78 protein-coding genes (1 of these 78 cut by a window edge) are annotated in these 91,102 nt (G+C 71.9%); 39 read left to right on the top strand and 39 right to left on the bottom strand.

Annotated elements, in window-relative coordinates; translation table 11 throughout:
- Positions 1 to 138: 138 nt before the first annotated feature.
- Together ACH4RG_RS26130 and ACH4RG_RS26125 are read right to left on the bottom strand one after the other, a co-directional pair.
- The gene (locus tag ACH4RG_RS26130; protein WP_397924740.1) at positions 139 to 669 is read right to left on the bottom strand and encodes a hypothetical protein; all 531 of its coding nucleotides are present in this window, start codon (positions 667 to 669) and stop codon (positions 139 to 141) included.
- On the bottom strand, positions 666 to 1,244 hold the full coding sequence (locus tag ACH4RG_RS26125; protein ID WP_398540337.1) for a hypothetical protein: 579 nt from the start codon (positions 1,242 to 1,244) through the stop codon (positions 666 to 668). Before ACH4RG_RS26125 ends, ACH4RG_RS26130 begins: the two co-directional genes overlap by 4 nt.
- Positions 1,245 to 1,464: 220 nt before the next feature.
- Here ACH4RG_RS26125 and ACH4RG_RS26120 point away from each other — a divergent pair, with 220 nt between their 5' ends.
- Together ACH4RG_RS26120 and ACH4RG_RS26115 are read left to right on the top strand one after the other, a co-directional pair.
- Positions 1,465 to 1,869 (top strand): DUF1992 domain-containing protein, encoded by a 405-nt coding sequence (locus ACH4RG_RS26120; protein ID WP_397924744.1) that lies wholly within the window; start codon positions 1,465 to 1,467, stop codon positions 1,867 to 1,869.
- Between the two features lie 31 nt (positions 1,870 to 1,900).
- Positions 1,901 to 2,398 (top strand): GNAT family N-acetyltransferase, encoded by a 498-nt coding sequence (locus ACH4RG_RS26115; RefSeq protein ID WP_397924746.1) that lies wholly within the window; start codon positions 1,901 to 1,903, stop codon positions 2,396 to 2,398.
- Positions 2,399 to 2,476: 78 nt separating this feature from the next.
- Here ACH4RG_RS26115 and ACH4RG_RS26110 read toward each other — a convergent pair whose 3' ends face one another.
- Positions 2,477 to 2,857, bottom strand: coding sequence for a VOC family protein (locus ACH4RG_RS26110; protein WP_397924748.1), 381 nt, complete (start codon positions 2,855 to 2,857; stop codon positions 2,477 to 2,479).
- Between the two features lie 206 nt (positions 2,858 to 3,063).
- Here ACH4RG_RS26110 and ACH4RG_RS26105 point away from each other — a divergent pair, with 206 nt between their 5' ends.
- Positions 3,064 to 3,627, top strand: a complete 564-nt coding sequence (locus ACH4RG_RS26105) for a DUF6328 family protein (protein WP_397924750.1) — start codon at positions 3,064 to 3,066, stop codon at positions 3,625 to 3,627.
- A 6-nt stretch (positions 3,628 to 3,633) separates the two neighbouring features.
- Here ACH4RG_RS26105 and ACH4RG_RS26100 read toward each other — a convergent pair whose 3' ends face one another.
- From ACH4RG_RS26100 to ACH4RG_RS26090, 3 genes are all read right to left on the bottom strand, one after another.
- Positions 3,634 to 4,443, bottom strand: coding sequence for a VOC family protein (locus tag ACH4RG_RS26100; RefSeq protein WP_397924752.1), 810 nt, complete (start codon positions 4,441 to 4,443; stop codon positions 3,634 to 3,636).
- Positions 4,444 to 4,541: 98 nt separating this feature from the next.
- Positions 4,542 to 5,456, bottom strand: a complete 915-nt coding sequence (locus ACH4RG_RS26095; protein WP_398540336.1) for a cation diffusion facilitator family transporter — start codon at positions 5,454 to 5,456, stop codon at positions 4,542 to 4,544.
- Between the two features lie 50 nt (positions 5,457 to 5,506).
- The gene (locus tag ACH4RG_RS26090) at positions 5,507 to 5,848 is read right to left on the bottom strand and encodes a DUF6479 family protein (protein WP_397924753.1); all 342 of its coding nucleotides are present in this window, start codon (positions 5,846 to 5,848) and stop codon (positions 5,507 to 5,509) included.
- Positions 5,849 to 6,078: 230 nt separating this feature from the next.
- On the opposite strand from ACH4RG_RS26090, the gene ACH4RG_RS26085 reads away from it, so the two are divergent.
- From ACH4RG_RS26085 to ACH4RG_RS26050, 8 genes are all read left to right on the top strand, one after another.
- Positions 6,079 to 6,468: a hypothetical protein gene (locus tag ACH4RG_RS26085; RefSeq protein ID WP_397924754.1), complete on the top strand. Its 390-nt coding sequence runs from the start codon at positions 6,079 to 6,081 to the stop codon at positions 6,466 to 6,468.
- 61 nt (positions 6,469 to 6,529) lie between these two features.
- The gene (locus tag ACH4RG_RS26080) at positions 6,530 to 7,117 is read left to right on the top strand and encodes a 2Fe-2S iron-sulfur cluster-binding protein (protein ID WP_398540335.1); all 588 of its coding nucleotides are present in this window, start codon (positions 6,530 to 6,532) and stop codon (positions 7,115 to 7,117) included.
- Positions 7,114 to 8,115: an FAD binding domain-containing protein gene (locus ACH4RG_RS26075; protein ID WP_397924758.1), complete on the top strand. Its 1,002-nt coding sequence runs from the start codon at positions 7,114 to 7,116 to the stop codon at positions 8,113 to 8,115. The genes ACH4RG_RS26080 and ACH4RG_RS26075 overlap by 4 nt, the downstream gene beginning before the upstream one ends.
- 67 nt (positions 8,116 to 8,182) lie before the next feature.
- Positions 8,183 to 10,282, top strand: a complete 2,100-nt coding sequence (locus ACH4RG_RS26070) for a xanthine dehydrogenase family protein molybdopterin-binding subunit (protein ID WP_398540334.1) — start codon at positions 8,183 to 8,185, stop codon at positions 10,280 to 10,282.
- 191 nt (positions 10,283 to 10,473) lie between these two features.
- Positions 10,474 to 10,932: an ATP-binding protein gene (locus ACH4RG_RS26065; protein WP_397924762.1), complete on the top strand. Its 459-nt coding sequence runs from the start codon at positions 10,474 to 10,476 to the stop codon at positions 10,930 to 10,932.
- A gap of 160 nt (positions 10,933 to 11,092) precedes the next feature.
- On the top strand, positions 11,093 to 12,505 hold the full coding sequence (locus tag ACH4RG_RS26060; RefSeq protein WP_397924764.1) for an NADP-dependent succinic semialdehyde dehydrogenase: 1,413 nt from the start codon (positions 11,093 to 11,095) through the stop codon (positions 12,503 to 12,505).
- Positions 12,506 to 12,547: 42 nt separating this feature from the next.
- Positions 12,548 to 14,935, top strand: coding sequence for a phosphoketolase (locus tag ACH4RG_RS26055; protein WP_398540333.1), 2,388 nt, complete (start codon positions 12,548 to 12,550; stop codon positions 14,933 to 14,935).
- A gap of 86 nt (positions 14,936 to 15,021) precedes the next feature.
- Positions 15,022 to 15,981, top strand: coding sequence for a D-2-hydroxyacid dehydrogenase family protein (locus ACH4RG_RS26050; protein WP_397924839.1), 960 nt, complete (start codon positions 15,022 to 15,024; stop codon positions 15,979 to 15,981).
- Between the two features lie 27 nt (positions 15,982 to 16,008).
- Here ACH4RG_RS26050 and ACH4RG_RS26045 read toward each other — a convergent pair whose 3' ends face one another.
- Positions 16,009 to 17,124, bottom strand: coding sequence for a chemotaxis protein (locus ACH4RG_RS26045; protein ID WP_397924768.1), 1,116 nt, complete (start codon positions 17,122 to 17,124; stop codon positions 16,009 to 16,011).
- 119 nt (positions 17,125 to 17,243) lie between these two features.
- Between ACH4RG_RS26045 and ACH4RG_RS26040 the strand changes: the two genes are divergently transcribed.
- Genes ACH4RG_RS26040 through glsA form a run of 3 tightly spaced genes read left to right on the top strand, consistent with a single transcriptional unit; the run spans position 17,244 to position 19,707 of the window.
- Positions 17,244 to 17,738: a DUF1269 domain-containing protein gene (locus ACH4RG_RS26040; protein ID WP_397929001.1), complete on the top strand. Its 495-nt coding sequence runs from the start codon at positions 17,244 to 17,246 to the stop codon at positions 17,736 to 17,738.
- A 58-nt stretch (positions 17,739 to 17,796) separates the two neighbouring features.
- Positions 17,797 to 18,345 (top strand): hypothetical protein, encoded by a 549-nt coding sequence (locus tag ACH4RG_RS26035; RefSeq protein WP_398540332.1) that lies wholly within the window; start codon positions 17,797 to 17,799, stop codon positions 18,343 to 18,345.
- Positions 18,346 to 18,357: 12 nt separating this feature from the next.
- Positions 18,358 to 19,707, top strand: a complete 1,350-nt coding sequence (glsA, locus tag ACH4RG_RS26030) for a glutaminase A (protein WP_397924774.1) — start codon at positions 18,358 to 18,360, stop codon at positions 19,705 to 19,707.
- Positions 19,708 to 19,730: 23 nt separating this feature from the next.
- On the opposite strand, the gene ACH4RG_RS26025 is transcribed toward glsA, so the two are convergent.
- From ACH4RG_RS26025 to ACH4RG_RS26015, 3 genes are all read right to left on the bottom strand, one after another.
- Entirely contained in the window at positions 19,731 to 20,549 is an 819-nt protein-coding gene (locus tag ACH4RG_RS26025) for an endonuclease I family protein (protein ID WP_397924776.1), read from the bottom strand.
- Between the two features lie 308 nt (positions 20,550 to 20,857).
- Positions 20,858 to 21,409 (bottom strand): hypothetical protein, encoded by a 552-nt coding sequence (locus tag ACH4RG_RS26020; protein WP_397924778.1) that lies wholly within the window; start codon positions 21,407 to 21,409, stop codon positions 20,858 to 20,860.
- A gap of 311 nt (positions 21,410 to 21,720) precedes the next feature.
- Positions 21,721 to 22,272: a GH25 family lysozyme gene (locus ACH4RG_RS26015; RefSeq protein WP_397924780.1), complete on the bottom strand. Its 552-nt coding sequence runs from the start codon at positions 22,270 to 22,272 to the stop codon at positions 21,721 to 21,723.
- A 157-nt stretch (positions 22,273 to 22,429) separates the two neighbouring features.
- Between ACH4RG_RS26015 and ACH4RG_RS26010 the strand changes: the two genes are divergently transcribed.
- From ACH4RG_RS26010 to ACH4RG_RS25995, 4 genes are all read left to right on the top strand, one after another.
- Positions 22,430 to 22,642 carry a hypothetical protein gene (locus tag ACH4RG_RS26010; protein WP_397924782.1) on the top strand — a complete coding sequence of 71 codons (213 nt, stop codon included), beginning with the start codon at positions 22,430 to 22,432 and terminating at the stop codon, positions 22,640 to 22,642.
- 127 nt (positions 22,643 to 22,769) lie between these two features.
- The gene (locus ACH4RG_RS26005) at positions 22,770 to 23,924 is read left to right on the top strand and encodes a methyltransferase (protein WP_397924784.1); all 1,155 of its coding nucleotides are present in this window, start codon (positions 22,770 to 22,772) and stop codon (positions 23,922 to 23,924) included.
- Between the two features lie 114 nt (positions 23,925 to 24,038).
- Complete coding sequence (locus ACH4RG_RS26000) at positions 24,039 to 25,217, top strand: acyl-CoA dehydrogenase family protein (RefSeq protein ID WP_397929009.1); 1,179 nt, start codon at positions 24,039 to 24,041, stop codon at positions 25,215 to 25,217.
- A 607-nt stretch (positions 25,218 to 25,824) separates the two neighbouring features.
- On the top strand, positions 25,825 to 26,901 hold the full coding sequence (locus tag ACH4RG_RS25995; RefSeq protein ID WP_398540331.1) for a hypothetical protein: 1,077 nt from the start codon (positions 25,825 to 25,827) through the stop codon (positions 26,899 to 26,901).
- On the opposite strand, the gene ACH4RG_RS25990 is transcribed toward ACH4RG_RS25995, so the two are convergent.
- Together ACH4RG_RS25990 and ACH4RG_RS25985 are read right to left on the bottom strand one after the other, a co-directional pair.
- Positions 26,885 to 27,628 carry a GNAT family N-acetyltransferase gene (locus tag ACH4RG_RS25990; protein ID WP_398540330.1) on the bottom strand — a complete coding sequence of 248 codons (744 nt, stop codon included), beginning with the start codon at positions 27,626 to 27,628 and terminating at the stop codon, positions 26,885 to 26,887. The genes ACH4RG_RS25995 and ACH4RG_RS25990 overlap by 17 nt on opposite strands.
- Before the next feature lie 12 nt (positions 27,629 to 27,640).
- Entirely contained in the window at positions 27,641 to 28,516 is an 876-nt protein-coding gene (locus tag ACH4RG_RS25985; protein ID WP_398540329.1) for a class I SAM-dependent methyltransferase, read from the bottom strand.
- 292 nt (positions 28,517 to 28,808) lie between these two features.
- On the opposite strand from ACH4RG_RS25985, the gene ACH4RG_RS25980 reads away from it, so the two are divergent.
- Positions 28,809 to 30,164 carry a N,N-dimethylformamidase beta subunit family domain-containing protein gene (locus tag ACH4RG_RS25980; protein ID WP_397929014.1) on the top strand — a complete coding sequence of 452 codons (1,356 nt, stop codon included), beginning with the start codon at positions 28,809 to 28,811 and terminating at the stop codon, positions 30,162 to 30,164.
- Here the strand turns inward: ACH4RG_RS25980 and ACH4RG_RS25975 are convergent.
- Together ACH4RG_RS25975 and ACH4RG_RS25970 are read right to left on the bottom strand one after the other, a co-directional pair.
- Entirely contained in the window at positions 30,103 to 30,867 is a 765-nt protein-coding gene (locus ACH4RG_RS25975) for an HAD family hydrolase (RefSeq protein ID WP_397924796.1), read from the bottom strand. The two genes, ACH4RG_RS25980 and ACH4RG_RS25975, sit on opposite strands and share 62 nt — an antisense overlap.
- A 9-nt stretch (positions 30,868 to 30,876) precedes the next feature.
- Positions 30,877 to 32,040 (bottom strand): serine/threonine protein kinase, encoded by a 1,164-nt coding sequence (locus ACH4RG_RS25970; RefSeq protein WP_397924798.1) that lies wholly within the window; start codon positions 32,038 to 32,040, stop codon positions 30,877 to 30,879.
- A gap of 315 nt (positions 32,041 to 32,355) precedes the next feature.
- Between ACH4RG_RS25970 and ACH4RG_RS25965 the strand changes: the two genes are divergently transcribed.
- The 4 genes from ACH4RG_RS25965 to ACH4RG_RS25950 all read left to right on the top strand — a co-directional run bounded on the left by ACH4RG_RS25965 (position 32,356) and on the right by ACH4RG_RS25950 (position 36,567).
- Entirely contained in the window at positions 32,356 to 33,654 is a 1,299-nt protein-coding gene (locus tag ACH4RG_RS25965; RefSeq protein ID WP_397924799.1) for an extracellular solute-binding protein, read from the top strand.
- A complete protein-coding gene (locus ACH4RG_RS25960) occupies positions 33,644 to 34,558 on the top strand; it encodes a carbohydrate ABC transporter permease (protein WP_397924801.1) in 915 nt (304 codons plus the stop codon). The genes ACH4RG_RS25965 and ACH4RG_RS25960 overlap by 11 nt, the downstream gene beginning before the upstream one ends.
- Positions 34,559 to 34,623: 65 nt before the next feature.
- Positions 34,624 to 35,403 (top strand): carbohydrate ABC transporter permease, encoded by a 780-nt coding sequence (locus ACH4RG_RS25955; protein ID WP_397924803.1) that lies wholly within the window; start codon positions 34,624 to 34,626, stop codon positions 35,401 to 35,403.
- 66 nt (positions 35,404 to 35,469) lie between these two features.
- Positions 35,470 to 36,567 carry a radical SAM protein gene (locus ACH4RG_RS25950; RefSeq protein ID WP_397924805.1) on the top strand — a complete coding sequence of 366 codons (1,098 nt, stop codon included), beginning with the start codon at positions 35,470 to 35,472 and terminating at the stop codon, positions 36,565 to 36,567.
- A gap of 55 nt (positions 36,568 to 36,622) precedes the next feature.
- On the opposite strand, the gene ACH4RG_RS25945 is transcribed toward ACH4RG_RS25950, so the two are convergent.
- The 3 genes from ACH4RG_RS25945 to ACH4RG_RS25935 form a co-directional block, all read right to left on the bottom strand.
- On the bottom strand, positions 36,623 to 37,618 hold the full coding sequence (locus ACH4RG_RS25945; protein ID WP_397924807.1) for a mevalonate kinase: 996 nt from the start codon (positions 37,616 to 37,618) through the stop codon (positions 36,623 to 36,625).
- A gap of 5 nt (positions 37,619 to 37,623) precedes the next feature.
- Positions 37,624 to 38,118 carry an NUDIX domain-containing protein gene (locus ACH4RG_RS25940; protein WP_397924809.1) on the bottom strand — a complete coding sequence of 165 codons (495 nt, stop codon included), beginning with the start codon at positions 38,116 to 38,118 and terminating at the stop codon, positions 37,624 to 37,626.
- Between the two features lie 67 nt (positions 38,119 to 38,185).
- Positions 38,186 to 39,271 (bottom strand): NAD-dependent epimerase/dehydratase family protein, encoded by a 1,086-nt coding sequence (locus ACH4RG_RS25935; protein WP_397924811.1) that lies wholly within the window; start codon positions 39,269 to 39,271, stop codon positions 38,186 to 38,188.
- 219 nt (positions 39,272 to 39,490) lie between these two features.
- On the opposite strand from ACH4RG_RS25935, the gene ACH4RG_RS25930 reads away from it, so the two are divergent.
- Complete coding sequence (locus ACH4RG_RS25930; RefSeq protein ID WP_398540328.1) at positions 39,491 to 41,146, top strand: hypothetical protein; 1,656 nt, start codon at positions 39,491 to 39,493, stop codon at positions 41,144 to 41,146.
- A gap of 66 nt (positions 41,147 to 41,212) precedes the next feature.
- Here ACH4RG_RS25930 and ACH4RG_RS25925 read toward each other — a convergent pair whose 3' ends face one another.
- Positions 41,213 to 41,983, bottom strand: a complete 771-nt coding sequence (locus tag ACH4RG_RS25925; protein ID WP_397924815.1) for an alpha-ketoglutarate-dependent dioxygenase AlkB — start codon at positions 41,981 to 41,983, stop codon at positions 41,213 to 41,215.
- Complete coding sequence (locus ACH4RG_RS25920; RefSeq protein ID WP_397924817.1) at positions 41,967 to 43,196, bottom strand: hypothetical protein; 1,230 nt, start codon at positions 43,194 to 43,196, stop codon at positions 41,967 to 41,969. The genes ACH4RG_RS25925 and ACH4RG_RS25920 overlap by 17 nt, the downstream gene beginning before the upstream one ends.
- A gap of 698 nt (positions 43,197 to 43,894) precedes the next feature.
- Between ACH4RG_RS25920 and ACH4RG_RS25915 the strand changes: the two genes are divergently transcribed.
- Positions 43,895 to 44,650, top strand: coding sequence for an alpha/beta fold hydrolase (locus ACH4RG_RS25915; protein ID WP_397924819.1), 756 nt, complete (start codon positions 43,895 to 43,897; stop codon positions 44,648 to 44,650).
- Positions 44,651 to 44,726: 76 nt separating this feature from the next.
- On the opposite strand, the gene ACH4RG_RS25910 is transcribed toward ACH4RG_RS25915, so the two are convergent.
- The 4 genes from ACH4RG_RS25910 to ACH4RG_RS25895 form a co-directional block, all read right to left on the bottom strand.
- A complete protein-coding gene (locus ACH4RG_RS25910) occupies positions 44,727 to 46,160 on the bottom strand; it encodes an MFS transporter (protein ID WP_397924821.1) in 1,434 nt (477 codons plus the stop codon).
- A gap of 54 nt (positions 46,161 to 46,214) precedes the next feature.
- A complete protein-coding gene (locus ACH4RG_RS25905; protein WP_398540327.1) occupies positions 46,215 to 47,600 on the bottom strand; it encodes an MFS transporter in 1,386 nt (461 codons plus the stop codon).
- Between the two features lie 81 nt (positions 47,601 to 47,681).
- Positions 47,682 to 48,212 (bottom strand): carboxymuconolactone decarboxylase family protein, encoded by a 531-nt coding sequence (locus tag ACH4RG_RS25900; protein ID WP_397925522.1) that lies wholly within the window; start codon positions 48,210 to 48,212, stop codon positions 47,682 to 47,684.
- A 116-nt stretch (positions 48,213 to 48,328) separates the two neighbouring features.
- Positions 48,329 to 49,159, bottom strand: coding sequence for a hypothetical protein (locus ACH4RG_RS25895; protein WP_398540326.1), 831 nt, complete (start codon positions 49,157 to 49,159; stop codon positions 48,329 to 48,331).
- 271 nt (positions 49,160 to 49,430) lie between these two features.
- Here ACH4RG_RS25895 and ACH4RG_RS25890 point away from each other — a divergent pair, with 271 nt between their 5' ends.
- From ACH4RG_RS25890 to ACH4RG_RS25880, 3 genes are all read left to right on the top strand, one after another.
- Positions 49,431 to 50,333 (top strand): oxygenase MpaB family protein, encoded by a 903-nt coding sequence (locus ACH4RG_RS25890; RefSeq protein ID WP_397929019.1) that lies wholly within the window; start codon positions 49,431 to 49,433, stop codon positions 50,331 to 50,333.
- A gap of 32 nt (positions 50,334 to 50,365) precedes the next feature.
- Positions 50,366 to 52,627 (top strand): tetratricopeptide repeat protein, encoded by a 2,262-nt coding sequence (locus tag ACH4RG_RS25885; RefSeq protein WP_398540325.1) that lies wholly within the window; start codon positions 50,366 to 50,368, stop codon positions 52,625 to 52,627.
- A 150-nt stretch (positions 52,628 to 52,777) separates the two neighbouring features.
- On the top strand, positions 52,778 to 54,397 hold the full coding sequence (locus ACH4RG_RS25880) for a phytoene desaturase family protein (RefSeq protein ID WP_398540324.1): 1,620 nt from the start codon (positions 52,778 to 52,780) through the stop codon (positions 54,395 to 54,397).
- Positions 54,398 to 54,414: 17 nt separating this feature from the next.
- Here ACH4RG_RS25880 and ACH4RG_RS25875 read toward each other — a convergent pair whose 3' ends face one another.
- From ACH4RG_RS25875 to ACH4RG_RS25825, 11 genes are all read right to left on the bottom strand, one after another.
- Positions 54,415 to 55,389 (bottom strand): acetylxylan esterase, encoded by a 975-nt coding sequence (locus ACH4RG_RS25875; protein ID WP_397925531.1) that lies wholly within the window; start codon positions 55,387 to 55,389, stop codon positions 54,415 to 54,417.
- A 4-nt stretch (positions 55,390 to 55,393) separates the two neighbouring features.
- A complete protein-coding gene (locus tag ACH4RG_RS25870; RefSeq protein WP_397929027.1) occupies positions 55,394 to 57,811 on the bottom strand; it encodes a polysaccharide lyase 8 family protein in 2,418 nt (805 codons plus the stop codon).
- Positions 57,812 to 57,881: 70 nt separating this feature from the next.
- Complete coding sequence (locus ACH4RG_RS25865; protein ID WP_397925535.1) at positions 57,882 to 59,033, bottom strand: SGNH/GDSL hydrolase family protein; 1,152 nt, start codon at positions 59,031 to 59,033, stop codon at positions 57,882 to 57,884.
- Positions 59,030 to 60,112, bottom strand: a complete 1,083-nt coding sequence (locus ACH4RG_RS25860; RefSeq protein ID WP_397929030.1) for a DUF1565 domain-containing protein — start codon at positions 60,110 to 60,112, stop codon at positions 59,030 to 59,032. Before ACH4RG_RS25860 ends, ACH4RG_RS25865 begins: the two co-directional genes overlap by 4 nt.
- Positions 60,109 to 60,750: a hypothetical protein gene (locus ACH4RG_RS25855; protein ID WP_397925539.1), complete on the bottom strand. Its 642-nt coding sequence runs from the start codon at positions 60,748 to 60,750 to the stop codon at positions 60,109 to 60,111. Before ACH4RG_RS25855 ends, ACH4RG_RS25860 begins: the two co-directional genes overlap by 4 nt.
- 3 nt (positions 60,751 to 60,753) lie before the next feature.
- Positions 60,754 to 62,739, bottom strand: a complete 1,986-nt coding sequence (locus ACH4RG_RS25850; protein WP_397929034.1) for a hypothetical protein — start codon at positions 62,737 to 62,739, stop codon at positions 60,754 to 60,756.
- Between the two features lie 3 nt (positions 62,740 to 62,742).
- Positions 62,743 to 64,536: a heparinase II/III family protein gene (locus ACH4RG_RS25845; protein ID WP_397925543.1), complete on the bottom strand. Its 1,794-nt coding sequence runs from the start codon at positions 64,534 to 64,536 to the stop codon at positions 62,743 to 62,745.
- Positions 64,524 to 65,288: an SDR family NAD(P)-dependent oxidoreductase gene (locus ACH4RG_RS25840; RefSeq protein ID WP_397925545.1), complete on the bottom strand. Its 765-nt coding sequence runs from the start codon at positions 65,286 to 65,288 to the stop codon at positions 64,524 to 64,526. Before ACH4RG_RS25840 ends, ACH4RG_RS25845 begins: the two co-directional genes overlap by 13 nt.
- A gap of 72 nt (positions 65,289 to 65,360) precedes the next feature.
- Positions 65,361 to 66,290, bottom strand: coding sequence for a carbohydrate ABC transporter permease (locus ACH4RG_RS25835; protein ID WP_397925547.1), 930 nt, complete (start codon positions 66,288 to 66,290; stop codon positions 65,361 to 65,363).
- Positions 66,277 to 67,119: a carbohydrate ABC transporter permease gene (locus ACH4RG_RS25830; RefSeq protein ID WP_397925549.1), complete on the bottom strand. Its 843-nt coding sequence runs from the start codon at positions 67,117 to 67,119 to the stop codon at positions 66,277 to 66,279. Before ACH4RG_RS25830 ends, ACH4RG_RS25835 begins: the two co-directional genes overlap by 14 nt.
- A 135-nt stretch (positions 67,120 to 67,254) precedes the next feature.
- Positions 67,255 to 68,520, bottom strand: a complete 1,266-nt coding sequence (locus ACH4RG_RS25825; protein WP_397929044.1) for an ABC transporter substrate-binding protein — start codon at positions 68,518 to 68,520, stop codon at positions 67,255 to 67,257.
- Positions 68,521 to 68,746: 226 nt separating this feature from the next.
- On the opposite strand from ACH4RG_RS25825, the gene ACH4RG_RS25820 reads away from it, so the two are divergent.
- Positions 68,747 to 69,883, top strand: a complete 1,137-nt coding sequence (locus tag ACH4RG_RS25820) for a LacI family DNA-binding transcriptional regulator (protein ID WP_398540323.1) — start codon at positions 68,747 to 68,749, stop codon at positions 69,881 to 69,883.
- 67 nt (positions 69,884 to 69,950) lie between these two features.
- Here ACH4RG_RS25820 and ACH4RG_RS25815 read toward each other — a convergent pair whose 3' ends face one another.
- On the bottom strand, positions 69,951 to 71,915 hold the full coding sequence (locus ACH4RG_RS25815; RefSeq protein WP_397929046.1) for a serine hydrolase: 1,965 nt from the start codon (positions 71,913 to 71,915) through the stop codon (positions 69,951 to 69,953).
- A 225-nt stretch (positions 71,916 to 72,140) separates the two neighbouring features.
- On the opposite strand from ACH4RG_RS25815, the gene ACH4RG_RS25810 reads away from it, so the two are divergent.
- The 3 genes from ACH4RG_RS25810 (at position 72,141) to ACH4RG_RS25800 (ending at position 75,651) form a co-directional block, all read left to right on the top strand.
- Positions 72,141 to 73,250 (top strand): NAD(P)H-dependent flavin oxidoreductase, encoded by a 1,110-nt coding sequence (locus ACH4RG_RS25810; protein WP_398163038.1) that lies wholly within the window; start codon positions 72,141 to 72,143, stop codon positions 73,248 to 73,250.
- Positions 73,247 to 74,797, top strand: coding sequence for an acyl-CoA synthetase (locus ACH4RG_RS25805; RefSeq protein WP_397925559.1), 1,551 nt, complete (start codon positions 73,247 to 73,249; stop codon positions 74,795 to 74,797). Before ACH4RG_RS25810 ends, ACH4RG_RS25805 begins: the two co-directional genes overlap by 4 nt.
- A 338-nt stretch (positions 74,798 to 75,135) precedes the next feature.
- Positions 75,136 to 75,651: a hypothetical protein gene (locus tag ACH4RG_RS25800; RefSeq protein ID WP_398163039.1), complete on the top strand. Its 516-nt coding sequence runs from the start codon at positions 75,136 to 75,138 to the stop codon at positions 75,649 to 75,651.
- A gap of 98 nt (positions 75,652 to 75,749) precedes the next feature.
- Here ACH4RG_RS25800 and ACH4RG_RS25795 read toward each other — a convergent pair whose 3' ends face one another.
- Entirely contained in the window at positions 75,750 to 77,069 is a 1,320-nt protein-coding gene (locus ACH4RG_RS25795; RefSeq protein ID WP_398163040.1) for a cytochrome P450, read from the bottom strand.
- A 154-nt stretch (positions 77,070 to 77,223) separates the two neighbouring features.
- Positions 77,224 to 77,370, bottom strand: a complete 147-nt coding sequence (locus ACH4RG_RS25790) for a hypothetical protein (protein WP_397929054.1) — start codon at positions 77,368 to 77,370, stop codon at positions 77,224 to 77,226.
- A gap of 1,091 nt (positions 77,371 to 78,461) precedes the next feature.
- On the opposite strand from ACH4RG_RS25790, the gene ACH4RG_RS25785 reads away from it, so the two are divergent.
- On the top strand, positions 78,462 to 79,976 hold the full coding sequence (locus ACH4RG_RS25785) for an acyl-CoA synthetase (protein WP_398540322.1): 1,515 nt from the start codon (positions 78,462 to 78,464) through the stop codon (positions 79,974 to 79,976).
- 363 nt (positions 79,977 to 80,339) lie between these two features.
- Here the strand turns inward: ACH4RG_RS25785 and paaK are convergent, their stop codons facing one another.
- The gene (gene paaK, locus ACH4RG_RS25780) at positions 80,340 to 81,635 is read right to left on the bottom strand and encodes a phenylacetate--CoA ligase PaaK (protein ID WP_397925571.1); all 1,296 of its coding nucleotides are present in this window, start codon (positions 81,633 to 81,635) and stop codon (positions 80,340 to 80,342) included.
- A gap of 200 nt (positions 81,636 to 81,835) precedes the next feature.
- Between paaK and ACH4RG_RS25775 the strand changes: the two genes are divergently transcribed.
- From ACH4RG_RS25775 to ACH4RG_RS25750, 6 genes are all read left to right on the top strand, one after another.
- Positions 81,836 to 82,258 (top strand): alpha/beta fold hydrolase, encoded by a 423-nt coding sequence (locus ACH4RG_RS25775; RefSeq protein WP_397929060.1) that lies wholly within the window; start codon positions 81,836 to 81,838, stop codon positions 82,256 to 82,258.
- Positions 82,259 to 82,372: 114 nt separating this feature from the next.
- Positions 82,373 to 84,589 carry a discoidin domain-containing protein gene (locus ACH4RG_RS25770; protein ID WP_398540321.1) on the top strand — a complete coding sequence of 739 codons (2,217 nt, stop codon included), beginning with the start codon at positions 82,373 to 82,375 and terminating at the stop codon, positions 84,587 to 84,589.
- A 170-nt stretch (positions 84,590 to 84,759) separates the two neighbouring features.
- A complete protein-coding gene (locus ACH4RG_RS25765) occupies positions 84,760 to 86,910 on the top strand; it encodes a discoidin domain-containing protein (protein ID WP_398540320.1) in 2,151 nt (716 codons plus the stop codon).
- A 430-nt stretch (positions 86,911 to 87,340) separates the two neighbouring features.
- The gene (locus ACH4RG_RS25760; RefSeq protein ID WP_397925579.1) at positions 87,341 to 88,582 is read left to right on the top strand and encodes a lycopene cyclase family protein; all 1,242 of its coding nucleotides are present in this window, start codon (positions 87,341 to 87,343) and stop codon (positions 88,580 to 88,582) included.
- Positions 88,579 to 89,307, top strand: a complete 729-nt coding sequence (locus tag ACH4RG_RS25755) for a class I SAM-dependent methyltransferase (RefSeq protein ID WP_397925581.1) — start codon at positions 88,579 to 88,581, stop codon at positions 89,305 to 89,307. Before ACH4RG_RS25760 ends, ACH4RG_RS25755 begins: the two co-directional genes overlap by 4 nt.
- Positions 89,307 to 90,860: an FAD-dependent oxidoreductase gene (locus ACH4RG_RS25750; RefSeq protein ID WP_398540319.1), complete on the top strand. Its 1,554-nt coding sequence runs from the start codon at positions 89,307 to 89,309 to the stop codon at positions 90,858 to 90,860. The genes ACH4RG_RS25755 and ACH4RG_RS25750 overlap by 1 nt, the downstream gene beginning before the upstream one ends.
- A 41-nt stretch (positions 90,861 to 90,901) precedes the next feature.
- On the opposite strand, the gene ACH4RG_RS25745 is transcribed toward ACH4RG_RS25750, so the two are convergent.
- On the bottom strand, positions 90,902 to 91,102 hold the 3' end of the coding sequence (locus ACH4RG_RS25745) for a DUF5914 domain-containing protein (protein WP_397925583.1). The gene runs 816 nt beyond the window's last position; 201 of the gene's 1,017 nt are visible here — the last part of the coding sequence; the start codon falls outside the window, past its right edge; it ends in the stop codon at positions 90,902 to 90,904.

The raw sequence follows: 91,102 nt of genomic DNA, 5'->3' as shown, positions 1-91,102 counted from the left end.
GCCGGTGCGCTGGGGCGCCGGGGCGGGAGCGGGCGCCGCGGGGCGGCGCCCCCCGGCCCCCGCCCGGGGGCGGGGGGGCGCGGCCCTGGTGTCCGGGGGGGGAACCGGCCGCCCTTCCGCGTGCTGGAGCCCGCCCGGCTACAGGCGTACGAGGCGTTCCGTCAGGTCCCGGTAGTGCTGGAGCGCGATCCGCAGATCCTCGGTCTCCGCGCCGGTGGCCGGGTCGCTCCCGTCCTTCCCCGCGCGCAGGCGCCGCCCGCGCTCCGCCAGGGCGGCCCCGAGGCTCGCGACGACCTCCTCGAAGGCGGCGTCGGCCTCCCGCACCGCCCGGTGCGGGTCCTCCACGAAGCCGGTCACCGCCTGCTGGATCCGGGCGGCGTACGCCTCCCGCTCCTCGGGGGCGAACAGCGGCCTGCCGGGGTGCGGTCCGGCCTCGGCAGGCCCCCGGGTGGCGTCCGGTCCGGCTTGGGGGGCCGGCTGGGCGGGGGTTTCGGGGGCCATGGGGCCGGGGGCGGTACGGGGGTCCGCCCCGGTACGGCCGGCCGACTCCTCGCCCGTGATCGTCCTCGGAGCCGTCACGGGCGTGACCGGGCTCCTCACGGGCGTACCCGAGTCGATGGGGCCCGCACCCTCGGGCAGACCCGTCTTTCCGTTCGGTGTCCGCGTCATGATGTACCGCGTCCCTTCACCAGATGCCCGTTGCCGTGCTCACGCCCCGACGGACCGTCCGCGAGCAGCCCGTCGAAGAGCCCACGGGCCTCGACCAGGGCCTCACGCATCTCCTCGGTGCTCACATCGCCGCGACGAGCGGCGTGCACCCGACGGTAGCCGTCGACGTGCGCGGCGTGGTGGACGGAGAGTGCGTCCGTACGGTCCTCGAAGTCCTCGCCGTCCGGGAAGCCGCGCTCGCGCGAGAGAGCGGCCAGCAGCGCGTCGGCTTCGGTGAGCGACCGCTCCGGCGATTCCACGAACAGCTCCTGGGCGCTCGCCCAGCGCGCGGCGTACCGGGCGCGCGCCTCCTCGGTCAGCGGGCGCTCGTCGAGGTGCCCGTGCCGCCTCACCCGGTCGCCGAGCTCCCGCTCGGCCGCCGCGGTGTCCCCGCCGTGCCGGGCGACCACACGGTCGTACTCCGGCCCGAAGCGGCCCCGAAGCCCCCTGCCGCCGACCGGACGTCCACGGAGAAGGAAGAACGCGGCGATGGCCGCCACGGCGACCACGGCAATGATGATGATCGTTGTCGTCACGGCTACCGCCCCCGACGTTCATCGGCCGGTACGTAGCTCTGCTGTCGCACAGTGGTCAACCCCTTTCGGTCCGAGCCCGGCGGCAACCGCCGGGCGAAGTACAGGGGTCCGTGTACCCCCGGATCCCCGTTCGAGGCAGGCCTCCGGTGGCAGGGCTCCGGCCAACGCTCTGTATAGGGTGAAAGCGTCGGATCGGCGGCAGGCCGGAAGGGGACACGCGATGACGGAGCGCAAACCACCGGGAGTCAGTTTCGAGTCCTGGGTCGACCGGCAGATCCACGAGGCGGAACAACGCGGCGACTTCTCCGCGCTCCCGGGCTTCGGGAAGCCGATCGCCGGCCTGGAACGGCCGTACGACGAGGCCTGGTGGATCAAGCAGAAGATGCGGCGGGAGGGCGTGTCGATGCTGCCTCCCGCGCTGGCCCTGCGCAAAGAGGCGGAGGACGTACCCCGCGCGGTGGCCGCGGCCCGCACCGAGGCCGAGGTGCGCCGCATCCTGACCGAGGTGAACGAGAAGATCGAGCGGGCGATCCGCATGCCTCCCGAGGGCCCGCCGCTGCGGCTGGTCCCCTTCGACGTGGACGGGACCCTCCGCCGCTGGCGCGAGGAACGCGATACGACCTGAAGCCGCCACCACGGTGCCGCATACTCGCCGTATGGAATCGGGCAGGTCAGGGCGGCGGCGCGGACGCGCACAGCGGCATGCCGACGTGACGGTCCGCCGGGCCTCATCGGGCGACGCCGGCCGGCTGACCCGGCTCGTCCGCACCTCAGGCGCCTACGAGGGCCCGTACGCCCCGATGGTCGAGGGCTACCGGGTCGGGCCGGACTACATCGAGGCGCACCGGGTCTTCGTCGCCGCGGAGGGCGGTACGGGTCGGATCCTCGGCTTCTACGCGCTGCTCCTCGACCCGCCGGAACTGGACCTGATGTTCGTCGCCGACTCCGCCCAGGGGTTCGGCGTCGGCCGGCAACTCGCCGCCCATCTGCGCGAGGAAGCCCGGAGTGCCGGACTCACGGGCGTCCGGATCGTCTCCCACCCGCCCGCCGAGGGCTTCTACCGGAGCATCGGCGCCGAGCCCGTCGGCACGGTGCGGGCCGACCCGCCGGCGGTCATGTGGGACCGCCCCGAACTCCTGCTCCGCATCGCCTGAGGCGCGCCCCGCCGGGAACGACCGGAGCCCGGCCGCAGTGCGCGGGCCGGGCTCGGGACGGGGCGTTCCAGAAGCTGATCAGCCGCCGTACGGGCGAGTGATCAACTCCATTCCATGGCCGCTCGGATCGGGGAAGTAGACGCCCCGTCCGCCGTCGTTGTGGTTGATCTCGCCGGGGCTCTCCTGATGGGGGTCGGCGAAGAAATCGATCCCCAGAGCCTGGATCTTCGCGAACGCGCTGTCGAACTCCGCCTCCGAAACCAGGAAGGCGTAGTGCTGCGGGGTGATCGAAGCGGCGGGAACCGTCGCGAAATCCAGCGTGACGCTGTTCGCGAGAACGACCGGAACGAACGGACCCCACTCCTCTCCGACCTTCAGGCCCAGCACATTCGCCAGGAACTCGGCGGACTCGCGGTTGTCCCGGCAATGGACGATGGTGTGATTCAACTCGACTGACACGGTGGAATGCCTCCAACGGGCATCTCACGGGCTACCTCCACGCCTCACCCGGCCGGTGACCGACGCGCGATGCCCTGCCGTGATCATAGGCGGGCCGCGCACACCGGTCCACGGGGTTGCGCCCGTGCCCGTGGGGAACCTGTGAGATCCGGCCATCGGCACGCCGCCGCCCCGGCCGGGGCCCTCAGAGGAGAAAGGGAGGCCGCGTGACATCCAGCAGAGGCCGTCAGGAAACCCAGGAGGAGCGGGCGGACCGGCAGTGGTCCGAACTGCTCCAGGAGCTGCGTGTCGCCCAGACCGGGGTGCAGATCCTTTTCGGTTTCCTGCTCGCGGTGGTCTTCCAGTCGCGGTTCGCGGATCTGGGCGAGACCGACCGGAACATCTACGTCGTCACGGTGATGCTCGGCTCGGCGACCGCGGCGGCGCTCATCGGCCCCGTCTCGTACCACCGGCTCCTCACCGGCCGCCGGATGAAGCCCGAGACGGTCATGTGGGCCTCCCGGATGACCGTGCTCGGCCTGGTGCTGCTGTTCTGCACGATGTGCTCGGTGCTCCTGCTGATCCTGCGCGTCGCCCTCCACAACCAGCTGGCCCTGTGGCTCGTGGGAGCGATGGCCCTCTGGTTCGTCGCCTGCTGGTTCGTCTTCCCGGTGTGGGCCCTGGCCCGGGGGCGCTCCGGCCGGCCGGATCCCGAGGCCGAGGACGAGGAGAAGGACGGGGGCGAGAAGAACAGGGTCGAGACGTCCGACCGGGGGAGCGACGCCGCCTGAAGCGGGTCAGGCGGGGCTGCGCACATCGGTCACCGCGAACAGCGCACCGTCCGAATCCCGCAGGGTCACCTCGGTGCCGCCGAAGCCGGTGCGCTCCTCGACGAGGGCGCCGCCGTGCCGCTCGGCCGCGGAGACCGTCGCCGCGAGGTCCGCCACCGGGAACTGGACCTGCCAGTGCGGGCGCACCAGCGGGTCGACGTCCGCCTCCACGGCCCCGGAGCTGATCCGGGCCAGCGGATGCCCCTCGCACCGCACGATCACCTCGTCGCCCTCGTAGGCGACATCGCAGCACCCGGGCCGCCCGCTCGCCCAGTCGAGCACCTCGCCGTAGAAGATCGCCGCGTCGAAGGCGTCACGGGTCCGCAGCCGCAGCCAGGCGTGCGCGTGGTCGGCCGGGGCCGGCGGCGAGGCGGATTCCTCGGTGCGCTCCCAGAGGCCGAAGGACGCTCCGTCCCGGTCCGACGCCAGCACCCCGCGCCCCTTGCCGAGCGTCAGCGGTCCCACCGCCACGGTCCCACTGCGCTCGCGGACCCGGGCGGCGGCCACGTCCGCGTTTTCCACCGCGAAGTACGGCGTCCAGGCCACCGCGACCTGGTACGCCGAGGAGACGGCGAAGACGCCGGCCACCGGCACCTCGCCGCGGTAGGCCACGGAGTAGTCGGCCCCGAGCCGCCCGGTCCGCAACGACCAGCCCAGGACCTGCCCGTAGAAACGCTCGGCGGTCTCCAGGTTCCGGGTCATGAGAGTGACCCAGCACGGTGCGGCCGGCCCCGTGAGCGCTGCTGCCGAGGCCGTACGGGAATCGCTTCCGGTCATGGTCCACTGCCTTCGTCGGGGAGCGGCGTCCTGCCCTGCCGCTGCGGTCCAGCAACCAGCCTCGACCGGCCCGCCCGGTCCCGCAACGCGGGCCCCGGTCACCGTCCGGCACGGGGCGGGGCATTCGTGATGTCGAGGAAGACCTGGTCGGCCTGCGGCCACCGGTCGGCCATCGCCTCCCTGATGCGCATCGAGACCTCCTCCACCCGCTCGCTGTCGATGCCGGGGGCGAGGTCGATCCGGGCGGCGATCAGGACCGAGTCCATGCCCAGCCGCATCGTCAGGAGCTCCGCCACGTTGTCGATCTCGCCCTGGCCCATCAGGAAGCCCACCAGATCGTTCCGCAACCCCGGATCGACGGCCTCGCCGATCAACTGGTCCCGGGCGTCCCGTCCGAGCCGGAAGGCCACGTAGACCAGCAGCAGCCCGATGCCCAGCGAGGCCGCCGCCTCCCAGACCACACCCCCGGTGGTCAGGTGCAGCACCATGCCCGCCATCGCCAGGGTCACGCCGAGAACCGCCGTGCCGTCCTCGGCGATGACGGTGCGCAGAGCCGGGTCCAGTGCGCCGCGTCGTTCGCCGCGCGCCTGGTGCAGGGCTCGCCCCAGGGACGTGGCCTCGGCGGCGAAGGCGACGCCGAGGACGATGAGACCCGCCGTATATCCCTCGGGGGGCTCGGGGCCGTCCCGGCGGAGCGCGGAAAGACCCTGGTAGAACGAGAAACAACCGCCCATCACGAAGATGCCGACCGCGGCAAGCAGCGCCCAGAAGAAGCGCTCCTTGCCGTATCCGAACGGATGCCGGGCATCGGCGGGACGGCGGCTGCGGCGGAGCGCGGCGAGGAGAAAGACCTCGTTGAGGCTGTCGGCGACCGAGTGGGCGGCCTCCGACAACAGGGCCGGGGAGCCGGAGACCAGACCGCCCGCGGTCTTGGCCGCCGCGATCACGAGGTTGGCCGCGAGCGCCACCAGCACCGTGACTCGCGTACGTCGGTCGGCCGCCGACCCGCCCATCACCACCTCCTGGGCCGTGGGGGCGGCCCGATGCCCCGCGGGACGGGCGGTCAGCCGCGCGGCTGCTCCTCGTCGGGCGGCAGAGGACCGTTGCCGTGGTCCTTCAGCTCGTACGGGGACAGGGCGTGGCCGTCCGCGGGGAACCGGTCGGAGGAGTGGGGGTCGTGCTGCTCGATGTGGGTGCGCTGATCCGGCTTCTCCGGCTGCTCATGGGGCTGGGGCGGCGGCGGCTCGGCGTCGTGCTTGCGCTTGGTGAGGACGAAGCCGCCGATCAGCAGGGCGACGAGGGCCAGCGCCACGATGGGCAGGACCAGCCCCAGAGCCCCTGTGCCGTCCGCGAGCGGGACCTCGGCGGACACCTCGACCGCGTTGACTGCATTCAGAACATCCATGTCATGCGCATACCCCGGGAGAAGGGCATCAGTCAGCTATTCACAGCAATTCATGTTTTATGGGTATCTCATGGGAAACGCGTTTCGATACCGTGGGCCAGGACCGCCCTCCTGCCCGCTCTCCGGGAGCTCAAGTCCTCTTTCGGACGCTTCCCGTGTCGCCGTCGGCCGGACGCGGGGTCAGCCTGGAGTGGGTCCCGAAGGCCGACACCCCAGTGGAAGGAATCACGGTGAACAGCACCCCCGAGCAGAACGGCCAGGATCACCCGGCGGGCCGGGAGGTGGTGGTCTCGCTCAGCCGCTGCGACACCGAGGACGCGCGGACCGTGTTCGACGTGCTCGCCGCCTCCTTCGCCTCCGACCACCCGATGGGCGAGACCCCCACGTCGGCCTCGGGCCCCCGCCCGACCGTCTGGGTGACCACCGTGGACGTGTCCGAACCGAGGGCGGCCGCCACTCCCGCCCGACTCACCGAGCCGGTCACGGTGGACGCCCAGGGCGGCTACTGGGCCGTCGACCGGCTGCGTACCCACCTCACCGGCGCCTTCGCGGTGAGCGTCGTCGGCACGGCCGCGGGCGACCAGGAGCAGGAGGTCAGGCTGCGGCTGGAGAGCCGCTGACGGCACGGACGAGAACACGACCGGGGTGACCCAGCCCCGCGGCGAAGCGAAAGGCGCGTGCATGGATTCCCTCGCCCTGGGGGCCGACCTCGAACCGGAACCGGTCGTCGACGAACACTCCACCGTGACTCTGCACGTCAACGGCGACCCGACGACGCTGACCGTCGACCACCGCACCACGGTCCTGGAGACGCTGCGGGAGAGCCTCGGGCTCACCGGGGCCAAGAAGGGCTGCGACCACGGCCAGTGCGGGGCCTGCACGGTCCTCGTGGACGGGCGGCGGGTCAACAGCTGCCTGCTGCTCGCCGTCGCCCAGGACGGCGCCGCGATCACCACCGTGGAAGGGCTCGCCGACGGCGAGAGCCTGCACCCGGTCCAGCGGGCGTTCGTCGAGCGGGACGCCCTCCAGTGCGGCTTCTGCACCCCGGGCCAGATCTGCTCGGCGGTGGGCATGCTCCGCGAGTCCGCGGACGGCCACCCCTCGCACGTCACCGAACCGGAGACCGTCATTGAACCGGACACCGTCACCGGACCGGCCGCACCCGTCGCACTCGACGCCGAAGAGATCCGGGAACGGATGAGCGGCAACCTGTGCCGGTGCGGGGCCTACCCCCGCATCGTCGAAGCCATCGAGGACGTGATCGAGTGAAACCGTTCGGCTATGTGCGCCCCGCCTCCACCGACGAGGCCGTCCGGCTCTGCGCGGAAGGCACCGGCGCCCGCTTCCTCGGCGGCGGCACCAATCTGGTGGACCTGATGAAACTCGGCGTGGAGACGCCCCGGATCCTCATCGACGTCGCCGGGCTGTCACTGGACCGGGTGACCCGGACGGCCGACGGCGGCCTGAGCATCGGCGCCACCGTGCGCAACAGCGACCTCGCCGCCCACCCCGACGTCACGGAGAGCTACCCCGTGCTGTCCCAGGCGCTGCTGGCCGGGGCCTCCGCCCAGCTCCGCAACTCCGCCACCACCGGCGGCAACCTGCTCCAACGCACCCGCTGCCGCTACTTCCAGGACGTCTCCAAGCCCTGCAACAAACGGCTCCCGGGCTCCGGCTGTCCCGCACGCGAGGGGACCCACCGCGACCTCGCGATCCTCGGGCACTCAGCGGAGTGCGTGGCCACCGACCCGTCCGACATGGCCGTGGCCCTCGCCGCGCTCGACGCGACCGTGGTGCTTCTCGGACCCGAGGGCGAACGGGCCGTCCCCCTCACCGGGTTCCACCGCCTGCCGGGTGACAACCCCGACCAGGACACCGTGATCAGGCCCGGCGAGCTGATCACCGAGGTCGTGCTCCCGCCCCCGGCGCCCGGGGCGGCCTCCCGGTACCGCAAGGTTCGCGACCGCGCCAGCTTCGCCTTCGCACTCGTCTCCGTCGCCGCCACGCTCCGGGTGGACGCCGGCCGCGTGGAACACGCCACGCTCGCGTTCGGCGGCGTCGCCCACCGGCCGTGGCGTGCCCGCAGGGCCGAGGCCGAGCTGCGCGGAGCTCCGGCCACGCCCGCCGTGTTCCAGCACGCCCTGATCGCCGAGCTGGCCGAGGCGCGGCCGCTGCGCGACAACGCGTTCAAGGTGGACCTGGCACGCCGGCTCGCCCTCGACGTGCTCGGCGAACTCAGCGCCCGGCAGCCCGCGCGGACCGGCTGAACCGCCCGGGCCTCTGTCCGCGCGCCGACCGCCCGCCCGCACCACCGACCCCCGAGGACCCACCGCCATGACCACGCAAGCCCCGCAGTTCCCCGGTGCGCCCGTCGTCCGCAGAGAGGCCCGGGAGAAGGTCACCGGGACCGCCCGCTACGCGCTGGACCGCACGCCCGCCGGCTGTCTGTACGCCTGGACCGTCCCGGCCACCGTCGCGGCCGGGCGCGTCACCGCCGTACGGGCCGTCGACGCCCTCGCCGTGCCCGGCGTCCACTCCGTTCTCACCCACGACAACGCGCCCCAGCTCCTGGAGCCCGACGACCCGATCCTCGCCGTGCTCCAGAACGACCGGGTCCCGCACCACGGCTGGCCGATCGCCCTCGTGATCGCGGAGTCCCTGGAGGCCGCCCGGACCGGCGCCGGGGAACTCCTCGTCGAGTACGAACGCGATCCGCACGACGTCACCCTCACCGAGGACCACGACGGCCTCTACACGCCCGACGAGGCCAACGGCGGTGAACCCGCCGTCCGGGTGCGCGGTGACGTGGAACGGGCCCTGGCCGCCTCGCCCGTCCAGGTCGACGCCACGTACCGGATGGTCGCCCTGCACAACCACCCCATGGAGCCGCACGCCGCCACCGCCGTGTGGGCCGACGGACACCTCACCGTGCACGACTCCAGCCAGGGCTCCACCAAGGTCCGCGACAGCCTGGCCCAGGCGTTCGGCCTGGACCCGGACCGGATCACCGTGGTCTCCGAGCACGTCGGCGGCGGCTTCGGCTCGAAGGGCACCACCCGTCCGCAGGGTGTCCTGGCCGCGATGGCCGCCCGGCACACCGGCCGTCCGGTCAAACTCGCCTTCCCCCGGGCCCAGCTCGCGGAGGTCGTCGGCCACCGGGCCCCCACGATCCAGCGGGTCCGGCTCGGCGCGGAGCTGGACGGAGTGCTCACCGCCGTCAGCCACGAGGTCGTCACCCAGACCTCCACCGTGAAGGAGTTCGTCGAGCAGGCCGCCGTGCCCGCCCGCGTCATGTACGCCTCGCCGCACAGCCGGACCGCGCACCGGGTGACCGCGCTCGACGTCCCCAGCCCCTCGTGGATGCGCGCCCCGGGGGAGGCCTCGGGGATGTACGCCCTGGAGTCCGCCATGGACGAGCTGGCCTCGGCCCTCGGCCTGGACCCCGTGGAGCTGCGGCTGCGCAACGAGCCGGAGACGGAACCGGACAGCGGCCGCCCCTTCAGCAGCCGCGGCCTCGCCGCCTGCCTGCGCGACGGCGCGGCCCGGTTCGGCTGGCACGACCGCGACCCCCGGCCCGCCACCCACCAGGAAGGCCGCTGGCTCATCGGTACGGGCGTGGCCTCGGCGACGTACCCCGTCCTGGTCTCCCGGTCCTCCGCGAGCGCCCACGCCGCGCGGGACGGCGGCCTGAGCATCGAGGTCAACGCCACCGACATCGGTACCGGGGCCCGCACCGTCCTGGCCCAGATCGCCGCCGACGCGCTCGGCGTCGCCCCGGAGGCCGTGCGCGTCGACATCGGCTCCACCGACCTGCCCGCCGCCCCGCTGGCGGGCGGCTCCTCCGGCACCGCATCCTGGGGCTGGGCCGTGCACAAGGCCGCGACCGACCTCGCAGCCCGCCTCGCGGCGCAACCGGGCTCCCTGCCCGCCGAGGGGATCACCGCCACCGCCGACACCGAACAGGAGACCGGCGAGGAGTCCCCGTACGCCCGGCACGCCTTCGGCGCGCACTTCGCCGAAACGGCCGTCGACGCTGTGACCGGCGAGGTCCGCGTGCGCCGTCTCCTCGGCGTGTTCGCCGCCGGGCGGATCCTCAACGCGCGCACCGCACGCTCCCAGTTCACCGGCGCCATGGTGATGGGCATCGGCATGGCCCTCACCGAGGGCTGCGGCATCGACCCGGACTTCGGCGACTTCACCGCCAAGGACCTCGCCGCCTACCACGTGCCCGTCTGCGCCGACACGGCCGACATCCAGGCGCACTGGATCGAGGAGGACGACCGCCACCTCAACCCGATGGGCTCCAAGGGCATCGGCGAGATCGGGATCGTCGGCACCGCCGCCGCCATCGGGAACGCGGTCCGGCACGCCACCGGCGCCCGGCTGCGCGAGCTGCCCCTCACCCCGGACACCTTGCTGCCGTATCTGCTGTGACCGTCCCGCGACGGACACCCGTCCCACCAGCACGGACGGCCTACCTGTTGCGCGTCCGGCCTACGCGACGCACCCTGATGAGTGACCCAGAAGTGATCAGTGCTCACGCTTCGTGTTCGGGGTTCGTTCGTACGACGGGGTGAAGTACGACGGGGTGAAGGACGTGGGCCTCGTGGTGAGGAGCCTCGACGATGACCGTTCCACTCGACCGGCACTACTCGGTCGAAACGCAGGTGTCGGCAGAGCGCGTTTCCCAGGTGCGGCGGATCGTCGCCGCACACCTTCGTCACTGGAGTCTCGACCTGCACGTCCGGCCGGTGTGCCGGGCCCTGGACGAGCTCCTGACCAACGTCCACCGGCATGTCGGCGACGGCAACACCTGCGTCCTCGAACTCCGCTGGACCGGGCGGCACGTGACCGTGTCCGTCGCGGACCACAGTGCCCGGATGCCCCGGCTGCTGCCGACCGGCGGCGGGCTGAGCCGGGTCATGGCCCTGAGCGACAGCTGGGGCACCTGCCGGACCACGGACGGCAAAGTGGTCTGGTTCACCCGCTACGCCGAGGCGCCGCAGCCCGCGGGCCTGCTCCCGTACGCCCCGCTGCCCGGCGTCCGCACCGCCCGCCACGTCCCCCGGGCGGTGCTCGTGTAACCGCCCGGAGGAACGGCCCCCACCCGGCCGACGCGGAACGCGCTGCCCCGGCACGCATGATCCGCGTCGGCCGGGTACGTGCGGGGGAGGGGAGGGCCGCGTTGCGCGGACCGGTGCGGCGCGGCACGGTCGGAGTACCGATGCAAAGGAGGCCACTGCCATGCCCATCGCGACGGTCAACCCCGCGAACGGCGAACTGATCAGGTCATTCGACGCCTTCGGCGAGGAGGAGACCGAACGCAGGATCGCCGCCGCCGCGGAGACCTTCCGCCACTACCGCACCACCCCCTTCGAGCAGCGGGCCGGCTGGCTGAACCGGGCTGCCGACCTCCTCGACGAGGAGCGCGACGCCATCGCCCGGACGATGACCGTCGAGATGGGCAAGCCCGTCACGGCGGCGCGCGCGGAGGCGGCCAAGTGCGCGAAGGCGATGCGCTGGTACGCCGACCGTGCCGAGGGACTGCTCGCCGACGAACACCCGGACCCCGGCGACGTGAAGGACTCCGGCGCCTCCGGCGCGCTGGTCCGCTACCGTCCCCTCGGCGTGGTCCTCGCCGTGATGCCGTGGAACTTCCCGCTCTGGCAGGTGGTGCGCTTCGCCGCCCCCGCGCTGATGGCGGGCAACGTCGGACTCCTCAAGCACGCGTCGAACGTGCCCCAGACCGCCCTCTACCTGGAGGACCTCTTCCACCGTGCGGGCTTCCCCGCCGGCTGCTTCCGGACGCTCCTGATCGGCTCGGGCGCCGTCGAAGCGGTCCTGCGCGACCCGCGCGTCGCCGCCGCCACCCTCACCGGCAGCGAACCGGCGGGACGCTCCGTCGCCGCCACCGCCGGTGACGAGGTGAAGAAGACCGTGCTGGAACTCGGCGGCAGCGACCCCTACCTGGTCCTGCCCTCGGCGGACGTGGAGAAGGCCGCCGCCACCGCCGTCACCGCCCGCGTCCAGAACAACGGCCAGTCCTGCATCGCCGCCAAGCGCTTCATCGTGCACGCCGACGTGTACGACGCGTTCGCCGAGCGGTTCACCGCGGGCATGCGCGCCCTCACCGTCGGCGACCCGCTGGAGGAGGGCACCGACATCGGTCCGCTCTCCACCGAACAGGGCCGCACCGACCTGGAGGAACTCGTCGACGACGCCGTCGAGCGGGGAGCCGAGGCGCTGTGCGGCGGACGCCGCCCCGACAAGCTCGGCGGCGGCCTGGAGCACGGCTGGTTCTACGAACCCACCGTGCTCGCCTCCATCACCACCGCCATGCGCGTCCACCGCGAGGAGACCTTCGGCCCGGTCGCCACCCTCTACCGGGTCGCCGACCTCGACGAGGCGATCCACCTGGCCAACGACACCCCCTTCGGACTCAGCTCCAACGTCTGGACCCGTGACCCCGGCGAGCAGGAGCGCTGCGCCCGCGACCTGGAGGCCGGCGGGGTCTTCTTCAACGGGATGACCGCCTCGCACCCGGCCCTGCCCTTCGGCGGCGTCAAGCGCTCCGGTTACGGCCGTGAGCTGGCCGGCCACGGCATCCGCGAGTTCTGCAACGCCACCACACTCTGGTACGGACCCGAGGCGTCCTGACACCCCGCCCGTGCGCCGTCACCCGACGAGGAGACATGCTCCGTGAGCGACCCCCGTACGCCCTCCGTGCCCTCCGCCCTCTCCGACGACGAACTCGCCGCGCTCGACGCGCACTGGCGCGCGGCCAACTACCTCGCCGTCGGCCAGATCTACCTGATGGCCAACCCGCTGTTGACCCGGCCGCTCGTCCCCGAGGACATCAAGCCGCGGCTGCTCGGCCACTGGGGCACTTCGCCGGGGCTCAACCTCGTCCACACCCACCTCAACCGGGTGATCAAGGCCCGGGAGCTGAGCGCCCTGTGCGTGTGGGGGCCCGGCCACGGGGGACCGGCCGTCCTCGCCAACTGCTGGCTGGAGGGCAGCTACTCCGAGACCTACCCCGACGTCGGCCGGGACGCCGAGGGCATGGGGCGGCTCTTCAAGCAGTTCTCGTTCCCCGGCGGCGTGCCCAGCCACGTCGCCCCCGAGACGCCCGGCTCCATTCACGAGGGCGGCGAACTCGGCTACGCCCTCGCCCACGCCTACGGAGCCGCCTTCGACCACCCGGACCTGACGGTGGCCTGCGTGATCGGCGACGGCGAGGCCGAGACGGGGCCGCTCGCCGCCTCCTGGCATGCCAACAAATTCCTCGACCCGGTCCATGACGGGGCCGTCCTGCCCGTCCTCCACCTCAACGGCTACAAGATCGCCAACCCGACGGTCCTCGCCCGCGTCCCCGAGGAGGAGCTCGACCGACTGCTGCGCGGTTACGGCCACGCCCCCTTGTTCGTCAGCGGCGACGACCCGGCCTCCGTCCACCGGGCCCTGGCCGCCGCCATGGACACCGCTCTGGACCGCATCGGCGCGTACCAGCGGGCCGCCCGCGAGGACGGCGTCACCGAGCGCCCCCACTGGCCCATGATCGTGCTGCGCACCCCCAAGGGCTGGACCGGACCCGAAGAGGTCGACGGACTGCCCGTAGAGAACACCTGGCGCTCCCACCAGGTACCGCTCTCCGGCGTCCGCGACCACCCGGAACACCTGCGGCAGCTGGAAGCCTGGCTGCGCTCCTACCGGCCGGCCGAACTCTTCGACGCCGACGGCCGCCCCACCGAACAGGTCCTCGCCTGTGTGCCCGAGGGAGCGGCCCGGCTCGGCTCCACCCCGTACGCCAACGGCGGGGTACTCCTGCGCGACCTCCCGCTGCCCGACCCGGCGGACCACGCCGTACGGGTCGACCGGCCCGGCACCGCCCTCCACGAGCCGACCAAGGTGCTCGGCGGCCTCCTGGAGAGCCTCATGGCCGCCACCGAGGACCGCAGGGACTTCCGCGTCGTCGGCCCCGACGAGACCGCCTCCAACCGGCTGGACGCCCTCTACCGGGCCACCGGCAAGGCCTGGCAGGCCGGCACCCTGCCCACCGACGAACACCTCGCCCACGACGGCCGCGTGCTGGAGGTGCTCTCCGAACACCTCTGCCAGGGCTGGCTGGAGGGCTACCTCCTCACCGGACGGCACGGGCTCTTCTCCAGTTACGAGGCCTTCGCCCACATCGTCGACTCGATGGTCAACCAGCACATCAAGTGGCTGCGCACCTCGCGCCGGCTGCCCTGGCGGCGGCCCATCGCCTCCCTCAACTACCTGCTCACCTCGCACGTCTGGCGCCAGGACCACAACGGCTTCTCGCACCAGGACCCCGGCTTCGTCGACCACATCCTCAACAAGAGCCCCGAGGTCGTGCGCGTCTACCTCCCACCGGACGCCAACACCCTGCTCTCCGTCGCCGACCACGCGCTCCGCAGCCGGGACTACGTCAACGTGATCGTCGCCGGGAAGCAGCCGACCTTCGACTGGCTCACCCCGGACGAGGCCCGCGCCCACTGCGCGCGCGGGGCCGGAGCCTGGGAGTGGGCCGGGACCGAGGACGGGAGCCAAGAACCGGACGTGGTCCTCGCCTGCGCCGGGGACGTACCCACGCAGGAGACGCTGGCCGCCGCCGACCTGCTCCGCCGCCATCTGCCTCAGCTGGCCGTGCGCGTGGTCAACGTCGTCGACATCGCCCGCATGATGCCCGACACGGAGCACCCGCACGGTATGCCGGACTCCGAGTACGACGCCCTGTTCACCCGCGACAGGCCGGTGATCTTCGCCTACCACGGCTACCCGTGGCTGATCCACCGGCTGGCCTACCGCCGCAACGGCCACGCCCACCTCCATGTGCGCGGCTACAAGGAGGAAGGCACCACGACCACGCCGTTCGACATGGTCGTCCGCAACGACCTCGACCGCTACCGGCTGGTCATGGACGTCATCGACCGGGTTCCGGGGCTCGGCGTCCGGGCCGTCGCCGTACGCCAGCAGATGGCGGACGTCCGCACCCGCCACCACGCCTGGATCCGCGAGCACGGCACCGACCTGCCGGAGGTCGTGGACTGGACGTGGGGCGGCTGACGGCGTCGGTCACCGGGCCCCGTTCTCGCCGACGGGGTGGTTGAGCGATCATGGGCGCCGACCCGAGACCCACCGGAGAGGCCGCCATGAAGCTGCGCTGCGCCGTGATCGAGGACTTCCAGTCCGTCGCCACCACCGTCGTCGACTGGTCACCCGTGACCGCGGACGTCGAGGTCGTGACCTTCACCGAGCACCTCGCCACCGAGGACGAAGCCGCCGCGGCCCTCGCCGACTTCGACATGGTGGTCACCCTGCGCGAGCGGGTGCCCTTCCCGGCGGAGCTGTTCGCCCGGCTGCCCCGGCTACGGCTGCTCGTCGCCTCCGGCATGCGCAACTCCGTCATCGACCTCGACGCGGCGAAGCGGCACGGCGTCGTCGTCTGCGGCACCGCCAGCTCCTCCACCCCGCCCGTCGAGCTGACCTGGGCGCTGCTCCTCGGCCTGGCGCGCGGGATCGTCCCCGAGGCCGGGTCGCTGCGCTCGGGCGGCCCCTGGCAGTCCACCCTCGGCGCCGATCTGCATGGGCGGAGGCTCGGACTGCTGGGACTCGGAAAGATCGGCGGCCGGGTGGCGCGCGTGGGCCTGGCCTTCGGCATGGACGTCCTGGCGTGGAGTCAGAACCTCACGAAGGAACGGACCGACGAGGTCGGGGCGGAGCTGGCGGCCTCCAAGGAGGAACTGCTGGCCTCCAGCGACTTCGTCTCCGTCCACCTGGCACTCGGCGACCGGACCCGGGGCCTGATCGGCGCGGCCGAACTCGCCCTGATGCGCCCGACCGCCTTTCTGATCAACACCTCCCGGGCGGCCGTCGTCCAAACGGACGCCCTGCTCGCCGCCCTGCACGCCGGCGTCATCGCCGGGGCCGCGACCGATGTGTTCGACACCGAGCCGCTCCCGGCCGGTCACCCGGTCCGCACGGCTCCGCGCCTGTTGGCCACCCCGCACCTGGGCTATGTGTCGCGCGCCAACTACGAGACCTACTACGGCCAGGCCGTGGAGAACATCAGGGCCTTCCTCGACGGGCGGCCGGTCCGCCGCCTGGGCTGACGGCCAAGGACCTCTCGGAGGCTTCGGTCAGTAGCGGAGCGCCGCCGCGATCCGGCCGTGGTCCGCCAGCGAACCGTCCTCGACGAAGACCACATCGGCGCCGCTGTCGAGCGCGGCTTCGACCAGTTCGTCGACGATGTCCTCGCGGATCGTGCCGTCCGCGCTCTGCGTGGTTCCCTCGGGCACCGGCTCCAGGTGCTCGGCGGTCACCTGAACGGCCGCCTGGAAGTGCTCCTCCACCGCGACCAGCCCCGCCCGGCCCTCACGGACGGCGGCCCACACCTCGTCGAGCCCGCCGGCGAAGGAGTGGGCGCTGCGGGCGTTGTCGAGCCGGGTCTCCACCTCCTCCGCCGCCCGGCGAGCGCCCTCGTCGAGGGCGGGCCGCAGCTCCTCCAGGACCTCGGAGGGCGACAGGTCGGCGGGTGCGCCCTTGGTCACCCGGCCGACGGCGGACCCGGAGCTCTCGCCGACCTCGTCCAGCAGGGCGAGGGCGGGGGCGAGGCCCACCAGATAGAGAGGGCGCGGGTCATCGGCGAGCACCGCGCGCAGCTTCTCGTCGACATCGCGGAAGAAGTTCCGCGTCTCCTCGTCGGTGAAGAGGCTCGGGGTGTCCCCGATCCGCTCTTCGCGCTGCGGGTTCGGCGGCTCCTTCGGCGCGGTCAGCGGGAAGCCGCCCACCTCCTCCGGGCGGATGCCGTCGCCCGTGCCGATCCACAGCGTCGCGTGGTCGGCGGCCACCGTCAGCGCCCGGAACGGCCGGGCCTGGGCCTTGGCGGCGACGAGGTTGCGGGTGAGGTAGGTGTCGCTGAGTACCACCCGTTCGGGTGCGGTGCGCGGCAACTGCCAGATCCAGTACTCGTCGGTGGTGGCGAGGAGCACCAGGGATTCCATCGCCGCACGGGGGTCCACCTCGCCCGCCGCCCGTTCCAGCTGGTGCACGAGGGCGGCCCGGACCTCGCGGCTGACCTGCGGATCGGCGTCGAGGCGGTGCGCGGCATCCGCCACCAGGTTCCGCAGGCGGACCGGGTCCTGGGCGTTGTCCGGGGCCTTGCGGTGGGTCGGCATGGTCAGGGACAGGGCCGGATAGGGCCGGGTCGCCCGCAGCTCCCGCAACAGGTCGGCGGTCAGGGCGTCCGTATCCATCGTTCCCTCCCAGGGCTCGAACCCGCTCCCGTATGAAGCGGATGCTTCGACGAGTCAATTCATACCTTTTGATCCTAATATGAGCGAGTTGTTGCCCTTGGAGTGCGGGAGGTTGCGCGATGTCCACGCTCACGGTGTGGAAGTTCGGGACGGCCGAAGGCGCGGAGAGCGTCGAGGAGGCGCTGAAATCCCTTCAGAAGGAAGGGCTGATCAAGATCCTCGACGCGGCGGTGGTCAGCTGGCCCGCCGACCGGGCCAAGCCGCGCACGAGACAACTGCTGAACCTCGTCGGGGCCGGGGCCCTCAGCGGGACCTTCTGGGGCATGCTCTTCGGCCTGATCTTCCTCATGCCGCTGCTGGGCGCGGCCATCGGGGCGGCCGCCGGGGCGCTCGGCGGGAGGCTCGCGGACGTCGGCATCGACGACGGCTTCATCGCCGAGGTCAAGGAGAAGGTGACACCCGGAACCTCGGCGCTGTTCCTGCTGACCATGAACGAGGTGCCCGAGCGGATCGGCGCACGACTGCCCGGCGACGGCGCCGAACTCCTCCACAGCAATCTCGACGCCGAGCGCGAGGCGAAGCTCCGCGACATCTTCGGCGACGAGACGGTGTGACCCGCGCACAGCCCTTCCCTCCTCTCGCACCTCCTCTCCTGGATTGGACGGACCGTCCGTGAAGCCGAGACCCCCCGTGCTCCGAGCCGTACGCGCCCTGGCCCCCGTCGCCGTCGCGACCCTGTTGTTCGCCTCCACGGCGGCCTGCGACTCCGACACCACCGGCGAAGGGACCGACCAGGGCGTCCACACCCTCACGCCCGAACCGGAGGATTCGCCTTCCGAGGCGCCGAGCCCCCGCACCCAGGAGAGCTTCGCCGCCTCGGTCTCCGCCGAGTCCGAACGCGTACGGCGGGAGGCGACGAAGCGGCTGGAGGAGGTCGAGGGCCGGGGCAACGCCGTCGGCGACGTCTCGGTCAACGGACTGCCGCTCACCGCGTCCGAGGAGGTCCGCAGCGCGCTCGTCCGGGTCACCAACCCCACGGACGACCCCACGTTCTTCGCTGTGAAGGTGGAGTTCGTCGACGCCGAGGACGAGGTCCTCGACACCGTCGTCGTCGGCGTCGAGGAGGCGCCGCCGGACCGCACGGTCACCGCCCAGGCCAACAGCCGCAAGGCCGCCGGGGTGAAGACCTTCCCCCGGGTCGCCCAGGCCGAGCGCGGCTGAGGGGGGCGGGCCGTGAGCGCCGCCGACGCGGTGACCGACTCCCTCCAGAACCTGCGCGACCGGTTCGTCGGCGTACGGGAGGGGAAGCCGGCCGACTACATTCCCCAGCTGGCCCTCGCCGACCCGGACGCCTTCGGTCTCTCGCTGGTGAGCATGGACGGACACCGCTACGTCGCGGGCGAGGCCGAGGTCCCCTTCACCCTCCAGTCGGTCTCCAAACCGTTCGTCTACGCCCTCGCGCTCTCCCTGCTCGGCCTCGACGAGGTGAGCCGCTGGGTCGGCGCCGAGCCGAGCGGCGAGGCGTTCAACGCCATCAGCCTCGAACCCGGCACGGGCAGACCCGCCAACGCCATGGTCAACGCCGGTGCGATCGTCACCACCGCGCTGATCCCCGACACCCGGGACGAACCCGCCTTCGACCGGATCCTGCACTGCCTCGGCTGCTTCGCCGGGCGCGAACTGGACGTCGACGAAGAGGTGTTCAGCTCCGAGTCGGTGACCGGGGACCGCAACCGGGCGCTGGCGTACCTGATCCGGTCCACCGGCACCATGCCCGTGGACCCGGTCCTGGCGGTGGACCGCTACTTCCGTCAGTGCGCGATCCGGGTCACTGCCGTCGACCTGGCCACGATGGCCGCGACCCTCGCCTACGGCGGCGTGAACCCGGTGACCCGCGAGCGGGTCGTTGCCGCCGAGGTCGCGGCCCGGGTCCTCGCCGTCATGGCGACCTGCGGCATGTACGACGGCTCGGGCGAATGGCTGCTGCGCGTCGGCCTTCCCGCCAAGAGCGGGGTGTCCGGCGGCCTCATCGCGGTGGGACCCGCCCGCTTCGGCGTGGCGACCTACAGCCCGCCGCTGGACGCCACCGGCGGATCGGTGCGCGGCCACGCCGCGCTGGAGGCGATGTCGGACCGCTACGGGCTCCACCTCATGCTCAACCCCGCACTGCCCGGCTCCACCGTCACCCTCGTCACCACCGCGGACGACCTGCCGACGGCGCCCTCGGCCGGGCACGAACGGGTCCTCCACGAACAGGTCGGCGTCGTCGTCGCCCAGGGGTCCATCGACTTCACGGCCGCGGAGCGCGTGCTGTACGCCCTGGACGAGTCCGGGCCGGACGGGGGCTCGGTCGTCCTCGACCTCCACGACGTCACGTCCGTCGACTCCGTGGCCCTGGCGATGCTGCACACGGGGCTCGCCCGGCTCGCCGGCGACGGGCGGCGCGCGGCGGTCGTCGACCCTAACGATCTGCTGGGCCCGCCCGACCTCGTGCGGGAACGGACCGGCCAGGACCTGCCGCGCTACGCCACCCGTGAGGGCGCCGTCGAAGGCTGCGCGCAGGCCCTGGCCGGGGAGGACTGAGCCGTACCGCCGGGTGGGCCGGACTACCAGATGGCGCCGACCCACTCCGGGTGGTCTATGAACGGGTTCCGGTTGTGCTGGAACCGGTCGAATATGACGTCGTTGCGGCGCTTCTCGAAGGTGTCCGGCGGGTCTTCCTGGCTCCACTGCTTCAGGACGGACAGCTTGCCCATCTTCGGCGCGGACCCGTTGTTCACCTGGTCGTTGGGTTCGAGGTCGGCGAAGGAGTCGTCGCCCTCGTAGCGCACCGCCATGTAGAGGATCATGCGGGCGACGTCGCCCTTGACCTCGTCGCGCGGTTCGAAGGAGTCGCCGTCGGTGAAGTTGCCCGGCGCGTCGCCCAGTTCGCTCCCGCCGTCGTCGAAGTCCTTGTTCCCCCGCGTGGAGTTGACCTTGACGTCGGTGGGACGCAGGTGATGGACGTCGGTGCCCGGGCCCGTCGCGGTGCCGAAGTCACCGTGCGACTTGGCCCAGACGTGCTCCCGGTTCCACTGGCCCACGTTGCCGCCGTTGTCGTTCTTGGACTGGGAGCGTCCGGTGTACAGCAGGACGACGTTGGAGGAGTCGGCGGGATCCTCGTCGGTGGCCTTGAGGGCGTCCCACACCTGGCTGTAGGAGAGTTTGGTCTGGTCGCTGATGATCGTGTGCAGCGCGGACTTCAGCTCGGCTCCGGTCTTGCCGAGCGCGTCCTGGTAGTAGGTGTCGTCGAGGGCCGCCGCGGTGGCGGTGGAACGGCCGGGCGAGGCGTCCGACGGGGCCGCCGCCGCGGTGCCGGCGAGCACGGTGACGGCCGCCACCGCGGCGAGCAGTGGACGCGCGTAGAACGAGTGACGACGGGACATGTGGGGGTGTCCTCTCCGGAACGCGGGCGCCGCGACGAGGACCCTGGGTGGGGTGCCCGCGCGACGGCCGTGCGGTAGGTGGTCAGGCGGGAGCCTTCCACACGCACCGTGCCCCACGTGTGAACACTGTGTACCTATCATGTGCAGGTCAAGAAGGAGTCCGCCGGAAGCCGTCGGAGAGCCGTATCCCCCGGGGGCCCAGGGCCACCGGGGGCGTACTGGGTGCGTGGGGCGTGCGGGGTGTCCCGTCTTCCCTCCGATGCCGCGCCGTTCTCAGGGGTGGGGAGGCGCCGGCGAGTGCCTGGGCCTTACATCAGGGGCGCCATCCAGCCGTCGAGGACTGCTTCCCGCTCGTGCGCGTGCAGGACGGCGGACGGCTGATTCTCGTGCCGCCACCGCGTCAGCAGGGCCGGTGTGGCGCTGCCCCGCACGAAGTGGGAGAGGAGGCCGAGCGAAAGGTCGACCTCTCGCTGGGTGTACGCCGTGGCCGCGCCGGAGAAGACCGGCGTCTCGACGCGCTTGCCGTCCCGGGCGCACACCACGGCGGTCATCATCGTCGGGCCGTCCGGACCCCAGGCGTTCAGCGCCGCGGCGACGACGCTCGTCACCCGGGTCGCCCACCGGGCGGCGGACGAGCGGACCGGAACATCCAGGACCTGCAGGTCCGTCACGTCGGCCCAGGACCATGCTTGTCGCCGGGCGCCTGCACCGACCGAAAGCCGAGTCGGGAAGAGGAACACGCCGGGGTCCTCCTCGGTCGGAGGGGACCCCAGGCAGACCTTGTCCCGTTCTATCCAGAACAGGCCGATCATGCACCCGGGCATGGTGGTCTCGTCGTCCCGGGGCGATGGCGCCGGCATCTCTCAGCTCCCTTCTCGGTCACGGACGCGGGGTGTCATCGGTCGGCACCGGCACCGGCACCGGCAGCGGGCCGTTGTCCGTAGGCGACCGAACTCCGGCGGTCTTTCCCGACGGCCGCATCCACTGTTCGGTGCCGGGCGAACCACCGTTCCGTCCCGCGCTCTTGACCGACACTAAGCGGCCCCGGGCGGGCGTGACCTCATTCCGGCCAGGCGGAACGCGTGGGGGCTCCCGGGGTGCGTCGAGGCGCCGGGCGGTCGGCCGCCCCGCCTCCCCGGAGCCGCCAGGCGCCGGGGAGACGTCGCACGTGCTAACCGGCCGCCCAGTCGCGCAGGGCGCGGACCGAGTCGAAGTCGGCCACGTTCCGGTCGAGGGGATCGTCGGTGTACTGGTGAATGCGCCAGTCCGCCTCGATCCGGGGCTTGCCCGCGGTGCCGTAGTCGGCGATCCACAGCCCGTCGCCGGCGTAGCCGGTGGTGTCGTGGTTGAGCCAGAAGGCGCGGTTGCAGTACAACAGGACCCGGTGGTCGGGCCGTTCCCGCTTCACCGCGCGGATGAACCGGTCCTTGTCCGCATTGCTCGCCCGCGTCCCGCCGCCGGTCTGTTCCCAGTCGACCGCGAGCAGATCACCCGCCTTCTCCGGGGTCCTGCTCAGGAAGTACGTCACCTGGTCCGCCACGTCCCCCGGCCAGAGGAAGTGGTAGAAGCCGACGACGCACTCGGCGTCCCTGGCCCGCTTCACCTGCGCGTCCAGACGTGGATTGACGTAGGTGCGGCCTTCGGTGGACTTGATGATGACGAAGTCGAGTCCGTCCGTTTCGTAGGAGGGCTGATAGGCGCTGACGTCGACACCGTGGAGCATGGGCACCGCCTCGGAGAATGGGGCAACGACCTCCCTCTCCTGCCCACTCCCCGGGCCCCCCAAGGGCTGTTTCACTCTCCCGGGTAACGGGCGCGCGCTCCTCGGATGCGGCCGGGTCGGCGGGGGGCGAGAATTGCCGCAAGGACGAGGAGGCGGCATGAGCGAAGAGCCCGAAACCGTATCCGCGGCCGTGTCCGGGCCGGACGGCATCACGCCCGACCGGCTCCTGCACACGGGCGCGAGCGACCGGCCGAGCGCGGAGGACCTGGTGCTCGCCTCCGGGCGGGACCTGACACCCGAGACCTTGGAATGGGCGCGGCGCAAGCTGGCCGCCGAGGGGCGGTCGGCCATCGACAAACAACTGCCCTGACGGCCCGGCGGCCCCGCGGGGCACCCGGTGGGTCGGCGTGCGGAGCCGTACGCCGGGGTGGATGCGGCCGGGGAGCCGGGGAGCGTGTGGGGCGCGCCCCGGTTCCCTCGGTTAGCCTGAGTGACATATGAACCGTTTGACGACCTCACAGGGCACTTTCGAGCTCGCCCGCTTCCCCGAGCACCCGCGCGATCCCTTCCGCGCGTGGGACGCCGCCGACGAATACCTGCTCCGGCAGCTGACGGACCCCGAGACGGGCCCGGTCGACCTCTCGGGGACGGTCGCGGTCGTGGGGGACCGGTGGGGGGCGCTCGCCACCGCGCTGGCCGGGCACCGGCCGGTCCAGATCAGCGACTCCTACCTGGCCCGGCGCGCGACCCTCGCCAACCTCGCCAGGAACGGCATCGACCAGGACGCGGTCCGACTGCTGTCCTCGCGCGACACCCCGCCGGACCGGATCGACGTCCTGATCGTCCGGGTGCCCAAGTCCCTGGCTTTCCTGGAGGACCAGCTCCACCGGATCGCCCCCTCCGTCCACTCCGGCACCGTGATCATCGGCACCGGTATGGTCAAGGAGATCCACACCTCCACGCTCAAGCTCTTCGAGCGGATCATCGGCCCGACCCGCACCTCCCTCGCGGTGCGCAAGGCACGGCTCATCTTCTGCACCCCGGACCCCGCTCTGCCGCGTACGCCGAGCCCCTGGCCGCACCGCTACGAGCTGCCCGCCGACGTGGGCCCGGTCGCGGGCCTGACCGCCGTCAACCACGCGGGGATCTTCTGCGCGGAGCGCCTCGACATCGGCACCCGCTTCTTCCTGAAGCACCTGCCCACCCGGTCCGGGGCGGTCCGGGTCGTCGACCTGGGCTGCGGCAACGGGGTCCTCGGGCTCTCCGCGGCCATCGCCAACCCCGAGGCGCACCTCACCTTCGTCGACGAGTCCTACGGGGCGGTCGCCTCCGCCGAGGAGACCTTCCGGGCCGGTGCGCCCGACGGTGCGAAGGCCGACTTCCTGGTCGGCGACGGTCTCGGCGACCTCGACCCGGGCAGCGTGGACCTGGTGCTGAACAACCCGCCCTTCCACTCGCACACGGCGACCACCGACGCGACGGCCCGCACGATGTTCGCCGGGGCCCGCACCGCCCTGCGCCAGGGCGGCGAGCTCTGGGTCGTGGGCAACCGGCACCTCTCGTACCACACGCACCTGCGCCGGATCTTCGGGAACTGCACCACGGTCGCGGGCGACCCGAAATTCGTGGTGCTGCGCGCAGTCAAGCGCTGACCGCCGGGCCTTTCGTCCGCCGGACGCCCTTCGGCCCTTCCGGATTCTTGCAACACGTTCTACTGTGTGCGCCGCCGCACACGGACGACGCCGACGCGAGACTCTGGAGGGGCCGTGCACCTCGAATACACGCCTGAGCAGCAGCGGCTGCGTACCGAACTGCGCACCTACTTCACGACCCTGGTGCCCGACAACGCCTACGCCCGCTCCGCGGAGCCCGCCGCCCGGAAGCGCTTCTACCGCGACACGGTCCGCAGGCTCGGCGCCGACGGCTGGCTGGGGGTCGGCTGGCCGAAGGAGTACGGGGGCCGGGGACTCAGCCCGATGGAACAGTTCATCTTCTTCGACGAGGCCGCCCAGGCCGGCGTGCCGCTGCCGCTGATGGCCCTGAACACCGTCGGCCCCACGATCATGCGGTTCGGCACGGACGAGCAGAAGGCCCACTTCCTGCCCGGCATCCTGGCCGGGGAGATCGACTTCGCGATCGGCTACAGCGAACCGGACGCCGGCACCGACCTCGCCGCTCTCAAGACCCGCGCCGTGCGCGACGGGGACGAGTACGTCGTCGACGGACAGAAGATCTGGACCACCAACGGCGACACCGCCGACTGGGTCTGGCTCGCCGTGCGCACCGACGCCGACGCCCCGCCCCACAAGGGCATCACCATGCTCCTCGTCCCCACGAGCGACCCGGGCTACTCCTGCACCCTGATCAACACCCTCGCCTCGCACGACACGACCGCGAGCTACTACGAGAACATCAGGGTCCCGCTGTCCCGCCGCGTCGGCGAGGAGAACGAGGGCTGGCGGCTCATCACCAACCAGCTCAACCACGAACGCGTCACCCTCGCCGCCCACGGCACGATGGCGGTCCGCGCGCTGCACAACGTCCAGCGCTGGGCCGCCGGCACCAAGCTCGCCGACGGCCGCCGGGTCATCGACCTCGGCTGGGTGCGCGCCCTGCTCGCCCGTACCCACACCCGCCTCGACGCCATGAAACTGCTCAACTGGCAGATGGTCGCCGCCCTCCAGGACGGCACCCTCTCCCCTCAGGACGCCTCGGCGGTCAAGGTCTACGGCTCCGAGGCCCGCCGGGACGCCTACGCCTGGCTGATGGAGATCGTCGGCTCCGCGGGCGCGCTGAAGGAGGGCTCGGCCGGCGCCGTGCTCCACGGCGAACTGGAACGCGGCTACCGGTCGGCCGTGATCTTCACCTTCGGCGGCGGCAACAACGAGATCCAGCGGGAGATCATCTCGTGGATCGGGCTGGGGATGCCACGCGTGCGGCGGTGAGGCGACGGGTGCGCGACCGGCGAGCCATAGGCCTCCGTGCGGTTCCCACGGGGGAGTTCTTCCGGGCCCGGGGGAGGCCTCGTCGTTGCCCTGCCAATGTGACTGGAACCGCCCGTCACAGAACGCGGGGGTCTGCCGTTCACTTCTCGGAAGCGGAACAACCGACGAGAGGTGCTCACAGTGCGTCGAAGGCTGCGGTACCCTCTGCTCGCGATCGGAGCCGGGCTCTCGGCTCTCGCGGCGACCGCCGTGCATGGCGCCGCCACGGTGCCGCTCGCAGTCGCCGTCTACGCCGATGTCGTCCTCGGTCTGTGCTGGCTCGTTGCCGCGACACTGCTCCTCCGCGGTCGTCGGGTTCCGGACACCGGTGCGGACGCGGACAGCGAAGACGCTCCCGGCCCCCGCGATCACCGCGCCGTGCGGTACTCCACCGACGGCGAACCCCTTGCCCGTTCCCACTGGGGCACCGGTCACCGTCACTGATCCGGCCAAACTCGCGGTGCGCGCTGTCCCGTTCGCCCCTGCTTTGCGACGATGACCGGCGACCACCTCTGCTGAGGAGCGCAGCGTGCCCGACGTAAGCAATATTCTCGTGAGTTCGTCCGTCATGACTCACCCTGTACGTCTCGTCCAGGCCCAGCACCTCGCAGCCCGGCTACGTCTCGACGGCCTCGCGATCGACCCGGACCCGAACGGCCCGCCTTCCGCTCTGCGCACCGCCCTGGTCGCGTGGTCAGCCGCGGCCCCCGAGGCCAGCCACCACCTCGTCGTCCAGGATGATGTCGACGCTCCCGTGGAGCTCCTGGAGATCGTCGCACGGGCCGTCGCCCGGTTCCCCGACGAGGCACTGGTGTTCTACACCAACTGGCACGCACGCAACGGCTCCGCCGCCCGGCTGGCCGCCCTCGCGGGCGCCTCCTGGGTCCGGGCGGTGCCGGACGAGTTCACGCCGTCCCTGGGCGTCTGCCTTCCGGCCCGGACGGCCGCCGACTTCCGGGCGGACGTCCGCGGGAGTGCCGAACGCCACGACGACGAGCTGCTCTCCGTCTTCTTCCGCGGGCGCGGCCGGATGAGCCTGCTCGCCGTACCGAATATCGTCGAGCACATCGGCACCAGCAGTATCAACGGCCACGCCGCCCAGGGAATTCGTCGTGCGGCCTGCCCCACCTCCGCCGCCGACGCCGACCTCCTGCTGAGCAGGGGCGGCGTCCTGGAGGAGCCGGGCTGGATCCCGTACATGCGGTACGGAGAGGGCTACATCCGGCTGGTCGGGCAGGAGCACGGCCCCGACGGTGGCCGCGGCCACCACCGCTGGCGGGATGCCCTGCCCTCGACCGGGCTCACGGAGGGGGCTGTGATCGCCGCACGGGAGGCGCACCTGCCGCCGGATCTCGCGGCGGAGGTGGCCCGCACCTTCGGCAGCGGGTTCGCGGAGGAGCTGTGGACCCACTGCCTGCTGCTCGGCCGGCAGGCGGCCCGCGCCTCCCGGCGCCTCGGCCCGGCACGGGGCGAGATACCCGTCGACGTGCACGACCGGCTGCGGCGTTCCGCCGTCGCCACCGCCGGGCTCGCCGGACTCCCGCCGGAACGCCGCCCGGAGGCGGGCCCGGACGAGGTCCGCACCATGGCCGCGTTCGCGTGGACCGCCGTCCGCGCCGGGACAGCCCTCAGGCCCGGTGCGTGATCCACACCCCCGGCTCCCAGTAGGCGGCCACGTCCCGCGCCCGGTCCACGCGGAGCGGGGCGAGTCCGCCGGGGAAGACGTACTCGCCGTCCTCGGGGAACGCGAGACCCGTCCAGCCCTCCCACTCGACGACCGTGCCCGTGATCCGGGAGGATTGCGCGGACGCCGCCGCGACCGTGCCGCCCGCGCTCACCTGGGTCCGGATCCATGGATCGAACGGGGTGCCGTCGTCCCGGGTCCACGCCGCGTACCGCTCGATCGGGACCAGCGGGTAGCGGTCCTTCCAGGTGGGCCGCACCGGCACGAGGACCGTCGGGAGCCCGGCGTTCCGCGCGGTCTCCGTCATCGCGTCGAGCAGCACCTTGGACAGGCCGCGGCCCTGGTGGTCCTCGGCGACCTCGATGCCGAGCGCGCAGAGCGCGCCCGGGGCGCGTCCGGCGTCGCGGTCGGCGAAGGCCCGCGCGATCGAGTCGTCGAGGCCCGGTCCCAGGTCGGCCGTGGTGCCGTCCCAGGTGCGGGGCAGCGAACGGCCCGCGCCCGCGATCACGTCGCGCTCGTCGTCGAACAGGACGAACTGGTACTCCCGGAAGTCCTCGAACAGCCGGTTCCAGTAGTCGCCGTTGATGTCTCCGTGCAGGTTGTACTCGGGCACCACACCCGCGAACCGCTCGGGGATGCGGTCCCACAGCTCGGGCCGCTCCGAGTGACGTACCAGTGCCAGGGCCATCGGGCCTCCTCTCTAGGCGGGGACCTCGACGTCCCAGACGACGACGATCGGCAGACCCTGCCAGGCGGCGCGGGCCGCTTCCGCGATGAACTCCTCGTAACCTCCGGGTGCCAGCCGCCCGTTGAACAGGGGTTCCCGGCAGCCGAGCACCCGGAGCCCGGCCCGTCCGAACGCCTCCAGGTAGGAGCCGGGCAGATGGACGTGGTTGCGTACGAACGCGAGCTCCTCGGAGTCGCGGACGAAGAGGCACTGTCCCTGGAGGGCGATCACGAACGGATGCATGTCCGTGACGACGACCCGGCCGCCCGGCCGGACCACCCGCGCCAGCTCCGCCACGCCCGGGGCGAGGTCCGGAAGGTGCGTCATGGCCAGCGAGCAGACGGCGAGGTCGACGGAGTCGTCCTCCAGCGGCAGCCGCTCCAGGCGCCCCACCCGGAAGTCGGCCTCCGGAGTGTGCTCGCGTGCCTTCGCCAGCATCTCCGGTGACTGGTCCACGCCGATGACCCGGTGGCCGCGCGCGGTCAGGGCACGGGTCTGCCTGCCGGTACCGCAGGCGGCGTCGAGTGCCACTCCCGGCGGGAGGCCGTCGAGGATCGCGTGGACGGCCGGCTCCTCCACCTCGATGTAGGAGCTGGGTAGCGAGTCGTACACCGCTGACCAGGACGCGTAGCCCGCCGCCGCGTCGAGCTCGCTGACCAGGGCCCCGCCGTCCGGCAGTTCTCCCTCCCCCGCGTCCGTGAGGTCCGCCTGGGCGAAGCGGCGTATCTCCGCCACCCGCTCCTTCAGGAACGCCTCGTCCCCGTCGACCGCATGACGCAGCAGCGCGAGCCCCTCGATCCCCAATAACAGTTCCCTTACGCGGAATTCGCCGCGGAATGCATCGCTCATGCGAGCCCCTCACCGATCGGTGGACGGTCCTGCGTCCATATCGGATGCCGCACTACCCGGAAGTCGGGACGGGAATTCCGGGCCCACCCTCGGTGTCCGAAAATCGAGTATGAATGGCTGGTTGAAGGTGCCGTTGTCGCCCGTCTGACGGCTGCCTAGCATGAGCGCCATGATAGAAGGCTATCTTGGACGTGAAAGCATCACTGTCGGCAACGCGTTAACGGTCCATGTCTCGACCGATGCCCCCCGATTCCGTCTCCGTTTCTACCGGCTCGGCAGGGAGCTCGTACTCGTGGGAGAAACCGGGGAGCACCCGGGTGCCGAACACGCCCCGCCCGACCACCCCGATGGGCTGACCGGCCGCGCCTCGCCCTCCGAGGACTGGAACTGGCCGCCGATCTCCCATGCCGTACCGGAGGGCTGGCAGCCGGGAATCCACCTGGTCGAATTCGTCGAATGCGGGCCGGGGCGCGTAGAAAATCCGCCCCCGCTCGACGCCGATCACCTCGAAGGGCACGGGCGGGAGTTCTTCATCGTGCGTCCCCGTGTCGCCGGCGGCCACTCCCGCATCCTCTACAAGAAGTCCACCTTCACGCGGCACGCCTACAACCGCTCCGACCGGCCCGGCCTGGAGCGTGCCGTCAGCCTCTACGACCACCCCGTCCACCGAGCGGGCTCCGATGACGCGCCCCGAGGCCACAAGGTCAGCTTCCACCGCCCCGGCGGGGTCATCGATCTCGCGTACTGGGACGCCCCCTTCATCGCCTGGCTCGACCGCCACGGGTATCCCGTCGAGTACTGCACCGACCTGGATCTGCACGAGGACCCCGAGCTGCTCTCCTCGTACGACCTCCTCCTCAGCGTCGGGCACGACGAGTACTGGAGCGCCGCGATGCGCGACCAGGCGGAACGATTCGTCCGCGACGGCGGGAACATCGCCTTCCTCAGCGCCAACACCTGCTGGTGGCGCGTGCATCCGACGGACGACAACACGGCTTTTGTGTCCGACACCGACCATCACGTGGGGGATGAGTACCCCCACCTTCCCGCAACCGACCAATGGTGGGCACCGGCGCCCGACGGAGTCGGAATTCCGGAGAACGCGCTCACCGGTGTGAGTTTTCGCAACGGTGGAATGTGGCCCGCCACCGAGTGGCCCGGAGACCGGCCCCGAGTTGGGTACACCGTGCAGCACGCCGACCACTGGATCTACGAAGGTACCGGTCTGCGCGACGGATCCGGCGGCGGAGAAGCGGACCGCCTGGGGGCCGGAACACCCCTCATCGGATATGAATGCGACGGCGCCGCGTTCTCCTACGACGCGGACGGAACAGCCCACGCGACCGGGGAGGACGGAACTCCGGAATCCTTCCTCATTCTCGGAATTCACGTCCTCGAACCGGTGCACGAGGATTTCCATCATTTCAAGTGGGGGCACTGGAACGCCGTCGTGCGGGAGAAGGCCGTCTCCAGCCCGCGGGCCGCCACCATGGGCATCTACACCGCGGGCGGCACCGTCTTCACCGCGGGCACCACGGACTGGCCCGTGGTCTGCGGGCACGAGCAGGACCCGGCCGTCGTCCGCGTCACCCGGAACCTCCTCGACCGACTCCGCCGTCGAGATGCCCCAACTCGCCCGTCGCGATGAGCTCCCGCAGGCCGGAGATCCGCGCCGCCCGCTCCGGCAGGGGCGGCGCGGCCCCCTCGACCGCCCGGTCGGGACGGTGCAGATGCACCGCCCGCATGCCCGCCGCCAGCGGACCGAGCACGTCGGGCGCCCACATGTCCCCGACGAACAGCACCCGCTCCGCCGGCAGCGCGCACCGGTCGAGGAGCGCCCGGTAGATCAGCGGATGCGGCTTGCGGGCGCCCGTGCGCGCGGAGCCCACGACCACGTCGACGGCCCCGGCGAGCCCGACCTCCGCGACGCACTCCTCCAGGTTCCAGAACCAGTTGGAGCACACCCCGACGAGCAGGCCCCGCGCCCGGAGCGCGGCGAGCGCCCCGGGCACGTCCGCGTACAGGGCGAGACTGACCGCCTTCATCGCCCGGTCCAGCTCGGTGACCAGGCCGTCGAGCTCCGACTCCGGCACGCCACAGGCCCGTGCCCGGCGGCTCAGCCGGTCACGCTCCCACGTCACGTACGCGGCCTCGTCGGCCGACTGCGCCGCGTGCTCCACGCCCTCTCCCGGGCCCACCGACCACTGGTCTCCCCAGAGTTCGCCCTGGGCGACGAGGCCGCGGCGTACGAAGATGCCGCGATGATCGGGCGGCAGCGGCTGGACCATCCGAACGAGCGTCCCGTAGAAGTCGAAGACGACCGCTTCGATCCCCTCCGGCACCACCGTCACGGGAGCCTCCTAGAACCGGCCGTACCGGCGGGGGAAGTAGTCCTGGAGGCCGCCGTCCCGCTCGATGTCGACGGTCGCACAGTGCAGCCCCCCGCCGAACGGTCCGACCGCCCGGAAGGGCACCTGCACGATCTCGAAGCCGTACGAGGACAGCTGCTCGGCGAGACGCACCTCGTTCTCCTCGACGCACAGCGTGTTCTCGTCGAGGTTCAGCATGTTCCCGGCGAGCCATGGGCTGCAGAACGACAGCTTCGGCGGATGGTCCCAGCTGGCCGGCTGGACGGCCTCCACGATCTCCCAGTCGTTGAGCTTGAAGAACTCCATCAGCTCGGCGTCCGCGAGCCGCTCACCGCAGTGCAGCACCAGCCCGGGACGGAGCGGCACCCAGGTCGCGTCGATGTGGAGCGGGTGGGTGTTGGTCGAGGTCACCGCGTGCACCCGGTGGTCGGGGAAGTGGCGGCGCAGCCAGTCGTAACCGCTCCTGTTGGTGACGAACGACAGCTGCACGAAGAGGTCCTTGCCGAAACGCGCCACGTCGGCGGCGTCGAAGAGCGGCTCGGCCTCGGTGAGAACCAGGTCGTAGTCGCGGACCCGGGCCAGCTGTTCCTCCGTCGGGAGGTCGTTGTACGTGTCCCAGAACCCGGTGTTGTACGAGGCGTCCGTGAGCCGCGGCTTGGGCGCCGCCTCCCAGCGCATCCGCTGGTCGTGATCGAAGAGCTCCTGGAGCACCGGCCGGTAGCAGAGGTACTCGAACCAGCGGCTGCGGTAGGACATGGTCGCTTCGAGGACCTCGTTGCCGACCGTGAGCAGCAGGTCCCGGGGCGGCATGCAGCCGAACATCGACTCATGGGTCCACTCCGGCGTGGACACCTCCTGGGAGAAGTCGATCGGGGTGGGGCGATCCACGCGGATGCCGCGCCGCCGCAGCATGGCGGAGAAGTCGTCGAGTTGCTGCTCGGCCTCGGCGACCATGTCCGCCGGCATGGGCCCGTACGTCCCCAGAGGAAAGCCGTCGTCCGGGTAGGCGCGGCGCACCGCGTGTTCGGGGGCCTGCACCACCGTGCCCTCCGCGCGGCCGACGATCACATGGCGCAGCGGGTCCCAGCCGTTCCAGGAGTTGACCCGCACGGGGCTGGGGGATTCGGCGGGGGCGGTCGTCCTCTGCTCGGTCACGTACAAGCCCTTCGATCGGGGTCGTGGGATGCCGCAGGGGCCAAAACTGCGGGTACGGAGCCATGACCGTCAAGAGTCCCCCCGCTACCTACCGTGTTGTTCGCGTCAGCGTGGCCTGAGTGCGTCCGCCGCCGCTCCGGCTGCGAACGGCATCCGCGCAGCGCAGCGGGTACGTGCCGCACTCTCCAGGCGGACGCCCACCGTCGCCTTCCGGCCGAAACTCCGTGCCGCCGCTGAGCGACGCGATCAACGGGGTAGTGAGAAGACCGTCGCCGAAGCCCGGTACGCCCTGACGCACCACGTCCGGAGGAATTCATGGCACTGACCCGATCTCGCCGATCCGTGGCCCTGGGGGCCATGCTGCTCGTCATGGCGATGGGATGCGGCTCCGGCGGACAGGACGGGTCGGGTGAACGGGCCGGGGACGACGGCACACTGACGGTGTGGCTGATGGTGGACGCGCGCGAGAGCTGGCCGGAGCTGGTCGCCTCCGCCAACACCCGGTTCGCGAAGAAGCACCCCGGTGTGGAGGTCGACGTCCAGTACCAGCAGTGGACGACGAAGAACCAGAAGCTCGACGCCGTCCTCGCGGGCCGCAACGCGCCCGACGTCGTGGAGATGGGCAACAGCGAGACCACCAACTACATCGTCAACGACGCCTTCACCACGGTGGACCCGAAGACCTTCGACCAGTCCGGGCAGTGGCTGCCGGCGCTCGCCGACGCCTGTCGGCTCGACGGCAAGACGTACTGCGTGCCGTACTACGTGGGAGCGCGCGTCGGCGTCTACCGCACCGACTACTTCCAGCGCGCCGGTGTGACCGCCGCCCCGCGCACGTACCCCGAGCTGATCGCCGCCCTCGACCGGCTCAAGAAGGAGTACGGCGCCAAGGACCCCAGCTTCTCCGCCCTCTACATGCCCGGCCGCTACTGGTACGCGGCCATGGGATTCGTCAAGGACGTCGGCGGTGAGATGGCGGTCGAGAAGGACGGACACTGGCACGGAGACCTCTCCTCACCGAAATCCGTCAAGGGGCTCACCGCGTGGAAGAAGCTCCTGGACGACTACTACGTCGGCGACCGGGCGAAGGACAACGGCGACCAGCCGGCGGTCGTCGGTCAGGGCAAGGTCGGCGTCTTCTACGGCAACACCTGGGAGGCGGAGGCCGCCGCCGACGCCCGCTCCGGCGGCGATCCGCACCTCAAGGGCAAGTTCGCCACCTTCCCCTTCCCCGGCCCGTCCGGAGAGCTGCTTCCGCCGTTCCTCGGCGGCTCCACCTTGGCCGTACCCGCCAAGTCGCGGAACCAGGAACTGGCCGCCGACTGGATTCGCCTCTTCACCGACCGGGAGTCGCAGCAGCAGCTCGTCGCCGCCAACACGCTGCCCAACAACACCGTCCAGCTCGGCGAAGTGGCCGCCGGAGGCATCAACGGCCCGGCCGCCCAGGCCGCCGCCCGCGGCTGGGTCACGCCCCTCGCTCCCGGCTGGACCTCGGTGGAGAAGTCCAACATCCTGCCCGAGATGCTGGAACGCATCGCCACCGGAAAAGCGTCCGTCCAGGACGCCGCGCGCGAGGCCGACCGCAGGATCGACGCCGTGATCAATGAGCGCTGATCCGGTCCGGCGCTCACCGCGCCCCGTCCTTCCCTACCTCCTGATCGCCCCCGCCCTGCTCGCGCTCGTCGTCGTTCTCGGCTACCCGTTGGTCGACATGGTCACGCTGGCCTTCCAGGACATGACGCGCAAGGAACTGTTCAGCGGCGAGACCCCGCCCTGGGCCGGTCTCGACCAGTTCCGCACGATCCTCGGCGACCGGTTCTTCTGGACCGTGACGGGCCGCACGGCCCTGTTCACCGTCGTCTGCGTGACCCTCACCATGGGGTGCGCCCTCCTCGTCGCCCTGCTGATGCGACGGGCGGCGCCGTGGGCCCGGGCGGTCCTCGCCGGGGTGCTCGTCGCCGTGTGGGCTATGCCGGTGATGGTCGCCGCGGCCGTGTTCCGCTGGCTCTTCGACGCCGACTACGGCGTCGTGAACTGGTCGCTCTCGGCCCTGCCCGGGATCGACCTCGCCCGGCACAACTGGTTCACCGATCCGTGGCAGGGGTTCGCCGTGATCACCGGGGTGGTCGTCTGGGGCGCGCTGCCCTTCGCCGCGATCAGTCTGCACGCGGCGCTCGCCCAGGTTCCGCCGGAGCTGGAGGAGTCCGCCGTCATCGACGGAGCCCGCCCGTTCCAGGTCTTCCGCTACATCACCTTCCCCGTGGTCAAGCCGCTCTTCGTGATGGTCACGACCCTCATGGCGATCTGGGACTTCGGTGTCTTCAACCAGATCTGGCTGATGCGCGGCGGCCAGCCCGAGCGCGAGTACTACCTGCTCGGCGTGCACGCCTTCATCGAGTCCTTCGCAGTCAACCGCTACAGCGTCGGTGCCGCCATCGCCCTGGTCACCGTCGTCCTGATGCTCGCCGGCGCCGTGGTCTACCTGCGGCAGATGATGAAACTGGGAGAGACCGAGTGAGCCCGGGACGCAGACACAGGAAAAGCCCTCGGCACCGGCGCCGCTACGATCTCCTCACCCTCCTCGTGGCCGCGGTCCTCGGCTTCCCCGTCTACTGGATGGTCCTCACCGCGTTCCGGCCGGCGAGCGAGATCCTCGGCCTTCCGCCCGAGTTCTGGCCGAGCAGCCCCACCCTCGCCAACTTCACCCGCGCGATGAGCACCGAGACCTTCTGGGCCAACGTCCGCTCCAGTGCGGTCATCGGTCTCGGAACCGTCCTCGTCTCCTTGGTGGTGGGTTCCCTCGCGGCGTTCGCCCTCGCCCGCTTCCGCTTCGCCGGACGCAAGGCGTTCATCGTCGTGATCCTCACCGTCCAGATGATTCCCCTCGCCGCCCTGGTGATCCCCGTCTACCTGCTTCTCAACGAGGCCGGTCTCACCGACAGCCTCGCCGGCGTGATCCTCGTCTACCTCGTCTTCACCCTGCCGTTCACCGTGTGGATGCTGCACGGCTTCATCGCCACGATCCCGGTGGAGCTCGAAGAGGCCGCGATGGTCGACGGCTGCGGCCGGATCACCGCGTTCGTCCGCGTCGTCCTGCCGCTCCTGGCCCCCGGGCTCGTCGCCACCTCCGTCTTCGCGATGGTCCAGGCATGGAACGAGTACGTCCTCGTCTACGTGCTGCTCTCCACCCCGGAGAAGCAGACCCTCAGCATCTGGCTGGTCTCCTTCCAGACCAGCTTCGGCACGGACTACGGCGGGCTGATGGCGGGTGCCACGCTCACCGCCCTGCCCGTCGTCGTGTTCTTTCTGGCCGTTCATCGCAAGATCGCCGCAGGAATCGCCGCCGGAGCGGTCAAGGGTTGAAGAACGCCTGCCCCGGTACCGGAACGACCTGTCGGCGAAACCCTGTTCACCACAGAGGAGAACCCTGTGACGCACGACCGTCTCGACCTCGTCTCCAAGCTGTACCAGCCCACGGACTGGCCCCGGGTCCTTGAGGCCGCCACCGGCAAGCCTTCCGGCGCTCCGCTCGTCGTGGACCTCGACCCGACCACGTTCTGCGACCTGGCCTGCCCGGAGTGCATCAGCGGAAAGCTCCTCAACCAGGGCCGGTTCACCCCCGAACGGCTCGCGGCCCTCGCCGAGGAACTCGTCGCCATGTCCGTACGGGGCGTGGTCCTCATCGGCGGCGGGGAGCCCCTGGCCCATCGCGGTACGCGTGGCGTCTTACGCATACTCGGCGAAGCGGGCCTGTCCATAGGAGTCGTCACCAACGGCACCATGATCCGGCAGAACCTCACCGAGCTCGCCCGGTACGCCACCTGGGTCCGCGTCTCCATGGACGCCGGCACCGCCGAGACCTACGGTCTGTTCCGGCCCGACCGCAAGGGCCGCAGCGTCTTCGACAAGGTCGTGGAGAACATGCGGCTGCTCGCCGCCGAGAAGACCGGGTCGCTGGGCTACTCCTTCCTGGTGATGTCTCGGCGGGAACCCGACGGGCGGACCGTCACCAACCACCACGAGGTGCTGCGCGCCGCCGAACTCGCTCACGACATCGGCTGCGACTACTTCGAGACCAAGGCCATGTTCGACGACGACCACCACATCGTCCAGGTCCCCGAGGAGGTGGTGGAATCCGTCGACCGGCAACTGGCCGAGGCCGCCCGCCTGGAGAGCGAGACCTTCCAGCTCGTCAACTCCTCCACCCTCACCGCCCTGCGCAACCACGTGGGGCCTGTCCAGCCCAAGGAGTACGACCGCTGCCGGGTCTCCGAACTCCGCACCCTCGTCACCCCCTCCGGGGTGTACGTCTGCGCCTACCACCGAGGCAATCCGCTCGCCCGGATCGGCGACGCCGTCACCGACAACCTCGCCGACATCTGGCGGGACTCGGACCGGGGGATGATCGACCCGAGCCGGGACTGCCGGTTCCACTGCGCGCGCCACCGCTCCAACCTGGAGCTGGAGCGCATCGACCGAGGAGCCGGCGAGCTCCCGCTCGCGGAGGACTACGACCCGTTCCTCTAGAACCTTCATCGCCCTGCCGCCCGGCAGGCAGGCGGCAGGGCGATGAAGAGCCGTCCTAGGCGTGCGGCCCTGATCCGCCGGACGCCCCTCGGCCGCTCCCGGCCGGTACCGGCCCCCCGACGGGGCTCGGGGCCGCCGGCGCGGGAATCACCCGGGCCTGCGGGTGGGAGACGCGCAGCGCCCGTGTGAGCCGCTCCGCCGTCTCCTCCGCCGCGTCGGCCGTGCAGACGCCCACCAGCGCACCGCCACCACCGGCGCCGCTGAGCTTCAGCGGCAGGCCTGCAGCGCGCTGCGAGACCGCCCGCACCTCCTCCAGCAGGGGCGTCGACATCCGCTGGTGGTCCCGCATGGCCTCGTGGGCGCGGACCATCGCGGCCCCGAGCGCCGCCAGGTCCCTGTCGCGCAGTGCACCCCACACGCGCTCCGACGCCTCGTCGGCCACCGCCCGGTAGGCGGCGAGTGAGGGATCGTCGGCCGCGAGCTGCGCCCGTACGTCCCGAATGTGGTGCCGGGTGTCCTTGCGGGTGCCGGAGTCCACGACGACGACCCGCCACTCGGCCGGGAACTCCAGCCGCTCGCGCACGGCCGGGAGCCCGCGCTCACGGCCGTCGAGGAGGAGGGCACCGCCCTCGACGACGGCGAGATGGTCCATGCCGCCGCCGTGGAACACGGCGAACTCGAACTCGTACGCCCACTGGGCGATCGTGCGGTCATCGACGCGCCGACCGGTGAACGCCCGGTCCGTGAACGCCCGGAACAGTGCCACGATCTGAGCCGTGGAGGACGACAGTCCGCTCGCCGCCGGAGCCTGGCTGCGGACGGTGACGGCCGGCGGCCGCAGGGGCAGCCCGGGCAGCCGCTCGCGCAGGAACGCCCACACCTCCCGCGGCCAGCCCTCCGCCGCCTCGTCCTCCGGCGCGGGACCGGGACCCGCCTCCACGGTCGTCATCAGGGCGAGCGCGAGGCTGACCGAGCGGCCTCCGCCGAGCCAGTCCAGATCCTCGCCGGACAGGCAGGCCCGGCACGGCACCGTCGCTCGTATCGCGTGCATGGCATTCACCGGGCCTGGAACCTCCCTTCCGTGCGGAACCTCTCGTACATGGAGAGCACCACCGCGGTCGGCGGATGCAGTGGCTGGAGCGGGGCGTCGAGCGGCTGGAACCGGGCCTGCCGCACCTCGTCGGCACCGGGCGCCAGCGTTCCCGACCAGTGCCGGGTGACGAAGCAGAGGGCGAAGCAGTGGGTCACGTCGCCGTTCGGGTAGGTCAGGGTGTGCACGCGTGGATCGGAGAGCGACCCGAACGCCACCAGGTCCTCCCTCTCCACCCGCAGACCGGTCTCCTCGGCGACCTCTCGCACGGCGGCGTCAGCGAAGTCACCGCCCTCCTCGCACGCGCCGGCCGGGAGTTCCCAGACCCCGTTGTCCGCCCGCTGCTGGAACAGCCCGCGCCCTTCGGCGTCGAGGAGCAGCACCTGCGCGCCCGGCACCAGCAGCGTCCTGGAGCCGACCTTCTGGCGCAACGACCAGATGTATGAACCGATGTAACTCATTCAGTTACGCGTCCTCTTCGTCGTTCCACGCGTCCCGCGCGTCGCGGTCCCGTCGGTGCGCGGCGTGTCACTCGTCACCGGCCGCGTCGGCGAGCCAGCGCGGCATGGCCTCCGGCGTGGCGAGCAACCACCGCACATACCGGTCCACGCCCTCCCGGACCTCGACGCCCGCCTGCCAGCGCAGCAGTTCGCGGGATCGTTCGGTCGACGCGTAACCGCCGAGCGGGTCCCCGTCGGGCCGCGGGGTGACGATCTGCCGGGCGCCGGGGAAGTACGGGGCGATCAGGTCGGCGACCTCGCGGACCGATGTGGGCCGGCCCGTACCGACGTTGACGGTCTGCTCGGCCATCCGTTCCTCGATCAGGGCCAGCGCCGTGGCCTCGGCGACGTCGTCGACGTGGATGAGGTCGCGCACCTGGTCCCCTCCTCCGTTGAGCCTCATGGGACGGCCCAGGCGCGCCTGGAGGGAGAGCCAGGGCACCATCCAGGAGTGGCTGCCCGGCTTGGGGATCTGGGGCTCGCCGTACACCGAGAAGTAGCGCACCACCGCGTACTCGGAGCCGCTGGAGGCACCGAGCATCAGCCGGGTCTGGTGCTCGGCCCAGAGCTTCGAGTTGGCGTACACGGACACCGGGTGGAGCGGCTGGTCCTCGTGAAACACCTGCGGCCCCCCGGCGGAGGGCACACCATCCCCGTAGACGGAGGCCGAGGAGACCATCACGAGCCGGCGGACCGGGTGCCGGGCCACCTGCTCCAGGACGACCTGCGTCCCCTCCACGTTGGCCCGGAAGGCGATGTCCGGGCGGCGGGTGCAGGCCGCCACATCCGCGTAGGCGGCCGCGTGGACCACGAAGTCGGCCTCGCGCAGCAGCCGGCCCACGGTGTCGGCGTCGCGCACGTCGCCGACGACGAGCCGGGCACCACCGCGCGCCACCCCGAAGGTCTCGTGCCCGGACTCGGGGTAGGCGTCCATACGGTCCAGGACGGTGACGGCCGCGCCCGCCCCGTGCAGGAGCCGGGTCAGCCTGCTTCCGACGAGGCCGCCCCCGCCGGTCACGACGACGCGGGCGTCGCGGAGCTTGTCGAGCCGGGACCGGACGGTCTCCTCCGTGGCATCGGTGGTGGCGGCGGTCGAGCGGGGTAACGCGGGCATGAAAGCCCCTTTCGGGCATCGGGGGAGAGGCATGCCGACCGGTCGGGGACCACGGCGGGCCAGGTAAGCATCCACGGGCACGTCGCCCGTCTGCCAGGGGGCCATTTCGGCACTCTTGCGGGCTGCCGACACCCTCCGTACTGTCCGGATCCGGCCGCCGGGCGACGGTTCCGGACGGATGCCCGGCGGGGGCCGGCGGATCGGATCGAGGGAGGACGTATGGCACGTCAACGACTCAGCGCGGTGGTCATGACGCATCCCAGGCGCCGTGAGGCAGCCGAGGAACTGGCCCTGAGCGCGCCTTCGGGGCTGATGAGGGTCGTCATGGACCCCGATCCCACCGGTACCCCCTCCGTCCTGCGCACCGCGCTCGCCGCATGGTCCGCGATCGAGGAAGGGGCCACACATCAACTGGTGGTACAGGACGACATGAGGTTGTCCGAATCCTTCTTCGAGCGGGTCCGGGGGGCGATCGAGGAGCACCCCGACGCGGCGCTCGCCCTGTTCGCGCTCTGGGACTCCCGCAACGGGGCGGCCGTGCGGTTCGGCACGCTGGCGGGCGCCCGTTGGGTCGGCGCCGTCAACGAGTACTTCCCGTGCGTGGCCATCGTACTGCCGCGCTCGGTCGCCGAGGGCTTCGTCGGGTACGGCAGGGAACGGCTCGGCGGCTGGCCCGACGACATCCTGATGCACCGCTACCTGCGGGCCGAGGGAGTACCACGCTACGTCGCCGCTCCCAACCTCGCGGAGCACGAGGACCGCGGCTCGATCTCCGGCAACGCCTTCCGCGGCCCGCGCCGCTCCGTCTGCTTCCTGCCGGGCGACCGCGCCGGGGAGGAAGGGCGGACCCTGGACGGCCTGACGGTGCTCCCGTTCTTCAAGTACGGTGCCGCACGCTGCGCGGTCCGGGTCACGGGCCCGGGCCCCGAACGCTGGCTGCACCTGGACGCGGAGCAGTACCTCCGAGGGGTGGGACTACCGACCGCTCTCCTGCGCCCGCCCGGCCACAGCCAGGTCGCCCCGGACGTCCGGGGCACCTGGCTCACGGCCCTCACCACGGGGTTCGAGGCGGCCCGCGCGGGACTGCCCGAACCGCCCGTGACATCGGAGGCGTACACGGAGGCGATCGCGACGATCGGCCCCGGCGGCATCAGCAACACCAGCACGGAGGAGCACATCACGGAGCGCCGCGCACCGCTGGCCGACGTGGCGCGGCAGGCGCTCCTGGCCGGGCGTGAGGCCGCTTCCGAGCGCCGCCCACGTGCTCGACGGCAGGGGGGCCTGATCTGGCGCGGGGCGGCGACCCCGCTCGGCGAACATCTCGTACGCAGGCTGGCCGACCGAGGCGTGCGCTCCGACGCCGTGATCGACCTGACGCGGCTCCACTCCGCCGAAGCGCAGGTGACCGTCCGTCCGCGGAACGCCCCTGCCCCGTACCTGCTGGACGTCGGCGAGGTCTACGGCCCCGGCTGCTCGCACCGCACCCCGATCGGGCGCATGGTGTGGGACGCGCTGCGCAGCCGCCCCGTCACCGTCGAAGGCGACCCCGACGCCGCAGTCCATCCCGTCTACGTCCACGACCTGGCCGACGCGATCGAGGCCGTCCTGCGCACCCGGCCGGCCCGGCGCGACCTCGTGGTCGTGCCCGAGAAGCCCTGCACGGCCGTGGAGTTGGCCCAAGCCGTGCACGACTCCGTGCGCCCTGTACCGGTACGGCGGGCGGCGTCGGACGGCGCATCGCCGTGGCGTGACCCGGTCGAGGCCGCTCGGGTTCCCGCCTGGACTCCGGCGACGGCGCTGGGCCACGGGCTGCACGCCTTCGCCCAGTGGCTCGCCTACGAGGGCGTCCTGCTCGACTCCGCCGACGCCCTCTGACCCGTCTGCCGCCATGCCCGGAGCCTGTAGCTCCGCGGGGAGGTCCCGGCTGCCGAGGCCGAAACGTCAGACGGGCGGCATCAGGTCGCTCTCGCTGACGGTGTACGTCAGCGAGGGGTAGACGAAGTCCGTTTCCCTGTTCTCGCGGCGTCGCAGCCGGTAGAACTCGCCCCTCTGCTCCTCGTCGGCCGACGTGAGGCGCGCACCCTGCGGGAGGTGCGCCTGACCGTCGCGATGGAGGACGAAGGTCTTCGACGTCCGAAACGTCACGCCCAGCCAGAGGTTGTCAGCCAATCCGGAGGGATTCTCCAGCACGATTCTGTGTCTGAGCCGTCTGTTCGCGTCGACGGAGAACACGACGACACTGTGGTGGCTCAGCGGGATCTCGAACTTCTCGTCACCGGAGTCCTTCGATTCGAAGATCAGCTTTCTCGGAGGGCCCGCTTCGGGACGCGGATAGCAGGAGAAGACGGCGATGAACGAATCGTCGGCCAGATCGAGCGCCTGGTCCGAATGGCTGCCCATTTTCGTATAGGCGTTCGTGTAGCTCTCGATGAGAGCGTTGTTGAAGCCGACCGGAAGCGCCGCGCGTTCCTGGACGTGCCGCGCCAGCCGTTCGTGCACGGCCCGGAAGCGCTGCGCCGGGCTGCTGTACCGCGTGGTCGTGCGGACGAGCGGAACACCGCGAGCCTCGTCCGTCCTGGTGAGCACGGCGCCTCGCCGGCCCTTGCCCACGTCTTCCAGACGCGCCGACGCGGACAGCTCGGTGAAGAGATCCTCCTCTGTCGGCACGGCGCACACGAGGATCTCATCCGAGAACCTAGACCCGGGGGGCAACGTAGTCCCCCGTGTTCATGCTGAAGAGGAATCTGTCGCCGTAGTCGATGAACGACGAGGTCCTGTTCTCCTCGGCGTACAGCTTGCGAAGATCGTCCATGCCGGACGGTGTGGGTGGTCGCAGCTCCACCAGGTCTCCGGCCATGTCGAGGAACGTGCGGCCGTCCCTGTGCACGGCTTCGGTGGTCGAGCAGCGCACCACGTACCCCAGGCGGGTCGGGAGCAACTCGGCGTCCAGCGCCGAGGGCCGGATCTCGTGCGTGTACAGGCGGTTGGTGGACAGCGGCATGAAGAACACGGAGCCGGGATAAAGAGTCACGCCGAACTGCGCGGGGAGCGCGACCCCGCCGAGTTCCCCGGTCGCGTCCTTGAGGCGGAAGCGGAGCCGGGTCAGCCCGCTGGTGCCCCTCACGCCGTAGTCGAAGGCGTCATCGGCCAGGGGGCGCAGACTGTCGAGCCCGTCGTAGAAGGTGCAGAACGCCATGATGCCGTTGACGGGCATGTCCTTGGTCTTGTCGGCATGGGCCGAGATCTTGGCCTTGGACTGCTTGCGCTCCGCCGTGGCAAGGGTGTTGTGGTAGATCTGGGCGAGGACGTGATTCAGCGGAGCCTGGTCCCGGAAGACGGTGGCCGCCTCGCGGTTCAGCGCCTCGACGATGAGTGTGTCGGTCGGGCGAAAGCCCTCCGTCGGCCCCGAGAGGTTCGTGGAGCACCGGAGCAGGCGGAAACGCAGCTCGTCGCCGTTCCGTGTGACGGGCGTCAGGTAGATTCCGCTGCGATGCGCCGTGCCGGGCTTGGTGGACTCCGTCAGGGACTGGAACGCGTGCTCCGAGCGGATCCCATCGAAATGACCGGCGTCGAGCCCGAAGAAGCGGCGGTAGTACACGCCGACTCCGTGTACGCGGAGGGGGACGCGGCCGCTGTCGATGAGGGGCCAGGGTCCGTCGCTGTCCTCGCGGTACCCGTGCGACAGCTCCCGGACGACGAAGACCCGGGCGGCGGAGTGCAGTCGGCGGCCGCTGAGCGCGGATATGTCACCGCACAGGTAGACGGTCCTTCGGGTGAGGTCGGGCGCACCGGAGGCGAGATGCTCGGGCGTGATCACGGAACCGAAGAAGTTCCTGATCGCGTCGTCGTCGTGCAACGCCGAAGGTGCGACCAGGATGTTGCTCGCGTCCTCGATGTGGGCTTCCGTCAGCTCTGGTGTGTGCATCAACCGTTACCTGTCCTCTTCGCGGGACTTGATGGTCTGCCCCGAGCGGGATACATGGCAACGGTCCGCCTCCCCCTCCGGCCGGGCGGCGGCCTCGCCGATCCGCCTGTGCTTGCCGTCCACGCCGGTGCCTCTGGCCTCTCTCGTTCCCGGTGCGTTTCCAGGATCGTCCCCCCGCTGCCGCTTCCGCGGCAACCGTCCTTCCGTCCGGTCGGGCGCCCCTCAGCCGATCTCCACCCTGACGTCAGGGAGGAGCTGCCGGAGGTGAGGTCGCGTTCCGCTGCCCTGCCACCGTGCCGGGGCCGATGAAGCCTCCGACGAAGGTTCGATTGTCTCAGGAGAAGAACGGGCGCGAGCCCGAGACACCCGGCGCCGCGCTCCGCCCGCCGTGACGCTCCGCCCCCGGACGTGACCGCGGGCGCACCGCAGCGCGGATCCGCGTCCGTCCCCACCCCGGTCTTCCGGCTGCGCGAACGACTTCGACCGGGGCGTCATCGATCTGAGCTCGGCCCACATCTGGGACGCCACCTCCGTCGCCGCTCTCGACGCCGTCGAGACCACCCGCGGCCGGGCCGGACTCCGTCGTACGGGCGGCGGCACCCCGCGTCGATCCGGTTCGCGGTCCCGGCCGGGGGAAGGGATCCGGTGCGCGCCGCACCCCGCGCGCCCGATCGTCCACGACCCGGGAGGAAGCCCGTATGAGCATGCCGCACCGTCTGATCGGTTCCGGCGACCACAAAGTGCTGGTGCTCCACGACTGGTTCGGGACCAGCTCCGGCTGGGGCCCCTTCCTGGACTGCCTGGACGGCGACACCTTCGGCTACGCCTTCCTCGACTACCGGGGCTACGGCGATCGCAAAGCCGTCCGCGGCGCGTACACGCTCGCCGAGATCGCCGACGACGCCCTCGCCCTGGTCGGTGAACTCGGCTGGGAGAGCTTCTCCCTCATCGGCCACTCCATGGGCGGCAAGGCGGCCCAGCAGGTGCTGGCACAGGCTCCGGGGAGAGTGCGCAAGCTGGTCGGCCTGGCGCCCGTCCCCGCCGGCGTCTATCCGCTGGACCGCGACGGGGAGGCGCTGTTCTACGGTGCCGCGCACGACCGCGACAAGCGACGGGCCATCGTGGACCTGGTCACCGGTCAACGCGCGCCCCGGGTATGGCTCGACCTGATGGTCGACCGCTCGCTGGAGTGGTCGACCCCCGAGGCGTTCGGCGGCTACGTGAAGGACTGGGTCACCGCCGACCTCACGGAGCGGATCACCGGCAACCCCGTCCCGGTCAAGGTCGTCGTCGGCGAGCACGATCTCGCCCTCACGGCCGACGCGATGCGCGCCACGTGGCTCAGCCACTATCCGAACGCCGAACTGGAAGAGATCCCGAACAGCGGCCACTACCCCATGTACGAGACTCCGCCGGCCCTGGCGACCAGCGTCGAGACGTTCCTGCGCGCCTGAGCCGGCCGCCCGAACCCGACCGCCCCGCAGGGGCCGGCCCATCGGGCCGGCCCCTGCGGGTTCGAGCGCCGCCCGCCTAGACGGGCTGCTTCTCGCCGGGGGCGGAGTCCTGGGCGGGGGTTCCGCGCAGGGTGAGCAGCGACGCGGCCGCGCCGACGGCGGCGAGTGCCGCCGCTCCGATGAAGGCGGCGGAGAACCCGTTGGTGAGTGCTTCGGGGTTGCCGAGTTCACGGGCGCCGTACGCCGCGGACACGGCCGTCATCGCGGCCAGGCCGAGTGCGGAGCCGACCTGGTAGCTGGTGTTGACGATGCCGGAGGCCAGGCCGCCCTCCTCGGGGCGCGCACTGGACAGTGCGGTGCCGAGGGAGGGAATGAACGCCAGCGACATGCCGGCCGCGGCCAGCAGGGACGCGGGCAGGACGTCGACCCAGAAGGTGCCGTCCGCCCGGGCGAACGACAGCCACAGCATGCCTGCCGCGAGGGCCAGCAGCCCGGTGACGATCAGCGGCTTGCTTCCGAAGCGGGCCATCAGACGGGGTGCCAGGACGATCATCATGATCATGATGGCGACCGTCATGGGCAGCAGGGCCGCGCCCGAGGCGAACGCTCCCAGCCCCAGGACCTGCTGGAGGTACAGGTTGAGGAAGAACCACATGGGGATCCACGCGGCCGCCATCAGCAGCTGCGCGATGTTCGCGCCGGCGAGGTTGGGGGCCTTCCAGATGCCCAGCCGCATCAGCGGCTCGCGGCGCTTCGACTGGATGGCGACGAACGCGGCGATGAGCGCCAGGCCGGCCAGCAGGACGAGCCAGGTCTCGGCCGAGCCCCAACCGGTTTCCGGGGCGCGAACGATGGCGTAGACGGCGGTGGCCAGTCCCACGGTGACGGTGGCCGCTCCGCCGAAGTCGACGGATCCGCGGCGAACGGGGGAGGAGGGCATGACCCCCGGGGTGAGGGCCAGCACGATCAGGGCGATCGGGATGTTGATGTAGAACACCCAGGGCCAGCTGGCGTACTCGGTGATCACACCGCCGAGGAAGACGCCGGCGGTGCCGCCCGCCGGGGCCGCCGCGCCGTACAGCGCCAGCGCCTTGGTCAGTTCCTTGGGGCGGGAGCCGAAGAGCATCATCAGCAGGGTCAGGGCGGACGGGGCGATCAGCGCGGCGCCGACGCCTTGCAGGGCGCGCCCGGTCAGTTCGACCCAGATCTCGGAGGCGAGGCCGGCGACCAGGGATCCCCCGGCCATCACGATCCATCCGGCGACGAAGATCCGCTTGGCGCCGAACAGGTCGGAGAGCCGCCCACCGAGCAGGAGGAGCCCGCCGAAGGCGACGACGTAGGCGTTGAACACCCAGGAGAGACCCTCGGGGGAGAAGCCCAGGTCCATCTGCATCTTGGGGAGGGCCACGCCAATGATGGACGTGTCCATGATGACCGTGAACTGGGCCAGGGCTATGAGGACGAGTGCCGTCCAGCGGCGTGGGCTGGGAGGGGCGGACGAGGTTGACATAGCTTTCTCCAATACGGGAGGGGGGTATCTCGCTTCGAGTGAGCAATATACCCCCTAGGGGTATGTCGATCGGCTGGTGGGGCCGATCGGATACGGCTGTCGGGGGATATGGCCCTTCCCGGGCTCCGTCCGGGCCCGTGCGACGTCGGCGACCGACAGCGCGTTCCGGGCGGCCTTGGAGAGGGCGGACCGGTCCGACGGGCGTTCGGCCGGGACGGTGGTCAGGGTCCCGGGCGAGGCTTCTCGTCCGTCGTTACGCGGCCACAGGAGGAGGGCGCCGATCGCGCCCGCGGCGGCGAGCGCCGCGAGGACGGACCAGGCGGCGGCGAAGCCGGTGTTCGTGCCGAGCCATCCGGCGATGGGGTAGGTGATCAGCCAGGCGAGGTGCGAGAGGGAGAACTGGGCGGCGAAGACCCCGGGGATCGCGTTCGGTTCCACCGAGGCGCGCAGGACCTTGCCGGTCGGGGTGATGACCAGCGCCATGCCGATGCCGATCAGGGCCCAGACGATCGCCGTACCGGTCCAGGTGGTCAGTCCGGCCGCGGCGAGCGTCACCGCGGCGGCCGTGCCGCCGACGAGGAATCCCGCGCCGGTCACCATGACCGTCCGGGCGGCGACCCGGTCGAGTAGCCGCGGCAGGACGAGGGCGGCCAGCAGGGTCCCGCCGCCGGAGGCGGCGAGCATCCACGCGACGGCCGACTGCGAGCCCCCGAGCTCGTCACGGACGTAGTTGACGGTGTTGACGACGACGATCGAGCCCGCCGCCGCGACCGCGAGATTGAGTGCCATGACGCCGCGCAGCCGCGGTGTCCCGAGGAAGGTCCCGATCCCCGCCGTCACCCTGTCCCACGCCCGGGTGTGGGAGCTGGGACGGGCTTCGGGGATGCGCGTCGACAGCACGAGCAGGCCGGAGAGGAGGAATCCGGCGGAGGTGCCGAGGAACAGCCGGTCGAAGCTCAGGAACGCCAGGGCGACCGCTGCCAGGACGGGGGAGAGGAGGCTCTCCATCGTGGAGGCGACCTGCGAGGCGGACAGGGCGCGTACGTAGTCGGGCTCCTCGGTGACGATGTCGGGGATGACGGCCTGGAACGTCGGGGTGAACGCCGCGGAAGCGGCCTGGAGCAGGCCGACCAGGAGGTAGATGTGCCAGATCTCCGTGACGAACGGCAGCGCCAGGACCACCAGGGCGCGCAGCGCGTCGAGGACGGTCAGCAGGGTTCTTCTGGGGAGACGGTCGACGTACGCGGCGGCGATCGGGGCGATGACCACGTACATGACCATCTTGATGGTCAGGGCGGTGCCGAGGACCGCCCCGGCGCTCGGGCCGGCGAGGTCGTAGGCGAGCAGCCCGAGGGCCACGGTGGCCAGTCCGGTGCCGAAGAGGGCGATGATCTGCGCGCCGAACAGGCGGCGGTAGTCGCGGTTGGCGAACAGGCGCATGGCGTGTCCCTTCCGGGTCCGTGCGGCGGGGCGCGGCCTCGCGCCGGAGGCCGCGCCCCGCGGGGGGAGGCGGGGACGTCCCTACGCATCGGCGCCGCTCTCCGGAGTGAGTCCGGCCAGCAGGTTGAAGGCGCCGGTGAGGACGTTGAGTGCGACGACGCCGACGACGTCGGCTATCGCGCGGTCGCTGTAGCCGTGCTCGCGGAGCGCGACGACCTGGGCGTCGGTGATCGACGTCGGCTCGCGGTGGACCTGGAGGGCGAGGGCGATGATCGCCGCGATCCCGGGGTCGTCCGAGGTGCCCGCGCGGGCACGCTCGATCTCGCCCTCGTCCACTCCCACCCTGCGAGCGCCGCTGACATGGGCGTCCAGACAGAGCCGGCAGCCCTGCACGGTCTGGACGGCGATCGAGATCCGTTCGCTGGTCCCGCGGTCGAGCTTGGCTCGTCCCATGGCCCGGCTGAGCTGCAGATAGCCGCCCAGGACGGCGGGCGAGTGCGCCATCGTGGAGACCATGTCCCCGACCTCGCCGTGCCGGGATACCAGTTCGGCGAGGAGGTCGCGCGAGGCGCCGACCGCTGTGTCGGGTGTGAGTCGGGTCAGGCGGGGCATGGTGGTCCTTCCGACGGGGAGGCTGGACTGGAGGGGGGTGGGGCGCTCGACGGGTCGAGCGCCCCTCGGCGGGGCCGTGCGCGGCCCCGGCCGGCCGGTGACGTTCCCGCGGCCGGTCAGTGGTGTGGGTGGCCGCCGCGGAGGCCCGTGTGCTCGGACGCCGCTCGGGGCGCCGCGTCCGGGCCGGGGGCGGCCGCGGTCGTGCGTACCGTGAACTCGGCTGTCCGGACGACGTCCTCGTGCTGGAAGTCCAGGTAGAGGCGGTAGACGCCGCCCGACGGCGCCGCGGCCATGAAGGTGATCCCGGGCCCCGGCTCGGTGACGCCGTCACCGGGCTCGCCCTCCGGGTGGACGTGGAGGTAGCCCAGGTCGCCGGCCCGCAGCGCCACCAGATGCCCGTACGCACCCAGGTAGGGCTGAAGATCGGTGACCGGCCGCCCGTTCCGGCTGACGGTGAGCGTCAGGTCGCTCGCCGTGCCGGGCAGGAGCTCGCCGTCGAGGGTGACGGTGTACTCGCCGACGTGGGTGCTGCGCGAGCCCCCGGGAATCGGCTGTGGGTCGTACGGCCCGGCGACCGAGGCGTCGATGCCCAGCGTCAGCGTCCCGCCGTGGCCGACCGGGTGGATGTCGGCGAAGAACCTCCAGTCTCCCGGCTCCAGCCTCAGGTTGACGCTCCAGGTGCCCTCCCCGTCCATCACCGGATGCACGTGCTGGAAACCGGTCGTGTCGCGCCGGACGGCGATGAAGTGCAGCTTCTTCTCGTGCTCGGGCGTGAACTCGGTCACCGGTCGTCCGTCGGGACCGGTCACCCGGAAGGTGACCGTCCGTACCCCGGCCGGAAAGATCGTCGAGTCGAGTTCGAGGGTGTACCCGTTCTCGGAGACCGACAGCCCACCGGGACGGGCGCCGCCGTGGGCGGTCATGTCGTGGCCGGAATGGTTGTTCATCGTGACTCCACGTGTGTGATGTGTCTTCGGTCTTCTTTTCCGTCCTGGGGACATCCGCCATAACAGCATACCCCCCGGGGGTATTCCAAGGGGGCGCGCCGAATGCGGCCCCGCACGGACCGCGGACCGCTCGGCCACCGTGCAGGGGGCCCGGTCACCGTCCGACCGCCCTGCCGGAGACGCCCCTCCCCGACGTACCATCGGTCCCGGTCCCGGTCCGTACGCGTTCCGGCACCGCCCCCGTGCACCGCCGAGCCGGAGGTACCCGCGAATGAACGACGCCTCTCCGTCGCGCCCCGACCCGGGCCTCTTCGGGCCCCGGTCGGTCACCTGGCAGCTGCACGGCGACCCGATGATGTGGATCGCGGGCATCCGCGCCCTCTACCTCCAGGCCCTCCACCCGCGCGCCGTGCGCGGAGTCACCCAGAACTCCGACTTCCGCCGGGACGCCTGGGGCCGGCTCATGCGTACGGCGTCCTTCGTCGGCACCATCACCTACGGCACCACCGACGCCGCCGAACAGGCGGGCGCCCGGGTCCGCCGGATCCACCGCATGATCGAGGCCACCGACCCGGACACCGGGGAGACGTACGGCGTCGACGAACCGGAACTGCTGCTCTGGGTGCACTGCGCCGAGGCCGACTCCTACCTCCAGGTCCAGCGCCGCTCCGGCTACCCCCTCACCGACGCCCAGGCCGACCGGTACATCGACGAACACCGCACCGGCGCCCGCCTCGTCGGCCTCGATCCGGAACGGGTGCCCGCCACCACCACCGCGCTCGCCGCCTACTTCGACCGGGTGCGCCCCGAACTCGCCGCCGGAGCCGAGGCCGCCGACGTCGACGACTTCCTCCGCAGCCCGCCCGTGCGCCCCTGGATCGTTCCGGCGCGCGCCCTGGTGTGGCGGCGGGTGGCGGCGCTGGCCTACCAGTCCCTGCCCCCGTACGCCCACGAGCTGTACGGCAGGCCGGCCCCGCCGCCGGCCATCGTCGACCGGAGGCTGCGCGCCGCCGGCGCCGTCCTGCGCGCGATCCCGGACCGGGTGCGCTGGCAGCTGCCGCCCGGTCATATTCTCGGGGCGATGGCACGGCTGGGGCCCGACAGCCGCCCCGCCGCGTACAGACTCCGCGGACCGGCCGCCATACTGGACGGGCCGGGGAGGGCACAGCGCTAGCAGCGGGGAACAACGGGGGCGGGAAGCGGCAGATGGCGGACACCAGGCTGATCCAGAGCCGGTACCGACTGCTCGAACTGATCGGGCGCGGCGGCATGGGCGAGGTGTGGCGCGCCCGCGACGAGTCGCTGGGCCGCCAGGTCGCCGTCAAATGCCTCAAACCCATGGGCCCCCAGCACGACCGGGCGTTCACCCGCGTCCTGCGCGAACGCTTCCGGCGCGAGGCCCGGGTGGCCGCCTCGCTCCAGCACCGGGGCGTCACCGTCGTGCACGACTTCGGCGAGCACGAGGGCGTGCTCTACCTCGTCATGGAGCTGCTCGACGGGCACAACCTGAGCCAGCTGCTGGAGGGGAACCAGCAGCATCCGCTGCCCGTCGACCACGTCGTGGACATCGCGGAACAGGTCGCCGACGCCCTCGGCTACACCCACCGGCAGGGCATCGTCCACCGCGACCTCAAGCCCGCCAACATCATGCGGCTGACCGACGGCACGGTGAAGATCTGCGACTTCGGCATAGCGCGCCTCGGCCACGACATCGGCATGACGTCCCGCCTCACCACCAGCGGCCTCGCCATGGGCACCCCGCACTACATGTCGCCCGAGCAGATCAGCGGCAAGGAGGTCGACCACCGCAGCGACCTCTACTCCCTGGGCTGCGTCCTGTACGAAATCGCCACCGGCGTACCACCGTTCGACCAGGACGACGCCTGGGCCGTGCTCGTCGGACACCGCGACACCGCGCCGGAACCGCTGCGCACCCACCGTGCCGACCTGCCCGGCTTCCTCGACCGCGTCGTCCTCGACCTGCTCGCCAAGGCTCCCGAGGAGCGGCCCGTCGACGCGGGCGACCTGCACCGGCGCATCGTCCTCGGCCGGACCGGGGAACGGCCCGCGCTCGGACCGGGACCCCTCGCCCTGTCCGGCGCCGAGCACCCGCCGCGCACGAGGGCCCTGCCCGCCTGGACCCGCTCCATGACCGCCGGACACCGGGCGACCGGGGCGACGGGCTCCGGCGTCCAACGACCCGACCCGGCCGCCGGGCTGACGGGCCAGTGGACCACCGGCGCCCCGCACTCCACCGGCGCCCCGCACTCCGCCACCGCCCCGCACTCCGCCACCGCTCCGCACTCCGCCACCGCCGCGCACTCCGGCTTCGCCGTATCCGGGCCGGCCGGGCCCCCCGCTCCCGATCTCCTCGCCACGCTCGACGGCCGTCACAGCGCGGGCATCGACCTCGGCCGCCTGGGCCGCTGGGAGGAGGCGGGCGAGGTGCACCGGGAGGTCGCCGCCCAGCGCGGCCGCGTCCTCGGCCCCGACCACCCCGACACCCTCGCCAGCCGTTACGAACTCGGCCTCACCCTCAGCCGCACGAGCCGGGCCGAGGAGGGGCTGCGCGAGTTCGCCCGGGTCGCCGAGGGCCGCGAACGCGCCCTGGGCGCCGACCACCCACAGACGCTCGCCGCCCGCCAGGCGACCGCCCACGCCCTGGGCCGGCTCGGCCGGCACGCCGAGGCCCACCAGGTGTACGGAGCGGTCCTCGCCGTCCGCGAACGCGTCATGGGCCCCGACCATCCCGACACCCTGCGCTGCCGCCACAACATGGCGTTCAACCTCAGCAGGCTGGGGCGGCCCGAGGAGTCCTGGCAGCTGGCCCGGGAGGTCGCCGAAGCCCGCGCCCGGCTGCTCGGCGCGACGCACCCCGACACCCTCACCACCCGCTACGAAGTGGCGTACACGCTGGGCAGGCTGGGCCGCTGGGCCGAGGCGCTGGACACCTTCCAGGACGTCGCCAGGGCCCGCGCGAGCACCCTGGGGCCCGATCACCCCGACACCTTCGCCGCCCGCTACGAGGCCGGCATCAGCCTCGGCCGGCTCGGCCGCGACGCGGAGGCCCTGGAGCTGTACCGCTCCCTGGTCGCCGACCGCACCCGGACCGCGGGCGCCGCCGACCCCGAGACGCTGCGCGCCCGCCATGGCCTCGGGGTCAACCTGGGGCGGACGGGCCGTTGGGAGGAGGCACTCGCCGAGGCGCGCGAGGTCTGCGCGCTCCGGGAACGCACCCTCGGACCCGATCACCCGGAAACGGTGATCAGCCGCCGGGAGGTCGCCGCGGGGCTCGGCTGGCTCGGCCGGTGGAGCGAGGCACTGACGGCGTACCGGGAGGTCGCCGAGGCACGCGCCCGGGTGCTGGGCCCCGAACACCCCCAGACGCTGGCGGCCCGTGACGACGAGGCGCACTGCCTGGAGCGGCTCGGACGGCCGGCGGAGGCCGCCGGACCGCACCACACCTGACCCGCACGCGCGTCCCCGCGTCCGTCCCGCGTCCGTCCCGCGTCCGTCCCGTCCAGTCCCGCGTCCGTCCCTCCTGGCCTTGGCGTCCGTCGCCCAACCGGGACGCACGCCACCCTGGCCGGGGCGGAAGGCCGCGTGTTACGAAGGTGCATGCCCGCACCCCGGACACCCGCACCCCGGTCAACCGCAGGTCAGCCCGCCGCCCGGGGGGCCTCCGGCCCCGGCGCGCCCGCCCGCGACCGCTACGACGCCGTGATCGTCGGCGGCGGCCACAACGGTCTGGTCGCCGCCGCCTACCTGGCCCGTGCCGGGCAGTCGGTCCTCGTCCTGGAACGTCTCGGCAACACCGGGGGAGCGGCGATCTCGACCCGCCCCTTCGCCGGGGTCGACGCCCGGCTCTCGCGCTACTCGTATCTGGTGTCCCTGCTGCCCGACAAGATCGTCCGGGACCTCGGCCTCGACTTCGCCGTACGCAAGCGGACCGTCTCCTCCTACACCCCCGCCGTGCGCGACGGACGCCCCACTGGGCTGCTCGTCGCCGGTGACGGGACCCGGGACTCCTTCGCCGCGCTGACCGGTGGCGAGCGCGAGTACGCGGCCTGGCAGCGGTTCTACGCCATGACCCAGCGGCTCGCGACCCGGGTCTTCCCGACGCTCACCGAGCCGCTGCCGAGCCGGGACGCGCTGCGCGAGCGCATCGACGACACCGACGCCTGGCGGATGCTGTTCGAGGAACCGCTCGGGGTGGCCGTCGAGGAGAACTTCACCGACGACCTGGTGCGCGGGGTCGTCCTCACCGACGCCCTGATCGGCACCTTCGCCGACGCCCACGACACCTCGCTGCTCCAGAACCGGTGCTTCCTCTACCACGTGATCGGCGGCGGCACCGGTGACTGGGACGTCCCCGTGGGCGGCATGGGCGCGCTCACCGACGCGCTGGCCGGGGCCGCCCGTGCGGCGGGCGCCGAGATCCGCGTACGGCACGAGGCGACCCGGATCGAGACCGACGGCACCCACGCCGAGGTCACCGTCCGCACCCCGGACGGAGAACACGTCGTCGCCGCCCGCCGGGTGCTCGTCAACGCCTCCCCGCAGGTCCTTGCCGCCCTCCTCGGCGACACCCCACCGCCGCCCGTCGAGGGCGCACAGCTCAAGGTGAACATGCTGCTCACCCGGCTGCCCAGGCTCCGCGACCGGTCCGTCGACCCCCGGCAGGCCTTCGCCGGCACCTTCCACATCGCCGAGGGGTACGGGCAGCTCGCCGACGCCTACCGGGACGCGGCGGCCGGACGGCTGCCCGCCGCCCCGCCCTCCGAGATCTACTGCCACTCGCTGACCGACCCGTCGATCCTCGGCCCCGACCTGGCCGCGCGCGGCTATCAGACCCTCACCCTCTTCGGCCTGCACGCCCCCGCCCGGCTCTTCGCCGCCGACAACGACGCCGCCCGCGCGGCCCTGCTGAAGGCGACCCTCGCCGAACTGGACGCGCACCTGGAGGAGCCGGTCACCGACTGCCTGGCCCTCGACGCGAACGGCGAGCCCTGCATCGAGGCCAAGACCCCGTTCGACCTGGAGCGGGACCTGCGGCTGCCCGGCGGTCACATCTTCCACCGCGACCTCTCCTTCCCGTACGCGGACGAGGGCGCCGGGCGCTGGGGCGTGGAGACCGCGCACGCCAACGTTCTGCTCTGCGGGGCGGGCGCGGTGCGCGGCGGCGGCGTCAGCGGGGTCCCCGGCCACAACGCGGCGATGGCCGCGCTGGGCCGGTGACCCGCCGCCCCGGCCCCTCAGGCCCCGAACACCCCCCGCAGCGCGCCCAGCTTGCGCGGCAGGTCGTACTCGGCGCCGCCCTCGTGCCCGTTGTACGGGAACACCTCGATCTCGGCCGGTCCCGCGTAACGGTGGTAGGCGGCGAACACCGTGGAGGACGGGCAGATCCGGTCCATCAGTCCCACCGAGAACCATGCGGGCGCGCTCGCGCGCGCGGCGAAGTTGACCCCGTCGAAGTAGGACAGGGTCGCCATCGCCTCCTCGATCCGGAAGCGGTGCCCCGAGAGCCAGCGGGCTATCTCCGCGTACGGCCCGGCGTCCGTGATCTGCGAGGCCCGCCGGTAGTGGCAGAGGAACGGCACGTCGGCGACGGCCGCCGCCACGTCGTCCCGCAGTCCGGCGACGGCCAGCGCGAGTCCGCCGCCCTGGCTGCCGCCTAGGACGGCGACCCGTTCGGCGTCCACCGCGTCGTGGGCCTTCGCCGCGTCGACGGCCCGGACCGCGTCGGTGATGAGCCGCCGGTAGTAGTGCCGGTGGGGGTCCTCGATGCCCCGGGTCAGGAAACCGGGCGAGGACGAGCCGTGGCCCTCGGGCCCGATGTCCGGGGTGTCGGCGGTGTTCCTGCCGCCGCCGCCCTGCCCCCGGTTGTCCATCACCAGATGGGCGTAGCCGAGCGCGCTCCAGGTCAGCCACGCGTACGGGATGCCCCGCCCGCCGTTGTACCCGATGTACTGCACCACGGCGGGCAGCGGCCCGGAGCGCTGCTTCGGCAGCATCAGCCACGCCTTCACCGGCTGCCCGTCCCAGCCCCTGAACGTCACATCGAGTACGTCGACGGTCGCCAGTCCCGTCTCGTACGGCACGAACCGGGCGTCGACGTCGTGCCGGGCGCTCTCCGCGAGGGTCTTCGCCCAGAAGGCGTCGAAGTCGGCCGGTTCCTGCGGCTCGGGGCGGTACTCCCGCAGCCGCTCCAGATCCATGTCGAACAGCAAGTCTCTAGCTCCTCTTCAGGGTGAGGTCGAGGGTCGATCCGCGCAGCCCCGACGTGTCTGCCGTGATCCGGATGGAGCCCGGCGTGCGCGTCGCGCTCACCCGGGGGCCGCCCGAGGCGAGCGTAAGCCCGCGCCCGGCCAGCTCGACCACCACGGTGGACCGCAGTTGGGTGGGATCGGACAGGGCGACGCTCACGTTCCGCCCCTTCGGGCGCACCAGGACGGACGCCGGACCGTCGCAGCTCAGCTCCCGCGCCGCGCCCGCCCGCCAGAAGTTGGCGGCGAGGAGCCCGTCCGCGCCGCGCCGCACCGCGTGCACGGCGGTCGAATCGGCGATCAGCTCCACCGGCGGCGCGGCCGACAGCAGCCGGGTGCGCCCGGCGGAGGCGGTGGGGAGCTGGAGGTAGAAGTAGCCGGCCCCGCTCGGAGCCGGGCCGTGGTCGTGCCAGAGCGTCAGGTACGGGCGGGTGACCGGAGTGTCGGTGCCGTACTTGAGGTTGATCTCCCGCCAGGTCGCGGTGCGTTCCTCGCGCAGGGCGCGCACGGCGGCGGGCCGGGGGAAGACGTACCCGCCGGTCCCGGCCAGGTGCAGCCACCGGACGTCCGCCAGCCCGTCCGACCAGGCGGGGCCGGCCGGGGCGGCCGCGCCGTTCACGAGGAGCGTGGCCCGCGGGTCGCGCAGCTTGCGGTTCTCCACCACGGTCTCGGCGGTCCCCGCCTCCGCGGTGATGCCCGAACCGACACAGGCGATGACGTCGTCCAGGCAGAACCAGCTCTTGAGCCCGCGCAGCGTGCTGCCGAAGGCCCGCAGCTCCATCCCGTACGCGCCCAGCGTCGTGTCCGGAAGCGCGGTGCCGCCCGCCCAGTCGGCGGTGCTGGTGGTGCGCTGCCCCGCCGCGTCGGCCGGACGCCCGGCGATGACGGTGGTGCCGGGCAGCCTGGTCGGGTCGACGGTGGGCCAGTAGTCCTCGCTGTAGTGGCCGAGATCATCGGTGTACAGCAGCACCATCCCGTCCGATAGGTGCCAACCGCGCAGGTTCTCGTTCTGGATCGACTCGTAGTTGTAGATCCGGGTCGAGTACGCGGAGATGCCCAGGCCGAACGCGGGGCGGTGGTGGGCCGCCTTGTCCATCCGCGGGTGCTGCTTGTGGGCGACCAGCGGGCCGCGGGCCGGGACGGCGGAGGCGATCGCACGCTGAGCGGCGACCAGGGACGCGAGGTCGGTCACCGCGAGGAAGTCCCGGTAGCCGTCCTCGGCGATCCACTGCTTCACCAGCGCCGTGAACCGGTCGGCGGGCTCGCCCGGGAAGCAGGGGATCAGCCGCAGCACCGCCTCGATGACGGTCTGCGCCGACGCGTGCCCCTGCTTGCTCGGCCGGGCGATCTCCCGCCCGCACACCGAGGCCATCACATCGCCCCGGAACATCAGCGGGTCGAAGCCGTCGTCCACCCAGCCCCGCACGTTGTCGAGATCGGGATCGGTCACCGTCCACGCGGTTGAGGCCAGCAGGTTGAGCAGCCGGGACAGGTTCCCCAGCAGCTCCTTGCCGTAACCGCCGTTGTACGGGTGCTTGTAGTGCTGCAGGAACGAGCCGTCGGACGAGAAGCCCTCGCCCGTGCCGGCCGCCGCGCCGCCGGTGTCGTTGAAGGCCAGGACGCTGTTGGCGCCCGCACCGTCGACATCCGAAAGGGCGTCGCGGACCCGGGCCAGCGCGGCGCCGTCGCCGCGCAGCACCGCGTTGACGGCGACCACGGTGGAGACCCACACCCGGTTGGCGCCGGTCGCGATCTGCCGGTTCACCCGCCACAGGTTCGGGTCCGGCGTGTAGTGGTGCACGGCGGTCGTGACCCGCTCCAGGCGCTCCGCGCCCAGCTGGTCGTGGAGCAGCACCGCCGTGTCGTTGAGCGCGAGCGCCGCGCCTATCTCCCAGTCCCAGTCGTTGTCGAACCGGGTGTGCTCGGGACCGTAACGGCGGTTCAGCATCCAGTCGACGCCGCTCAGGAGCTTCGCCAGCAGCGCCGCGTCGCCGTGCTGCGGGGTGCCGGGGACGGCCCAGGCGGTCGCCGCCGTCGCCAGTCGTTTGAACGAGGTGGTGACGTGGTTGGAGAGCGTCGTGCTGGTCAGGTCGGGGAACAGCCCGTCCGTCCGGGACGGGTCGAGACCGGTGGCGGCGGTGGCCCCGGCCCGCCCCACACGGGCGGTCGCGGCGGCGATCCGCTCGTCGTCCCGGTCGAGGCCGGGGCCGCCGGTCAGGAGCGTGTGCCAACGGGTGCGCAGCGCCGCGGCGTCCTCGGCCCCGGCACGTGTCGTGCCGGACGCCGGGTGGGCGGGACCGGCGAGGGCCAGGGGCAGCGTCGCCGCCGCGCCCAGGGCGGCCGCACCGGTCAGGACGGTGCGCCGGGTAGTGCCTCGGTTCGTCATGTCGCCTCTCACGGAAGGTGTCGGCTCACGGAAGGTGCCGGCCGTGCGGAAGATCCCGGCTCACGTCGGCTCACAGAAGGTGTCGGCGGTCGACGGCGGCGGCGAGCGCCGCGTGACCGGATGGGCCCGGATGCAGACCGTCGCCGCTGTCGTGCGCGGGGAGCATCCGGGACGGGCGGTCCGGGTCGCGCAGCGCGGCGTCGAAGTCGGCCACGCCGTCGAAGATCCGCCCGGTGCGCACGGCCCGGTTGATGTGCCCGCGGACCGCGTCCAGCTCGGGCGACCAGCGGGTCCACCCCTCGAACGGGGTGATGGTGGCGCCCACGACCCGCAGCCCGGCGCCCCGGGCGCGCAGCGCCACCTGCCGGTAGCCGGCCAGGACCTGGTCCGGACCGCTCTGGCCCGGCGGCTGCTGGAGGTCGTTGACCCCCAGGTGGACGAGGACCGTCCGCAGTCCCGGCAGCCCGAGTACGTCGCGGTCGAAGCGGGCCTGGCCGCCGGGCCCGAAGCGGACGTCGTCGAGCAGCAGCCGGTTGCCGCTGATGCCGAGGTTGGCGACGGCCGAACCGGGCAGCCGCCGCGCCAGCTGGTCGGGCCACCGCAGATCGGCGTCGTCGGGAGTGCCGACTCCCTCCGCGATGGAGTCGCCGAACACCGCGAGTACCGGGCCGCGCGCCCCGGTGGTCTCCACCCCGGTCAGCAGCAGGACCGACCGGGTGCGCACCCCGTCGACGGTGTGCCAGGCATGGGTGTTGCGGTGGAAGGAGAGCGGACCGGTCGGGCCGGGGACCCGCGTCCGCACCTCCAGCCGCGCCCCGTCCGGGACCCGCAGCCCCGCGACGGGGTCACTGGTCAGACTCGCGCCCGCCGCCAGCCACTCCTGGCTCCGCCCGGCGAAGGTCACGGGCCGCCCGTCCGCGGTCACCGGACCGACCAGCACCGGAGCGGTCCCGAAGGCGTTGGCGTACCGCAGCCGGACCGCGCCACCGGCCGACAGGCGCAGCACCGCGGTGCAGTCGCCGTCGGTCAGCCCGGCGTACGCCACCGGGTCGGTGGCGGTCGGTGCGGTCTGGGCGGTGGCCCAGGACGTCGTCCAGCGTGAACGTGCGGGGCCGGCGGTCCCCGCCGCGCGCGCGTCCGTCGCCGTGGCGGCGACCGCGGCGGCCCCGGCTGCCGCCGCCGCGTACAGAACCCCGCGTCTCGCGGGCCCCCGGCCGCTCACCGCGGGCACACACCGGTCGGGTCGTAGGAGCTGCCGTAGGTGCCCACGGCGTTGCCGCCCGTGTTGCCGCTCATGGTGTTGGAGCAGACCGGGCCCTGCGGGGTGCGCATGAACTTGATGCCGCCGCCCGCGTTTCCGGTGATGGTGTTGCCGTAGACGGAGGTCGCGGTGCCGTCCGTCGCGGTGTCCCCGCCGAGCCGGATGCCCGCGCCCACGTTGTCGTGGACGGTGTTGTAGCGGAAGATGTTGCCGGTGCCCCGGGCGTCGAGCCCGCCGGAGCTGGGGTCGCGCTGGCCGCCGCAGTCGTTGTGCTCGACGTAGTTGTTCGTCGCGTTCTCCTTCACGTCGACGCACTCGTTGCCCCGCGTGACGATGGTGTTGTGGTGGATGCGGTTGTTCCGGCTGACGTCGGCCGCCGCGTCCGGAGCGCCGTTGGAGCCCTGCTGCTCGGGGGCGGTGCCGAGGTAGATCCCCTCGCCGTTCTTCCCGCCCCCGTCGAACACGAAGTCGGCGACCCCGCAGTCGGTGATGGTGTTGTCGTTCACCTCGGCGCCCGTGACGAGGTAGCGCAGCCGCAGGCACTCGTCGGCCGCGTTCTTGAGGGTCATGCCGGTGACGCGCAGGCCGCCGACCCCATTCCCGGGAGTCGTGCTCATGACATAGATGAGTTTGAGCCGGTAGCCCGACACGTCCGAGGCCGACCCGTGCAGCCCGTCCACGGTGAAGCCGCTGAGCGTCGTGCTGTCGTGCCGGACCTGGATGATCCGGGCGTCGCCGGCGCCCTTCACCACGGCGTTCGACGGTCCGGTGATGGTGACCCCGGCCCGCGCGGTCACCACGTCCTGCCGGTAGGTGCCCGCGGCCAGGTTCACCACCGCGCCCGACGGAGCCAGATCCACCGCCTTCTGGATCGTGGCCAGCGGGGCGCCCGCCGACGTACCGGCGTCGGCGTCGCTGCCGGACGGCGACACGTAGTACGCGCTCGCCGTCGGGGCGGCGGCCGAGGGCGTGGTCACGACGAGCGGGGAGAGGCCGGCGACGAGCGCGGCGGCCAGGGCGGTGCGCGGAAGACGGGTCACGAGGTGTGCCTCCTGGGATCGGCGAACGACAGGGCGAGCAGAACCGGAACGCTCGGGCCGAGCAGCAGCGGCCCCAGCGGTACGACGAGGGAGAGCAGGACGGCGGAGATCACCGCGCCGAGCAGGGCGGTGCCCCGGGCCGGCGACCCGAAGCCGAGCGAAAGCGCCCCGGCCGACCAGGACCGGACACCGCCGTCCGGGTCCCGGCCCGCCACGGCCGCGAGCGCCACATGATGGATCACGAACGCCGCCGCGATGCCCACCTGCGCGGCCAGCAACGGGAAGGTCCACGCCTCCGAACGGCTGAGCAGGGATACGGTGTTGGCGGCCAGGACGCCCGCGACGGCCGTGGACAGCAGGCCGTGCCGCCACAGCGCGCGCCAGTACCCGCCGAAGGCGGCCAGCGTGTTGGTGAAGAGGCGGCTGTCCCCGTCCACCCGCCACCGCTGGAGCGCGCCGCCCATCGCGGCGAGCGCCGGCAGCCAGGTCACCACGCCCAGCGCCAGCAGGGTGAACGCGGCCCCGGCGGCGGCCGGGTAGGCGACGAACTCCAGCCGGCGCAGCAGCGTCGGCCAGCCCGACGGGGTGGCTTCCGGAACGGGCGGCGACGCCACCGCCGCGGCAAGAGGGGTCCCCATGATCTACCCGACCTTTCCCGTGTACGGATCCGTTACGTCGAGCAGTACCCGGCCCGCCAGCTCCAGCCGGGTCGCCGCCACGACGTACGGGGCTCCGGCGGCGGTGAGCAGGACGGCGGCGGCGTCCGCCGAGAGCCCCGCCCCCCGGATGCGGCGGGCGACGGGGGAGAGGAACACGTCCTCCTCGCCGTCCGCGAACCGCACGCCGTGGCCCTCGGCCAACTCCGCCCCGACGACCGGGCATGCGGCGTCCGGCGTGATGGTGGTGAGGAACAGGCCCGCGCGGGTGGCCGCGGTGGTCACGTCCAGCGTGTGCAGGGTGCGGGTGAGCCGCAGTTCCGGAGTGCTGGACGTAGGATTGGCCGCCACCTCGATGACCCCGGTGCGTACCGACGCCTCGTCCGGGGCCAGCCGCCGCACCCGGGCGGTGGCCTCGCCGGACCTGATCAGCCGGGTGCCGTCGCTCTGTTCCTCCGTCGGCCGGTCGGTCCGGAGCAGGAACGTCCACGCGCGCGGCTCCTCCGCCTCCGCCAGGTCCAGGAGGACGAGGCGCCCCGCCGGGGTGAACACCAGGGTCCGGTCCAGCCGGCGGACGCCGAGGGCCGGGTCGTACATCGCGGCGATCTCCGCCGTGGCGTGCGCCCACCCCTCCTCGTCACCCACCAGTACGTCCCGCTGCCGGGCCTGGCGTTCGAAGGGAATCCCCTCGTAGACGTGGTAGCGGTCCTCGTCCGCGTACCCCTGCCCGTCGACCAGCAGCAGATTGTGGTGTTCCGCCCGCTTGCGGTTGCTGTAGCCGTCGTCCACGGCGAGGTGGGCGGCCCCCGACAGCAGGACGAAGGAGCCCGAGTCCGGGTGGTGGTGACCCTGGTTCAGCGTCTCGTGGCCCAGCTCCGCCCGGTGCTTCGCGCTCGTCTCCCAGGCCCGGTGGCCGCCGCCCGGACTCGCCTTGAACGACACCGCGGTGGCCTCCGCGTCCCAGCCGGTGCGGGCCGCGAGCAGCCCCAGGTCCGGGAAGAACGCGCGGGTCGCGGTGGGCGGGGCCGCCACGACGGCCGGGTCGTACCAGAGGTATTCGAGGTACGCCTCCGGCAGGATGCCCGGCCGCACCCTGCTGTGCTCCGCCTCCGCCCACAGCAGCTCCCCCGAGGCGAGGTCGCCCAGCCACTGCGCCTCGGCGCTGCCGTACTGCGCGGCCAGCCGGTAGTAGAGCCCGGCGCTGTGGCCGCTGCGCCGGTCGTGGCAGTCACCGTGGTCGATCGTGAGCGCGAAGCCGGGCGCGCTCTGGTGCAGCCGGTAGCCGAAGGTGTTCGCCATGAAGCCTCCCCGGTCCCACCAGTCGACCCCCTCGGCCTCCGCCAGCAGATCGAGGTGGATCGCCAGGAACGGGACTCCGTAACGCCAGTAGACGACCCCCTCCGCGTGCGAACCGTCCTCGGGCAGCACCTCCAGCACCGTGGCGAGGTTCGACTTCGCCCGTTCGGTCCACTCCTCCTTGCCCAGCACGTAGCCGGCGGTCGCCAGACCCGCATAGCAGATCCAGTTGTGGTTCTGCCAGTACGAGGACGACCACCAGCGGCCCTCGCTCGCCACCGCGAAGTCGTACAGGCGCCGCCCCTGGCTGAGCAGCTTGTACCGGAGCAGCGCGGCCACGTCGTCCGGCAGGTCGTTCCCGATCCAGCGCAGGGTGAGCGCCAGGTGGTGGAGCAGCCAGCCGGCGTCCAGGTCGTGGTCGGGCATATGGGCCCGGCCCCAGTGCGGCAGACGTGACGCCGCCTCGATCCAGCGCACGCTCTCCGCGAGATCGGCCGGGTCGCCGCCGATGCGGTAGGCCAGGGCCGGGTTGGACGCGGCCGGGCCCAGCCAGGTGATGCTGGCCAGCGGGTGGGTGCGGGGCGGGGTCAGCCCGCGGTGGCGGGCCGCCTCCTCCCGCACCCGGGCCTCCTGGGCCGGGCGCGGACCGGGCGGTGGGGTCGCCGAGAGCAGCACGGCTCAGCCCTCCGTCCGGAAGCGGGCGATCGAACCGTCCGCCAGTTCCACGGTCAGCTCCGTACCGTCCAGCCGCACCTCGCTCACCGCGGGGCCCGCAGACGCCGCCTGGTAGACCGAGGCGAAGACGACGTGCGCTCCGTCGGCCGTGAAGTCGACCCGGGTCCGGGCGCGCTGCGGATCGTCCGCCGGACCGGGACCCGGCAGCGTGAAAAGACGCACCGGCACCCCGGCGCTCTGCGTGTGCCAGCCGTGCAGCGTCTCGTCCCCGTACCAGGTCGTGCGCACCGGGCCCGCCGCCTGCACCTGCACGTCCAGCGCGGTGCCGGGCCGCAGTTGGGCGGTGACGCGGGGGTCCTCCCGGCCCGAGACCTCCACCGTCAGGAGGTCCACCAGATAGCACGGGCCGACGGTCACCCGGCGGACCGCCCGGACACCCTCGTACGCCTCCGTCGCCTCGGCGGTCACCGAGACGGCGTCCGCCGCCGTCAGCGCACCGGCGCACTCGGCCTGCTCGGCGCCGCCCACCCGGAACGCGGGGTGGGCCGCCGTCGAGGTGTACAGGTCGCGGAAGTCCGGGTGGGCGTACGGCACCTGGCCCGGGTCCGGCTGCCATGCGGTGGTGTCGCCGTACAGATACAGCGAGAGCTTGTCCCGGTGGCCGTGCGATCCGCCGTGCGGGCCGAAGTCCACCAGGGCGTGGATACCCGCCGCCCGCAGCACCGCATACCCGGTCGAGGGAAACACGGTGACCGGGTCGCAAGCGGCCCGCCGGGGGAGGGGCGGCCCGGCGAACCAGCCGTCCAGCTCACGGTCGAGAGCGTCGTCCGCGTCGCCCAGCTCGGCGCGGACCCGGTCCGCCACCGCCTCCAGCGCGTCCGAGGGCACCGACTGCCGGGCCAGCGCGATCAGTTCCAGCCACTCCAGACCGAGGGCGTCGCGCCGGTAGGGGCCGTCGTGCAGGGCCGGCAGCACACCGCCCGGCGTCGCGACGGCGGCCAGCACGTCCGTCATCCCGGCCAGCACGCCCACCACGTCGGCCGGCAGGGCGGACGGGTCGGTGGAGCGCAGCGCCAGCAGCGCCGCCCGCAGCACGAAACCGTGGTAGTAGGTACTGCCCTCCCACTCCCAGCCGTCGTCCGCGACGGCCACGCGCAGATGGGCGTACAACCCGTGCTCGCCCTCCAGCCAGCACCCGGCGCCCTCCCAGGCCGTGCACCGGACGGCCGCTGCCGCCCGGCTCGCCGCGACGCCGGCCGCGTTCAGCCACGCCGTGTAGTTGGACGCCAGCTGCCCCTGCGCGGTCAACACGTCCCGGGCCTCCAGCGCCGCTTCCTCCAGCGCCTCCAGCAGCGGCAGCACCGCCGCCAGGTCCCCGGTCTCCTTCTCCGCGAGCGTGATCACCGCGTGCCCGACGTTCACCGCCCAGATGGCGTCCGTCAGCGCCTGGTGGAAGAGGCGGCCGCGCAGCATCCAGGCCTGAGCCTCTCCGTGGCGGTCGGCGGCCAGCTCGGCGTACAGGCCCGCGTACTCGCCCAGTCGCTCCACCGCCTCCGCCCGCTCGCCCCGGTGCGCCAGCACCCGCAGATGCCGGGCCCAGGCCTGGTGCGAGAGGACCAGCCAGGCGCCGCGCACCGCTTCGGTGTCCACCCGGCAGCCGTGCGCACACCGCGCACCGCCCTCGGGGAACACCCCGGCGAGGAGATCGCCGTGCTCCAGCTCCACCCCGTGCGCCGGGCACACGTACGCGTGCCACCAGCCGCCGCGCTCCCGCGCGATCCGCCTCAACGCGGCCATACGCCACCGTCGATGTCCGTCGTGGTCGCCGTCAGGAACCCCGAAGCGGGCGAGGCCAGATGGACCACGGCGGACGCCACGTCCTCGGGGGTGCCCGCCCGGCCGACCGGGATGCCCGCCTCCATGGCCTCCTGCGCCGCGGGCGCGGTGAAGGTGTCGTGGAAGGCGGTGCCCTTGATGAAGCCCGGCGCGACCGCGTTGACCGTGATGCCGGTCCCGGCCAGCTCCTTGGCCAGGCCCTTGGTGAAGCCCCGGATGCCGGCCTTCGCGGCGGCGTACGCCACCGAGCCGGGGCCGCCGCCGTTGTGCGCGGCGAGCGAGGACATGGTGATGACGCGTCCGGCCGGGGACCGCGTCAGATGCGGCAGCGCCGCCCGCACCGTGCGGAACGTCGAGGACAGATTGGTGGAGATGACGCGGTCGAAGTGTTCGTCGCTCATTTCGGCGATGGTCGAACGGCCGACGAGGTGACCGGCGTTGCAGACCAGGATGTCGAGTCCGCCGAGGAAGCCGGCCGCCTCCTCGACCAGCCGGTCCACGTCCGCGGTCACGGTCGCGTCGGCGGCGAACGCCTTGGAGCGCCTGCCCAGCGTCTCGATCGCCGAGACCGTGTCGGCCGCCCGGTCGGCGGAGGAGTGGTAGTGCACGGCGACGTCGGCGCCGGCCTCGGCCAGTGCGAGCGCGATGGCGCGGCCGATGCCGTGCCCCGCCCCCGTCACCAGCGCACGGGAGCCCTGAAGATCAGCAGACATGGATGAAGCCCTTTCGGTTTCCGGCCGCGGAGGGCCGGATGCGGTGCCCGGCCAGAGGGGGCCGGGGGCCGGTCACTTGAGACCGGCGGTGGCGAAGCCCTGCACGAAGTAGCGCTGGCCGATGAGGAAGAGCAGGACCATGGGGAGGGTGGCCAGCGTGGTGCCGGCCATCAGGAAGTGCCACTGGGTGCCGTTCTCCGTCTTGAAGACGGAGAGCCCGACCTGGATGACCCGCAGACTGTCCGTCCGGGTCACCAGCAACGGCCACAGGAAGTTGTTCCAGGACGACTCGAAGGTCAGCAGCGCCACGGTGGTGAGTGCCGGCTTGACCTGCGGCGTCATGATCCGGGCGTAGATGCGGAACTCGCCCAGCCCGTCGAGGCGGGCCGCCTCCTCCAGCTCCACCGGCAGATCCAGATAGAACTGGCGGAAGAGGAAGACCGCGAACGGCGTCACCGCCCCCGGGATGATCAGGGCCCACCAGGTGTCCAGCCAGCCGCTCCCGCCCTGGCCGAGGATGTCGTTCCCGCCGGCCAGCGGCATGAAGCGGACGATCAGGAACTCCGGCAGCACCTTCGTGTACGTCGGGATCATCAGCGCCGCGATGAACAGGTAGAAGATCACCTCGCTGCCGCGGAACCTGATCCGCGCCAGCGCGTACCCGGCCATGGAGGCGACCAGGACGTTCAGCACGGTGTGGCTGAACGCGATGATGAAGCTGTTGCGGGCGTACGTGGCGAACGGGGCCGCCCGGAACGCGTCGACATAGTTGCCGAACTGCCAGCTGGAGGGCAGGAGTCCGGCGTCCTGGGAGGCGATCTCCACCGGCGACTTGAGTGAGGTGATCACCATCCAGACGAACGGCACCACCATCAGCAGGGAGATCACCGACAGCGTGATGTAGAGCGCGATCCGGCCAGGGGACACCGGCCGCCGGCCGCCGCGCTCCCGCGGCTTGACGGTGCTCGGGGCTACCGGCTTCCGTGTATCAACTGTGGCCACGGGTGCCTCCCATGATCCGCCGGTTGACCAGGGTGAAGCCCATCAGCAGCACGAACAGCACCAGGGACTGGGCGCAGGCGTATCCGACGCGGAACTCCCGGAAGGCGGACTTGTAGATCTCGTAGGTCATCATCGTCGTGCTGTTGGCGGGGCCGCCGTCGGTGAGGATGTAGATCTGGTCGAAGGACTGGAACGCGCTGATCATCGACGTGATGAGCACGAAGAACGTGGCGGGCTTCAACAGCGGCAGCGTGATGGAGAAGAACTGCCGGACCTTCGACGCGCCGTCCACCGACGCCGCCTCGTACAGCTCCCTGGGGAGCGACTGGAGCGCGGCGAGATAGATGAGCATCTTCATGCCGATGCCCTGCCAGATGCCGACCAGGATCACCGAGGGCATCGCCCACGTCGTCGAGGAGAGCCAGGCCGGGCCGTCGATGCCGAGGAACGACAGCAGCGCGTTGAGCAGGCCGTTGCCGGGATTGTAGATCCACAGCCAGACCAGGGCGATGGCGACCGTGGCCGTGACCTGCGGCAGGAAGACCGCGGTGCGGAAGAAGCCGCGTGCCTTGAGGCCGGTGTGCAGGGCCATGGCCAGCAGCAGGCCCAGCAACATGCCGAACGGCACGGTGAAGAAAGTGTAGACGGCCGTGTTGACGATGGACGTGCGGAAGACCGCGTCGTCCAGCATGTCCCGGAAGTTGTCCAGACCCACGAACTGCGGGGCGGTCAGCACGTCGTACTGCGTGAACGCCAGGGCCACCGCGGCCAGCACCGGCAGGCCGATCCACAGCGCGGCGTGCAGCAGCGCGGGCGCCACCATGAGCATGCCGGCCCGGCGCCGTCGGCGTCCGGGGCCCGTGGGGGGCCGGCGGGTGCGCCGGGTCGGCGCCGATTCAGGAGGTGCGGGCGGCCGCACGGGCCGCGCCTTCACAACGGATGTCGCTCCCACAGTGACGGGTCCTCACATCCGGCCGATGGCGGCCTCGGCGAGCCGGCCGAGCTCCGCGATGGCGTCCTTCGCCGACTGGCCGCCCACGATCGCGGGCTCCAGCGTCGGCTTGATCTTCTCGCGGATCTCCATCCAGGCAGCGGTGCCGCCCTCGGACGCCGCGTGCTGGAGGTTCTTCAGAGAGAGGTCGACGAACTGGTTCTCCTTGACGTAACCGGTGTCGTCCAGATCCCGCAGCCCGGGCACCGAACCGCGCTGCTGGGCGGCGCCGAGGATCGATTCGGGGGTGGCCAGCCACTCCACGAGCGCACGGGCCGCGGCCGGGTGCTTGGAGCTCGCCGACTGGGTGACGAGAGTGCCGCCCTGGAGCATCGCGGGCCTGCGGTTGGCCAGGACGAACGAGCCGAGCCTGTCCTGCTCGATCAGCTCCGGATTCTGGTCCTTGACCTGGACCCACAGCGCGCTGGTCGTCATCATCATCGAGGCCTGGCCGGTCTGCACGTTCGAGGGGGCCCCGGCGGCGGTCTTGCGTGCGAAGTCCGCCGAGCCGTCGGCCACCAGGTCCTTGAAGAACTGGAGGGCCTCCACCCCGCGGGCGTCGGTGAACAGCGGCTTCTTGCCGTCCGCGCTGAACAGCCGGCCGCCGTTGGCGAAGAGGAAGGTCTCCCAGCACTGGCGCAGATCGATGGAGAAGGGGTCGAACCCGACCCGTCCCTTCTTCGTCAGCTGCTTGGCGACGGCGCGCAGTTCGGTCCAGTTGGCGGGCGTCCTGCGGATGCCCGCCTCGGCGAAGTGGTCCTTGCGGTAGACCACGATGCGGGTGTCGAGCACGACGGGCAGGGCGTACAGCTTGCCGTCGTGCCGGGACGGCTCCAGCACCCGCTTCTCGTAGTCGTGGGCCTGTGCCAGCTTCTCCGGCAGTTCCGCGATCGCTCCCTTGGCGGCGAACGGCGGGATCCAGCCGACCCCCATCATCAGCACGTCGGGCAGCAGGCCGCCCGCGAGCCCGGTGGTGATCTTCTCGTTGAGCTGGGCGTACGTGGTGTAGTCCACGTTCACCTTGACGTCCGGGTACTTCTTCCGGAACCCGCCGAGGGTGTCGCCCTCCAGGAGCGTCTTGCCCTTCGCACCCTCGTAGATCGGGGTGAGGAGGGTGATCTCGCCCTCCGCGGGGCCGTCGGCGGAACCGGCCGCCGAGGTGCCGGTGCCGCAGCCCGTGAGCGCGGCGGCGGTGCCCGCTCCGATGGCGGCGAGCAGCGACCGTCTGTTGAGTTCCATGAGGCACCCCTTTTGAGGCGGAGTTTGTGGATCGATCCACGGAGGCAGTCCCGACTGTGGCCGGGAAGCGCTGGTAAATCGATGCACTGAGACTAGGAATGCCGTCGGAGCGACGTCAACAGCTGGTGCGCCAGAATTTTTCGAGGAAGTTAACGGGTGTATCGGTAGAGAGACTTCAGTAAATCGATACACTGGAGTCGTCAGGGAGTTTCGAACCGGAGGTGGCATGAGCGGGGTAACGATCCATCAGGTCGCGGCGGCTGCGGGTGTTTCCGCGAGTACGGTCTCCAACGTCCTCAACGGGCGCGCCGACCGTATGCAGGCGGCCACCCTGGCCCGTGTCGAGCAGACCATCGCGCGCCTCGGCTACCGGCCCAACCGTGCGGCGCGGATGCTGCGCACGGGCCGCATCAAGGTGATCGGCCTGATCGTGCCCTCCGTGGCGAACCCGTTCTGGGGATCGCTCGCGCGGGAGCTGGAGGCCATCGCGCTCGCCGAGGGGTACCACGTGCTGCTCTGCAACAGTGAGCGCGACCCCGCCCGGGAGCTCAAGTACGGGGAGGAGCTGTTGGCGGACGGGGTCAGCGGAGTGGTGCTCTGCTCCTCGCTGCCCTCGCTCGAACACGTCGAGCCGCTGCTCAGCAGGGGGCTGAAGATGGTCGCCTTCGACCGCACGGCCCAGGCCGGCGACCCGCCGTCGCTGGCGAGCATCAGTGTGGACAACGCCATGGGAGCGGAGCTGGCCACCCGCCATCTCCTCGAACTCGGCCACCGGAGAATCGCCTTCGTCTCCGGCTCGGTCAACAGCGTCAACCGGCGCGAGCGGCTCCGAGGTTTCCGTGCCGCGCTGGAGGAGGCCGGGATCGACCCGGCCGACGCCACGGTCTGGCCCGGAGCGGACACCAGTGAGTTCGGTGACAAGGACGCGGCCGAACTGGGCCGTAACGCCGCCCGCGAGCTGCTCTCCGGGCCCCGCCCGCCCACCGCGTTCGTCGCCGTCAACGACATGTGCGCGATAGGGATCTGCCGGGGCGCCAAGGACGCCAAACGCACCGCCGGGCGCGATGTGTCGGTGGTCGGCTTCGACGACATCCTGCTCGCCGATCTCTTCGAGCCGCCGCTCACCACCGTCCGCCAGCCGCTGCCGGAGATGGCGGCGGAGACCTTCCAGCAACTGCGCGCCCGGATCGAGTCGGCGCCCTCGGCCGGCCGCTCCCTGCTGATCCGGCCGCGGCTGGTCGTCCGGGAGTCGACCGCGCCGGTGCCCGCGTCCTCGCCCGCGCAGGCGGGCGCGCAGGCGGACGCGCAGGTGAACGCGGTGACGGACGCGCAGGTGAACGCGGCGACGGACGCGGTGACGTGAGCGCGCGGCCGCCCCGGCGGTGGGAGGGGCGTCGGCCGACGGCGCCCCTCCTCGTCCCGGCGCGGGCTCAGCCCGCCGAGGGCACCCAGCCGGTCGCCTCGATCCGGCCGGCGTCCCGGGGCCGTTCCGCGTCGAAGACCGTGCGGACGCCGTCGCGGACCCGTAGCCCGTCCACGTACGCGCCGCGTCCCACGTACAGCCGGTCGGTCGCGTAGCGCCAGCGCAGGCGTACGTCCCGGCCGCGCCAGGCCGTCAGGTCCGCCTCGAGACGGTGCCAGACGCGCCCCGACCAGCCGGTCACCGAGCCGGCCGGGTGCGGCTGCGGATCGGGGTGGCGGTCGGGGCCCGGCGCGAAGGTGGTGAACGGCACCGGCTGCCAGTCCTGCCCCGCCGACGCCTCCAGGAAGAGGCCGTCGGCGGCCGGTTCGGTGTCCCACCACAGCGCGCACTCCAGGCGGGCCCGCGCGGATTCCAGACGCAGGGCGGGCAGGGTGAGGGTGGCGGTGGACGCGCTCGCCATCCCGGAGAACCACGCCGTACGCCCGCGTTCGGGCCGGACCGGAACGGCCCGCGCCAGCTGGTTGGCGGCCGCCACCCGGGGCGCGCTGCCCGAGCGCCAACTCCGCACCGGGTGCACGGAGTTGCCCAGCACGATGAGGAAGGTGTCGGTCGACGGGTCGAGTACCAGACTGGTCCCGGTGAACCCGGTGTGCCCCGCGCTGCGCGGGGTCGCCATGGCCCCCATGTACCAGTGCTGGTAGAGCTCGAAGCCGAGGCCGTGCTCGTCGCCCGGGAACGCGGTGTTGAAGTCGGTGAACAGCAGGTCGACCGACTCCTCGGACAGGACGCGGGAGCGGCCGTACACCCCGCCGTTGAGGAGGGTCCGGGCGAGGATCGCGAGGTCCCAGGCACAGGAGAACACCCCGGCGTGGCCCGCCACCCCGTCCAGGCTGTAGGCGTTCTCGTCGTGCACCTCGCCCCAGACCAGCCCGCGATCGAGACCGGACCAGGGCGGCCGGGCGTCCTCGGTCGCCGCGATCTTCGGCTTCCAGGAGGCGGGCGGGTTGTAGCGGGTGCGGTGCATCCCGAGCGGGGCGGTGATCTCGTCGCGGAGCAGTGCGTCCAGCGGGCGGCCGGTGATCTTCTCCAGGATCAGTTGCAGCGAGATCAGGTTGAGGTCGGAGTAGAGATACGCGCTGCCCGGGGTGGTCGCCGGGACCTCCTCCCACAGCCTCCGGAGCTTCCCCTCCCGGGTCGGCTCCTCGTACAGCGGGATCCACGACCGGAACCCCGAGGTGTGGGTGAGCAGGTGGCGGACGGTGACGTCCTGTTTGCCGCCGCCCGCGAAGTCCGGGAGGTACGAGGCGGCTGTGGCCTCCAGCTCCAGCGCCCCGCGCTCGATCTGCTGGACCGCCAGGAGCGAGGTGAACAGCTTGGAGATCGAGGCCAGGTCGAAGACGGTGTCCTCGGCCATCGCGATCTGCTGCTCCGCGGGGAACTCCACCCCGGTGTCGGTCTTCTCGTCGTACGCGGCATAGCGCACCGCCTTCCCGATCGGCCGGTGCAGCGCCACCGTCCCGCCTCGCCCGGCGAGCAGGACCGCGCCCGCGTACCAAGGGTGCGCGGGGGAGTCGGCGAGGTAGGCCTCCGCGTCCCGGACCAGCTGGTCCAGCGGCTCCTGGAGGAGCCCGGCGCGCGCGGCGCTCCCGCGTCGCAGCGTGGGCCGGTGCGCCCCTGACTCCATGCCCGCTCCCGTGTCCGCCGCTCCGTCCGAAGTCCCCGCGCGCCTCCCGCCCCGGTCGGCCGCGCCCGCGAGCGGAATCGGCGTCAGCGCGAGGGCACCGCCCAGTGCCAGTATCCCGCCGCCCAGCTGCCGCCGGGCAATGCCACGTCCGGCCGCACGGGCGCCGGCGGCCCGGCCCCCCGCCGGACGCGGGCCGGTCGTGGAGCCGTGACCCCCGGCGGGCTCCCGGCCTCCTCGCGCGTTCCGGCCGTCCGCCGTCCGTCCCTCGCCCCGCATGTCCCCGGTCATCCGCAACTCCTTCCCGCGTCCGACGTCCGGTCAGCGGGCCGTGCCCACCGCGCCGGAGCCCACGCGAAAGTAACTTCCGAAATCTCGCCGATCGGTGAAAGTTCCTGCCGCCGCAGAGATTACTGTCACCCCCGCGCCCCCGGGGGTGTCCGGGCCCGCAAAGAATCTGACGCTGCATCAGAAAAGGCCTTCCCTCGGCCGCCCCGCTGCGGCATCCTGCCGCCCATGGAGACGGAACTGAGCCGCCAACTGGGAATCCAGCACGCCATCTTCGGCTTCACGCCGTTCCCCGAGGTCGCCGCGGCCATCACCAGAGCCGGCGGCTTCGGTGTGCTCGGAGCGGTGCGCTACACCGCCCCCGATGACCTCGCGCGCGACCTGGACCGCCTGCACGCCCTCGCCGACGGCAAGCCCTACGGCCTCGACGTCGTCATGCCGGCCAAGAAGGTCGAGGGCGTCACCGAGGCGGACGTCGAGGCGATGATCCCGACCGAGCACCGCGGATTCGTCACCGAACTCCTCGCCCGCCACGACGTGCCCGAACTGGCCGAGGGGGAGACGTCCGGCTGGCGCATCACCGGCTGGATGGAGGAGGTCGCCCGGAACCAGCTCGACGTGGCCTTCGACTACCCGATCAAACTCCTCGCCAACGCCCTCGGCTCCCCGCCCGCCGACGTCGTCGAACGGGCCCACGGCCACGGGGCCCTCGTCGCCGCCCTGGCCGGCAGCGCCCGGCACGCCCGGCGGCACGCGGAGGCGGGCATCGACGTCGTCGTCGCCCAGGGGTACGAGGCGGGCGGCCACACCGGCGAGATCGGCTCCATGGTGCTGGTCCCCGAAGTCGTCGAGGCCGTCGCCCCGCTGCCCGTGCTCGCCGCCGGAGGCATCGGCAGCGGTGAACAGGCCGCCGCCGGGATCGCCCTCGGCGCGCAGGGCGTCTGGCTCGGCTCCCTCTGGCTCACCACCGAGGAGGCCGACCTGAACTCCCCGGCCCTCACCGCGAAACTCCTGGCCGCGGGCTCCGGCGACACCGTGCGCTCCCGCGCCCTCACGGGGAAACCCGCACGCCAGCTCCGTACCGCGTGGACCGACGCCTGGGACGACGCGGCAGGACCCGGCACCCTGCCCATGCCGCTCCAGGGGCTGCTGGTAGCCGAGGCCGTCTCCCGTATCCAGAAGTACGAGGTCGGCGAGCTGCTCGGCACGCCTGTCGGGCAGATCGTCGGCCGGATGAACAGCGAACGCAGTGTTCAGGCCGTCGTCGACGACCTGACCCGGGGCTTCGAACGGGCCGTCACCCGCATGAACCGCATCGCCGGAAGGAGCGCCACGTGAACCAGCCGCCCAACGGCTTCTGGGCCCAGGCCGCCGCCGACCCCGACCGCACCGTCCTGATCGCCCCGGACGGCCAGGAGTGGAGCGCGGGCCGCCTGCACGCCGACGTCAACCGCATGGTCCACGGCCTGCGCGCGGCCGGACTGCGCGAGGGCGACGCGTTCGCCGTCGTGCTGCCCAACGGCGTCGAACTCCTCACCGCCCACCTCGCCGCCTCGCAGGCCGGCCTCTACCTCGTCCCGGTCAACCACCACCTCGTCGGCCCCGAGATCGCCTGGATCGTCGCCGACTCGGGGGCCCGGGTCCTGATCGCCCACGAACGCTTCGCGGCCTCCGCGACGGCCGCCGCCGACGAGGCGGAACTGCCCGAGACCCACCGCTACGGCGTCGGAACGGTCCCCGGCTGTCGCCCCTACGCCGAACTCCTCGAAGGCCACCCCGCCACCCCGCCCGCGGACCGCACCCTCGGCTGGGTCATGAACTACACCTCGGGCACCACCGGCCGCCCGCGCGGCATCAGACGCCCCCTGCCCGGCAGACACCCTGAGGAGACCTATCTCGGCGGGTTCCTCGGCATCTTCGGCATCCGCCCGTTCGACGACAACGTCCACCTGGTCTGCTCACCGCTCTACCACACCGCCGTGCTCCAGTTCGCGAGCGCGGCACTCCACATCGGCCACCCGCTGGTCCTGATGGACGGCTGGTCGCCCGAGGAGATGCTGCGCCTCGTCGACGCCCACCGCTGCACGCACACCCACATGGTTCCCACCCAGTTCCACCGGCTGCTCGCGCTGCCCGACGAGGTGAGGGCCCGCTACGACGTCTCCTCCATGCGGCACGCCATCCACGGGGCGGCGCCCTGCCCCGACCACGTCAAACGCGCCATGATCGACTGGTGGGGGAGCTGCGTCGAGGAGTACTACGCGGCCAGCGAGGGCGGGGGAGCGTTCGCCACCGCCGAGGACTGGCTGAAGAAGCCGGGCACCGTCGGCAAGGCCTGGCCGATCAGCGAACTGGCCGTCTTCGACGACGACGGCAACCGGCTCCCGGCGGGGGAACTGGGCACGGTCTACATGAAGATGAGCACCGGCGGCTTCAGCTACCACAAGGACGAGACGAAGACCCGCACGAACCGTATCGGCGACTTCTTCACCGTCGGCGACCTCGGCGTGCTCGACGCGGACGGCTACCTCTTCCTCCGCGACCGCAAGATCGACATGATCATCGCCGGTGGGGTCAACATCTACCCCGCCGAGATCGAGTCGGCCCTGCTCACCCACCCCGCCGTCGCGGACGCCGCCGCCTTCGGCATCCCCCACGCCGACCGGGGCGAGGAGGTCAAGGCCGTCGTCGAACCGGCCGAGGGCCACGAGCCGTCGGACGCGCTCGCCGCCGCGCTCCTCGCCCACTGCGAGGAGCGGCTGGCCGGGTACAAACGGCCCCGGAGCCTCGACTTCATCGCCGCCATGCCCCGCGACCCCAACGGCAAGCTCTACAAACGGCGGCTGCGCGAACCGTACTGGCAGGGCTTCGGGCGCCCGCTCTAGCGGCAGCGGGGTTCCGGGAGGGCAGGTCCATGCCGGCGGAGAGGGTCTCTCCCTTTCCGGTGAGGGCGACAGCACGGATGTCGTCACGGGCGCGGGTGGCCCCCATGAAGTCGCGCAGGTCCTCGCAGAAGGTGCAGCTCTCAGCGCGTTGCCCTTCCCGCTGCCGACCACGGTGACGGTGGCGAGTCCGTGGGACGCCGTGGCGGGCGTTCCCCCGCCGCACGCCGTGCCCGTTCCTCGCCGACGCGGGGTCGAGATCGAGCCCGCGGACTCCAACCCGTGCCTCCCGGGTTCCGATCCTCTGGCAAGATCACCAGAAAGGTGATCAGGGGGGCGGTATGGAAGAGAACCGGATCTCGCTCGACAAGGAGCCACAGGGGCGACTGGCTGCGCACAGGACCGCGATAATGGCTGGCGCGGCCACCGTCGCGGTCGGCATCGGAATGGCGGTGTGGCAGCCCTGGCTGGACCGAAGCCCCTTCACGGCGTACCAAGTAGGACTTCAGGAGGCCCGGTACACGGTCCCCGGGTCGTCACCGGGGACCTGCGTACGGACGGCGGCCTCCGAGGAAGAGCGCGTCATCTATGACGAGGACGGCGAACGGCTCGCGGCCGGACGAGACCCAAGGGAAGGCGAAGTGCTGGGGCCTGAGTTCGGAGAGTTCGCGGGTGACTGCCTGTTCATCTCTCGCATCGCCAACGTCCCGGGTGGGAAGGGAACCTACCTCGTCCAGTGGGGCGGCGGGACCCGGCAGAGGGTCTCCGAGGAAGACATGCGTGAGTCACCTGAACGGCAGACGGAGCGGTTCAAGACCCATCGGAAGTCCGACTTCGAAGATCCGCCGGAGGTGTGATCGGATCTCCCTCGTCCGACGGCGGCACGTCCATCGCGGGCACACGTGAACCGCTGTCCCCGCCCTGGCGGAGAAGGGCACACGCTCGCGCGGTCCATTCAGCGGCGATTGGTCAGGTACATGGTCAGACCCTTGGGCGTCGGCGTGAGTTCCAGGCTCACGCCGATCTTTCGGCCAGGCCGCGCCGGGCGCAGCGTGCGCGAGCCGGCCAGGGTCGCCAGGGCGACGGGCAGCATGGCATCGGCCGCGGCCGCGCCGGGGCAGTACCGGGGACCCAGGCCGTAGGCGAGCAGCGCGGCGGGGGCCGGTGGCGGATCGGCGTGGGGGAGCCAGCGCTGCGGGTCGAACACGTCCGGGTCGCGGTAGCGGTTCCTGTCGCGGCGCAGGGCTCCCAGGGGCAGGGTGACCACGGCTCCGGCCGGGATCCGTACACCGCCCTGGCAGGTCTGGTGGCGGGTGCGGCGGACCAGGAACGGGATGCCGTGGAGGCGGGTGACCTCGCGAAGGAAGGCGGTCGCGAGCGGGAGCTGGTGTGCTTGGAGGCGGCTCGGATCGGGCGCGGCGTCGGCTTCGTCCACGAGTGCCTGCTGGTAGTGCGGGTAGCGGCCCAGCTCGTAGCAGGCCCAGGCGAGGGTGGAGGCGCTGGTCTCCATGCCGGCGATCAACAGGGCGCGAACGTCGCGCTGCACCACGTGGGGGTTGCCGGGAGCGGCAGCTTCCAGCAAGGACACCAGGTCCTGCCCGTCGGGGTCGGGCCGGTGGCGGGCCCTCACCTGGCGGACGGCCTCGTCCAGATCGGCGAGCGCGCGGCGGCAGGCGCGGCGCCGGGGCACGGGCACCCAGGGCCAGGGCGCGAGGGCGTAGCGCCAGAACATGCCGCTGGACAGAGTGGAGCGGGCGGCTGCGATCTTGGACAGGGTGTCGGGAGCGATCTCGCTGTCGAGGACACAGTTGACGAGGAGGCCGCAGGCGAGCCGGCTCATCTCGACCCGCATGTCGAGCGGTCGGTCCGCGGGCAGGTCGGCGAGAAGCCGCCGGGTACGGGCCTGGGCGTTGGGCCCGAGAGCGGTGAGCCGGGACGCGGCGAACGCGGGCCTCATCACGGCGCGCCGCTCCCGGTGGGCGGCCCCCTCAAGGCCGACCACCCCGTTCTCGGTGAAGTCGCGCAGGCTCGGGTCCGGGCCCCAGAACCGGAAGGTGTCCTCATCACTGCCGACCTTACGCAGCAGTGCCGGGTCGTTGACCTGGAAGGCGATCGCCGGGCCTGTCCTGGTGGGGACGACCGGGCCCGCCTGCTCGAGGCGGGCCGCGAGGTTGGCCGGGTCCAGCCAGAACCGCAGGGCGCGGGAGGGTGCGAGTACTCCCGCGCCGGGCGGCACGAACGGTTGTCCGGGGCAGGCTGTCCTGTCCACACTCATAGCTTCGCTGTCCTGTCCACGTTCGTCGGCCTCCGCGGCTCCGGCCGCCAGTACGTGTGGGCAACGATGAACTGCGGGGGCGGTCACGGGTGGGCCGGGGACTGGTGCGAGCGGCGTGCGCGTGCCCCTCCGGTCATTCGCCGAAGTGCCGATGTCACCGGCGTCCGCGCAGCCGACCGAACAGGCTGCGAGCCTGGGCGCGCTTGCGCGGGTCGGCCGCGGCACGACGGGCCGAGGCGATGGTCCGCCGCCCTTGAGGGCTGCGGGTGAACTGCGTGAGACGGGCGATCAGTCCGGCCATGATTCCTCCTTGGAGCGGTATGTCATCCGCGTACCCCGCTCCGAGGCGAGAATGTCCAGGCGCCGGACGCGGCCCGCCGCCGCACGGAGCAGCAGTCGCCGTTCCCGGGCCGCGACTCGGGACCATCCTCCATGTGTGCGGGCAGCGGCGTGACGCCGAGAAGGGCGGCCCGGGCGCCCTGGAGCGTCCCGCGCATCCGTTCACCCTGCCCGATCGTTACCTTGAACTGCCATGGATTCGTCCTGACGCTTGATCCACCCCGCCACCCGCCACGACGTGGGCAGAGTCCTCGCCACCGGCGAGGCACACAGCCGCGCCGCCCACCACAAGGCCGACACCGAACCTCGTCGCACATCTGTCGCTGAGAGTTGACAGTTGTCGTCGGTGAGCGCGGTCATCGCCTGTGGTTGGGTGGGAGGGGTGCCGCTGGGATTCGGGCGGCGGTGCAGGTGCGCAGTGGAAGCGCGAGTGTGCTTTATGGGTGATGAGGGGGCCGCGATGTCGTCGCGGTCCAGGATCGAGGGGGACCATGACCAGACGTTGGTACACACCACTCGGAATCAATCTACTACTGGGCATTCCAGCCCTTGTGCCCATGTTGATGCTCTGGTTTCTGCTATCGAACTGGCCGCTCGCCGACATGGGGCTGACGACAAGAGTCCCGAACAACGAGCATGACGACAGTCCGAAGGCGGCACTTCTCTTCTTCGGCCCCATGATCGCTGCGAGCGCCGTCCTCTGGTGGATCGCCAACCGGCCCCTCGCCCGCCGAACCCAACTCACCGCACCCCGCTACTGGCTCCTCTCCCTCACGTGCGCTCTCATCCCAACCGCCGCCGCCCTCACCGTTTGGCCTTGACTCATCCGCTGCTGTTGTCAGCAGTCATCTGCGGAGCCTGGTGGGCTTGAAGCAAGCTCATAGCTCGTGCATTCGTGACCGGTGATCCGAAGACGCGCCCACACGGGTCCGGCCGGTCCGGAACGCCCGGTCGGCCAAGCGTCACCCGGCCAGGGAGCCCCGGAAGCTGTCAACCGTCTGGTCGGTATCCCGCCTCTTGACCCCCGGGGGCCGGGACGCACAGGATCACGCCATGACAGGTGTACGCAGCAGCACAGTCGACGGCGTCCTCACCCGCAGCGCCCGGCGCACCCCCGACCGGACCGCCGTGCGGTACGCAGGCCGGGCCTGGACCTACCGTTCCCTGGAGGCCGCCGTCTCCACGGCCGCCGCCGTCCTCACCGAGGAGCACGCTCTCGACCCCGGCGACCGGGTGGCCGCCTACGCGCACAACTCCGACGCCTATCTGATCGGCTTCCTCGCCTGCGCACGGGCCGGTCTCGTACATGTACCGGTCAACCAGAACCTCACCGGCGACGACCTGACCTACCTCCTCGACCAGTCAGGCTCCTCCCTCGTCCTGACCGACCCGGACCTCGCCGTGCGGCTCCCCGCCGGACTCCCGGTGCGCGCGCTGCGCGACGCTCCCGGCTCGCTGCTCGACGCACTGGAGACGGAACGGGTCTTCACCCCGCAGCGCCCGCCCGCCTCCGACGACCTGGTGCAACTGCTGTACACCTCCGGGACCACCGCCCTGCCCAAGGGCGCGATGATGACGCACGGGGCCCTGGTCCACGAATACGTCAGCGCGATCACCGCGCTCGGCCTCGACGCCACCGACCGGCCCGTCCACTCCCTGCCGCTCTACCACTCGGCCCAGATGCACGTGTTCCTGCTGCCCTATCTGGCGGTCGGCGCGGAGAACACCATCCTGGACGCGCCTCACGCCGCCACGATCTTCGACCTCGTGGAAGCGGGGGAGGCCGACAGCCTGTTCGCCCCGCCCACGGTCTGGATCGGCCTCGCCAACCACCCGGAGTTCGCCGCCCGCGACCTCGCCGGTCTGCGCAAGGCGTTCTACGGTGCCTCGATCATGCCCGTGCCCGTCCTTGAGCGACTGCGCGAACGCCTCCCGCACCTGGCCTTCTTCAACTGCTTCGGCCAGAGCGAGATCGGCCCCCTGGCCACCGTGCTGGGCCCCGATGAGCACGAGGGCCGGATGGAGTCCTGCGGCCGGCCGGTCCTCTTCGTGGAGGCCCGGGTCGTCGACGAGAAGGGCGAGGACGTCCCCGACGGCACCGTCGGCGAGGTCGTCTACCGCTCGCCCCAACTGTGCTCCGGCTACTGGAACAAGCCCGAGGAGACGGCGGACGCCTTCCGCGACGGCTGGTTCCACTCCGGCGACCTCGCCGTCCGCGACGCCGAGGGCTTTCTCACCGTCGTCGACCGGGTCAAGGACGTCATCAACTCCGGCGGCGTCCTGGTCGCCTCCCGCCAGGTCGAGGACGCCCTCTACACCCACCCCGCCGTCGCCGAGACCGCCGTCGTCGGCCTCCCCGACGACCGCTGGATCGAGGCCGTCACCGCCGTCGTCGTTCTGCGCGGCGAGGCGGGCGAGAGTGAACTCATCGCCCACGCCCGCGAGAGGCTCACCGCCTTCAAGGCGCCCAAGCGTGTCGTGTTCGTGGAGTCGCTCCCGCGCAACGCCAGCGGAAAGATCCTCAAGAGGCAACTGCGGGACGAACTGGGCTCAGACCGGCCGTCCTGAGACCGGCCGTCCTGAGACCGGCCGTGCTGAGACCGGCCGCTTCCTGAGTCAGGGGCCGTACGCGGGCTTGTCGGTGCCCACGGTCAGCCTGCCGGGCACCTGGGCGGCGAGCTTGCCGGGAGCGCAGGCCGCCGTCGCACCGGCGGCCCGGTCGGGGCCTTCGCCTCCGCTTGCGGGACACACCCGTGAGGTCGGCGGAGAGGACGACGGCGGGGCAGAGGGCGGTGACCCGGGGCCGGTCGGCGAGACGCGCAGCGGAAGACCGGCAGCGCCCGGCCCTCCCTGTCGAGACATCCCGGCAGCTTTCCGCAAGGTGGGAACGGGTGTTGCGGTGGTGTGAACACGCCGGCCACCGGCGCTGTCTCAGCCCGTGCCGGACTCCCGCAGATCCACGATCCGCCGGATCTTGCCCACCGAGCGTTCCAGCGACTCCGGATCCACGATCTCCACGCTCACCGACACCCCGAGGCCGTCCTTCACCGACGCCGCGATGGCCCGCGCCGCCTTCTCCCGTTCGTCGGCCGTCGCGCCCGCCCGCGCCTCCGCGAGGACCGTCAGCGCGTCCAGCCGCCCGTGCCTGGTCAGCCGCAGCTGGAAGTGCGGGGCGACGGCCGGCGTACGCAGCACGATCTCCTCGATCTGGGTGGGGAAGAGGTTCACCCCGCGCAGGATCACCATGTCGTCGCTGCGTCCGGTGACCTTCTCCATCCGGCGGAACGTCCGCGCCGTCCCCGGCAGCAGTCGCGTCAGATCCCGCGTGCGATAGCGGATCACCGGCATCGCCTCCTTGGTCAGCGAGGTGAAGACCAACTCACCCTCCTCTCCGTCCGGCAACAGCTCACCGGTGAACGGGTCCACGACCTCCGGATAGAAGTGGTCCTCCCAGATGTGCAGTCCGTCCTTCGTCTCCACGCACTCCTGCGCGACCCCCGGGCCCATCACCTCGGAGAGCCCGTATATGTCGACCGCGTCGATGGCGAACCGATCCTCGATCTCCCGGCGCATCCCCTCGGTCCATGGCTCCGCGCCGAAGATCCCGACCCGCAGGGACGTCGAACGCGGATCGACGCCCTGCCGCTCGAACTCGTCCAGCAGCGTCAGCATGTACGACGGCGTGATCATGATGATCTCGGGCCGGAAGTCCTGGATCAACCGGACCTGGCGCGCGGTCATGCCCCCGGACGCCGGGATCACCGTGCAGCCGAGCCGCTCCGCCCCGTAGTGCGCCCCTAGTCCGCCGGTGAACAGCCCGTATCCGTACGCCACATGAACCTTGTGGCCGGGGCGCCCGCCCGCCGCCCGGATGGAACGGGCCACGACGTCCGCCCAGGTGTCCAGGTCCCGTTCGGTGTAACCGACGACCGTGGGACGTCCGGTCGTGCCGCTGGAGGCGTGGATCCTGCGCACCTCGTGCTCCGGCACCGCGAACATCCCGAACGGATAGTTGTCCCGCAGATCCGCCTTCACGGTGAACGGGAACCGGGCCAGATCGGCGAGCGCCCGGCAGTCGTCGGGCCGAAGCCCCGCGCTGTCGAAGGCGTTCCGGTAGAAGGGGACGTTGTCGTACGCGTGGCGCAGGGTGGACCGGAGCCGCTCCAGTTGCAGGGCCTCCAGTTCGCCACGGCCGAGCCGTTCCGCCGCGTCCAGCATGGCCGTCATCAGGGCCCTTCCCTCCGAAACGGGCGGCCAGCACGTGACAAACGGGCCGCGAGGGGGCGACCGATCATTCGGTCGATCTTCCTGGGAGCAGTAATTCAGCCGGTCGGGGGTGCTGGCAAGAGGTACGCGGGGTTCACGGTGGATCAGCCCGCGGCGTAGTCCGGCGCGCCCGCTCGCGGCCTCCTGTTCGGATGGCGAGCATGCCGATCCTCTCGCCGCACGGCACGACCCCGCTCGCCTGTCACCTGGTGGGTGCGGGCGGGGCCCGGCCGGCGTGCCGGGTGCGGGGCGAGGAACCGCCGCCCCCGTCCGTCGTCCTCCTGCTCGGCCGGGCGGGCTCCAGCGTGACGTGGCCCCGGATCGCGGAGCACCTGGCCGCCGACCACCGCGTGTACGCCCGCCGTACGACGGCGACCGCAGAACGGTTCGCTGGCACGGCCTGGCGGATCAAGCTCCAGCCCTTGTGCATCCCCAACTGCGCCCTGCGGCGGGCCGGCGGTCCCAACGACGTACTGCTGGCCGGTTCCGGCAGCCGCCTCTCACTCGTTCCGACCCCACGGGCGACCGGTCGCCTCCTTGGTGCGCGGCCTGACCGGACGTCAGGGCTTCTGTGGAGACGATGACTTAATACAAGTCAAAAGGAAAGTCATGTCAGGATTCTTGACCGCGATTGACGCGACGGGCAAGGTTCCGGGAGAGCGCTCTCTCGGAACCGTTCGATCTCTAGGAGCCCCCGCATGCCCGCAGTTGGCATATCCCCAGCGGCCCCGGTGCCCTACGGCCCCGGCCGCCGTCGTACCCCCAGACCGGTCACCCGCGGCCTCGTCGCGGCGATGGTCACGGTCCTGGCCGCCACTCTTCTCGCCTTCGTCCCCGCCGCGAGGGCGGAGGCCGCACCCGTCCTGCTGTCCCAGGGCAAGCCGGTCACCGCCTCCAGTGAGGAGAACTACGGCACCCCGGCCACCGCGGCCGTCGACGGGAACGCCACCACCCGTTGGTCCAGCGCCGCCTCCGATCCGCAGTGGATACGCGTCGACCTCGGCGCGACCACGAAGCTGAGCCAGGTCGTCCTGGACTGGGAGACGGCCTACGGCAAGGGCTACCGCGTCGAGCTGTCGGCCAACGGCTCCGACTGGTCGACCGCCTACCAGACCGCTGACGGCGACGGTGGCACGGACACCGTGAACATCAGCGGCGAAGCCCGCTACGTCCGGGTGTACGGCACCGCGCGCGGCACCGGATACGGCTTCTCCCTCTGGGAGTTCAAGGTCTACGGCGAGTCCGGCGGCACCGGCGGCCCGCAGCTGCCCGGCGGCGGCGACCTCGGCCCGAACGTGCACGTGTTCGACCCCTCCACGCCCAACATCCAGGCCAAACTGGACCAGGTCTTCGACGAGCAGGAGGCGGCGCACTTCGGCAACGGCAGGCACCAGTTCCTCTTCAAGCCCGGCACCTACAACAACCTGAACGCCGAGATCGGTTTCTACACCTCGATCTCCGGCCTCGGCCTCAAGCCCGACGACACCACCATCAACGGAGACGTGACCGTCGACGCGGGCTGGTTCAACGGCAACGCGACGCAGAACTTCTGGCGCTCGGCCGAGAACCTGGCGGTGAACCCGGTCAGCGGCACCAACCGCTGGGCCGTCTCGCAGGCCGCCTCCTTCCGCCGCATGCACGTCAAGGGCGGGCTCAACCTGGCCCCGAACGGCTACGGCTGGGCCAGCGGCGGCTACATCGCCGACTCCAAGGTCGACGGCCAGGTCGGCAACTATTCCCAACAGCAGTGGTACATCCGCGACAGCTCGATCGGCGGCTGGTCCAACTCCGTCTGGAACCAGACGTTCTCGGGCGTCGAGGGCGCACCCGCCAACTCGTTCCCCGAGCCCCGCTACACCACGCTGGCAACCACTCCGATCTCCCGTGAGAAGCCGTTCCTGTACCTGGACGGCAGCACGTACAAGGTCTTCGTTCCCGAGAAGCGCACCAACGCCCGCGGCGTCTCCTGGAACGGCACCCCGCAGGGCACTTCGATCGGCCTGGACAAGTTCTACGTGGTCAAGGAGGGCGCGACCGCGGCCACCATCAACCAGGCGCTGTCCCAGGGCCTCAACCTCCTCTTCACCCCCGGCATCTACCACGTCGACCAGACCATCAACGTCGACCGCGCGGACACGGTCGTCCTCGGTCTCGGCCTCGCGACGATCATCCCGGACAACGGGGTGACCGCGATGAAGGTCGCCGACGTCGACGGCGTGAAGCTCGCCGGCTTCCTGATCGACGCCGGCACGGTCAACACCCCGACCCTGCTGGAGGTCGGCCCGCAGAACTCCTCCGCGGACCACGCCGCCAACCCCACCACCGTCCAGGACGTCTACGTCCGCATCGGCGGCGCGGGCGCCGGCAAGGCCACCACCTCCATCGCCGTCCACAGCGACGACGTGATCATCGACCACACCTGGGTGTGGCGCGCCGACCACGGCGAGGGCGTCGGCTGGGAGACCAACCGCGCCGACTACGGGGTCCGGGTGTACGGCGACGACGTGCTCGCCACCGGCCTGTTCGTCGAACACTTCAACAAGTACGACGTCGAGTGGTACGGCGAGCGCGGCCGGACGATCTTCTACCAGAACGAGAAGGCGTACGACGCGCCCAATCAGGCCGCCATCCAGAACGGCGACACGAAGGGCTACGCCGCCTACCGGGTCGACGACTCGGTCGACGTGCACGAGGGCTGGGGGATGGGCAGCTACTGCAACTACAACGTCGATGCGACCATCCGCCAGGACCACGGCTTCAAGGCACCGGTGAAGCCGGGCGTGAGGTTCCACAGCCTGCTGGTGGTGTCGCTCGGCGGAATGGGCCACTACAACCACGTCATCAACAACACCGGAGCCTCCACGGTCCCGGCCGGCACCACGACCGTGCCGTCCACCCTGGTCTCCTTCCCCTGATCCGTCCCCCGCGGCGAAACACCCGCGGTGGACGACCCCCGGGCCGATCCTGACCGTCGGCCCGGGGGCCCCGCGGCGAGGGCTCACCCGCCGACCCCACTCCCACGGACGGCCGCCGTCCTCCCCGAGAGCGGCCGTCCGTGTACCCCCCATCCTCCTCAGGAGCCGCCATGCTGTCCCTGCGCAGACCCGCTCTCCCCCTGACCCTCGGCGCGCTGTTCGCCTCCTCCCTCACGCTCATCGCCGCGCCGACCGAGGCGCGCGCCGCCGATCCCCTGATCTCCCAGGGCAAGACCGCCACCGCCTCCTCGAACGAGGGCGCCGGACTCTCCGCCGCACAGGCCGTCGACGGCGACCTCACCGGCACCCGCTGGTCCAGCCAGTGGACCGACCCCCAGTGGATCCAGATCGACCTCGGCAGGAGGTCCGACCTGAGCCGGGCCGTACTGACCTGGGAGGGCGCCTACGGCAAGGCCTACGAGATCCAGGCCAGCGACAACGGCACCGACTGGACCACCCTGAAAAGGGTCACCGACGGCGACGGCGGCACCGACGACCTCGCGCTCACCGGCTCAGGCCGCTACGTCCGGATGCTCGGCACCGCGCGCCCCGGGGGATACGGCTACTCCCTCTGGGAGTTCCAGGTCTACGGCTCCCAGGGCACCACCGACCCCCCGCCCGGCGGGGCCGTCAAGGTCACCGGCGGCCAGGGCGCGTGGCAGCTCACCGTCGGCGGACAGCCCTACACCGTCAAGGGCCTCACCTGGGGCCCGTCCATGGCGGACGCTCCGAAGTACATGCCCGACCTGAAGTCGATGGGCGTCAACACCCTCCGCACGTGGGGCACGGACGCCGGCACCAAGCCGCTCCTCGACGCGGCCGCCGCGAACGGCCTGCGGGTCATGAACGGCTTCTGGCTCCAGCCCGGCGGCGGCCCCGGCAGCGGCGGTTGCGCCGACTACGTCACCGACACCGCGTACAAGTCGACCATGCTCACCGAGATCGCCAAGTGGGTCGAGACCTACAAGAACCACCCCGCGACCCTCATGTGGAACGTCGGCAACGAGTCCGTCCTCGGCCTCCAGAACTGCTACAGCGGCACGGAGCTGGAAGCCCAGCGCAACGCCTACACGACGTTCGTCAACGACGCGGCCAAGAAGATCCACTCCATCGACGACGACCACCCGGTGACCTCCACCGACGCGTGGACCGGCGCCTGGCCGTATTACAAGCGCAACGCACCCGACCTCGACCTGTACTCGATGAACGCCTACGGCGACACGTGCGGGGTCCAGCAGGACTGGGAGGAGGGCGGTTACACCAAGCCCTACATCATCACCGAGAGCGGCCCCGCGGGTGAGTGGGAGGTGCCCGACGACGCCAACGGCGTTCCCGACGAGCCGACCGACGTGCGGAAGCGCGACGGCTACACCAAGTCCTGGGACTGCATCACCGGCCACCGGGGCGTGGCCCTGGGCGCGACCCTCTTCCACTACGGCCTGGAGCACGACTTCGGCGGGGTGTGGTTCAACCTGATCCCCGACGGCCTCAAGCGGCTGTCGTACTACGCGGTGAAGAAGGCGTACACGGGCTCCAACGCCGGTGACAACCTGCCGCCGGTCATCACCGACATGACGGTGACGCCGGCCGGGTCCGCCCCGGCGGGCAAGGAGTTCACCGTCCGCGCGGACATCCGCGACCCCGAGGGAGACCAGCTCACCAACAAGATCTTCCTCAGCGGCAACTACGCCAACGGCGACAAGCGGCTCGTCCCGGCGCGGTTCAGGTCCACGGGCAACGGCACGTTCGCGGTCACCGCTCCCGAGAAGCTCGGCGTGTGGAAGGTCTACATCCAGTCCGAGGACGGAAAGGGCAACGCCGGCATCGAAACGAAGTCGGTCAAGGTCGTCGCCCCGCCGGTGACCGGCACCAATGTCGCCCTGGGCAAGGCCACCACGGCCTCCAGCTCCCAGGCCTCGTACGGCGACTGCCCCTGCCCGCCGGAGCGCGCCACGGACGGCAGGACCGACACCCGCTGGGCCAGCGACTGGAGCGACCCCCAGTGGATAGCGGTCGACCTCGGCGCACGGGTGCCCGTCCGCACCCTGCAACTGGTGTGGGACCCGGCCTACGCCAAGTCCTACGAGGTCCAGGTCTCCGACACCGGCAACGACTGGCGCACGGTCCACACCACGACCACCGGCAACGGTGACATCGACACCATCACCCTGACCGAAACGGCCCGCCACGTACGGCTCCAGCTCACCGCCCGCGGCACGGGCTGGGGCTACTCACTGCACGAGTTCGGCGTCTACAGCTGATCGGGGTCGTTCTGGGGGCCGTTCCGGCGTGGAGCGGCCCCCGTTCCACGCACCGCACAGGACGAGCACGCAGGCCTCACGCGGCTTCTCGGTGCCGCGTCCTCGGCGACGCCGTCCGCGCCGTCCGCGCCGACGCCGACCGAATGTCGGTGGTGGCGCCGAACTCCGGATGATCCCGCGCGGGATCGGGGAGGTCCGGCGACGGCAGGTTTCAGCAGGGCGTCGGCGGTCAGGCGGGGGACGAAGCCTGCCGTCCCGCGGCCAGGCCCTACCGCCACTCAGGTGGGCGCGGCCGAGCATGCCGGGTGGGGGAGTCCACCGCGGGATACGGTCGCCTGGCACCCGGCCCGCCCGGCGTTGCGATGGGAAGGACGTCGTCGGCTTCGCCCGCCCCGCGGGGGTTCGCACCTGTCCGATCGAGAGGAACGCCGTGCCCGCTGACTTCGACGTCGTGATCGTGGGCGCGGGTGCGGCCGGGATGAGCCTGGCGTACCACCTCTGCGCCCCGGGCAGCGACGTACCTCTGTCGGTCGCGCTCGTCGACGCCCCGCCGGGGCCTCTGAGAGCGCCCCCGCGGACCTGGTGCTTCTGGGAGCAGCCGGGCGGGCCCTACGATCCGGTCCTGGCCGCTTCCTGGCCCCGGCTGCGGGTCCGGGCGGCCGACGGGGCCTCCACCGTGGCCCGCCTCCCGCGGCTGCGCTACAAGATGCTGCGCTCGGACGCCTTCGAGGCACTGGTCGAGCAACGGTTGTCCCGTGCACCGGACCTGTGCCGGATGGAGGCGACGGCGAGTGCCGTACGCGACGACCCGTCCGGCGTCGGCGGCGAGGTCCTGGCCCGGACCGCGTGCGGTGAACGGATCCTTGTCCGCGGCCGTCTCGTCTTCGACTCCCGGCCGTCCCACCGCCTGCCCCCCGCTCGCACGACGCTGCTCCAGCATTTCACCGGCTGGTTCGTCCGCACCGAGCGTCCCGTGTTCGATCCCGGGACCGCGGACCTGATGGACTTCCGTACGCCGCAGCCCGCTCGCGGGCTCTCGTTCGGCTACGTCCTGCCGCTGGACCCGCACACCGCGCTGGTCGAGTACACCGAGTTCTCCCCCGCTCCGCTGGACACCGAGGGCTACCGGCGAGCCCTGCGCCACTACAGCCACGACGTGCTGAGACTCGGGCCGCTCCGGGTCACGGCGGAGGAGCACGGTGTCATCCCCATGACGGACGGCCGCTTCCCGCGCAAGCCGGGGCGTTCGGTGTATCGCATCGGCACCGCCGGCGGCGCGACCCGCCCGTCGACCGGCTACACCTTCGCGGCCGTGCAGCGCCAGAGCCGGGCCGTCGCCGACCAATTGCGCTCCGGACGCCCGCTGCGCATGCCCGCCCCGTACGGGCGTCGGGCGCGGCTGATGGACGCCGTGCTCCTGCGGGCCCTGGACAGCGGCAGGGTGGACGGCGCGGACTTCTTCACCCGCCTCTTCCGCGGTGTCCCCGGCGAGCGGCTGCTGAGCTTCATGGACGGCCGTTCGCAGCTGCGCGAGGACCTGCTCCTCGGCCTGCGGACGCCGATGGTGCCCATGCTGCGGACCGTCCTCGAACTCCCCTTCAGAAGCCGGCGTGAACCCCCGGCGGCTCCGCCTCCCCCCGCACCGACCGCCCACGAAAGGAGCGCCCCATGACCCTCTTGCGCGGTGACGCGCTGTCCGAGGCCTTCGACCACGGCTCCACCACCTACGACCGCCTCGTCTCGGCCAGCCCCGGCTACCACGCGCACCTGCGCCGCTCCGCACGCCGACTGGGTCTGCCGGAGGAGGGACGCGGGCTGCGCGTGCTCGACCTGGGGTGCGGAACGGGCGCTTCCACGGCCGCGCTTCTCGCTGCCGCCCCGCACGCCCGGATCACGGCGGTCGACGCGTCCGCGGGCATGCTGGACCGCGCGACGGCCAAGAGCTGGCCGCAGGGCGTCGACTTCGCGCACCTCCGGGTCGAGGAGCTGGCCGGCCGGCTGGAAGCCGGTTCCTTCGACGCGGTGTTCGCCGGTTACCTCTTCCGCAACCTCACCGACCCTGACGAGGCCCTCGACCTGGTGCGCCGTCTGCTCGTACCGGGCGGCCGCCTCGCCGTCCACGAGTACACGCTCGGCGGATCCCCCGTCCACCGTGCGGTGTGGAGCGCGGTCTGCTCGCTGATCATCCAGCCCGCCGGCCGGCTCGCCGGGGACGCCGGCCTCTACCGACACCTCCGGGACAGTGTCACCCGGTTCGACACGGCTCCCGCTTTCGCCCAGCGGTTGTGCCGGGCCGGCTTCGCCGACGTACGCGTCCTCCCGCTCCCCGGCTGGCAGACCGGCATCACCCACACCTTCGTCGGTCGCACCGCGGGCGCCCCGGGGGTGACGGCGTGATGTTCGCGCGGGACAGCGGCAGGGGACACCGGCGCGGCCGGGACCGGCAGGCGGCAGTCGTGCCGGCACCGGCCGGCCGCGCCCGATTCACCGGCCAAGCGCCCGCGGTGGCGGTCGTCGGCGGCGGCATCGCGGGGATCGCGGCGGCCACCCTTCTCGCGGAACGCGGTGTGCGCGTCACCCTTTACGAGCGCGAACCCTGCCTGGGCGGGAGGTTGGCGGGGTGGCCCACCGAGCTCGCCGACGGCACCACGGTGACGATGAGCCGCGGTTTCCACGCATTCTTCCGGCAGTACTACAACCTGCGCGGACTTCTGCGTCGGGTCGACCCGGAGCTCGGTTCCCTGACCCGGCTGCCCGACTATCCGCTGTGGCACAGCTCCGGCCTGCGGGACAGCTTCGCCCGGGTGCCGCGCACGCCTCCGCTCAGCGCGATGGGGTTCGTCGCTCTCAGCCCCACATTCGGTCTGCGCGACCTGATCCGGATGAACCCGAGGGCGGCGGTCGGGCTGCTGGACGTGCGGGTGCCCGAGGTCTACGAACGGCTCGACGGGATCAGCGCCACCGACTTCCTCCACCGCATCCGCTTCCCGGCAGCCGCCCACCACCTGGCGTTCGAGGTCTTCTCCCGCAGCTTCTTCGCCGACCCGCGTGAACTGTCGGCTGCCGAACTGGCTCTGATGTTCCACATCTACTTCCTCGGCTCCAGCGAGGGCCTGCTCTTCGACGTGCCGGACGAACCGTTCCCCAGAGCCCTGTGGGAACCGCTGCACCGCTATTTGGCAGCCCACGGCGTCGACGTACGGACACAGACACCGCTCCGGCGGATTCGCCCGCTGCCCGGCGGCGGGCTGGACCTCGCCACGGACGACCGCACCACCCGGTACGACGCCCTCGTCCTGGCCCTGGACAGCGGCGGCCTGCGTCGCCTCGTCGCCGCGTCCCCCGAGTTGGGCGACACCGACTGGCGCGCACGGATCGCACGGTTGCGCACCGCCCCGCCGTTCCTGGTCTCACGGCTCTGGCTCGACCGGCCCGTGGCGCACGACCGGCCCGGGTTCCTGGGCACCAGCGGCTACGGTCCGCTGGACAACGTGAGCGTCCTCGACCGCTGGGAGGGAGAGGCAGCCCGCTGGGCCCGGCGCACGAGGGGCTCGGTCGTCGAGCTGCACGCGTACGCCGTCGCACCGGACGCCGACCGTTCCGCCGTACAGGACGAGGCGCTGAGACAACTGCACCGCGTCTATCCGGAGACCCGGAGCGCCCGCCTCCTGGACGAGCGCCATGAATGGCGGGCGGACTGCCCCATGTTCCCCGTGGGCGGCTACCGGGACCGGCCCGGCGTGCGCAGCCCCGACCCCATGGTCACCGTGGCCGGGGACATGGTCCGCACCGAGCTGCCCGTGGCCCTGATGGAACGCGCGGCCACCAGCGGATTCCTCGCCGCGAACGCCCTCCTGGAACGCTGGGGCGTACGGGGGCAGACGCTCTGGACCGTCCCGCGCGCCGGGCGGTCGACCGTTCTGCGCCGGCTCGCCGCGCTGGCCGACTGACGGAGAGGCCGTGCGGAGCTCCACGGACAGGGGGCCGCTCGTCAGGCCGGGAACACCCCCCTGTCGCGGAGTTCCCAGCGCCTCTCCGCGTACGCCAGGTCGTCCCGCCACAGCCGGCCGGCCGAGGCACGCATCAAAGGGCGCAGCAGCGGAGCGGCCGCCCGTGCCACGGCGAATCCACGCCGGTCCGACGCCGCGACCAGTGCCTCCGTCACGGCGGTGCGGGGCTTTCCCCGCTCGTC

Source organism: Streptomyces sp. NPDC021019 (assembly GCF_044333295.1).
Taxonomy (GTDB): Bacteria; Actinomycetota; Actinomycetes; order Streptomycetales; family Streptomycetaceae; genus Streptomyces.
The sequence above is the reverse complement of the archived record's forward strand: the minus strand, read 5'-3'. Positions and strand labels throughout refer to the sequence as shown.

Coding starts and splice junctions, on each gene's coding strand:
- ACH4RG_RS26130 (WP_397924740.1), bottom strand. CDS start 669: ATGACGCGGACACCGAACGGAAAGACGGGTCTGCCCGAGGGTGCGGGC.
- ACH4RG_RS26120 (WP_397924744.1), top strand. CDS start 1,465: ATGACGGAGCGCAAACCACCGGGAGTCAGTTTCGAGTCCTGGGTCGAC.
- ACH4RG_RS26115 (WP_397924746.1), top strand. CDS start 1,901: ATGGAATCGGGCAGGTCAGGGCGGCGGCGCGGACGCGCACAGCGGCAT.
- ACH4RG_RS26100 (WP_397924752.1), bottom strand. CDS start 4,443: ATGACCGGAAGCGATTCCCGTACGGCCTCGGCAGCAGCGCTCACGGGG.
- ACH4RG_RS26095 (WP_398540336.1), bottom strand. CDS start 5,456: ATGGGCGGGTCGGCGGCCGACCGACGTACGCGAGTCACGGTGCTGGTG.
- ACH4RG_RS26090 (WP_397924753.1), bottom strand. CDS start 5,848: ATGGATGTTCTGAATGCAGTCAACGCGGTCGAGGTGTCCGCCGAGGTC.
- ACH4RG_RS26080 (WP_398540335.1), top strand. CDS start 6,530: ATGGATTCCCTCGCCCTGGGGGCCGACCTCGAACCGGAACCGGTCGTC.
- ACH4RG_RS26070 (WP_398540334.1), top strand. CDS start 8,183: ATGACCACGCAAGCCCCGCAGTTCCCCGGTGCGCCCGTCGTCCGCAGA.
- ACH4RG_RS26065 (WP_397924762.1), top strand. CDS start 10,474: ATGACCGTTCCACTCGACCGGCACTACTCGGTCGAAACGCAGGTGTCG.
- ACH4RG_RS26060 (WP_397924764.1), top strand. CDS start 11,093: ATGCCCATCGCGACGGTCAACCCCGCGAACGGCGAACTGATCAGGTCA.
- ACH4RG_RS26050 (WP_397924839.1), top strand. CDS start 15,022: ATGAAGCTGCGCTGCGCCGTGATCGAGGACTTCCAGTCCGTCGCCACC.
- ACH4RG_RS26045 (WP_397924768.1), bottom strand. CDS start 17,124: ATGGATACGGACGCCCTGACCGCCGACCTGTTGCGGGAGCTGCGGGCG.
- ACH4RG_RS26040 (WP_397929001.1), top strand. CDS start 17,244: ATGTCCACGCTCACGGTGTGGAAGTTCGGGACGGCCGAAGGCGCGGAG.
- ACH4RG_RS26025 (WP_397924776.1), bottom strand. CDS start 20,549: ATGTCCCGTCGTCACTCGTTCTACGCGCGTCCACTGCTCGCCGCGGTG.
- ACH4RG_RS26020 (WP_397924778.1), bottom strand. CDS start 21,409: ATGCCGGCGCCATCGCCCCGGGACGACGAGACCACCATGCCCGGGTGC.
- ACH4RG_RS26015 (WP_397924780.1), bottom strand. CDS start 22,272: ATGCTCCACGGTGTCGACGTCAGCGCCTATCAGCCCTCCTACGAAACG.
- ACH4RG_RS26010 (WP_397924782.1), top strand. CDS start 22,430: ATGAGCGAAGAGCCCGAAACCGTATCCGCGGCCGTGTCCGGGCCGGAC.
- ACH4RG_RS26005 (WP_397924784.1), top strand. CDS start 22,770: ATGAACCGTTTGACGACCTCACAGGGCACTTTCGAGCTCGCCCGCTTC.
- ACH4RG_RS25995 (WP_398540331.1), top strand. CDS start 25,825: ATGACTCACCCTGTACGTCTCGTCCAGGCCCAGCACCTCGCAGCCCGG.
- ACH4RG_RS25990 (WP_398540330.1), bottom strand. CDS start 27,628: ATGGCCCTGGCACTGGTACGTCACTCGGAGCGGCCCGAGCTGTGGGAC.
- ACH4RG_RS25985 (WP_398540329.1), bottom strand. CDS start 28,516: ATGAGCGATGCATTCCGCGGCGAATTCCGCGTAAGGGAACTGTTATTG.
- ACH4RG_RS25965 (WP_397924799.1), top strand. CDS start 32,356: ATGGCACTGACCCGATCTCGCCGATCCGTGGCCCTGGGGGCCATGCTG.
- ACH4RG_RS25960 (WP_397924801.1), top strand. CDS start 33,644: ATGAGCGCTGATCCGGTCCGGCGCTCACCGCGCCCCGTCCTTCCCTAC.
- ACH4RG_RS25945 (WP_397924807.1), bottom strand. CDS start 37,618: ATGCACGCGATACGAGCGACGGTGCCGTGCCGGGCCTGCCTGTCCGGC.
- ACH4RG_RS25940 (WP_397924809.1), bottom strand. CDS start 38,118: ATGAGTTACATCGGTTCATACATCTGGTCGTTGCGCCAGAAGGTCGGC.
- ACH4RG_RS25935 (WP_397924811.1), bottom strand. CDS start 39,271: ATGCCCGCGTTACCCCGCTCGACCGCCGCCACCACCGATGCCACGGAG.
- ACH4RG_RS25930 (WP_398540328.1), top strand. CDS start 39,491: ATGGCACGTCAACGACTCAGCGCGGTGGTCATGACGCATCCCAGGCGC.
- ACH4RG_RS25920 (WP_397924817.1), bottom strand. CDS start 43,196: ATGCACACACCAGAGCTGACGGAAGCCCACATCGAGGACGCGAGCAAC.
- ACH4RG_RS25915 (WP_397924819.1), top strand. CDS start 43,895: ATGAGCATGCCGCACCGTCTGATCGGTTCCGGCGACCACAAAGTGCTG.
- ACH4RG_RS25910 (WP_397924821.1), bottom strand. CDS start 46,160: ATGTCAACCTCGTCCGCCCCTCCCAGCCCACGCCGCTGGACGGCACTC.
- ACH4RG_RS25905 (WP_398540327.1), bottom strand. CDS start 47,600: ATGCGCCTGTTCGCCAACCGCGACTACCGCCGCCTGTTCGGCGCGCAG.
- ACH4RG_RS25900 (WP_397925522.1), bottom strand. CDS start 48,212: ATGCCCCGCCTGACCCGACTCACACCCGACACAGCGGTCGGCGCCTCG.
- ACH4RG_RS25895 (WP_398540326.1), bottom strand. CDS start 49,159: ATGAACAACCATTCCGGCCACGACATGACCGCCCACGGCGGCGCCCGT.
- ACH4RG_RS25890 (WP_397929019.1), top strand. CDS start 49,431: ATGAACGACGCCTCTCCGTCGCGCCCCGACCCGGGCCTCTTCGGGCCC.
- ACH4RG_RS25885 (WP_398540325.1), top strand. CDS start 50,366: ATGGCGGACACCAGGCTGATCCAGAGCCGGTACCGACTGCTCGAACTG.
- ACH4RG_RS25880 (WP_398540324.1), top strand. CDS start 52,778: ATGCCCGCACCCCGGACACCCGCACCCCGGTCAACCGCAGGTCAGCCC.
- ACH4RG_RS25870 (WP_397929027.1), bottom strand. CDS start 57,811: ATGACGAACCGAGGCACTACCCGGCGCACCGTCCTGACCGGTGCGGCC.
- ACH4RG_RS25855 (WP_397925539.1), bottom strand. CDS start 60,750: ATGGGGACCCCTCTTGCCGCGGCGGTGGCGTCGCCGCCCGTTCCGGAA.
- ACH4RG_RS25845 (WP_397925543.1), bottom strand. CDS start 64,536: ATGGCCGCGTTGAGGCGGATCGCGCGGGAGCGCGGCGGCTGGTGGCAC.
- ACH4RG_RS25840 (WP_397925545.1), bottom strand. CDS start 65,288: ATGTCTGCTGATCTTCAGGGCTCCCGTGCGCTGGTGACGGGGGCGGGG.
- ACH4RG_RS25830 (WP_397925549.1), bottom strand. CDS start 67,119: ATGCTCATGGTGGCGCCCGCGCTGCTGCACGCCGCGCTGTGGATCGGC.
- ACH4RG_RS25825 (WP_397929044.1), bottom strand. CDS start 68,520: ATGGAACTCAACAGACGGTCGCTGCTCGCCGCCATCGGAGCGGGCACC.
- ACH4RG_RS25820 (WP_398540323.1), top strand. CDS start 68,747: ATGAGCGGGGTAACGATCCATCAGGTCGCGGCGGCTGCGGGTGTTTCC.
- ACH4RG_RS25815 (WP_397929046.1), bottom strand. CDS start 71,915: ATGACCGGGGACATGCGGGGCGAGGGACGGACGGCGGACGGCCGGAAC.
- ACH4RG_RS25810 (WP_398163038.1), top strand. CDS start 72,141: ATGGAGACGGAACTGAGCCGCCAACTGGGAATCCAGCACGCCATCTTC.
- ACH4RG_RS25800 (WP_398163039.1), top strand. CDS start 75,136: ATGGAAGAGAACCGGATCTCGCTCGACAAGGAGCCACAGGGGCGACTG.
- ACH4RG_RS25795 (WP_398163040.1), bottom strand. CDS start 77,069: ATGAGTGTGGACAGGACAGCCTGCCCCGGACAACCGTTCGTGCCGCCC.
- ACH4RG_RS25790 (WP_397929054.1), bottom strand. CDS start 77,370: ATGGCCGGACTGATCGCCCGTCTCACGCAGTTCACCCGCAGCCCTCAA.
- ACH4RG_RS25785 (WP_398540322.1), top strand. CDS start 78,462: ATGACAGGTGTACGCAGCAGCACAGTCGACGGCGTCCTCACCCGCAGC.
- paaK (WP_397925571.1), bottom strand. CDS start 81,635: ATGACGGCCATGCTGGACGCGGCGGAACGGCTCGGCCGTGGCGAACTG.
- ACH4RG_RS25775 (WP_397929060.1), top strand. CDS start 81,836: ATGCCGATCCTCTCGCCGCACGGCACGACCCCGCTCGCCTGTCACCTG.
- ACH4RG_RS25770 (WP_398540321.1), top strand. CDS start 82,373: ATGCCCGCAGTTGGCATATCCCCAGCGGCCCCGGTGCCCTACGGCCCC.
- ACH4RG_RS25765 (WP_398540320.1), top strand. CDS start 84,760: ATGCTGTCCCTGCGCAGACCCGCTCTCCCCCTGACCCTCGGCGCGCTG.
- ACH4RG_RS25755 (WP_397925581.1), top strand. CDS start 88,579: ATGACCCTCTTGCGCGGTGACGCGCTGTCCGAGGCCTTCGACCACGGC.
- ACH4RG_RS25750 (WP_398540319.1), top strand. CDS start 89,307: ATGTTCGCGCGGGACAGCGGCAGGGGACACCGGCGCGGCCGGGACCGG.